This window comes from Bacillus sp. FJAT-27986 (assembly GCF_001685035.1).
Classification (GTDB): domain Bacteria; phylum Bacillota; class Bacilli; order Bacillales; family Pradoshiaceae; genus Pradoshia.
Map to the genome: position 1 here is coordinate 403,701 of NZ_MAYV01000012.1, position 105,007 is coordinate 508,707.

Genomic DNA, 105,007 nt, shown 5'->3' on the forward strand with positions numbered 1-105,007 from the left:
CCTGGCAAGAAATCTTTTTCGCCCTTCAGCATCGTTTTGTTTGATCCAGCTAAGTCAGCGGATCCGCCAAATAAAGATGGAAGATTTTTAGCGATTGCATTTAATACTTCTCCACCTGAATTACGTGTAGCAACGGCTTTTCCTGCTTCATAAACAGGAATATCCTTATCCCAGCCTTCAGGTAATTCGCCTTTAATTGCTGTTTCTAGCTGAGCAGCAAGTTCAGGGTATTCGTTTTTATAGCTTTCAAATAATTGGTTCCATTCTTCTTCTTTTTTAGCACCAGCTTTTACAACAGTTTCTTCAAAATTGTCATAAACATCTTGTGGCACATAAAAATCTTCTTCGAATGTCCATTTGTAATATTCTTTAGTTAATTTCATTTCGTCTTCGCCAAGCGGAGCACCATGAACAGCAGATTTACCGGATTTATTTGGAGCACCGTATCCGATAACTGTTTTTACTTCAATCATAGTAGGACGGTCAAGATCTGTTTTTGCCTCTTCAAGCGCTTTAGCAATTTCATTCAAATCATTACCGTCTTCTACGCGAATGTATTGCCATCCGTAAGCTTTAAAACGCTCAGCAACACTTTCAGAGAAGCTCATGTTTAATTCGCCGTCAAGAGAGATATCATTAGAATCATATAGGACTACTAAACGTCCCAATTTTAAATGGGCAGCAAGAGAAGCAGCTTCAGCTGATACCCCTTCCATTAAATCTCCATCTCCGCAAATGCTGTATGTAAAATGATCTACAACATCAAAGTTATCTTTATTGTAGACTGCCGCCAAATGACGTTCCGCCATTGCCATACCGACTGCCATCGCAATACCTTGGCCAAGTGGTCCGGTTGTAGCTTCTACGCCTTTTGTATGTCCATATTCAGGATGTCCAGGTGTTTTACTGCCCCATTGTCTGAAATTCTTAATTTCTTCCATATCAAGGCCATAACCTGATAAGTGCAATAAGCTGTATAAAAGCATGGAACCATGTCCTGCTGATAATACAAAACGATCACGGTTAAACCAATCCGGATTTTTTGGATTATGGTTCATGAATTTGGTCCAAAGAGTATAAGCCATAGGAGCAGCTCCCATTGGCATACCAGGATGACCTGAATTAGCTTTTTCAATTGCATCGATTGAAAGAGTACGAATAGCTGTGATAGATAAATTATCTTTTTCTGTGAACATTGCCTACATCCTTTCAGATTAACCTTCTAATTTATATTAATGAAGTATAAACAGGTTGACAAGACTTTGTTGGTAAATGCTACAAAATCGTCACTCCTTAAGATATTTTTTTGGAGTCTAACCTATTATGCTATACCCTTAATGTAATTTATTATTACGTAATTTTTTTATTTTTTCAGGTGTGACATCCTTACCTTCTGGATCGATAATTGTCAAACCTTCAACCGTATTTCTCATTGAGGTACGAAAGGTTTCCAAATACTCTTTCCTCAGAAGAGATTGTTCAGTGGCTTCTTCTTTTGTAAGGCCAACTGTTTTTGATTTCTTAGATAATTCATTAATTCTTTTAATTTTATGCATTGGCAGCATGGTATTGCTCCTTCTATATAAAATATAAGTAGATATTGTCATCGTATAGAAAAACTGCGTAATTTTCAAGAATGAACTATTGATTAGTATTCTTTTTCATATATTCTGAATATCTTCGATGAATGGTGGCTTTTGAGAGATCATAGCCTTTTCTGTTTAAATTCTCCGTAATTTCAGCAAATGTTAATCCTTTAATACGCAGCTCAATAACCTCCTGTAAAGGTACCTCTGACCTTTCTCTTCCGCCTCCAAGATGTTGATTTGCTAAATTTCTTTGTGGTTTATATCCATTTTCAATTGCTCGTTTCATCCCTCTTCTGATTTTACTGTTTTGTAATTTTCGCTGATATTCCTCTACTATACTGATGATTTGCAAAAGCATGGCATCTGTTTCAGAAACCTCAAGCTCACCATTATGAGTAACCGTATATAATTTAACCCCTTCTTTATAGATGCAATGTAATAGAGCAATCTTGGCATTTCCTCTGCCCAGTCTTGTTTCATCCTGAATCAAGAGACCCTCGATTTCTCTATTTTTCATTTTTTCCAGCAAGATTAGAATGCCTTCTCGTTCTAAATCATATCCACTGGCTTGTTCTTTCTCGATTATTACCACCTCGAACCCCTTTATGGCAGCCAGTCTTGTTAACTCCTGCTCCTGCCTTTCCAGTGATGTTTCCTGTGAACTTTTATCTGTGCTGACTCTGCAATAAATTCCAACCTTCATTTTCTCTCACCATTCTTCTTTACATATAGATAAGGCCGGGAAACATTCCCGACCTTACTGATTATATAGTTATTTATCAGAATCTGCTAAGTGTAGCATTTCTGTATTTTCGTTCATTTTCTTTACAGGAATCACAATCGTTTGCCCTTCCTTTAAATGATTAATGTGCAAGTCATTATGTTCCTGAACCCAAGAGACAAATTCAGTCTGTGTCATTTCGCTGCCGTCAAAACGTTCAGCCATATCCCAAACTGTATCTCCTTTTTTAACCGTGATTTGTTGATAATCGTCTTTTGGTGCTTCAATATTTGTTACTATCATTGTAGTTATTAATAAGAAAAGACCGATAAAAAACAAGATGGAATAATTATAAGAAGTCCATAATTTTTTCATAAATAAACCCCCATCGAATGTATGTTCGTTTAATATAAATCAAGTATAAACCGAACAAACGTTTTGTGTCAATACAAAAAACGAACTTATGTTTGTACTGTTAAACAGGAAATGATATACTAAAAACAAGAAAAGCTAAAAGAGGTGCGGGAGATGACTACTAAATTATCCAAACGGCAACAGGATATTTTGCTATATATTAAAGAAGAAGTAAAAACGAAGGGCTATCCGCCTTCCGTTCGAGAAATTGGCGAAGCAGTCGGACTGGCTTCAAGTTCCACGGTTCATGGTCACTTAGCGCGATTGGAAAGCAAAGGACTCATCAGACGAGATCCTACCAAACCACGTGCTATTGAAATCCTGGATATGGATCCACATGACCATATTCCAAAAACAAATTCAGTTAATGTACCATTAATCGGGAAAGTAACTGCAGGGCAGCCTATTACAGCTATCGAAAATATAGAAGAATACTTCCCTCTGCCTGAGCATATGGCTCCTGCCGATGAAAATGTGTTTATGCTAGAAATTATGGGCGACAGTATGATTGAAGCTGGAATACTTAACGGTGACTATGTAATTGTTCGCCAGCAGCATACAGCAAACAACGGTGAAATTGTCGTAGCCATGACTGAAGATGATGAAGCTACCGTTAAACGTTTCTTTAAAGAAGATACTCATTTCCGTCTGCAGCCTGAAAATTCTATGCTCGAGCCTATCATTCTACAAAATGTCAGCATCCTTGGCAAAGTGATCGGGTTATACAGAAATATTCAATAAGAACGTTGGGACCGGCTTTCAGCCGGTTCTACTTTTGTGTTTAAAATCTATTATCTCTATTTTCTCTATTAAACTTATGCATTTAAGAATTGGCATATTCCACTTTATAAATAGATTAATACTTTTATTTATCTCGTTGTTTACATAATATTATTATGTGATACAAAAAAGCTTGCAACCATTTTGATTGCAAGCTTGAAGGTCCTATATATCCCATCCTTTGTAATAGTATCTTGATCGTTTACTCTCTTCATAACACGACTGGCAAATAGCAAATGGATAATTCCAACTTAACGGCTTATTGCATGACCGACACTTTGTTTGATATTTTTTAACCCCTTTTCTTAACTGATTATGTGCATCTGAACTGATTTCTTCTCTTACTCGCTCCCAATAGACCGTTTCACTTCTTCGATCTAATTTATACAAAAACAATAAATGCAATCCTACTGATTTATAAGATAATTCAAGTTCATCCAAGGAATCTTTCTTTATTAAAGGCTCTCTCAATTCTCTTCTATCCACAATGGCTTTCATATTATAGAGCCATTGATTAACGAGGCTCTCCTCATTCGCTGAAAAAGGTAAATGCAGAAAACCGTATAAATCAGTTATCGACATTCGTCCTTCTATTTGTTCATGGCGAATTAAATGATATAAAGCTTTTTCCTGAGTAAGCGGTGCTTTTGTTGTGCCGGAAGGATTTTTAAATTCATCCCATAATTCAAAGAATTGATCAAAACTCGAGTGATAACGTTTAAAACGTTCAAATACACCCTGTGTAGGTGCTATTGTAAATGTACTGATCGGCCGGTCTTCACCATTTAACAACCGTTTCATTAAACCAATTTGATCAGTAAATGCCACTCTTCCTTCATTATATATACCTTTACGGCCGGCACGTCCTGCTAACTGCTTTACTTCCTGGGAGGTCAATAAACGTCTTCTCGTGCCATCAAATTTATCATTTTCGAGAAAAACGACTCGTCTAATCGGTAGATTAAGCCCCATCCCGATTGCATCTGTAGATACAATCACTCGCGTCTCCCTGTTAATGAACCTCTGAATTTGTTTAGCTCTTGTTTCAGGAGGCATACTTCCATAGATGACACTTACTTTATGGCCGTTTCTTTCCAGCTTTGAAGCGGTTTGAAGCACTTTATTTCGAGAAAATACAATCAAAGCATCTCCTGCCTTGGCATGTTCGATCTTAAAAGGTTTTTTCTCTACAATCAGCGGTATATCACGTTTGTATTCATGAATTTCAATATCATTTCCCTGAAGAAGATTCAAAATCATCCTTTTCGAGTTATGACTGCCTATGATATGAACCTCGCGAGCACGAGCTTTATTAATAGCTCTAAACCAGGAAAATCCACGATCTTTATCTGCTATCATTTGCGCTTCGTCTATAACCATGACGTCGAATTCATCTTTCTCGGTAAACATTTCAATTGTGCAGGAATAATGCGTGGCATTTGCAATATCCTTTTCTTCTTCACCTGTCTTTAATGCACAGGCAATTCCGTTGTTTTTAAGCGTTTCATATACTTCAAGTGCCAATAACCTTAAAGGTGCCAGGTATATACCAGATGCAGCTTGCCTTAATCTATTTAGTGCCTGATAGGTTTTACCGGTATTTGTTTCTCCTATATGCAGAATATATTTAGTGTTACTATAAACGGTCGTCTTGTATTCCACACCAAAGATGTCATCCAGTTTCTTTTGTTTTATTTCTTCCTGTTTCCTCAGCTCTTCTAATTTCTGTTCTCTTTTTTCAATTCTCTCTTTGTGCTGAGTATGGTATAACGGCATTTGTATATCAAATTCATCCGGGTGGGTTCGAACATCTATAAGGTCCTCAATCAATTCCTGCTCTATTTCACTTTCATATTCCCATTGAAATTCACTAATATTTCCCCCGATCAATTGCCTGATCAGCTTATGATTAATCGACCCTTTAAACAAATTCTCATATTGGTTTATGATTTGATTCGGCAATTCTGATACTATAAATGGGTATATGGTTTCGTAAACAAAGGTATCGATCAGATTTTGATAAATATATTCGTCAAAAACAGAATCATCCTGGTATACATCATATCCCCAATATAAGAGGTCGTTGAGCGTTTCAAATTGGGCTTGTTTGAACCCCTTCACATTTGCTATATCCCTTTGTAATTGATTTGCCACTTTATATCTGAGTTTTAAATAAAAATAAAGCTTGTTACTGCTCAAAATACTTAAGGCCTCATCTTTTATAACGGTATTCTCATAATTCCCTTTCAATTTTTTTAGCTTGACTGTTTCAAATAATTCATCCCATCGTTCATCTGTTTCTCCAAAGTAATCTTGGATCCAACTTTTCAGATCAAAGGATTTTAGTCCACTAAGTTCTTGTTCAACCATTTTATTTATTGCTTTCTTGGAGGCTCCTTCTGTTTCTATACCACGCAGCCCCAAAAATTTAATTTTTTCAGCTCTATTCATCCGCTGAAGCGTTCGACTCTTCCATGCTAAATTCCAAATTTGATCGAAATAGCGTTCTCTGCTCTCCAAATAATCATGTATAGCTGGCTTTGTTTCGCTTTCTTCCATATATAAGGAAATATCATTCAGAATATCATTTTTTGCTTTTTCAACTGCTTCTTTATACCCTTTATTCAATATGTCCATTATTCCGTTCTCCTTCAACTGCCATAAAAATTCTCTTATAAGGCTAATATATACGATTACCCGCATATCTATAAATTTAATACATTAGTTTACATAATATTATTATGTTCTACATTAATTTTTTTCTTAATTTTTGTATTAAATCCACTTGATTCATTACTTTATATAAATCATACATATAATATCACCGGATCAATCATAATTGTTCCATTGTGTTTGCTTTGATGGCGCATTTTCTGTATATACAGCAAAAGTAAAGTATTAAACAAAATAAACTCCCCATTCATTGAGGAGTTTTGATTTATAAAGTTCTTGAACTAAAATTTTGGTTTCTTTCCTTCAAATGCCACGTTTACAAAACTAAAGCCTTTTTCATTTCTTTCCTTATGTATAATCAAGAGAGCCCATCAGAGGAAACTCCTAAAAGTAGAGAGTTATCAATATTTCACAATTGTTGTTACACCACGTTCAGTTAATAATGTTCGATGGCTAAGCTCTTCTACCCATTTTTTAGGGTTAAGCCTAAACAATCCATATTGATTTTGGTAGGTGTAACTACCAACGTTGATCATAATTGGCTCTGGAACTTCAAGGACACGCTGTATATATTCTTCATACCACTGTTGAACAGGTATTTCATAAAGCTCGATAACATCACCAATATCCATATATTTCTCCAAATAAACGAAAAAATGATTACCAAGAACTCCGACTTCATATATGTATGGCATTGATAAAACAGGTTTAACAATATCACACCACCATTTATCTGCTTCATACACTGAGAAACACATGTCTAATTCATCTATTCCATTATTATGGTAATTCTCTATTTCTTCAGGCATTATAAATGGCTTAGACGATGCTAAAAATTGAATACGCGACATATACAAGCCCTCCGTTCACTTCCATAAATTTATTTCTTAATTTTAATCAATAAATTTATTTTGAAATGATTTGAATTCCACTCTATAACTTTTTCTACTAAACTGCGAATCATTTCAAAATATATATTACCATAAATTTCAAGAATTCATTTTTTAGTTCAATAATTAAATTCTATGAAAATCAACCTTGATTATAAATTGTAGTTCCAGAATGATTCCTGTCTGAAACTGATAAAGCCAGATATAACAATGATTCCCCCACCCATAATTTGCTAATAACGACTTAAAAACCTGTACTACAACCAGCAACGTTATATATCCATTGAGCTCTCTTGTCTCAAGATATGTTTGAGAATATATTCTTTTTAATATTTGCTCCCATTCAAACTCATATATTATTATTTTGAAATCTTCTCTTCCATAAATAATTATGAGAATTCTAATCGGATTTATTAAATACATGATAAAATAACAAATAGAACAGATAAAAGATGGGAGAGGAAGAAATATATGACAACTACCGTTCATCCACAAAAAGAAACGCCTATTTTTCCCCACTCAGGCCATTTCATTGAGACAGAGAACAGACGAATTCCTATCTTAGCTCGTCACGGTGAACCACTTGTTGTGGTATTGGGAAACGTGTTAAGCGACGAGGAATGCGATACGTTGATAGAGTTAGCGAAGCAGGATATGAAACGCTCAACCGTTGGAGCAACCCGTGAAGTAAACGGTATGCGTACGAGTTCAGGTGCTTTCATTGAAGATGCTCAAAATGAAACCGTTTTACGCATTGAACAACGGCTAGCTGCCATCACTACCATTCCGTCTGAACATGGCGAGAATCTCCATATCCTTCGCTATACTCCTGGTCAAGAATACAAAGCACACTTTGATTATTTTGCTTCGACAAGTTCAGCTGCTCAAAATAACCGAATTAGTACAATTGTCTTATACCTAAATGATGTGGAAGAAGGCGGAGAAACGTATTTCCCTCACCTAGATTTATCAGTCGCTCCACAAAAAGGAATGGCGGTTTACTTTGAATATTTCTACCAAGACGAATCTCTGAACGAAAAGACCTTACATGGCGGTGCCCCGGTTACCAAGGGTGAAAAATGGATTGCTACTCAATGGATTCGGAAACAGCGTATTCGTTAACAGGACAGTAAAGCGAGGCAATGATGTATGCCTTGCTTTTTCTTTTGTTCCGATACATTCTATTAAATTATTTTAATCGTTAAGTTTTCAAGAATACAACAACCCAATTATATTAACTATAAAACTAATTAAAAAAGCATGGAGATTATCCATGCCAACGCTTAACTATCAGATAGCTGTTTACCAGCATGTGATTCGCACACTTGCTTCCAACTAACTGGGTATCATTTTATTTTTATCTGATTGATTTCATGTACGATCTCCGGATTGACTAAGGAGGATAAATCACCTGCATCTTGGTTAAGGAAGGTAGATTTGATGACTCGGCGCATAATTTTCTGGTTTCTCGTTTTTGGCAGGTCGCTCACGAAGTAAATAGCTGAAGGCTTGAGTGCTTTTCCAAGCTGATTGCCCAAAAGCTTCATGAGCTCATTTTCTAGCTCTGTACTCCCCTTTACATTCGTTTGTAAAACGGCAAAGCATACACAGGATTCCCCTTTAAGCTCATCCGGAATACCGATAGCAGCCGCTTCAATCACATCTTCATGCTTAATAAGAATGGATTCATATTCAGTCGGACCTACTCTTTTTCCTGCTATATTCAATGTATCATCAGACCGCCCTTTAATCTCCCAAAAAACGCCGTCTGTACTAACCCAATCCCCATGAACCCAGGTATTCTTATAGGTGCTCCAGTATGTATCCAAGTATCTTTCCTTCTCATTCCAGAAGCCTTTAGTCATGCCAACCCAAGGAGCGCGAATACAGAGCTCACCCACCTCGTTCGTAACAGATTCACCGGATGAATTTAATACCGTAATATCCATGCCTGGCATCGGTGAATTAAATGTAACAGGAGCAATAGGCTTCAATAAAACATTTCCTAAAATGCCGCCGGATATTTCGGTGCCTCCTGAATAATTAATAATCGGGATTTTCTTTTTCCCAACCCTTTCAAACAACCAATTCCATGGATCCGGATTCCAAGGCTCACCCGTTGATCCAAACACTTTAAGAGATGAAAGATCATGAGAACCAATCGAATCATCAGCTCTTGCCATAAGAGAACGAATTAATGTAGGTGATATTCCTAATTGCGTAACTTTCCACTTTTCAACTAACTTCCATATCTGATTAGCTGTTGGGTAGTCAGGCACCCCATCGTAAAGCATAATCGTAGCTCCGTTCATTAAACTGGCAAACAACTGGAATGGTCCCATCATCCAGCCCATATCGGTTATCCAGAGAAGCTTATCACCTTTGACCACGTCCATTGAGATTCTTGCATCAATCGCTGACTTTATCGGGAAACCGGTATGAGTGTGGACTGTTCCTTTTGGTTTACCTGTTGTCCCTGATGTATAAATGAGCATGAATGGGTCATCACTCTTCATTTCAGCAGAGGTGTCCACCGAATCAGTTGCTTCGATTTGAGTCCAGGATACAAATGAGCCACGCATCCCAGTCTCTCCCACTACAACTACCTTCTCCAAAGTATCCATTTCATCTAAAACATTTGTAACTGTCTTTAACATATCGACCTTTTTACCACGTCGAGTATAGGACTCTGCCGTTATAATCATTTTGGAGCCTGCTGCGTTTACCCGTGTCTTTAGGGCATCCTCTGCAAAACCGGAGAATACAGGCGAGACAACCGCTCCAATTTTTGCAGCAGCCAGAATGGCTACAATGGTCTCCGGAATCATTGGCATATAGATGGTTATTCTATCTCCACGTACAATCCCCTGTTCCAATAACCCTCCTGCCACTCGGCTCACCCAACCATATAATTGCGGAAAGGAGATTTTCTTTGTTTGTCCTAATTCATTTTCATATTCGATTGCATGATAATCAGAATATATCCATTTCTCTATACAAGAATCCACAATATTACAGGTTCCACCGACATACCAATCCGGGAATTCAATCCCATTTGATAAATCCATTACTTTTTTATATGGTGTTTTCCAACTGAACCCCAATTCTTTTTCGACCTCTCCCCAATACCATTCGGGTTTTTCAATCGATTTAGCATAAAATTGGTCATAGTCTTTAAAGCCCAGTTCTTGTATCCATTTATAAAGACGCAGGTTAGAAATCGTACGATGATCGGGTATCCAGGCTACTTGGCTCATGAAAGAACCCTCCGTTTCCTCAAACCGGGTAAACCGGATGTTTTCGGCATGAAAAGACCTGATATTTACTTTGATATAAGCTAAATCTAGTGATTAATTGACTTCTTAAATCATTAGGTTCAACAATATCATCAATGATCATTTCTGAGGCGAGGCGATAAATATTAATATCTTCCTTGTACTCTTCTCTTTTTTCCATAATGAAGCCTTGACGTTCTTCTTCCGGCAGCGCGGCAATTTTATTGGCATACACAGCATTCACTGCCGCTTCTGGACCCATAACTGCAATCGAGGCAGTCGGCAAGGCAATACAGCAATCTGGTTCAAAGGCTGGACCGGCCATCGCATAAAGGCCAGCTCCATACGCTTTCCGAACAATAACAGAGATTTTTGGAACGGTTGCTTCACTCATGGCAGCAATCATTTTTGCACCGTGCCTGATAATTCCTGCCTGCTCTACTTTAGTGCCAATCATAAAGCCTGGTATATCGGCCAAAAAGAGCAAGGGGATATTGAAAGCATCACATAGATTAATGAATTTGGCTGCTTTATCAGCAGAATCATGAAAAAGGACTCCACCCTTTACACGAGGCTGATTGGCAATAATACCAATCGGTTTACCACCCATTCGGGCAAGACCAGTAATTAATTCAGGTGCAAACATTTTCTTGATTTCACAAAAGGAATCCTCGTCTATTAATTGATTAATGAGATCATACATATTAAAAGGTGCATTTTGATTCTGAGGGATAAGATCTGCGATTGTTTTGTCTGATACTTGAGGTAGTTTTTCTTCGGTGCTTTTTGTTTTTTCGGCAAAATTGGCTGGGAAGTAGGATAGATATTTCCGGGCATATTCGATTGCCTCTTGTTCACTGCTTACAAGAACATCTCCGCAACCTGATACAGAACAATGCATTTTCGCTCCGCCCATTTGTTCCAATGTGACCTTCTCACCAATCACCATCTCTGCCATTCTAGGAGAACCAAGATACATGGAAGCATTTCCTTCCACCATCACAACGATATCGCAAAATGCTGGAATATAGGCACCGCCTGCTGCAGATGGGCCAAATAATAAACAGATTTGCGGGATTTTCCCGGACAGTTTTACCTGATTATAAAAAATTCTGCCAGCCCCTCGGCGTCCAGGGAACATATCTACCTGATCCGTTATTCTCGCACCGGCTGAGTCCACTAAATACAGCATAGGAATTTGAAGCTTATCAGCAGTTTCCTGAATACGAATGATTTTTTCAACCGTCCGTGCACCCCATGATCCTGCTTTAATGGTTGAATCATTGGCCATAACAGCAACCGTTTGACCATTTATTTTCCCTAATCCAGTTACCACCCCGTCAGCCGGTAAACCTTCCGCAGAATGATTCGCAAACAATCCATCCTCCGCTAAAACGCCTTCATCAAACAATAGCTCCAAACGCTCACGAACGAACAATTTGCCTGCTTCTTTATTTTTTTGATGATACTTCTCTTCTCCGCCTCCTTTTATTTTTTCTATTCGTTCTATAAGGTCGTTTTGAATTGTGTTCATCGTCATCTACCTTTCTATTGAGAGTTTATTCACCGGTATATACAGGCTTACGTTTTTCCTTGAATGCGATGAGTCCCTCCATACGATCCTTCGTTGGAATCGTAACCTGATAGCTCATTTCTTCAATTTGCAAACCATGTACTAAATCTGTTTCCATACCTCTTTCTATCGCTTTTTTAGCTTCCTTCACTGCGATAGGTGCATTGGCTGCAATTTTCCTTGCGATGGATAGGCTCATCGTCTCCAGTTCATCCGGCTTTGCGATTTGATTAACCAGGCCAATTTGCAGTGCCTCAATGGCATCTATCCTGCGAGCGGTGAAAATAAGCTCCTTTGCTTTGCTGATTCCAATTAATCTCGGCAGCCTCTGTGTTCCGCCTGCGCCTGGAATGATTCCCAGAGAGGTTTCTGTGAGCCCCATCTTAGCATGATGGCTGGCCACTCTGATATCACATGCCAATGCAAGCTCAAGCCCTCCGCCAAATGCTGCCCCATTAATGGATGCAATCGTCGGCTGCGGCATTTGGTCAATCATGGAAATGGTTTCCTTAATTAATCGGACCGCTTCACCTACCTGTGCTGGCGTCATATTTAACCGTTCTTTTAGATCAGCACCAGAACAAAATGCTTTGTCACCGCTTCCAGTAATGATTATGCAATGAATAGATGAATTTTCTTTATATAGACGCAGTGTTTGTTGCAATTCTTTTAACATCTCAATAGATAAAGCGTTGGATTTCTGAGGCTGATCTAATACAATCACCGCTACCCCGTCTTCTCGTATGGATTGCTTGATCATCAGTTGACCCTTCTCCCTTCTTTTTTCTCATGGATAGCCATTTGTTTACTCGACAAAGGGATACCCATCTGTTTTTGAATATAATCTGCAGCTTCAGCTAACATCCTTCCATCAATACCCGTACGAATCCCCATCCTCTCAAGCATATAAACTAAGTCATCAGTGGCTACATTTCCTGAAGCTCCAAGTGCATATGGACAGCCGCCCAAACCGCCAAGCGAGGAATCAAAGATCGTATATCCTTTCTTTAAAGCTACTAATATATTAGCCAGCGCCATGCCGCGTGTGTCGTGAAAGTGTAGCGCAATACGATCCTTATTAAACCGTTTTGTTACTTCATCCAGTACAAAATCAACCTGTTTTGGATGGGCAATACCGATTGTATCGCCAAGAGAGATTTCATCTACCCCCATCGCGAACAGCTTATCGCATATATGTAAGACAGCGTCAATCTGAACCTCGCCCTCGTACGGACAGCCAAACACTGTCGATACATAAGCGCGTGTTGTTTTTCCTTCCTTTGATGCATCCTCTGCAACCTCCTGAAGAATTGGAAAGGTGTCTGCAATGGATTTATTTATATTTTTTTGATTATGTGCTTCACTCGCTGACATGAAAATAGAAACTTCATCGATATTTGCTAACAGCGCATTTTCCAATCCCTTTCGATTTGGCACTAGAGCCGCATAAGTGACCGTATCCTTGCGCTTGATTTTCCTTGATACCTCCAGCGCATCAGCTAGCTGCGGAATCCATTTAGGAGCAACAAAAGATGTAATTTCAATATAAGAAAGACCCGTTTCGCTCAACAGGTCAATCCATCCTATTTTTTGTTCAGTCGGAGCTATATTCATCTCGTTCTGCAAACCGTCCCGGGGGCCAACTTCTTTTATTTGTACAAATTCAGGTATCTCCAAAAAAGTTCTCTCCCTTCTAGTCAATCCGGATTAAAACATCGCCCTCATTTACAAAATCCCCTTCGTTTACGACAACCTCTGTGACGAGTCCGTCTCCTTCAGCGGCTATAGGAATTTCCATTTTCATAGATTCCAAAATGACCATGTCCTGACCGTTTTCAACGGTATCTCCCTCTTTTACTTGTATTTTCCATACATTTCCCGCCATACTTGCTTTGATTTCTTCAGCCATTATTACCTCTCCTATCTGTTTTTCATTTTTTTAAGATTTGCTTCAATAAACCCAGTTGTTGTGTCTCCCTCCTTAAATGCTTCATGCTGGATGACCGTTAAAAGCATGGGTAGATTTGTTTTAATTCCCTGAATTTCATAGCTTTGAAGTGCCTTTGTCATACAGCTTATAGCTTCTTCCCTGCTTGATGCCGACACAATTAGTTTTGCAATCATCGGATCATAAAATGGTGTTACCTTAGAGTTACCACTGATAGCAACCTCATTTCGTACACCTGGACCATTCGGTAATTTCAGATGGGTTATTTGCCCGGGTGATGGTAAGAACGTAACGGGATCCTCCGCATAGACTCTCACTTCAATAGCATGACCCTCTAACCGAATATCATCTTGGGTAAAACGTAAATTCTCCCCATAGGCAATCCTAATTTGCTCCTCAACCATATCAATTCCCGTAATCTCCTCTGTTACCGGATGTTCAACCTGCAGGCGCGTGTTCATTTCAAGGAAATAGAAATTCTTTTGTTCATCCATTAAAAATTCAAAGGTACCGGCATTATAGTAGCCTAAATCGCGTACGGCCTTTAATGCTGTTTCGCCCATTCTTTTCCGTAAACTCTCATCAACAAATGGAGATGGTGCTTCTTCTACCACTTTTTGATTACGGCGCTGAATGGAACATTCACGTTCCCAAAGGTATACAGCATTGCCTTGCTTGTCAGCCAGCACTTGAATTTCAATATGTCTCGGGTTCACAATGACTTTCTCAAGGAACATATCCCCATTGCCAAAAAAACTTTGGGCTCGGTTTTGATTGCCTTCATATGCTTTTATGAGCTCGATTTCATTTGAGACTGACTGCATGCCAATCCCGCCTCCGCCAGCAGAGGCTTTCAGCATTACAGGATATCCGAGTTTCTTAGCTACCCTGACTGCCTCCTCCGCATCAGCAAGCGGGTATGATATTCCAGGCACAACCGGTACACCTGACTTCTCCATGGCCTCCCTTGCCTTTGTCTTTTGTCCCATTAGTTCAATGACATCCGGAGAGGGACCAATGAAAACAATATTTTCTCTTATGCATTCCCTCGCAAACTCACTGTTTTCACTTAAAAATCCGTAACCCGGATGGATAGCTTCCACATCATGCTCTTTCGCAATCTCTAATATTTTCGCGGTATTAACATAGCTTTCATTTACTCTTGGACCACCCAAAAGAAAAGCAAAATCTGCTTCCTTAACAAATGGTGCCTCTTGATCTGCCTCAGAATAAACCGCAACCGTTTCGATATTAAGGCGTTTACAGGTACGGATTATTCTTGAAGCGATTTCCCCTCGATTGGCAATTAATATTTTCTTAAACAATGCTGCTCCTCCTCACGTTCCCAAAATCTGCATGGATTGTTCCCGAAGCTTATATTTTTGAATTTTTCCGGAAGCTGTCATCGGATATTCGTCTATAAATTCGATATAGCGCGGAATTTTATGCCTTGAAATCTTCCCGTGGCAGTAAGTACGGATATCCTCGGCTGTTATGGATGTGCCTTCTTTAGGAATGATCCATGCCATTACTTCTTCACCATATTTGGCATCTGGTACACCAATGACCTGGACATCAAGTACAGAAGGATGCTGGTACAAAAACTCTTCTATTTCTCTTGGATAAATATTTTCGCCACCACGGATAATCATGTCCTTAAGCCTGCCAGTAATAGCGCAATACCCATTTTCATCCATGACAGCCAAATCACCGGTATGAAGCCAGCCATCTTTGGAAATCGCAGCTGCAGTTGCTTCTGGATTTTTGTAATAACCCTCCATGACATGGTAACCGCGTGTGATTAACTCGCCATGCTGCCCCCGAGGCACTTCATTCTCAGTGCCAGGCTCGACGATTTTCACCTCAATATTAGGCATCGATCTGCCAATGGAGCTGACTCGCAATTCAAGCGGATCGTCCGTCCTCGTTTGAGTGATACCAGGTGAAGATTCGGTCTGTCCAAATACAATCGTTATTTCATTGGCCCCCATCTTTTCCACTACACCCTTCATGACTTCAATAGGGCAGGTGGAACCAGCCATTATACCTGTACGCAGAGTGGATAAATCGTATTCTTCAAAGTCCTCCAGATTCATTTCAGCAATGAACATCGTCGGAACACCGTGAAGAGCGGTACATTTTTCTTCTTCAACAACCTGTAAAACACTGCGCGGATTAAACTCCTGCAATGGAATCATGGCTGCACCAACAGAAACGGCTGTTAATGTTCCTAATACACACCCAAAACAATGGAAAAAAGGAACTGGAATACACATACGATCTTCATTTGTCAGCTTCATTCCCTCAGAAATATTGATCGCGTTATTGACGATATTGCGGTGAGTCAGCATGACTCCCTTTGGAAAACCAGTTGTCCCAGACGTATACTGCATATTGATGACATCGCTGTCGTGTAAGGAATCCAGCCTTTCAGCCAATTCCTGCTCTGATGTGTGGGAGGCCATTTTTATCACATCATCCCAGCTGTACGTACCAGGATATCGATTCTCACCGAGCACGATAACATTTTTTAAATAAGGCAGCTTCTCTGATACCAGCTCTCCAGGAGGTGCATCTCTTAATTCCGGTATGACTTCATAAAGTGTTTCAATATAGGAATGATCCTTCACATTTTCCATTAAAATAAGTGTTTTTGAATCAGACTGCTGCAAAAGGTATTCTAGCTCTTTGGCTCTGTAACTCGTATTTACCGTAACGAGCACCGCCCCCATCTTCCCTGTCGCATATTGGGTAATCAGCCATTCAGGAGTATTAGTCGCCCATATGGCAAGATGATCTCCCTTTTCCATTCCAAGCGACATAAACGCTCGGGCTGCCTCCTTGCAAACTTCATTAAACTGTTTATACGTATACCGAAGACCTCGATCTGCATAAACAACTGCTTCTCGCTCCGCATTCTCTTGAGCTATTTCATCCAAAAGAGCACCCACTGTTTTCTGAACCAAATCCGCCATCTCGTTCCTCCTTATCACTAAAAAAAATATAAGGCTAGCAACCTAGTTGGCGGGATATTACAAGTCGCTGAATTTCTGATGTACCCTCGCCAATCTCCAATAACTTCATATCACGTAAGTAACGCTCCACTTCGTATTCACGCATATATCCATATCCACCATGAATTTGAATCGCCTGATTGCATGTACGGAATCCCATTTCAGAAGCAAATAGCTTGGCATAGGCAGATTCTTTTGTGAAATTCTTTTTTTGATCTTTAAGCCAGGCAGCCTTTAATACCATATTTCTCGCCAGCTCAATTTCCATTGCCATGTCTGCCAGCTTAAATTGAATAGCCTGAAACTTAGAGATGGACTGTCCAAACTGGATTCGTTCCTTACTGTAGGCAAGCGCTTTATCAAATGCTGCCTGAGCAATCCCGACCGCCAAAGCCGCGATTGAAATCCGGCCGCCGTCCAGTGTATATAAAAATTGTTTAAATCCTCCCTCGAGATCTCCAAGGACATTCTCCTTAGGTACCCGAACATAGTCGAGGATTATTTCTGATGTATTCGAAGCTCGAACACCCATTTTGTCGTAATTGCTAGTAATCTTTAGCCCTGGCGTATTAGTTGGTACAAGAAAGGCGGAAATAATATTTTTTCCGGTATTGGTCTTACCAGATACCGCAGTGACCGTAATCGTTTCTGCAAATCCGGCATTTGTAATCCAGCATTTTTCTCCTGTAATTACGTACTCATTTCCTTCTAGCACGGCCTTTGTTCTCGTCCCTCCGGCATCTGATCCGGCATTAGGCTCTGTTAATCCAAATGATGCTAAGGCCTTACCACTTGCTAATGGAGTTAAGTACTGTTGCTTTTGCTCCTCGGTTCCAAAATAATAAATCGGACTCGATCCAAGTGATACAGCAGCTGCATAGCTCAAGCCCGTACCTCCGCAGGCTCTTCCAATTTCCTCTACTGCAAGCGCATAAGAGATCGTATCTCCACCGGAGCCTCCGTATTCTTCCGGAAAGGGAATTCCAAGCAGACCTAATTCACCCATTTTCTTAAATACTTCTTCAGGGAATCTTGACTCCCGGTCTAATTCAATCGCAATTGGCTTAATTTCCTTTTCCGCAAATTCTCTTGCCATATTGCGGACCATCTTTTGCTCCGTGCTCAATTCAAAGTTCATTTTCATCCTCCTACTCTTTTGTGAAAGACCGACTGGTTGGTCTGTTATAGATATGTAAGCGCTTTAATTATGTGGTAAAAAAATGTCCGTATTTCCTTTTTGCCTCTTCGGTTAATAGAGCATGCATAATAAAGTCAGTAAAATACACAGAAATCTGATCCATCGGCATTGGCCCGTTTCGTTGATACCATTTTGAGGTCCAGTTCACAATTCCCAATATGGCAAGACCACTGATTTCAAAAGGAATCTCTTTTCGAAAATCTCCGGAATCCTGACCTTCTTTAATGACTTCGTATATTAATAGCCTGAACTCATCCCGCTTCAGTTTAATAGTTGAATCCAGTTCCGGTTTTAAATATTTACTTTCCTGATAAAAGACTGATATGTGAGATTGGTAGAGATCAAATACTTTCGTAAACGAGTAAATAATCTGCTGAAGTTTCTCTGGTGGAGTTTGATAATGGTGGATAGCCTCTTTGGCTTTACGTAAGACATAGGAGATAAATGTGTCGTGTATAGAGAAAAGCAATTCATCCTTTGATTGAAAATGGTGATAAAAACCACCCTTTGAAGTATCACTGGCCTGAACAATATCATTTACTGAAACACCATGAAAGCCGTGCTTTTCAAACAGCTTAACAGATGTATCCAGAATGCGATCCTTTAATTCCGTTTTCTTCACCCCTCTCCATGTTCATTTATTATGATTTAGATTCTAACTTAAACTTCTTGAAATTGTCAAATTATTTTATTTATTCAAATATTTAGGTTTTGATTGGATAGTTAAAAATGAATGTGAAATCTACTTTGAGTGTAGTTCTTAAATTAATTAATTAAATCGAAATATGTAGCACCATTAAATAGATTCTAAGAAAGTTAAAACTCGCTAATCAGATAGCGAGTCTTTTTTATATTGATTATACTTATTTTTCCTAATCTAATCCTACTAGTTACCTATCATAATAATCTTCAGTTGATATTTTATTAATTGACGAATTTCCCGCCTTTTCCGGCTGCCTCCCAGTAATCATTACGAAGGACTACCTTTTGTATTTTCCCAGAAGCTGTCTTTGGTAGTTCGCTTACAAAGGTTGCTCCTGTTATCGCTTTAAAATGAGCTAACCTCTCTCTTGTAAATGCAATTAATTCCTCTTCAGAAACGTTTCTTCCCTCTCTTTGAACAATAAAGGCATGCGGAGTTTCTCCCCACTTTTCATGAGGAACAGCGATCACCGCTGCTTCTAATACATCGGGGTGGTCATATAACACGCCCTCAACCTCGATGGAAGAGATATTTTCTCCTCCGCTTATGATAACGTCTTTCTTCCTATCGACAATATCAATATGTCCATCTTCATCTACAGTAGCCATATCTCCCGTATGAAGCCATCCGTTTTTGATCGCCTCCATCGTTGCCTCTTCATTCTTCCAGTACCCTGACATGACTCCATTACTTCTTGTAATGACTTCCCCAATCTCTTTACCGTTATGCTCGACTTCTTCGCCATGCTCAGTCACAACTTTAACTTCACAGCCAACCATCGATATCCCAGCCTTCGATTTAATTCTATATTGTTCCTCAGTAGGTAACTCCTTTAATTCTGAGCGAACAACTGAAATCAAGCTTAAAGGAGAAGATTCAGTCATTCCATATACTTGTATGAAATCCCAGCCCAGCTCTTTTTCCACTCGTCTAACAAAGGCTGGCGGTGGTGCCGAACCGGCAATGACAACTCGAACTGCTTGTTTAATATTTGAGCTATTCTGGTCGTAATATTGCAGGAGTGCGTTTAGCACGGTTGGAGCCATATGCATAACATTTACTTTATGTTTTTCCAGGGCAGAAAAAATCATCTCAGGCGTCGTTTTTCGAGAGCAGACCTGAGTAGCACCGTTAGCCGTATAATAAAATGGAGAACCCCAACCATTTACATGGAACATCGGTAAGACATGAAGTAAAACATCTTCATCCGTTATGCGAAGATGATGCATAGTACTTAACGCATGAATATAGTTATTTCGATGAGTCAGCATGACTCCCTTTGGATTCCCGGTTGTTCCACTTGTATAGAGAAGACTGCATACATCATCTTCTTCTAACGGAAATCTTTCAAATGCCTCATTACTTTGCTCCTCCAACCAAACATCATATCCTAACTCTTCTGTCTCTGAATCTTTATAATGAACTATAATTTTTTCAATCGTTTTTAGCTTATCTTTAATTGGCAAAATCAAATGGTAAAGGTCTTGATCAACGAATAAAATTTTCGATTCACTGTGGTTTAAAATAAATTGATAATCATCTGGCTTTAATCGACTATTTAGTGGTACCATCACACCGCCCAATTGGAAAATCCCATAAAAGCCCTCCAGCATTTCTACAGAGTTTGGCGCTAAATAGGCAATACGATCCCCTTTTCGAACCCCAAAATTCTTTAAACCGTGAGATAACCGATTAACTCTTTCATTTAGTTCTTGATATGTAAATACCCTGTCTTCACATATGATTGCCTGCTTGTCCCCATACAAGCTTACGGCCCTGTCTAAAAATTGCGTAAGTATTAAAGGTACGTTCATTACTGTATCCCCCTTTTCCAAAATCTAAATATTCCGAATTAATTAGGCATAACATATTCACTGGACTTGCAGCAGTATATTCTTTCCAAGTGATGGGAGGAATCAATTTTACTTCTGATATTCACACGGAACATCAATCTCTTAAAATCTCTTCCCGCTAAAACACTCAACTATCTCCCAAATAATTAATTCGACAAGCAAGAACTATATTTCCTGCAATAATAATGAAAAAGAAATATAAAAAAGCAATCCGAAGAATGCTTGAATGAATAATCCCTTATTGTTTGCGGTCTATATGGAAAAATAGAAACTATCTTACTTTGATTAAATTTAGAAATTTAGACTAGTAAATTGACAGGGTGGGGGGCGCTGGTTCAAACCCAGTCGTTAACTTAATTAATCTATTTTTTTCATAGCCGTAAATTAAGTTTAAATGTTAAATGTTAATTTTCTTCTTTAAACCCTTTTAAACATTCTTCATAAAAACCTTGCGCAGATAAAAGTTCTGTTAAAGCTTTATAATTGGCAATGGTTCTCTCCATAGCAATTAATATAATAAAGATAAAATAGAATGGATGTAATATTGAATAATCCTTAAAAATAGAGATCACAACATATCCAATTGTAATTACCATTGAAAAAAGCCATAAAAAGAATTTCCTTCTAACCTTTTTAAACTTTTGTTTTATAGTTTCTTCTGGGGTTCCATAGCATAATACAAAAGCATAAATGGAGGAATGTATTATCAATAAGAATACAAATAAACTAATTTCAAATCCTTCTTGATTAATATACTTATACAAATTTATGTTTAGATAAAGAATCACATAATATGATAGAAAAGAGGATAATAAAATATAAACTAATCCACCAACCATATGAAATATAAATTTAAAAGGAAGAAAATCAATACCTATACTATCTTTTGTGATTAAGAAAGTTAGACAAAATTTTAATATTTTATCGCTAATATTCTCTTCTCTTAGGATATTTAAAAATAATAATAGTAATAAAGGTAAAAGTAGAATTATAGAAAGATAGAATACTACAGTAGTTCCTTTGTTATGAATATCTGTGGTTCCAAAAAAAGATACTAAAACGATTGAGACTATATAAATACAGAAATAAATTGGAACAATTATCATTAGCCTAAATAAACATAAATATACCTTCTTCTTATTTGATATTAAATTATCTTCCTTTTTTGAAGACCAGGTTAAAAAGTTTAAAACCGGCTCTAATAATAAATCATATGCACTCAAGAATAAAATCCTTTCCTTAATATAATGTGAAGACAGTATATTATTTTCTATTTTTCGTGTAAAAAGAGGGGCACAAAAAGTGATAATATATATATTACCACTTTTTGTTAATTCATAGGAGGATTCTTTTTGTAATTTTACAAAACAAGGAATATCATAACTGACTACGAAAATATTCATTACAACCATAGACAAACTCTAAGGGAGACAGAAAGGTGTAGTATAAACTTTTTGCATAATCAATCGATATAGAAAACTTATATTTATTAATTGCATCAACCAAAAGAATTGTCCCCTACCTCCACACACCATATTCATTCGTATAAAGACTGCACAAAAATTGCACAGAATTTCTAGAAACAATGGAATTAAGAGACTCAGCTTGCATAAATAATCACTGGCGCCCTGAATTAATGGACTGTTTGGACTCTATTTATGCATATATCGTGTGTAAGATTCAGACTAGTAAATTGACAGGGTGGGGGTCGCTGGTTCGAACCCAGTCGGGATCATACTTATAGTCGTAGCAAGGTTTGAATCAACTTTCTCATAACCTAAAATGTTATGGTCGTAGCAAAACCTGTTACGATACTCAACGACCACTTCACAAAATCATGTGAGGTGGTATTTTCTATGTTACTAAAGTTTGTTATCCAAGATTTTTATGAAGACAGAGAGTTTAAAAATGTAACTCCACAGACTATGGAAACTTACAAGTTAATCCTCAACGAAATGTTACGCTTTTTCAACGAGAATGAAGTTCTTATTGTTTGAGATGTCTCCCCTTCTCATGTTAAACAATACATAATTCACTGTAAGGACAAGGGTAATAAGCCTACTACCACAAACACTAAGTTACATCGTACAAGAGCCTTCTTTAATAATATGGTTGAATGTGAAGTAATTAAAAAGAGCCCTGCCACCAAAGTACCCAAAGCCAAAGAAGATATCCGAATAGATGTATTTACGGATTATCACATTAAACAACTGCTCCATTACTATAGAAGGATTAATAGAAAAAAGCCCTTTGTTGCCTATCGAGATCATACAAACATTATTGTTTTAATTGGTACAGGCATCAGGTTATCTGAACTTACTACACTAAAATGGACTGATTTAGACATGTAATCAAACCCTTTCTTTATTCGGTAAAAACCGTAAGCGCGAATCTATTCCTGTGACAGAGAAGGTTATTCACGAATTGTCTTCCTACCACCTATACTGTGAACAAGTATTTGGCCGTGAGTATTTAAGTGATTATATCTTTACTAATCGTTACAACTAAGAATTCACACCCGATGCCTTAAAAAATGTATTTAAACGGTTAGCACGAATTATGAATTTTAAAGATGTCAGATTATCAGCCCATACTTTCCGACGCACCTTCTGTCAACGATGCATCCATTCTGGAATGAGTACATTTGCTATCCAAAAACTAATGAGACATTCCTCAATAGCCGTAACCGAAAAATACGCTTCCATGTGGGGAAATGATTTAAAAGAACAAAACGACAAGTATAATCCATTAAATACAGTGGAGGTATAATCAACACTCTTTAGATAGACTTTATGGTCTATCTTTTTTATGGTAGACAAATAGAAAATTGCTGTATCCCTTGATATGAATGACTTTTCGGTTAAGGCTGGGAATTTTCTATTATAGGTAAAGATACATCTAATCATTTAGAAAAGGCAATTCTTATAATTAGAAACCACTAATATCAAGCGTTACAACAACGTTAGTTAAATAAGATGGGAATTTTGTATTACAAGAAGATATATGCTCAATCAACCTACTACTTTAGTAAAATAGATTTCAAAACTAGCTCTCCTTTCACTTTGTTTGTGAATATTCTAACATAAGTGAATCTTAAATATTATTAGATCATTCTTCCGCATCAAGGCCGATATGCTATAGTTTTTACACTACAGGATAGTATTCATTTCCAATTTAATTCTTAGATAATTTTATAAAAGTTCATTTTTTCTGATTTTTGGGTAGTCTATTTTTAGTAGTGAGTAGTGATTTTTAGCTTATTGTAGGAATGTTAATTGACTTTTGTAGTTTTTAAGGAGCTTTTAATATTTAGGAGGGAAAGTATGCTAGCAACGTTAATAATTTTTGTATGTTATTTGTCTATAGCTTGATAACTTATAATTTCAGTTCTTATGTATCTCTATTATTAAATTTTATAATACTATTAATAGGACTACTAAAAAAGATCAGAAAAATTCCGGAAGATATATAAGGATTATTTTTTCGTTGGTTGTTTCTATTCTGATTATACGTAAATAAAAATTTATTAAATTTCTAATAAAAAAGAAGCTATTAATTGAACAAAATAGCTTCTATTCACAAAATTTGTATAACCTTTAAATAGCATTTATTGATGGTGATTAAATTATTGTAGCTCCACCATCAATCACTAATTCAGTACCTGTTAAATAACTTGCTTCATCTGATGCAAGGAATAATACTCCCTGTGCCACTTCAATTGGTTCAGATGGACGGCCTAATGGAATAATGTATGTAATATGTTCAGAAGCTTTTTCATCTTCTAATGTACCTTTCATCATTGGTGTATTAATAAAGCCGGGATGAACCGAATTCACTCGAATATTAAATTTACCATAACTTGCAGCAACATTTTTTGTCATCGAACGGATTGCACCTTTTGTTGCAGTATAAGCAGTTGGACCTGCTGTACCAATCATTGCAGCTATAGATGATATGTTAACAATGGAACCGCTCCCAACTTTTTTCATAATAGGTAGGACGTACTTCATACCTAAAAAAGTACTTTTAAGATTGATATTTATTACCATGTCCCATTCATCCAATTCAGTTGTTTCTGGTGTACCAAATTGATTTTTACCACCGATCCCTGCATTGTTTATTAAAATATCTACCTTACCATAAGTAGCTACTGCTTGTTCAACAACAAATTCCCATTCTTCAGAAGAAGCTACATTATGCTTTATTGCATAGGCGTCTCCGCCATTACGAATAATTTCATTTACAACCTCTTCTAATTTTTCATATTGTACGTCAGTTGCAACTACTTTTGCTCCTTCTTTAGCAAATAGTTTTGCCTCTTCTGCACCCATTCCGCTTGCAGCTCCAGTAATAATAGCTACTTTATTTTGTAATCTCATTTCAAATCCTCCTTTATGACAAAAGAATATAATGTCAATGTCATAATAATTTAATTTGTGAAAATTTTAGTACATTTCTATTATAAATGAATTGTTATTTTAAATATATTTAATTATATTTAAGTTAACTTAGTTATTTTTTAAGTATATAAGGGGTGAATATATTGAACTTAGAACAACTAGCAAACATTGTAGAAATATCTAAAACAAAGTCTTTAACATTAGCGGCAAATAATCGAAATATCACTTTACCAACATTAAGCCAATCTTTATCACAATTTGAGAAGGAAATTAATATCAAATTATTTAAAAGGTCTCGATCTGGTACAATTCCTACTAAAGAGGGACAATTAATAATTAATAAAGCTAGGGAAATAATTTTAAAAATTGAGATTCTAAATGAAACCATCCAAATAATCAAGAATGAACTTAATGGAACCATAAGATTCGGTTCATTACCCGGTTTTATGCCCTTAATAATTGACTCCTTCTCAGATTTTAAAAAAACTTATCCTCTAATAAAATCCAACCTATTCGAAGGAAGTACAACACAAATATATGAGAAACTGTTAAATCAAGATATCGACATTGCTCTTTTAGCATTTGATGATAAAGATCAATTAGAAAAAAAGGAATATTACTTTGAAAAAGTAACTTCTTGTAAAACTGTGATTGCGGTAAATAATACATCTCCACTTGCCAAAAAGATATCAGTCACACTTTCAGATATTAGTGACTATCCAATAGCAATTCATGATGATTATAAAATAATGGATATTTTATCTAGTGATAATAATTTTGATAAGATAGATATTGCTTTAAGAACAAATAATTTAGATTCAATCCGTAAAAGTCTTTCAAATAATACTGCTATTACCATAGGCTTAAATTATAGTTTCATAACTGATCCTTATTTTATTCAACAAGAGGATATTGTTCTCATTGATTTAATAGTACCTTTTCCACAAAACCAATTTATTGGTTTTGTGAGGTTAAATAATACTAACTATTCAGAAATAACACGTGTTATGGTGGAATTTGCAAAAAAACAATTTAATAAATATATTGACATTTAAATTAGCAAACTTAAAAAATCATACTTATGACTTTTTTTAAAATATTGGAATGAAAAATAACCCAGTAATCATGTTTAGAACTGCCAATTCCCCTACATTTATAATGGTAGCTTTAATGCAAGAGCCTTTCATTTACCTAAAGGAAGAAAGTTATTAATGACATACATCAAAAACGAAGAGTTAAACAATTAGAAGTAGCTAAGATTAAGACGGGGCATAATGGGACAAAATTGGACATAACCGCCACTAAGTTCTGAAGCCTCTCTTAAGGATGCTGGTATTTAAAAAATCTGAAATAGAAAAAGAAGTGCAATAAAACAATATTGTAAATTATAGAAAATCCGCTTTCTAAAGGAAAACGGATTTTTTCTAACCTTATGAAAGGTTGCACTTCATGGAAGTAGCTGCCAATAGGTTTTATTTGCTAATTCAATGCTCTTAGTTTGATAGTTATTTTATCAAAGTCATATTGGGTCTAAATTTATTCCACAAAGTGAACATTTACTTCACCAATTTGTGTAAACTTGGCTGTAAACTGATCTCCTTTTTCTACTACTACCGCTGCGGATAAGGCACCTGATAAAATAACCTCCCCGGCTTTAAGTGTGACACCATATTCCGATAATTTATTCGCTAACCAAGCAACACATAGAGCCGGATCTCCTAAAACATCCATCCCTTTTCCTTCATTAATCACTTGGTTATTTTTTAAAAGTTGCATATGAATGCTAATTAAATTTACGTCACTTATGTGAACTTTATTTGATCCAAGAACATAAAGTCCACAAGAGGCATTGTCGGCAACCGTATCTTCAAGTTTTATTTTCCAATCTTTAATACGGCTATCAACAACTTCAAGGGCAGGTACAACATAATCTGTTGCCCGTAGAACATCATCTACAGTAACATTTGGGCCAACTAAATCTTCCTTAAGTACAAATGCAATTTCGCCTTCAATTTTTGGTTGAAATAATTGACTTAGGGAAATTTCTGCCCCCTCTTCTACATACATCGACTCTAAAAGATGTCCATAGTCCGGTTGATCTACACCTAAGAGATTTTGCATTGCAAATGATGTTAAACCAATTTTTTTGCCTGTGATACGATCACCTAGCATTGTTGCAATTTTAATTCGTTTGACTTGAATGGCATAGGCATCATCAATAGTCATTGTCGGCTCTTGTATTGTAAGTGGTATAATTGATTGATGTTTTTCATGTGCTTTATCAAGCAGTTGAATTACATTAGATATTAATTGCTCTGTTACCATAACTCCCCTCCTCTAAAGATTAAATTCTAGTTAAACTTCTTGATTGGCTAGGCTGCAGCCAGTGAATTTTTACATTTCCCTTTGTTACCTTATTGAACGAATCCATAATTCGTATATTACCATGTTCGTTGACAGAAACAATTGACTTGATTTTATACTGACCGTACTCCAACACAACCTCATAAATCCCCTCATTAGGAAGCATCTTCGGCTCCATAGGTTTGAATTGATTTCCATCCCAAAGCATTTTAACGGTATAGTGCTTTCCAAGAAAATGAGGAATCTCATGCACATCGGTCGATAGTAATCGTTGTCGAATTGCTGTTGAACTAATTTTTTCACCTAAATAGTCTACACGTTGTACCTCGGTTACAGTAATTTGATATTTTGAATCATTGGGAATATGTTTAAGTTTTCCTGCACCTTTAGATCCATAAGAGAAATCAAAACCTGCAATCACATGTGTTACACCAAGATTTAGTAAATAGGCATCAACAAATTGTTTGGGTGACAGTGCTGCAAAATCAAGTGTAAAATCGACAAGATAAAATATGTCCACACCTAAACGATTGAGCATCATTTCTTTTTCAGAAAGTGTCGTTAAATGAGAAATACATCGCTTCCCGCCAGACAAGATATTGATAGGATGTGGTCTAAAACTCATTAGTGCTAATGGAAATCCACGATTATTTGCTTCTTTACGGGCAATTTGTATGACACGCTGGTGTCCCAGATGGACACCATCAAAATAGCCAAGTGCCATAACACAAGGAGTTACCTTAGTATAAATTCCCTGTAAATTTAGAGCATTAATTAAAATCGTTTTCATTAGCATAACTCCTTCTATCATCCTTGTTAGAGATTCCTATTTCCCTTATACTTCAACTAATTCCTCGAGGCTGCGATATTTTCCATTGAAAAATAATAATGGATCACCATCTTCAACCGTAATGTTAGTTACTTTACCAATGAATAATGTGTGGTCACCTTCAACATGTTCAGCAGAAACTTCACAAGCAACTTGCACAATAGCCCCAGGAATAACAGGTACATCTGTTAAACGATTAAATGTTACCTCCTGATCTTTAATTTGACCTGCAAATACTTTGGAAATTTCTTCCTGATTAGAACTTAAAATATTGACTGAAAACTTTTTGGCTTGTTGGATTTTAGGAAGCATACGTGCGTTTTCTTTAATCGAAATCACTACTAATTTTGGATTAAGTGAAACGGACATAAAAGCATTCGCTGTCATTCCATGTGTTACATCCTCTAGGTCTGTTAAAATGACTGTCACACCAGTTGCAAATTTACCCATTGCACTTCTAAATAAACGATCATCCATTTTTAAACCTCCCCTAATGATTTAACTTTTATAGATTTACTGGATAGCCTATTTTTCGTATTTAAACATAAAGGATCTTCAAAACTTGCTTAAAAATAATTTTCAAGCCTTTACTGTTCCACTTTTCAACTCCGCAGCAACCTCTAAAATCATATCCTCTTGACCACCAACTGCTTTACGTTTACCGATCTCTATGAGAATATCACGTGCATCTACACCAAATCTTTCTGCAGCTCTTTGCGCATGTAATAAGAAGCTTGAATAAATACCCGCATACCCCAATACTAAGCTACCGCGTGTAATCTCTTGAGGTGTTGGCAGAATTGGCGCTACAATTTCTTCAGCTACATCCATTATTTTATATAAATCAATTCCTGTAACAATATTCATTTTATCCAATATGCTTACTAGGACTTCGGTTTGTGTATTACCAGCACCAGCTCCTAAACAACGGATACTGCCATCTATACGATCAGCTCCATGTTCAATAGCAGTTAATGAATTTGCCACAGCCAGTGACAAATTATTATGTGCATGAAAACCTAGAGGAACGTTTATTTCTTGTTTCAATGCTTTTATTCGATCCGCTACCTGAATTGGAAGTAGAGCACCTGCAGAATCTACAATATAAATGACATCTGCTCCACCATTTTCCATAATTTTTGCTTGCTCTACAATTTTACTTGGTTCAGCCATATGAGACATCATTAGAAAACCAACTGTTTCTAGACCCAGCTCCTTCGCTAAGTTTAGATGCTGTAATGAAACGTCTGCCTCCGTGACATGTGTAGCGACGCGAACCATAGAAACACCTAAATCTCCTGCAAGTCTAATATCAGGCTTCGTTGCAATTCCTGGTAAGGAAAGTACAGCAATTTTTGAATTTCCGGCAGTTTCTACAGCAGCCTCGATGAGCTTAAACTCATTCGTATGTGAATGGCCGTACTGAACCGTCGATCCCCCAAGACCATCTCCATGAGCAACCTCGATATATGGTACGTTTGCTGAATCTAAGCCAGCAACAACTTTCCTAACCTGTTCAACTGTAAATTGATGACGGACCGCATGACTGCCATCTCGTAAAGCTACTTCTGTTATGATAATATCGCGTTTCATCGTATTCCTCCTTTACACAGTTGTCTTTGCCTTTGCCCATTCCTCAGCAATTTTAATAGCTGCAGCTGTTATAATATCCAAATTACCAGCGTAAGCAGGTAAATAATCAGCAGCACCGGCAACCTCCAGGAATACAGTGATACGATTTCCCTCAATGTATGGACGTGTTTTTAAGCGATACCCTGGAACATATTGCTGAACTGCTTTTTCCATTTTTTTAAGTGCATCAATCAATGCTTCCTCATCTGTTACCGGATGATCTACTAACAGATGAATCGTGTCATTCATCATAATTGGTGGTTCAGCAGGGTTTAAAATTAAAACTGTTTTTCCTTTTTTTGCTTTGCCGACAACCTCAATGGCACGTGAAGTAGTTGCGATAAATTCATCAATGTTCGCACGTGTTGCTGGGCCAGCACTTTTACTTGCAATTGTGGCAACAATTTCCGCATATTTTACCTCATAAAGCTGAGATACTGCATAAATAATTGGAATTGTTGCTTGTCCACCACATGTCACCATATTTACGTTATCTGCTTGTTGATGTTCGTAAAGGTTCACTGTTGGTACTGTAAGTGGTCCAATTGCTGCTGGGGTTAAGTCAATTACTCTCTTACCGTGAGTTTTTAGTAGCTTTGCATGCTTCACATGTGCATAAGCACTAGTTGCGTCAAACACAACATCTGCAAGTCCTGGAGTTTGAAGAAAGCCTTCAATTCCCGTATCGATAGCTTGAAAACCTGCTTCACGTGCTTTTCGTAAGCCCTCGGAGTTGGGATCAATCCCTATAACAGCCGTTAACTCTAGAAAAGAGGACCGCTGAATTTTTTTCATCAAATCGTTACCAATGTTGCCTGACCCTAAAATGGCTACCTTTAATTTTGCCATGTCTAAATCCCCCTTGTTTACTCATATTTCAATTGAATAAACATTCATTTTTTGACTCGTTATTAAGGTGAATTAGCCCATACCAATTCCTTGATAGCCATATAAATTACGACCATATGTGTATAGTGCATCTTCATATAGAGACGTTATATGTGTGGCTACGGCAATGATGTCTCGTACAAACACTTCAATTGTGTCATTTTTTGTTAGAGATGCTCCACCGAGTGAGACCATTACTGTCGTAGCGATTTCTTGACAAATTTTAATAATTTCTGCACGTAGTGAAGAAAACTCCCCTTTTTCGTATGGACCTTCTGTTTCATAAGTTGCTAATAGATCGTAATATTGTTCCATTAAACCATTCGCTTTTTTATATTCCAACATAAGTTTAGCTAGAATTCGCTGACTACGAGGAGAATCTTTTTCATTTTCTCCATGTAGACGAACACGTGCTTCTGTTCTCTTTTTATATTCATCCAGCAAACGCCTAGCTCCACCTAATGCCATATTTGGAAACCCAAGATAGAATGCAGAGAAGTATGGTACATGGTAATAAGGATAATCGGGATCATAATTAGAACCCTCCGGTGGACGGCGTGTATCATTCGCTAATTCAAGTCTTAAAACGCGTCTTCTTGGAATAAATACTTCCGTTGCAATCACTTGGTTACTACCTGAACCACGTAAACCAAATGTATCCCAATTTTCATTTACTTTCACTTCATCTTTACGCATGAAACACATAATTAATTCTGGTTGATTTGATTCAGGTAATTGAGCAATTGCCCCTAAACCAATCCATTCCGCAAAGTTAACACCGCTTGTATAGTTATAAGTACCTGTTAAGCGAACACCGCCATCAACCACGGTTACTTGTCCAACTGGCGCGAAAACATCCACGATCAAACCGTTTGAATTTATAATTTCGTCTCTACCTTCTTGTGGAAGGTGTGCTGTTAAGGAGTTGTGTAAAGGGAAGAAATAACCTAACCATGCAGCTGAGATATTATGGTACGCGATAGTACGTACAATTTCTCCAAGGCCACGTAACGAAATTTGTGGACCACCATATTCTTTCGGTAGATTTGCACGAGTAATTCCTGATTCAATTAACTTATTAACATAGTTTCGAGAAACAGAGGCATTTATTTCGGAAGTTGCTACTTCTGATTCTGCTAGTAGGCCTGCTTCACGTGCTTTTTCAATAAGCTCTAGTTCAACATCTGTAAATCCTTTGGATTTTTGCTTTGTATCAACTGACATTTATAACCCTCCTATTATACGTTTTCAAGTTTATAACAAATCTTAGTTAGCGAAGATGTTATATTCGGAGTTTTAAATACTGGTGAGGCCACTAAAAAACATTAAAATCTCTTCTTTAGTGACCTCACGTTATTGTATTCTAGTTAACTAGAAGAACTCTTTAGCTGCTTTAATGAAATCTTCTCGCTTTTCTACCTGCAGCCAATGTCCGCACTGTGTAAATAAACGAAGCTCTGCATTAGGTAAATGTTCCATCAAATTAATACTGCTATCTTTTGGAACAAATCGGTCATTAAAACCATGCAGTAGTAAGAATGGTTGTTTCATTTGACGTAATGCATTGGGAGGAATATGACCTTCCCCAGGCATAGGGAACATATTTTGCAAATAGGAATTGCGAATCTCTTCACGTTGAATAGTTTCATATCGAATTTCTAAAATATCTTCTAATGAATCTTGAATCGTTGCAGGATCATAAACAAACCAACTTGTTAAGTTTCGTAGGTTTTCATACGTTGGGTTTTTATAAAAACCAACCATTCGTATTATTTCCGGAGTAGGCGGTGTTTCTCCACCAGCACTGCCCATAAGTAAAACTTTTTTCACTCGTTCAGGTGCATACATAACAACATTTAACGACACATAACCACCCATTGAATTACCTACGAGACTGAATTTCTCTATGTTTTTCTTATCAAGTAGTTCAAGCAGTTGCTCAACGCGTAGCTGAGTCCATTCCCAAAATGATTTTGGGTGTACTTCGGGGTGTTTTGTATTTCCAAATCCATACATATCAGGAGCAATCACATGATAGTTCTTTGCAAGCTCTGGTAAAATATGTTGCCAATTACTTACTGAATTCGCTCCGGGACCTGAACCGTGTAGGAATACGATTACTTCCTCATTTTCTTGTCCTGCTTCACAATAGAACGTTTGAAACCGACCTGTATCTAAAGTTTCTGTTGAATAGCTCATTATAGTCCCTCCTATGCTTCTGTTGAATCAGCATCCATTCCCTGAAGATCTTGTCCCCAATAAGTTAAACCAACTTTTAAATCTTCAGGAGTCCACTTAATAGCCTCCCAATCAGGTTCAAAAATCAAATAACTTCCTGAAAATAGTTCCACACGATGACCACTACCTGGGTCTTTTACATATAAGTAAATTGCCTGTGAAATACCATGTTTACCTGGCCCAATAAGCTCAATTCCATTTTCACTTAAAATATCAGCTGCACGTAATATATCTTGGGCATTATCAAACCAATAAGCTAGGTGGTGTAAACGGTTAGGTGTTTTAGCTTCCGGTTCAGCCATAACAGCTATGTCATGAACCAATGGAGTTACACTTAACCAACCAGCTTGAATAACTCCATTTCCTAAATCTACATATTCACGCATTTTAAATCCCAAATTATCAATTAACCATTTATGAATTACTGATGGATCGTGTGAAGTCGCTAGATTCACGTGGTCAATACGACGAGGTGAAGCACCTTTTCTCCAAGATTTATAAGTTTGGTTCTTTAGCACGGATTTGCGGTCTTGATCTGGTTGCGTTTTTTCCATCTCATAATAAATTTCAAATGGATGCTCACTGGGTAACTCAAAGCGAATTGCTCTTCCTTGACCTGCTTCTTCACCCGATTCAACCCACTTCACTTCTGCTCCAGCCTCAGTTAGTAATTCAGCAAATTTCTCTACATCTTCAGGACGTTTTGTACGCCAACCAATGTGATCTACTTTTGATTTTTCCCCTTGTTTTAGCGATAGTGTATGGTGTTCAAAATCTCCCCATGCACGTAAATAATGTGTACCATTCACTACTTCTGTTTCTTCTAAACCTAAGACTTCAGAGAAGAACCATAGTGATTTTTTTAAATCCGGTGTGATTAAAGCAATATGACCTAGTTTAGCAATCTCTGGTAACATTTTCTTTTCCCCTTTTTTGTTTGTTTTTTATCATTTACACATTCAATATATTAGATATAAAATATTCTGAAAACAGACTAATTGTATTAATTTGAAAGCGTTTTCAGTATATTTCGTTTGGTTTTTTCTTTTTTATGGTATTTTAGTATTAAGAGAGAAATAACAATATTTTTTGAGGCACTTCTTACAATTAAGGGGGGAATAGGTTGGAACAACGTGTTATTTCTTTAAAAAGGACTACTTTTCATCTTGAAAATAGGGAGAAAGATATCGACAATATTGCAATCGTTAAGGCTTTAAGTTTTCTAAAAGCAGATATCATTGAAATAAATGGGATAGAGAAAGCAACAAAATTAATGTTTAATTATGGGTATCAATTAGGGGTTTCAGAAGCTCACCGAATGAGAGAAAAATATTTCGATATACAAGATCTACTTAAACAAGGGCCTACTCTTCATTGTGAAAAAGGACATATAAACGGTTCGATTTTCGAAGGGTATATTGAATTTTATGGTGATAAATCAGTTAAGGCTGTTTATGGTATAGGAACGTGGTTACAGTCTTACGAGGCAAAAGTTCATCTAGATTATTTTGGTCAAAGTGATGTACCAGTTTGTCATACACTTATGGGATTTGCTACTGGCTATATGAGCACCATTTTTCAGTTTGAAGTAAAGGTAGTTGAGAAAACCTGTGTAGCAAGAGGTGACGAAAATTGTACATGGGAGTTTTATACTGTTAACCCTTTACCTGATGAATCAAATGAAAACTCTGAAAATCAAGTATCGTTTGATCTGATTGAACTTGGCAATATTCAAAGTGAAATGATTCAAGCGATTATTGATGGAGCAACAGTAGAGGATATATTTAAAGAAGCTGAAAAAATTTTTGGCAGAACCTTTTTAATAGAAGATATATTTTATAACTTTATACATTCTACTAATTTATCAGAGATCGATAGACAATTAATTGAGCAGGATATGCAGATATATGACCAAAATGAAAGAAATCAATTAGGTACTTATTTTTTTGAAAAGCGTCAGCAACTTCCTTTTACAAAAAAGGTTGTTCAATTAGATAATCATGTTCGTTTAACAAACACGATTGTCATTAAAAATAAAGTCGTTGCATATTTGTCAGTTATATCGATGCATCCAACAACATTTTCATCATACGACTATTTAATACTATCTAAATTGACAAATGTAATTTCTGTTCTACTTATGATGAATTCTATTATAGAAAAATCAAAAGCAGAGAGTGAATCTAAGTTTACTAATGATATTTTGCATCAACGTTTAACAGATATAAATCAGATTCTTTCTAGGTCTCGCTACTTTAATATTGATATTAACCAACTATACACCGTTGCTATTGTGAGAAGGAATAATAATATGTATAGGATTCAAAAAGAGTTTGAAAACTTTGTTCGGGAACACTTAAAAAAACAGCGTATACTTATTTCTTTTAAGGAGATGGAACTAGTTATTTTGTTATTTCATCCTCTAAAAGATCATTCTATGGTTCAGAAGGTTTTTAGTAATTTAAGAGAAGCTTTAATGGAACAATTCCCTAATTATCCTGTTCAAATTGGTTACAGCGAGATAGGACATAGCATTTTGGAGGCAAACTCTCACTATAATGAGGCTGCAATTGCTCTCATCTCCAACCCCAACGCATCCATTACTGCATTTAAAGATATTAGTGTTTTATCAATATTTATTAATGATTTAAATATAGAACATATTAAGCAACTTGCGAATAATCGATTTGCAGGAATCTTTTCATTAAAGGAACAAAAACGGATTGAGCTCTTAGAAACTTTATATATATATCTAAATAATAATTTAAAAATTGAATCCACGATACGCTTATTAAAGATTTCAAAGAGTGGACTTCTCTATCGACTAGAAAACTTGAAAGAGTATTTGAAGACAGATTTTAAGGATCCTAATGAGAATTTCCAAATCCTTCTTTTATTGAAAGCGATGGAAATATATTTTAAGACTAGCAATACTCAAGACAGTAATTTTATTGTGGATTTTACAAATAGTTAATCCAATGGCGGCTAAAAGTTGATATAGAGGAATATCATACTAATAATCCAGATTAAACAAACGAACAGATCCTTGCTTCTGGTCTATATTTTTTCTAAGAATTCAAATTGATACTATGGGTTTCTATAAACAACGGAATTAAGAGATTCAGTTTGTATAAATAATCAATGGCACCCTGAATTAATGGACTGTTTGGACTCTATTTATGCATATATTGTGTATAAGATTCAGAATAGTAAATTGACAGGGTGGGGTCCATACTTCAGGCTTAACCCCAAGTGTACCAAGGTGTTGAGCCTTTTTTCTATTTTCAGTAAAAACCCATTACTCCTGTATTTTTATACATTGGACAAATACTGCACAGAAGCTGCACAAGCCCAGTGTTTCCATTGGATTCAGCTGTCTCCATTATTTCTGTTAAATCCAAAATGTTCACCGAACCGATTCGTGTCCTCATCGAGCCTGACTTCTACGTGTGAATCTCCTTCTGTAATCACCTTTGAATCTGGGATTGTCGGGGAATGTTTCTCGTTATCATACGAGTAGGTAATCCACTCCCTTATGGATTCATCGGGATCGGGAGGTGTGCTATCGGCATCGCCTACGGTTTTTCCTGTGTATTTTTAGGATAGCATCCTCCTCTTCTCCCTCCCCCATTACATACACGCCTTCCCCGTATTCCTCAAGGGATGACTTGGACCAAGTTTTCTCATACTCTTTATAATCACGGATAACCTTAAAACGCAGGTTATTCACGGTTAATAAATATTCAAACAACTGCTTTGTCACTCAATCAAAAGCACCTCTTTAATATTTCATATAGTAAATATATCACAATGTAATAGACAGGAATAAATGTAAAATATAGCGGGATAAGTTAGCTTATTAATTGAATTGAGGGAATAATAAAAACAGTGCACATTGAATGAAGGTGTGCACTGCTATTTTCATACTATATTTTATGCGTGTTTCTAGATTTTTATCTATTTTTTCATTTTGATACATATAAGGCCTTTCGAAACCTATTACGTTTTACTCAAAAGGAATTTTCTCTCAACTTTTACCATTAGAATCTGAGAAGCATCCGTAGGTTCCAAAAGATAAAAGATTGTAGGTCCGTAGCTCTTAGAAGATTGTGGAAAATAAAAAAAACCATGTACATGTTGTACATGGCTTTATGACCCCTACGGGATTCGAACCCGTGTTACCGCCGTGAAAGGGCGGTGTCTTAACCGCTTGACCAAGGGGCCAAATGGCTCCGCAGGTAGGATTCGAACCTACGACCGCTCGGTTAACAGCCGAGTGCTCTACCACTGAGCTACTGCGGAATAATATGGGCGACTCAAACTATCGACCTGACATTTATCAGGCGTGTGCTCTAACCAGCTGAGCTATAGGCCCATTATGATATTTTTTGGAGCGGGTGAAGGGAATCGAACCCTCATCATCAGCTTGGAAGGCTGAGGTTTTACCACTAAACTACACCCGCATCTATGGGACGGCTGATGAAAATCGAACCCACGAATGTCGGAACCACAATCCGATGCGTTAACCACTTCGTCACAATCGCCATATTTATTGGCAGGGGCAGTAGGAATTGAACCCACACTGGAGGTTTTGGAGACCTCTGTTCTACCTTTAAACTATGCCCCTATAATGAATGGTGGAGGGGGGCAGATTCGAACTGCCGAACCCGAAGGAGCGGATTTACAGTCCGCCGCGTTTAGCCACTTCGCTACCCCTCCGATTATTTTGAGTGCCGGCAAGAGGACTTGAACCCCCAACCTACTGATTACAAGTCAGTTGCTCTACCAATTGAGCTACACCGGCATAATATTTAGGAAAAATCATTATCTGTCAAATTTTAATTAATAATGGTGGCTCAGGACGGAATCGAACCGCCGACACAAGGATTTTCAGTCCTTTGCTCTACCGACTGAGCTACTGAGCCAACTTCATTATGTAAATGGCGGTCCGGACGGGACTCGAACCCGCGACCTCCTGCGTGACAGGCAGGCATTCTAACCAACTGAACTACCGGACCATTTATTGCGGGAATAATATTTGAAGCTGCAACCTTCGGATTATGAACCCTACAAGTTACCAGACTTCTTCACCCTGCAATGATATAAATATTGCTTTAGATAATATATGGCGGTCCGGACGGGACTCGAACCCGCGACCTCCTGCGTGACAGGCAGGCATTCTAACCAACTGAACTACCGGACCATTTTTATTGTGCGAATAATATTTGAAGCTGCGACTTTCGGGTTATGAACCCTACAAGTTACCAGACTGCTACACCCCGCAACGATATATATATTGCTTTAGATAATATATGGCGGAGGAAGAGGGATTCGAACCCCCGCGCGGTTTAACCCGCCTCCCGGTTTTCAAGACCGGTCCCTTCAGCCAGACTTGGGTATTCCTCCATATATATAATGAACCTTGTAGGACTCGAATCTATGACAGAACGGTTATGCTCTAAACAACTGAGCTACACAGCCAAAACCAAAATCCTATTGGGTTTAAATTAGTCATGGTGGAGCCTAGCGGGATCGAACCGCTGACCTCCTGCGTGCAAAGCAGGCGCTCTCCCAGCTGAGCTAAGGCCCCAGGTTGTTATGAAAATGGTCGGGAAGACAGGATTCGAACCTGCGACCCCTTGGTCCCAAACCAAGTGCTCTACCAAGCTGAGCTACTTCCCGCAAGGAAATGGCGCGCCCGAGAGGAGTCGAACCCCTAACCTTTTGATCCGTAGTCAAACGCTCTATCCAATTGAGCTACGGGCGCATTCTTGCAAAAAACTAGTGCCGAGGGCCGGTCTCGAACCGGCACGGTAGTCACCTACCGCAGGATTTTAAGTCCTGTGCGTCTGCCAATTCCGCCACCCCGGCATATCACTTGGCATTGGAGCGGAAGACGGGATTCGAACCCGCGACCCCCACCTTGGCAAGGTGGTGTTCTACCACTGAACTACTTCCGCATATAAGTGCGGGTGAAGGGAGTCGAACCCCCACGCCGTAAGGCGCCAGATCCTAAGTCTGGTGCGTCTGCCAATTCCGCCACACCCGCATGTTTATAGATGGTAAGCCATGAAGGACTTGTACCTGCAATCCTCGAGCTTCTAATTGATTAATTTCAAACCCTCTCGTTGACTGCTTTATTATTCTAATATGTATTTATCTATATTTCAATAAGTAATATATGGTAATATTAATTTATTTTTCTTCTTATATCAAAAAGATTAAAATTCCATGAATACATCTATCATACATAGGGATACAGGTTCCTCATATGTTGTTTGAACCCTTGCTTATACGCTATATAAACAACTCAAGATCCTTAATATCCTATTTATATTTTAAATTATCTTAGGAAGGCATAACTATCATGTTACAGTTTGAAACGGAAAGAGTGATATTCCTAGCATCATTAGAAATATAGATATCAATTCTAGTATAAAAAATCTCCTATCTTCTTAGCTTTTAGAGATTTTTACTCGCTTTTCCAATTAACTTTTACCTACTTAACAATGCCTTAATGATTCTGATATCAAAACCAAAAAGTTGCCGTGTATTTTCTTTAAAATATGTAGATATATTTAATTCATCTGGTCATAGATAATTGCTTTGAATATCTGTTTCAGTTCTTTTGATGTTTTTCCACGAAGCCATTCGACCTGGTCAATTGGCAGCGTAAGCTTAAGGGTGATCTTTTCATCAGGCATCTCGACTTTCCTGATGTCGGCAAGGGAAATCCCCTTCTCAACGTCTGGAAAATTAATCCCATTCTCGTCGATATGGTCAAAGCCCTGGTACTCATAGGGACCATCAATCACACAATTCAAGTTCAATTGCGGTAGACGGCCAGGAATTGATTTTATGTACATAAATGAGCTGATTACTCGGCTATCGCTCAGCTCAATTTCAGCGATAATACTCTCGCGACTGCTATATTTCTTTAGGGCTACCTCGCTCACGATGATGTCGAGCTCCAATGAAAATCCGGATGAAGTTTCCAATATATATATCGCACTATTAAAAATATAGATTTCTTCACCGTCAAGATTCACCGTTTTTACGCCAACCATGTCATTCCCCTCCAAAAGAGACCGTCGGGAACATTCCCCCACCCGGCTTATTTTCTTTTATTCTACTAAATCATGGTAGTTCCTCCAAGCGTAGCTTCTCGGCGATGGCAATGACATTCGGATGCTCCTTCAAAACCGAAGCGAGAAGGCCTCAGATATTTGTCCTTCAAATATCTGTTTAACCGTGTTTGCCTTCTTTTCCACAAAAACAAGCAGATGCATCACCCTGCTTTCCATGATGGTGTTGAACACCTTAGTGATTGCTTGCTCCGGCACATCTATAAAATTGGTGAAAAAACCGGCGTTTGCCTTGCGCTTCGATTCAGCGAACGATGTAGACTTACAATTCTTACTTGATTAAGAAACCGAATTACCTGCTTTATGCTTTAGAAAGAATTTATACATAGCTTAGAAGCTCTTTATGCTAAAATTGAAATTGTATATCATTTATGAAAGAGAAGAAGACATTTTATGAAGAAAATTATTACAATTAGCTTAAGTATACTATTGATTATTTTTGTGTTGGGTCTTACCGGCTTCTATTTTTGGTCCCAACAAACGTACAAAGCATCAGAAGAAGTTACATCATACATAAATCTAGATGACAATCAGATGAAAGAAAACTGGCTTGTGTTCGAACCAATAGAAAAACCAAAAAGCGGGATCATTCTTTATCCTGGTGCAAAAGTAGAGCCTGAAGCATATAGCTACTATGCCCAAGGTTTAGCGGATAAAGGTTATTTGGTGGTTGTCCCAAAAGTCAACTTGAACTTTGCCCTACTCGATATTAATCAGGCGGATTTAATTATAGATGAGTTCAGCGATATAACGAATTGGTATGTAGGCGGGCATTCACTTGGCGGCGTAGCCGCAGCATCTTATGCATACGATCATCTAGAAGATGTAAGAGGTTTAATCTTATTGGGTTCCTATCCGAGCGATTCCATTAATTTTTCAGAAACTGACCTCCCCATCCTCTCCTTGTATGCCGAGTTTGATGGGTTAACGACAACTGATAAAATAGCTGATACAAAACATTTGCTTTCGTCTGAAGCAACTTTATATGAGGTTAAAGGCGGAAACCATGCCCAATTCGGAATGTATGGAACGCAAGATGGAGACGGAAAATCCACGATTTCAGCAAAAGAACAGCAGGATGAAATAATAGAAGAAACGTTAAAATGGCTGACTCAATATCAAAGATAAGGGCCCAGTTTCTTTTAACACATCTGATACTGTAATAGCCCACCCGTTTTACGGGCGGGCTATTTTAAACTTTTATCTTTCATTTGAGGTAACCGCGCCTCACAAGCGCTATTATTTCTGACTATTTTAAATAAAACCCATAGTCTCTTCACAGATGTTTTTCAATTATTCAATTACACTACTAATAGTCTCGAACCATTATTCCTTTTACTAGTATGATTCCCCATAAATTCAGATATTCGTTCTGAAACAGTAAATTTTGCATTTAAAAACACCCACAAGCCCTAATTTAAACAGTAAAAAAGCTGTGCCAAAACAACTCTTTTTTGACACAGCTTCTCTTTTAATTTTTCACAATGCGCTTGTACCCTGAATATGTTGCTATGAAATAACCGCCATATACAATAACCATAATTAAAGCCGTAAACAAAGCCGGTATGAAAACGGAAGGTTGACCCATCATCAGAAGTTCCTGATTGACCACTTTAATTCCAAAAATCGAATGGATGATTGCTAAAGACAATGGCATCATGAAATAAATAAATACCTGACCGAATATCGCCTTGTTAATTTCCGTACTTGTTACACCTATTTTTCTTAGCATGCTATAGCGCTCCATATTATCACTCGCTTCAGATAACTGCTGAAGCGCCAGTACAGCTGCACTTGAAATGAGGAACACAATCCCAAGATAAATACCCATAAAGACAATCATTGTAGACGATCCAATACTTTGGTCATACAACATCTGCTTAGTCATTACGTTGACATAAAAACCATATTTAGAATAAACTTCTTCATTTTGAGTTAAATGATAAAGCTCGTCTTCATTCACTTGACTATTACTACTGTAATTAACATTAGACAGTGACATAGTAGGTGTCATACCTTCAATAGCTTGATCTGGAACAATCACGGTAAATGCAACTCTTCCTGGATAATCATTTATATATTGTACATACTCTACTTGACGATTAACAATCGTATAATCCATAGCGTTCAAATGAATGGACTGATTTTCTTTAATATAGGCATTCACTGCATCAAAATAAGTCTCATCATCTGATATTAGGAGTACTTCTCCTTTATTAAACGTTTTCGGTTCAACGTCTTGCATTTGCAAAAGCTTTACATAATCAGATTCTTTCATCAATAAGATTTTTTTACGAGAGATTGCCATATCAAAGTATTGTTCTAACTCTGCATTTGCAAAAGGACGCAATAATTCGTTATACGTAGAATCCGCTTCATATAATTCAAAGGAACTATTTTCACCCATCTCATCCAAGTCCATACCCAATATTTCAATCGCTTGATCTATATTCTTTATTTGCGTATCTTCTTTTCCATACAGGTAGAATGTTGCATCATACGGCACTTGATTTACAAGCTGTTTTTCTCCCGCTGCCTTTATGCTAAATCCTGTTGATAAAACACCAATTGTGAAAAAGAGCATTAAGCAAATGATAGTCATGGATACAAAGGTTGTATTTACCTTGCTGCTTATTTGGCGTAGAACAAACATATTTAAGCCTTTAAAATATATAGTATTATTTCTTTGCAGCATATTAAGAGCAAATCCAGAAAGAGACATAAAAAACAAAAACGTTCCAAGTGACCCCAGTCCAACGCAGGTCCACGTGACAGTCAAACTTTCTGTTAAACCATACTTTAAAATAACAGTATAAGCGATCCCAAGAGTAATGAAGGATAAAACAAAGAACGCGATTGATGTTGATATTTTTCGGATCTTCAGGCTTTCATTTTTTCTAGCGGCTGTTAGCAAGTCGATGAGCTTATACTTCGAAATCACTAAACTATTAAAGATCATAACGAACAGAAAGATAATCCCAAAATAGCTCATTGTTTTGAACATCGCTTCACTGGAAAAGACGACTTCGAACTTTGTCATATCTGCCTTAAATAACGAAACCACTAGAACGGACAATCCTTGAGATATAAATATTCCCAGTAATAATCCGGCCATTAACGATAAAACACCTATAAAAAGTGTTTCCATTACAACTATTAACGATATACTATATTTACTCATACCTAGCGTCATATAAATTCCGAGCTCTTTTTTTCGTCGTCTGATTAAGAAATTGTTTGCGAATAAAATCAGAAACCCTAACACAATCGAAACAAAAACAGATACTATTGAAATTAATTGTGTTATTGATTGAATCATTTCCGACTGACTGGCACTTAAACTAGACATAGCAGCCGAAGCTGAAATCGAATTAAAGCTATAAAATATACAGACTGCAAATGTTAATGTTAAGAAATAAATTGCATAATCCTTGAAGCTTCTCTTCACATTGCGAGCAGATAATTTAAATAACATTATTCGTATCACCTCCGAGAAGTGTTACCACCTCAATGATACGGCCGAAAAATTCTTTCCTCGTATCATCACCTCTCACCAGTTCATTAAAAATCGCCCCATCTTTAATAAACAAGATTCGATGTGCATAGCTTGCTGTAAACGCATCATGTGTGACCATTAAAATTGTAGCCTGGAACTCCTTATTTAATTTTTCAAATGAATCTAGCAGTAATCGGGCAGATTTTGAGTCAAGAGCTCCTGTTGGCTCATCAGCGAGAATTAATGACGGGTTGGTTACAATTGCTCGGGCTGAAGCAACACGTTGTTTTTGTCCACCCGACAGTTGATATGGGAACTTATTTAATACCGCTGTAATCTCTAATTTATCGGCAACTTCATTTACTAGCTTTGTAATATCAGCCGGCTTACGACCTTGTATGGTTAAAGCGATTGCGATATTTTCAAACGCTGTTAATGTATCGAGCAAATTAAAATCCTGAAAGATAAATCCTAGCTCATCCCGGCGGAACTTCTCAAGCTTTCCAGCCTTTAATGTCGTAATATCCTGACCATTTATATGAATATGACCCGTTGTTACATGATCAATTGTAGAAATGCAATTCAACAGTGTCGTTTTCCCGCTGCCTGAAGGACCCATAATACCAACAAATTCCCCTTGTTTTACATCAAAACTTATATGATTAATGGCTTTTGACACATTTCCTTTATTACCATAGTATTTCTCTATATCTTTTACTTCCAAAACTGTATTCATAACAACCTTCTCCTCTCTTTTATGCTTTTAGTATATCCCCCCTACAGCAATACAAATATTGAAGTTGGTTGCATAAACCTTACATTTTTGAAAGCTACCAGTTTAGTACCGTGTAGATTTGAATCCTTCGTCTATGGAAAGGAAAACGACGGATGGAGATAATTGATCTTAACTTTTCGGTGAGAGTGGCGAATTACATGTCAACTTGCACTGGAGATTGATGGCTAAAACCACCATATAAATTCATACCACAAATCAGTAATAATCTTATTTTCGTAATAAAAAAGAGCCTTTCTCTCAAGACTCTAATAAAACCAATTTACTTTTCGGGAAAATGATATTTACCTCGGTTCCTACATCCTTCTGTGATTTGATCGTAATCCCTAAATGCAGCTTATCTACCAACATTTTGCAAAGATATAGACCGATGCCTGTTGACTTTCTGTATATGCGTCCATTTTCTCCTGTAAATCCTTTTTCAAATACTCTTCCGACATCCTTTTCATCAATACCAATGCCATTATCAACAATATGAAGTATAAGATTATGCTCATGATTAGTCGTATAAATAGAGATGAAACTATTTTCTTTATAACAATAATTAATACTGTTAATGATTACTTGATTCACTATGAACTCAACCCACTTTTCGTCACTATAGACCACATCATCTATCTCTGATAACTTAAGCTGAATCTTTTTATGAATAAACGCTTTTGCATTTCGCTTAATTACTTTGGAAACACATTCTTTTAAACGAAATTCCTTCACAATATAATCCTTGCTGGCACTGCTGCTTCTCGCATAATACAAGGCCTGTTCAATATAATCCTCAATCTTCGTTAATTCCTCAGTTAAGCCAACAATCGGACCACCTTGATAATTCTCAATTATTAGCTTACTAGATGCAATCGGTGTCTTAATTTCATGGACCCACGCTTCAACATACTCTTGGTATTCCGATTGCATAGTCTTGTAGTGGTTGACATATTCATGCACCTGCTTGTCACTCGTCCGTAAAATGTCATATAAAATCTTTCCTTCTAAAAAATCAGGCTCATCCATAATTTCAGATAGCAAATATTTTTGATCAAGATTTTCAACATTTTCTATTACCCCATCATAAAAAGGTTTTTTCTTCATAAATTCAAGAAAATAAGATGTAAGCAGCGGACCAAACCAGCCTAACCCGACTATAGCAATAACACCCTTTTGTATAGAAATAAAAGCTAAAAATAATGCTACCGTCATAAAAAGAAAAACATTAACCGTAATAAAAACGACTCTTTCCTTTAAAAATGCCCACAATGTCATGACATGATATACCCCAATCCTCGTCTCGTTTCAATCGGGTTTTCCATACCGATTGCTTCTATCTTTTTACGAAGTCGAGTAATGTTAACAGATAGCGTATTGTCATCCACAAATAAATCAGATGACCATAGATCCTCCATCAGCTGTTCTCTAGAAACAATAATTCCATTATTTTTCATTAAACAATGTAAGATTTTTAATTCATTTTTTGTTAGTTCCTCTTTCTTGCCTTGATAGGAAATTGTCCCATTAGCCAAATGCAGCTTCAAATCCTTGTAAGTCATTACAGCACTTTCTTGTTTTGCATATGTCCTTCTTAAAATATTTTCAATGCGTGCCAACAAAATTTGCGTGTTATACGGCTTCGTAATGAAATCATCTGCGCCTATATTCATGCTCATCAATTCGTCAACTTCCGTGTCTCTACTTGTCACAATAATAATGGGTACCTGAGAGTATTTACGGATTTCGCGACAAATATAATAACCGTCGTACACAGGCAAATTAATATCCAATAAAATTAAATGAACATCATCCTGACTTGCATAGTTCATGACATTTTGAAAATCATCCGGTGCTTCCACTTCATAACCATAATTTTTTAAAAATGCGGTTAATTCTCTACGAAGCGTCTCTGCATCCTCAATGATTAATATTTTTGCGTTTTGCATAGTGATCACCCCTTAACGAGCTTTTCAATTGTTCATTCTTGAGCAACAAAAATCCTGCACCCTAATGAAGACAGGCTGAATTTTATATTTAGTCAATAGCTCATTTTTCATTATATTACTTTGAATATTGGATTATCGTGTAGAAAAACCCAAATAAATGATGTTTATCTTATCACAAATCAGATAAGGTTTGGAATTCTGCAATTCAGGAAATGTACCTGCTCCGTTACTGTAAAGGAACTAATATTTCACACAAATGATTATCAATCATTTGTGAAGTTTATCTTTCTATAATTGGTTGTTCTCTAATGGATCGATTATTTCTTTCTATCTCCGAAAAAATATTACCCCCAAAAATTAACTTACTGCCTCTTTTGTATGATCAAGCAAGAAAACAGCGTATTTCCCACCAGGAAATTTACCAACATGAGCTGGTTTTACCACCTTTCAAACTTTATTTTTAACAACGCAAACTTCATAACGATATTCCTCTTTAGGAGTAATCTCTGGGTTATCTTAAGGTATACCTAAAATTGTTGAATTATCAAATACTCCATTCAATTTTGCCGACTTTTTAATAATTAGAGTATGCTTTAATTAATCAGTTTCTTTGTCAACTGCCCGTTGATAAGCCTTTTTAATTCTGCTACATTTTATTTTAAAACTGGATTTCTTGTTGCTCCAAACATTTCCCAACCTATTTGTTCATTTACAAAAATAAAAGGAGAAACAGCATCTTTTGCCATTCTCCTTTTTATCATTTCATTGCTTGCATTTCTACTTCCGAATAAAGAGAAAGAGTGAATTTCCCACAAGTTCTTCGGCTCAGCATCAAATAAGTCGTTTGGTTCATATCATTTTATTAAATTTCTTGCTAATCAAAACATATTCACGGTATACACAAGGCTTTCCACCTGTATCTTGTTTAGTTCCTTTGCAATTGCTAATAATCTTAATCAGAAAAGGACTTTGTATACTTAGGTAGCAAGTACCGGAATATCACCAACGCATGGACAATCCCAATTCCTGCAAAAAGAGCCCTCACAAACCATTCCTGCCAAAGCAATAAGATACCATTCATATCGCCACCACCAAAAAATCCACAAAGTACACTCAAATATAGCGGATCAAGCAGTAGCATGACTAGTGAGGTATACCATGCGATGGTCCGGAAAACCTTTGATTTTACTGAACAGATTGGTTTACAAAATATAATAAGAAGCCAACTGAAAACAAGAGTTGCAATCGCACCCGCCAGACAGAAAATTCCCATCTGAATATCTGTCATCAGGGTATGATATACATCCACCTGAACCCCGAGCCCCATGAAATTGATTTGCTTAAAAACCCCGTAATAAAAAGATACTAGGAGGTGCGCCCCCTCATGGATGATATAGTAAATGATAATAGCCGCAATAATTCCAATATATTGTCTTACACTTCTGCTCATAATAGTCACCTATCTTACTTACCGTTATACTTTTATGAATGACAAATCTTTAAGCTAAACAATGCCTATTCTACAAACTCTTAGCCAATCATCAGCCTGTGATTGGCTAATGATCATGTGCATTGTTTTTTTCATTTGTATGTTAATTCACAAAGGTAGTATATTGCATATAGGCACCTAAAACAATACATTTTTCTATCTACACCTCTTTTTGCAGATTCACTAGAGTACTCTTTAAATATAACCATAATACCGTAACCCCAGTAATAGCTATAGCAATCATTAATCTAATCCAATTAGAAGAGATTGGTGTAATAAAAATTACTGGTAACGAACAAATGTTATTAAAGATAAACCCTCCTAATCCACTTTAAAAGGTGATTTAATAGCATACTAGAGCAGATAAACTGAAAATATTGTTAAAAGTGTCTCTACTAAAAAAGCCGCCCACTAAGGGCAGCTCTTCTACTTCTTTACTTTTAAAAAGAAGAATTTTTATTATCCATATGTAACTTTCGGGTTACAGCTACAATTCTTTCTTTAGGAACATCCGGATGCTTGTCCTTGATTATCTTGACACATTCAACCCAATTGATTTCAGATTTTAACAAAGAAGCGATTTCGTTTTCTATCATTGGATCTATTTGATAAATATCACTATCGGTTTCATCCGTTTCATTCTTTCCATCCACACTTTGGTCAATTTTATCAAACAGCAGCGAAGCAACAAGATGAATAGCTATGATAATTATTTTCACAGTTGTAGAAAGATTGATGACTGTAAAAAAGTAATCAAGTGCGCTAATAACTATATAACTACCAGCGAAAGTTAAGATACTCGCAATCAACTTATTGACAAAGATATCCTTATAAATGTCCGTTACGGCGTGAAGAAAGCTATCAATAATAGTCCCCACTCCCATATCTATAAGACACAACAGAAAAAGAAACAGAATTAAATAGATTAAATTCTCATAATACTGGCCTGTAAAATGAATAATCAAAGCATAAATAACCATGAGAGGTAGAAACAAGACTAAAACTACCGTCATAAGTAAAGAAGTAGATAGAAAAAAATTCTTCACAAGTATAGACTCCAGTCTCCATAGCTTTCTCCGCCTACGGTGGTTTTTTGTTAAATTATAACAATTATTTCACATAAAGTCAGCAACTCCATATGAATATCCTGCCTTTTCCGTTTTAGTTTCTACTTCCAACTTAATCAAAATCTTGCGAGAGCCACCCACAGCCTCTACTAAAATAAGACTTTCACTTTAAGGACGGCGTATCTCTACTTCACTTACGTTTAACACTTCAAAATTAATGCCATTCTTTCAGGCAGATCTGATTTAAGCACTCTCTTCATTTCCTAATAATTTCACGATGATTGTATCCTTTACAATGAAAGCCACTTGTCCCATGCATACGTCCTCGAATGTATCATAGATTCTGCCGGCACTGCGGGTTCCTTTTGCAACTGTCTGATAACTATTAGCCACATAACCAACCTTGCCAATTGTATCGAGCTCGGCTTGAATTGCTTCATCATCATGCTTATTATCAAAGTCTTTTCTTAAGATTATCTTCTGACCAACCTTGAAAATATCCGCTCCAAAATAATGACAAACACCTACAACGGATATATATTTCTCTGCCATTTCTATCCCCTCCATGCGACACTTTTTATTACTTTACTCTATATATATTTACGAATTTCACAAAAATAAGTTTCAGTGATCCCTTGTAGAAAGCCTTTTAGATTGTCACATAAAAGAGATAAGGCAGCTCACAGGTTCTTATCGGATCGTGTATCATCTAAATAGGAACCATTTTTAGCTCCTTCACCTTTTCTTTGTTTCATTGCCAATAAAATTACACAAAATTAAAAAAGCCTTAGAGAATCGAAAATGATTCCTAGGACTTTTAACGTTTCTTTAGATTTAACTCCTTCAATTTATGAGAGTTTGATTAATACATATTCCACATAAAAAAGATGACCATTAATTAGGTCATCTTATATTATTTCTTCTGTTGAGTCTCTTTCTAGCCTTGTGATTAACACTTTATCTACTCGGGCACGATCCATGTCCACTACTTCAAGTTGCAAGTCATCTACTTGTATGGTGTCTTTAATTTTTGGTATATATCCAATTTTATTTATAATAAATCCACCTAATGTGTGGAAGTTTTTACTTTGGTTAAGAATCGTAAAGTCTTCCAAATCAAAATACCTAATAAATGTATCAATCGAAACAAGACCATCTGCCAACCATGAGTTTCCATCTCTCTCTATAATTTGCGGCTCGTCTTCATTATCCTTTTCAGGCATTTCTCCAATAATATTTTCCATAATATCATGAAGAGTGACAAAGCCCTCAATTCCTCCATACTCATCAATAATAACAGCTTCATGCTGGCCGGATTTTTTCAATGTTTCCAATGCCCGAAATACTTTCATTTGTTCTGGCAGAACGAGTGTATCTTTGACTGAATCCGCTAAAGAAAAATTCTCTCCTGCCACAATTCTTGATAAAAGATCTTTTTTATGAATGATTCCTTGAAAATCATCTAAACTTCCAATGCCAACAGGAAATTTGGAGTAATAACTTTCATTAATTTTTTTCATGTTTTCTTCAAACGAATCCTCTAAATCAATGTAAACAAGCTGCGTACGAGGCGTTAAAATATCACTAAGACGTTTGTCCCCTAAATAGAAAATTTGTTCTACCATATCCTGTTCTATTTCTTCAACAATCCCACTATGAACACCTTGTTCAATTAATTGAGTTATTTCTTCTTCGGTTACATTCGGTTGGTTTGTGGGTTTTATTCTAAATAATTTTAATGCAAAATCAGTAGATTTACTTAAAAACCAAATAATCGGGCGTCCAACTTTTGAAAAATAATACATTGGTTTCGCTACTGCACATGCTACTTTTTCTGGATTTCCCATACCAATCCGTTTTGGAACTAACTCACCAATAATTAATGATAAGTAAGTTGAAAGTCCTACAACAACGATAAGACTCAGCTCATTACTGAAAGAAGCAAGAACATTAATTTGTTCAATATAAACAGCTAGCTGGCTTGCAATGGTTGCACCGCCAAATGCACCTGTAATTACCCCAATTAAAGTGATTCCGATTTGAATAGTCGACAATAATTGATTTGGGTCATCCGCTAATTTCAAAGCATAACTAGCACTGGAATTTCCTTCATCTCGCAATTTTTCTAGTCTGTTCTTCTTAGATGTAACAATTGAAATTTCAGTCATAGCAAATATACCATTTGCCACGATAAGTATTAACAAAATTACAATTGAGGTCCAAATGCTGTCCAAAAAAATCTTCACCGTTCCTTTATTATATTTTTCAATTGGTATAACGTATACCACACACCATAGTCTATTTCCCTATTATGTTCAAAACAAAATAATACATTACCTTATTTATCATTTAAATGTATCTTTTGCAGAATTATTTTATATATTTTTTAAATATCGCCTTTTTAGCAGCTTAAAATAAGACCCGTCCATATAGCTGGCTATCATCTGAGTATCCATTAATCCTACTGAATCAATTTGATTTCACAGGCTTGGAGGTTAGTTACATTCTGGAATGGTAATCCCAACTTACCTATAAAAATCATCATTCTCTGCTTCAAATTCTTTAGTTTCGATTACTTGTTTATACCAGTAAGCGGATTTCTTAAGTGCTCGATTGCGGTTATCGTCTAAATTAATTTCTACTAAACCATACCGGTTTTTAAATGCATTCATTGGTGAAACATTGTCGGTGAATGCCCATAGCATATAGCCTTTACAGTTGGCTCCTTCTTCGATTGCCTTTAAGAGCCATTTTAAGTGTTCGCTTATAAACTCAATTCGGTAATCATCCTGAATGATTTGTTCTTCATTCTTAAATCTGCCTTCGTTTTCTACACCCATTCCATTTTCAGCAATAAACCATTCAATGTTTCCGTACTCTTCTTTCAATCTGACCGCCATATCAAACATAATTTGCGGGTAGATTTCCCAGCCCCGATATGGGTTCATTTTCTTACCTACTAGCTCGTGTTTTTCATAATAATATTCAGGGTGGAAAGGTGTTTCTTCATTCCATGCAGTTGTACGTGCTTTGACGCGGTGTGGGAAATATAGATTAATGCCTACATAATCAATCGTATTTTCCTTAATGAGCTGCAACTCTTCGGTTGTATGTTCAAAAGTAATATCATGTTTTTCCATCAACTCAAATAATTCCTGCGGGTACTCACCCTTAATGGCTGGATCTAAGAATACACGATTGAAGAATAGGTCATACATTCTAGCTGCTTTTTGGTCGTGTTCAGAGGAAGAACGAGCATATGTAACCTCTGGGTTTAGGATGGTCCCAATTTTGGCTCCTGTCTGATCCTTTAATCTCATTTCCTTAAATAACTTCACCACTTTAGCAGTAGCAAGCCCTTTATTATAGTTCCACTGCATCCATTTTTTTGTGTTCTGTTCATATGGCCAACGAATCGCATCTAAGTATATGCGTGTTTGAACTACAACTGGCTCATTAAATACGAACCAGTGTTTCACACGATTTCCATAACGTTCAAATACTTTTTCCGCATATTTTACAAATAGTTCAACCACATGCTTTGAGCCCCAACCGCCGTATTTTTCAAATAAATAAGCAGGCAATTCATAGTGCTCCAGACAGATCATTGGCTCTACACCATTTTTAATTAATTCATCAATAACGTTTCCGACAAAGCTTGCGTATTCTTCATCCACAACAGCATTCTCATAATCCACTAAAAAACGGGACCAATTAATCGATGTTCTAAAATGGGTAAGACCTATTTCCTTCATATAACTGATATCTTCTTGATAGCGATTGTAAAAATCAGTTGCATATGCGGGTCCATATCCGTTATGCCAAACATTCTTATTCTTTTTATACCATAGGTCTAAGTATGAATCCTGAAACTCTTTTTTATCGGTCCAGCCTTCAGTTTGCCATGCAGAAGATGATGCTCCTAAAAAAAAGTCCTTTGGTAGGTTTAATGTTATTTTTTCCATCTATTATGATCTCTCCCCAGTTTTTCTATCTTGCAGGTTTCTAAATTTCCGATAGTCCGTCGCAGTCATTCCTGTCAGTTTTTTAAACACTCCCACGAAATATTTATATTCATGGAATCCTACTTGTTCGGATATTTCGTTTACCTTAAAAGGAGTCTCCGCAAGTAAGATCTTTGCTTCATCCACTCTTAATTGGTTAACGTATTCATTGAAATTAACGCTTGTTTTCTGCTTGAATAGAGAACTGAAATAATTAGGGGTTATATTAAGGACCTCCGCTACTTCATGAACTCTAATATTTGTTCTGTAGTATTCATGTATGTATTCCTTCGCGTGATTGATTAACAAATCCTGTTTGTCAAAATTCTTCAGCTCAGATTGGTATTTACGAATGGAGGAAAGGTCCAGATAAAGAAGTTCTCTCAACAATTCGAATGAGTTATATTCATGGACATTTATACTCTCACTGTAATAAAGATCCCATTTCCTGACGTTTTTCCCACTCAGAGACTTATAGTGATCCAAAATTTTATTAAGCATCTCTCTGCAAACCTGAACAGCTTCATCCAGGAAGAATTCATGTATTGTAAAGTATCCGAATAATTCATTCGTAAAAGTATGTAGGTCTAAATCTTTCATTTGAATAATAGCTTCTATTAATTGCTCTTCAAGTTTAGTTGGGTACGATTGAAGGGTATCCCGTCTCAATTGATCTGAAACTATAATGCTAGTACACTCAGTGAAAGCTAAATACTTTCTTTTATTTAGTAGTTCTGTTAGTACGACCATGAGTTCTTCAACAGGAATCCACTCATCGCTCCAAACAAATTGAAGGTTTAATCCATCATTTCGAATCAAACTTTGCCGGATATCCGACGTCATTTTCCGACCATCATCACTATGAACACAGGTAACTAGTATATTTTTTTCAGTAAAGAACGAATAAGAGGTAAGTCCATATTCTTGTAGTTTCCTCTCGATGCTTTTCTCCCATCCTCTTAAAAACTCTTCATATTCCCCTTCTGATAAACTAGTTATTTTTCGTTTATAATTTTGATGCATACTAATAAATGAATAAATCATGAAGTCGTTATAGTCGTCTGATTTAACAGGTGAAGACCTTTGTAAATTTGTAACTTGTTGGAGGATTGCATTTCTCAATCCTATTTTGTCGAGTTCTTTTTTTTGCTGCCGCTTTTGCTTCATTTCGTTGGTTATCTCTTTAACATTTTCCACGAGCTCATTAATATCAACCGGTTTAAGAAAATAATTATCTACACCCAATTTGATAGCTTGCTGGGCATATTCAAATTCTTCAAATCCACTAAGAATAATCGTCCGAATTTGAGGGTAGTTTGCATACAGAAAACGCGCCAGCTGCAGTCCATCCATTTTTGGCATCCTTATATCTGTAATAACAATGTCTATATCGCCATATTGTATAACCTTCTCGATGGCATCCTCTCCGTCATGTGCTGTGTCTACGACTTCGACGTCGATGGTCTCCCAGGGAATTGTTAAACGCAGACCACGGGAAATAATAGGTTCATCATCCACTATTAACATTTTAAAAGTCACGAGTGTTCACCTGATTTCTCCATGTTTATGGGCTGCCAAAGTAGTGGCAGGATTAGTCTTACCAATGCTCCGGATTCAGCTTCCAACACCAGCAAACCATAAGGTTCTCCAAACGCAATCTCTAAACGTTCCTTTAGGTTTTTCATTGCATAACCAGTTTCTTGCGCACCTTTTTCGAAACCCTTACCATTATCAATCACATCAATCCATAACTGATCTTCCGCTTGATAACAGCGAATGGTAATGATTCCTTGCCTTGGTAATTCTTTAAAACCATGCTGGATGCAATTTTCAACTAGTGGCTGCATTAATTGTTTCATTATGTAAGAGCGTTTGATTTGATCATCAATAAAAATGTAAAAAGACAGACGTTCTCCTAAGCGGCTTTTCTGTAATTCTAAATATGATTCAATATAGGCTATTTCCTCTTCTATTGTAACCCACATTTTACCATTATTTAAATTCATACGGAACACTTTTGAGAGTTGTTCAATTTGCTGACCTGTTTCCATTGCATTTTCAAGGCGTGCTGTCCATCGAATCATGTCCAATGTATTGTAAAGAAAATGTGGATCAATTTGATTCTGAAGCGCCTTTAATTCAGATTCCTTTTGTTTAATAGTCAGTTTGTATTCTGTATCAATATGTCTTTGGATTGTTTTGACCATTTTATTAAATTGCTTACCCAGTTGACCAATTTCATCATTTGTTGAAACACCCACATTCGCAGAGAAATCCCCCTTCTCAAGCTGGTGTGTTTGGCCAGTTAATTCAATTACTCTTTTTATATTAGAGCGATAGAATCCATAAAAAGCGATGATTCCACATACGAGAAGAAGAAAAATCATATTACGAATCGAATTTCGAACGGTATATAGTTCCTTGACTAAGTGCTCCTCATTTACAATCACGATAGATGTCCAATTTGTCCCACTCAGCTTTTTTTTAACAGCTTTGTAGGTATGGTTGTTTTTTGTAAAATCATAGGCTAGGTTCTCACTATGATTGACCCAATCGATAAAGGCAGGATCATTGTATTTTTTTCCTATTAACTCTTGATTTGAATGAAGAATAACTTCACCGGACTTTGACATGACCAGGTAATTACCTTGTTTTACTTCTAAATTTCTCTTAATTTTTTCCTGATCAAGACGGATTCTTACGATGCCAATTGGTTGATTAATCTTATTTAAATCGTTAATGACTCTAGAGAGGCTAATAACATATTTTTTCCCATCCCACCCACTTGTAACCCCATAGGTATCGCTCCAAATGGGAGATCCTTTTCCGTCTATGGCAGCCTGATCTAACTTATCCTCGTTTCCAAAAACAGGTTCACCAAATGCCAGCTCCTCACCATTTCCTCCTTTTAATAAGATGGAGGATATATACTCATTTGACATCAATTGAAAAGTAAAATAGCCTTTTATCCCGTCCATACTACTTTTATCCGCAATAGGGATTTCATCTGTAGTTTTAAAAAATGTTCGGAAGTCCTCGCTGTAAATCATATAGGAGGACATACTTTCAACATCTCGTATGATGGACAAAAGGCTCTGTTCATCTTTTTCTAGTATTTCAAGGATATCCTCTTCCAGCTGACCTTTAAGTACTTCGGTTGTTTGGTAGTAAATGAGAATTCCGTAGCATACTGTTGGAAGTGTGATGAATACAAGGAATATAATCATAAACTTCTTTTTTAGGCCCCAATTTCGAATCATTTTCATCTACCCTTTTACCGCACCAGCTGTCATACCTTTAACAATATTCTTTTCAAAAATCATGTAGAAAATGACAATTGGAATTAAAGACATCGTTAAACCAGCCATTTGGGCACCATAGTCGGTTGTAAATTGACCTGCAAAGTTTGCTAAACCTAGCGGCAAGGTTTGAAGCTCTGGGTCATTAATTAACACTAGCGCAAATGAAAATTCATTCCAGTTGTAGATGAAATTAAGAATCACTGTTGTAGCGATTGCCGGACGTGACATCGGCAGAATAATGGACCAGAATATTCTAAAAACTCCGCACCCATCCATGATTGCAGATTCTTCAATATCCTTAGGAAATCCTTTCATAAAGCTTGTGAGAATAAAGATTGTAATAGGTAAATGAAAAGCGATATACGGAAAGAGTAAGGTGATGGGTGTATTCAATAGTCCTAAATTTTTCATTAGAATAAACATAGGTACTAATGTGGCATGAATCGGAATTAATAATCCAAAGATGAAAAACCCATATAACCACTTGCTCATCTTGAAATCAAATCGAGATAAGAAATAAGATGCTAAGGCCCCGATAAAAACCGTTAATACAGTTGCCGTTACAGTAATAAAAATACTATTTTTAAACAGGACACCCAAGTTAGCAATATCCCAAGCAGCAGTATAGTTTTCTACTATAAATTTTTTAGGAAACCCAAATTGGTTTGTTGCAAACTCCTTCTCGGATTTAAAGGAGTTGATTGCCATCCAAATAATTGGATACGCATTAATGATTGCAAATATGATTAGTGCTATATAGATGCTTACTTTTTTGAAGCTTCTTTTCTTAGTTATTTCGTTTGTTTTCGCCACCTATACCCACCTCCTAAATCATTTTCTTTCCTAATACTTTGTTTACAATCGCTATTAAGATCAGACTAAAGAAGAAAATAAATACAGACACTGCACTACCATAACCATACTGTAATTTTGAAAATGTTTCATTAAACATATAGAGCGCCATAACATCCGTTGAATGTGCTGGACCACCATGTGTCATGACATAGATCAAATCAAATGTTTTCAAACTGCCTGCAATACAAAGCGTAATTGCAACTAGAATGGTTTCCCAAATCATTGGAATCGTAATCTTCCAGGTTGTTGCCCATTCCGATGCGCCATCCATTTTAGCGGCTTCTAATACTTCTGTAGGTATATTTTGTAATGCGGCCAGAAAAATAATTAAGTATAGACCAACAAACTGCCAAACTACGACTACTAAGACAGATGCCATTGCCCACTTTGTATCTCCCAACCAATTTTGTGCAGGTGAATCTAACCCGATTGATCGTAAAAATTCATTGATTAATCCATTACGGGAATTGAAAATCAAACTCCAGGTTAAGGAAATCACTACGGTTGATAAAACAACTGGAAGAAACCCAATAGTTCTAAATAATTTTGCGCCCTTCATTTTACGGTTCAATAAAAGGGCAAAAAATAAAGCAAGTGGAACTTGACCCAGCACAGAGACTAAGACTACGTATATATTATTTTTGACAGAGTTCCAAAATAGAGAATCCGCAAATAGCTTTTTAAAGTTATCTAATCCTACAAAGGTCATTTCATTGAATCCATTCCAATCCATGAGTGAATAATAAAAGGATTGGAGAATCGGATAAATGGCAAAAACAATATATAGTAAGAAAGCAGGCAGTATACCTAGTATAAACGCTCCCTTAGTCTTATTAGTTAACTTCATTTTCTTCCCCCCTAAACATTCACAGGTTACTTGCATGAAGTAACCTGTGAAAGAACTTATAGACAATTATTTACTTTTGTTTTCTTTCTGCATCTCTTCCGCTAATTGTTCAGGTTTTTTGTCACCTAAGGTAATAGATTGCAAGCCATTGTTAATAATATCAGTAAGTTCAGGAGTTAATGTTGCATCATATACTGGCACTAATCCACCTTGAGCAAAGCTGTTAGCATCCTGGAATATTTGTGGAATGCTGTCATCCATTTCAACATTAGCTGGAACGATAATATTCGCTTTGATTAATCCTTGGTATAATTCATCACCATAGTAGTATTTTAAGAATGTGAAAGCAGCCTCTTGCTCTTCTTTACTTAACTTGCTGTTAACGGCAATCCCCCCGCCAGCAGCACCAGCAATCTTGGCAGGATCCCCTTTACCACCTTCAAACGTAGGGAATGGAGCTACACCAATGTTATCAATATTTTCTACACTGTCTAAAATTGGCCCAAGTGCCCATGAACCAGCAAAGTGGAGCGCTGCAGTTCCTTTAATGAATTCATTTCGTGATTGAGCTTCATCAAGAGTATTCATATCCTCATTAAATGCCTTTAATTTTGTTAATTCGTCAATCACAGATAATGCATTGATAAATTCAGGATCCTCGAAGTTGCCATCTCCGTTTAATGTATTCTCTAAGAAATCACTTCCCGTAAAGCGATCAGCAATTGTAGAGATGTAAACAGATTGCAATGGCCAGATTGCTTTGTTACCTAAAGAGATTGGAGTCGTTCCTTTATCATTAAGTGCTTTTACAAGTTTTTTAAATTCTACATATGTTTTTGGGAACTCATCAAACCCTACATCCTGAAGCATGTCTTTATGATAGTAAATTAACCCTGTAATACTAATATTTGAAGGGATTGCGTAATAATTATCATCTAATGCATAGTCTTGTAGAATGGCATCAGGAATCACCCCATCCCAGTTCTCAATGATTGGGTTTAATGGAAGGATGGCTCCACCTTCAGCAAGAGGCTCTGTTCTCGCTCCAGGCCATACACGCATCATGTCAGGTAATTGGTTACCAGCAGCTTGTGTTCTTAATTTTGTTTCATATTGGTCATGTGGTATGGCCTCTACCTTAACCTGAATATCATCGTGTTCTTTATTGAATTTAGAAATAATGTCTTTGTAAAGTGTGTTTTCCGGCCGATCCTCGGTCCAGTCAGTCCATAGTGTAAGCTCAATTGCCCCATCCTTTGTGGATTGACCTGCTTTATTATCATCATCGCTACACGCAGCTAAAGCTAGCACCGTCAGTAACCCCATTAGGACTAAACCTAATTTCTTCATCGTCTTTTCCCCCTTTATCATATAAATTAAAGCGCTTACAAAATTCATTATAACGCTTACCTATTGATTGAAATATCCTACAAACCTATAAAAATATCTAAAATTCTTAGGAAAGGTGGTTGGGATGCTGTGGTTAAGTACAAGGAGGGTCTTCTCTGTCTAAACCAGAAGAGGGCTTGTACATCTTATGCAGCCGAGGGTCTATATACTCTTAAAAAGCGTTTTTCTGAGTGCTGTATTATCTCCAGTACTAATCTGTTGTTAAAGATGGATTATCTAGATCCTCGACCGAATTTACCTTTATATACTCCATACAAGAAGAGACAAAAATAGAGACGTACTTTTATATAATTATTTTTATCAACGGAGGTATTTAAATGAAGAAATTATTAGTAGGTTTTACAAAATTCCCGAATATGAAAGCTGGACAGATTAGATTCGCTTCCAATAGTAAAGAAAATTGTATTGAGCCATAGAATTATTAAAGGATTCTATTAGAAATATGGACGGTTATCCGCAATTGCTGAAAAAACTAGTTTTGATAACAATAATATCAATTAAACAATTAGCACAGTCAGATAAATAACTTATAATATTAGTATAATACTGAGAGGTAAGGTGAATATATAGTGGACGAGAAAAAAAGATTAACCCACGATGCTATAATGAATGCCTTAGATTGGTCTTATGATAAAGCAATTAATGGCGGAATAGCTGGAATGGACACAGCCATAGAGTTAGCTGAAAGTTATTTACAAAAAAGTGGTACACTTGATCAAAAAGTTCAAAGTTTAATTAATTGGCAAAATACTAAAAGTGCCACAAGTGGCTTCTTAACAGGAGTAGGAGGACTTATTACTTTGCCAGTTGCTGTCCCTGCAAATATAACTAGTGTTATATTCGTACAAATGAGAATGGTAGCAGCTATTGCACATATGGGGGGATATGATCTAAAAGATGATCAGGTTAAAACTTTTGTTTATGTATGTTTAGCAGGAAACGGAGCTAAAGACATTCTTAAAAATACAGGGATTCAAATTGGTAGGAAGCTTGCAGTAACAGGTATAAAAAAAATACCTTTTGAGGTTATTAAAAAAATTAATCATGCTCTAGGATTTCGTTTACTAACAAAGTTTGGAGAAAAAGGAGTCATTAATTTAAGTAAAATGGTTCCTGTAGCAGGTGGAATTATTGGAGGAACTGTAGATGCTTTTGCAACCAATACAATAGGTAACTTAGCCAAGAAGATGTTTATTCAAGAGCCTAAATCATATAATGATGACGAACCTAATATTATTGATATGTTGTAATAACCTTACCTTAATGTACATTTTAATGTTAGATAAATACTCGGTTTTCCAAGTAACGTATTCTACCACCATTCTCTAATATTCATCATACAGAGGTAATATAATATGTATTTTTTATCTTCAATTATTACACTCTAGAATGCCAATGAATGACCTATTACCTTTCAATGGTATTCTTAATTTATAATTTGTTGAATGTACTCACCAATATAAACCTAAGCACGAGTATCCTAATATTTATAATTAGCATCTTCAATATTTTTAGGAAAATGAAAGATTATCTCGATATCACGACCGTACTTAAAATATGTACATACTCAACGTTTTGAAAAGACAGATCAATAATATGAATATCTTTTTACAAAAAAATACTCCTCCTAAGGTAGGCAGATTTTAAACAAATCAACTCTCTCAGGCGGAGTATTTTAAACTTCTCTTTTTCAACTATTAATATGGATTTGAGACGATACTGCGGAAATGGTCTCTTGATAGATTTTTTTCCTAGTTGGATCCTCCAAGAAATGCATACTAATTAAATCGATGAGGTAAAGCGCGCTTAAATCAAGACCGGTCGACAGATAGGCATTGCGAACGGGATGAACGGTCCATAGCACTTCATCCGATAATTTTGTTAGATATGTATGGTCATAGGCGGTTAGAGAGATTAATTTAACATCTTTTTTCTTCGCTTCATTAACAGATGAGATTAACTCCCGGGTTTGCCCAGAGCGTGAAATAGCTAATAGTAAGTCCCCTTTTTTTAATAAGGTACTTCTAATAATCATTAAATGTGGATCGGTTACAGCTTCACTGGCAAAACCCATCCTACTCAATCGGTAATTTAATTCCTGTGCGGCAAGTCCCGAACTTCCTAAACCATAGATAAAGATCCGCTTAGCATTTGTAACTAATTTGAGTGCTTTCATGATCGATTTGCGACTGTTTAACCCCTGTATATCGCGGATTACATCCATATACTGACTTCTAATTTTAGAATCCATATCCTCCGCTTCCTCATGGTGCGTCTCTCTTGCTAGATTCATTTTTAATTCCACGAAATTTTTACAGGATACTTTTCTACAAAAACGTGTAATCGTAGCAACGGATACATTCGTCTTTTCTGCTATTTCTTTGATCGTGCACTTGGAAGCTTCTGATGGCGAAGAAAGCAAATAATCAGCTAAGCCTTTTTCTTTATCGGAGAATGAAGAATATTTCGATTGAATTTCCTTCAAGAGCGTAACCATAGATGACTCCTTCCTCCTTAATGATTGATCAGCAACCCCTCTTTATTTCTTCAACAAAGCGACTTGTTATTTGCTGTGGCCGAGTGATTGCTCCCCCGACTACAACGGAGTAAGCTCCAAGGTCAAGTACCCTTCCCGCCATTTCAGGAGTGATAACATTTCCTTCAGCTATAACAGGGATTGAGACATTTTTTAAGACTGTTTTGATAAACTCAAAATCATTCTCATATAATTTACATCCTTTTGTCTCATTTGTATAGCCATAAAGGGTTGTGGAAACACAATCAAAGCCCAATCGTTCCGCATTCATTGCATCTTCCAACGATGAGATATCTGCCATCAACTGAACCCCTGGATAATACTCTTTTACATATGAAACTAGATCAGCTAATGTTTCTCCTTTTGGACGTTCTCTTAGTGTTGCGTCCATCGCAATCATTTCACAGCCTGTCTCAATTAGTTCATTGACCTCTTGTTTTGTTGCTGTGATAAAAACTTCACTATTTGGATAATTTCGCTTTACAATTCCTACGACAGGTAAATCTACTTCTTTTTTAATCGCGATAATATCCGGTTTCGATTCTGCCCGAATACCAACCGCTCCACCTTGCTTGGCAGCCAGAGCAAGCTTTGACATGATAAATGAGCTATGAAGAGGCTCACTCTCTTGGGCCTGACATGAAACTACAAGACCCTTTTTTATTTGTTCTAACATTTTTTATTCACCTACTATTTCTGTTTTTCTACTTTGATGATTTAAAATCGGAACACGATTCTCATGGAGCAAATATATTTAACGAAACTTAAATAGTGGAGGTAGCTTAGCATTCTTATATAGATTAAGAAAGGAAAAAACATAATACCGCTACGGCTCCACCTATTAACCTTTTAGGATTATTTAACGTTGTTTATCTCATTCTTTAAGATTTCTGCGAGGGCTCCATATACGACTTGAACACCCTTGCCTTTCTTAAAGAGTCCCTTTGCCTTCAGTTCATCTTTCCAAACTGAATCTTCGGCAACTTTATCGATATCCTTAACGGTTACTCTTAATCTTGTTATACATGCATCCACGTCCACTAGGTTTTCTCTTCCACCTAAGGCTGTGATTACATCCTCGATATCAATGTCTTTAAGCAAAGCATCTTTCTTCGTATATAACTTATTCTCAGATTCCTCCCCACGACCTGGAGTTTTTAGATTCAATTTTAGAATAAGAGTTTTAAATACAAAGTAGTAGATAAGTGCTGTTGGAATTCCGAGAATAAGAATCCAAATGTAATTCGTTTTATCATTACCCTGCAATAGACCGAATAATGTAAAATCAATGATACCCCTTGAAAAAGTAACCCCTACCGATACATCTAAAGCATATAAAGCAGCATAGGAAATTCCCTCTAGGATGGCATGAATCCCGTAAAGTAATGGTGCTACAAAAAGGAATGTAAATTCGATTGGTTCAGTAATCCCTGTTAAGAAGGATGTTAAGGCTGCTGAAAATAGAATACCACCTACAATTTTCTTGTTTTTACTGTTAGCAGTATGATACATAGCAAGGGCAGCTGCTGGTAAACCAAACATCATTGGTAAGTATCCACCTGTGAAATACTTCGTTGCTTCAGCTGAAAATTTGGTAACAGTCGGATCAGCCAATTGGGCGAAGAAAATGCTTTGTCCACCTTGTATGATTTTCCCTGCAACCTCTAATTCTCCACCAAGTGAGGTGTACCAGAATAGTGGATAAATAGCATGATGAAGTCCAAAAATATTGAGAAGTCTCATCAGAGATCCATAGAAGAACATTCCGATCGGGCCTGTTCGTCCAAAGAATTCTGAGAAGGTTGAAATTCCAAGGTGGACATATGGCCAAATAAATGGAATTATCACCCCTACTACACTGATTGCAAATACTGAAATAATCGGAATAAACCTTACTCCAGAGAAAAACGAAAGTGCTTCTGGAAGCTGCTTGTTGTAATATCTATTAGCTAAAAAGGCTACTAATAAACCAACAATAATTCCTCCAAGCACGCCAATTCTAACTGTAAAAATACCAAGCTCGTATCCATATACGTTTGCCTGCTTTGCTGCTTCAACCGGATCTAGACCCTGAGATAAGAAATAGTCTACCGTTGTCGTCTCTGGTGTATGGCCCAGGAAACCTAGAATGGTACCAACAATAACATGCATGACAAGAAAAGCAATTGCTGCTGATAAACCCGCTGCGCCTTTTTCCTGTAATGCTAACCCCGAAGCAATCCCAACAGCAAATATCAAAGGTAAGTTAGCAAATACAATATTACCAATTGCAGACATGGTGCTTAAAATATAAAACAAGATTGTGCCTTCTCCTAGGATTCCTTCCAACCCATAGGTTTCTACCATAAGGGGGTTGGTAAAAGCTGCCCCAATACCTAGCATGATCCCCGCTATTGGCAAAACAGCAATAGGAATCATAAAAGCTTTTCCTAAACGTTGCAGTTTTTCAAACATTCTTATCCCTCCATTTTCAATCAAATATAAAACCCTTCGACCAAACATTTGTTACTTTTGAAAATTATTATCATAAATCACATTTTATGTAATTTATTATCTTCTATTATATGAGAGTACCAGATTAATATGCAAATAATTTTTAGAATTATTTTACTATATTGATAAATTTTATAATTTTACCAAATTCCACATGTAATGTTCGTCCCTTTGGTAGATTATTTGTAGGGCAATAGATATGGATATAGGACTAGAAAGGAACTGAACTCAAAAAATATATGTATTTTGATTGGTTATTTTTGCTTTTGGTAAGATCACTGATTAAATTTGTCAGTAACACATTTCTAGTATCAACACTCTCGATAGTTTAAGAACATACGTTCACAAACTATACAAACAAACACCAGATGTTTATGATCCATCTGGTGTTTGTTTGAAAATATATTTTATTTCTCTCATTATGATTTATTTTTTTACTGCAGGTGGTCCAAATAATCCGCGCTGAAAATCGCGGAACGCCTCCCTGATTTCTTCCTGTGTATTCATTACAAATGGTCCACCAAGAGCTATTTCTTCCCGGATCGGAACGCCTGAATAAATCAATACTTTAGAACGAGATAATGCTTTTATTTTTAATTCACTTGAGTTAGAATCGGAGCCTTCCTCAATAAAGGATAGTGTAGCCGCTCCTGTTTTGGCTATATTTGTCTTACTTTCTCCATACTCCATCTCACCCGCCAACATATACAAAAATGCATTATGATTCTCAGGCAAAACATGTGTGTATTCAGCCCCTTCACGGAGGCTAATTTCTGTCATCGTAATAGGAACCAAACTATTCATAGGTCCCGTTACCCCTGCAACATCACCTGAGTAAACACGAATGGAACCCCCTTCAACATTCACAACAGGAGCATCTTCTACATAGATGTTTTGATAACTTGTTTCTGTATGCTTCAGACTTTTTGGCAGATTCAGCCACAGCTGTAAGGTATGAATAAGATCATCGTCAAAAGCCTCTTCCGCATGCCTAGCTGCCCAACCAGCATTCATGTATTGGGCATCACCAGCATCCAAAATGCTATACCCTCCTGCATTATCTATATGTTCAAGCCTTCCATCAATAACATACGTTATAGTTTGAAAGCCTCTGTGGGGATGGTCGGAGAAGGTTCCACGCTTAAACCAGTCTTCAGCCATTAGAATAAACGGGGAAGATTCCTCATTCCTCTCAGGATTTAAAATCATTCCTTGTTGAACATGCGGGTATCCATTTTTGTTGTATACTGGATACCAAAAATCTTTTACTTCTCTCTGAAATGTTGATTCATTAGACATTTCAATACCTCCTTTTGGACTTTTAAACATATGAATAAATTTATTTTCGTGCAGCTTTAAACTACTTTACAAAATTTCAATTGGGTTTCTTTTTAGCTCTTATTAGAAACTTTGCAATTAATTTTTCAGGCTGTTTCAGTGTAGCATGAATTGGAATTCCTTAAAGAAGTCATCAACGATCATTTCAATAATCCCTAAGGCAGTTTCTTTTGGTAGGCATTTGGTTCTTGATTTAAAACCCCGAGCCCTTGTATTCTGTGATTGTTTCTTCACCAAATACTTTTACTGTAAACTCTTTTTTATTTCAGAATCATTACTTTTTCCCTTATTGATATCCCACTATCTTACCATTAACATATTACCATAATATTCCGATTTGTCGTCAGAATATCACTGTATAATCCGGTTTAAATTAGTGATTATAAACCACTGTGCTATACTTAGCCTACCATTTGATATTACTAGTTTCATACGTTTGTTACAGAGGCTCTATTCATTTCTTGAATTGAATAGGGCTTTATTTTTATTCTCAAAATTATTGATTAAACAAAAAATAGACCCTACTAATGTAGGGTCTATCTATTAGCTGTTATTAAGCTTTTTGAACGTTTGTAGCTTGTGGGCCACGTTGTCCTTGTTCTACTTCAAACGTTACACTTTGACCTTCGTCTAAAGATTTGAAGCCTTCGCTTTGGATTGCTGAGAAATGTACGAATACGTCTTCTCCACCTTCACGTTCAATAAATCCAAAACCTTTATCTGCATTAAACCATTTCACTTTACCTTGTTCCATAATTGTTGCCTCCTAGTGTGTTTCCACACAATGTGTTACTATCCTTGCTCAAAAACCTTAGACGAAAATCAAAATCGCTTCTCAATCTGAAAACGAACAAAAATAATTCTTCTTTAGAATAACAGATAAATTCTAAAATAGCAAATTATTAGACTTATACCTTCTATATCACACTAAACATGTGAGTTAATATTCTTCAAGGAGAAATGTTTACATTTGGTAATTTCAGGCGTATCACCAAATAAATCAATGATTCACTAGTGAACTGAGATAATTATAGTCATTGGCTCTCAGTCTTCTGTGAATTTTATTACTTAAAAACCTTCATTAACGTAAAACAAGGTAAACCATTAGATTTACCCTGCTCTCTTTAAACATTATACCGGTAAGCTTAAATCATTTTCTTAATCTTACCTTTTTTCTTCTATTATATTTGTTTCTCTAACGCACTTTTAGCAAGTAAGGTCAATGTAGAATCATCCATAGGAGGATTATGCAGACCAGCTCGAACATCACGATAATATCTTTGCATTGGATTTTTCCGTTGCAGGCTTTGTGCACCGACTATTCGCATGGCCGTATCGACAATCGAGATCGCTTGATTGGTTATAGCCGTTTTCACAGCTGCCAATTCAGGACCCATTTGTTCCCGCTTCTCAGGATACTGCTCCCATCTTTGAGCAACAGAATACAAGAAGCTCCTCGACTGCATCAGCTCAAGCTCCATTTGGCCAATCTTTGCCTGAATATGCGGCAGTTCAGAGATTGTGCCCTTTAAACTGTTTGGGGAATATGTTTTTGCAAATTGAATCGCATAGTTACGTGCTCCCATTGCAATGCCGATATAACAGGCAGGTATATGTAAAAGCCAGCCCGAAGCTTTTCTGGCAGAAGCTCTTTCCACAAAATATTCTTCAGGAAGCACTACATTTTCCATAAGTAAATCATGGCTGCCAGTCCCCTGCATGGAAATCATATCCCAAGTTTCCTCAATACTTACACCGCTCTGGTTTTTGTATACTTTAAACCACCCAATCGTTTCCTCGTCAGGAATCCATGCACTGACAAGAAAAATATCCAAAGCCGGAGCCAGTGAGGTGTACGTTTTTCTTCCATTAAGGATCCATTTATCTCCTTCTCTAAGGGCTATTGTCTCTGGTCTGCCTCCCCTTGTTGGGCTGCCTGTCGCCGGTTCAGATGCGGCACGGTTAACCAAAGCTCCGTCAGCGATTTCTTTAAATAGCTTCTTTTTATTTTCTTCTGTCCATGTTTTATTTTCTAAGATCTCTAGGATCACCATATTATGCCACCCGATTGCAAGTGAAGTTGAACCGCAATGTTGAGCGATGATCTCCTGGCCAAGCAAAAAAGTCGTTAACCCTTCCCCTGCTCCTCCAAATTCCTGTGGCAAGGTTAAGGTTGTATACTTCATTTTTTTCAAATCGGCAATATTCTCAGCTGGGAATGCACGTTCCTCGTCATATTTTTGTGCTCTTACAGAAAACTCTTTTGCTACGTCTTTTAATTGCTGCAAAATAGTTTCTTGTTGCTTTGTTAAATATTCCTCCATGTTGCCAGCTCCCTTATCAAAAAAACTATTCTGGGTTGAATAGTATGGTTTATATGTTTATCATATCACTTTGCCACTTCTATACCCATTGCCAAACTATATTTATTCCCCTTTCCCCTGAGCAAAACGTCTACACAAATGATCTACAACGTGCATTAACTAATTATAAAGAGAGGGGAGACTACATTTGAGTAATGAAAGTGATAAAGATTTTTTTGATTATGCTTATGATCTGATTGGTGAACAGGTCCAGGTAATTACTGTTGAAGGTTCCTATTATGGGGAATTAAAGGCGTTAAAGAGCGACTTTTTGTTGCTGCTGACTACTAATAGAGGTCAAACTAGTATTATAGCCATCCGTTTCAAGAAAATAATTGGCATTTCCCGAAACCTATACAAGGAAAGAAGACGCCCTTTATTTTTCGGTCAACAATGGAATCAAGAGCAGGATCATCAAAACAACCAGCATGATGATTATGAAGAGGAACATCATCATGAACATTCGGCAGACAATGATCATGATGAGCATGATTTTCATGATGAAAAGTAATTCTAAAGAAATAAGGACTCTGCTTTTACCTCAGGGAGTCCTTCCTTTGTTTTACTAATTGCTTTAGAGCGGAGCCTAAATCCGGATAGATAAATGAGTATCCTGCTTCGGTTAATTTTTTGGGTATCACCTTTTGACCTTGCAGTATTAACGTACTCATTTCTCCAAGAGCTGTCTTCATGAAAATAGATGGAATGATAGTCCAATGTGGTTTACCGAGTACCTTACCCAAGGTTTTACCGAAATCCTCCATTCTCATTGGATGCGGAGCCGTAAAATTCACCGGGCCATTTATTTGGTTGTTTCGGATACAGAATAAAATTGCATTTGCTACATCCTCAACATGAATCCACGAATACCATTGTCGGCCTGAACCTAAATTACCTCCGACAGATAGCTTATAGGGCAAAATCAACTTTGGAAAAGCCCCTTCTTTGGCACCAAGAATGAGGCCAAAACGGGCAAATACGACTCGCATCCCAAAATCCGTTAACTTTTGTGCACCCTGTTCCCACTGAACAACAGTTTCCGCTAAAAAATTGTCACCTGCTTGTTTCCAGTCCTCATTATAGTTTTGTTCTAAAGATGGCTCATAATAACCAATAGCACTTGCATTGATTAAAATGGCAGGTTTGTGGTCAAGTTTTTCTATTATCCTATAGATCTCATTTGTTGCGTTTATACGGCTTTTTAAAATTTGTTTTTTTCTTTTCTCCGTCCAACGACCAGAATTCAGGGATGTGCCAGCTAAATTAACAATAGCTTCAATCCCCTCCAATTCCTCTTCTGGTTTACTATTTTCATTAAGCCATTCGACTGATTTAACAGTTGGCATTGTTAGCTTATTTTTATTACGTGTCAAAATATAAACCTCGTGACCTTCCCTGACTAATAATGCAGCAAGTTCCTTCCCAACAAACCCGCTACCGCCAGCAATCGCTATCTTCATCCTCCGCACCCCATTCATTTGCCACTATCAATTCAGAAAGACTTTTAATCTATATTTGCTTACTTTTCTACTTCCCTCTAATGAAAAAGATGTAAATATTATAATAAGCACAACGTGGTATTCTCTCTATAAGTCCTCCTTTCCTAAATAAAAGGGTTCCAGGATTTTTTCCTCAACTCCATCATTAGATATTTCAACTCTATAGGCTGCGGTGTTCGGTCTGGAACTCACTACTTTCATCAGTTCTCCATTTACATAATGAAGCCCAACCCCATCATCAGCAGCAATACCTGGAATTATTAATCTATCTTTAACCATTTGTAGATAGGCCGGTCTTCTATTCATTTCACCGTCGTAGTGAGGTGTATGACTCCCCTTTAATATCCCTAATGCCTTTATTGGTTCAAGTGTATCTCCAAATGAATCGGTCAATCCTTCCTCATACCAGCAAATCGCACCTGCGCTTATACCGCACAATAGGATTCCTTGGTCATAAGCAGTTTTAAGTATTTGATCGAGTCCCCACTCTTTCCAGAGAATTAATAAGTTTTTCGTATTACCTCCCCCAACATAGATAATATCCTGCTTGAGTATGTAATCTTGCAAATTTTTGGTAGACGGCTTAAATAATGATAAGTGAGTTGGTTCACACTCCTGCTCATTAAAAAAGGTATAAAACCTTTGTATATACCCGTCCGCATCCCCGCTGGCAGTTGGTACAAAGCATATTTTCGGCCTTTTTACGGAAGCCTGTTTTAAAATATATCGATCCAATAACGGATTATCCGGTTCCATTGAAAAACCTCCGCCCCCTAAGGCAATAATCTGTCGCATAGCTCAATCCTCCCTTACTTTTGACGACTAATAACGTTCAGGCAAAACTTAGTCTATAAATAACGTTTAATATATGTTTGTTAACAGCGTTTATAATGAACAAATGCATAAAAAAGCCTTACTTAAGGCTTCTTTAAAACTTCAGTACTATTGATTTACCATCATCCTTAGAATGAATAGTTACTTGTTTTTGTACAGAGCGATTTTTTTCTAAATGGACATCATATGAACCAGGTTCTATGGTCAACTCATATTCACCTTTACTATTAGTTTGGACCTTTAAGGGTTTCTTGTCTTGATTCTTAGAGTTTTTCTTAATCAAAATATCAGTTTCACCAAGTGCATGACCGGATGAATTCAAAAGGATAAATTTTATTTGAACATTTCTTCTGATATCCTCATCCGAGGAAGCAGTGATTTGTTTACTAGACGTGTGATTTAAATTCAAATCATGATCCCCAAAAGAATAGAAAATGGCATACAGATAAATCGAAAATACGATTACTGCATAAAATATGAGTTTAACCTTCGCCATCATATTCACATCTGATCGCCCCTTCATTCCCTTTAAAAAGTAATCATGAGCCTGCCTACTACCATTATATTTCCATCCTTAAGCTATCATTCCCTTCCAGTAATTTAAATTTGTTACGAAAATACTAATAAGTGGCTCTAATAATCAGTTTGATAAACAGTATTGGAAGAGCAGAAAAAATGAACGAATTTGAACATTTAATTAGTCTATTACAACATGGAGCGATCTGGTCCATATTTACAACCATAGGATATTTATTTTTATTAGTTTGGTGGTTTTTGTTCTTATTCAAAAGTAAAAATAAAAGATAAATTATAAATTTACAAACTGGTTCAGAATCCCTTTTGATTCTTCTTGAAGAGATTGTATTAATTCTTTAACCGATACTTCCCTGCTTAATCTTGGGCTCTGCCCAGACCAAAGTGACATATATTCCTTATTATTTTGTTCAATTGCTACCCTTCTTATTTCTTTAGTTAATGTATTTTGATAAGGATAAGCCGGCAATTCATTTTCGTACTCTCTCATATTTTCCATGAATTTATTGTTAACACCCCGGGCTGTCTTACCAGAAAAGACCCTGGTTAATAATACATCTTCTTCTGATGCATTAAGAATAGCCTTCTTATGTAATGGATGTGCTCCACTCTCTTTTGTAGTTAAAAAAGCTGTGCCTAATTGAACTGCTTTTGCACCAAGGCATAAAGCCGCTGTGACACCTCTTCCATCCATAATCCCTCCTGCAGCAATAACAGGTATGGAAACATTATCTACAACTTGTGGAATTAAAGACATTAACCCTATTAAGCTATCTGGATTCATAAATGATCCTCTATGTCCTCCTGCTTCGCTGCCTTGAACAACTACTGCATCCATTCCTATACTCTCAACTATTTGTGCTTCTTTAACATTTGTTGCAGTACCTATAACAACTGTTCCTATCTTTTTTAATTCTTTCACAATCTCTTTACTAGGAATACCAAATGTGAACGAGCAAACCTTCAATTTTTCTTTTAATACTATTTCAATTTGTTCATCGAATTCTGATTTAGTAGAAATCGACAAATCATCCTTTACTATCTGAAGTTCTTTTCGATATTGGTCTAATAAACTATTCGTTTTTAAAATTTTATCTTCTATTAATTCATGATTTTCAGGTACAAAAAGATTTATACCAAATGGATGTTTAGTTAACTTTTTTACATTATGTATGAATTCTCTTGTTTTATCTGCTGTTAAATAACCGGCTCCAATACTACCTAAACAATTATTATTTGAAACTGATGAAACTAGTTCCGGAGTGGTCACGCCTGCCATAGGAGCTTGTAAGATGGGATATTTAATCCCTAACTCTTGAATCAATTTATTCTCCATAACGAGTTCCCCCTCATTTTTTTGAATTTATAATAAAGTTTTTCCCCAGGATGTATTGTATTTTTTACTTTTCATTGCTAGGTTGCCAAACGTTGAATAACCTTGAATGGATATTGCAATAATTCTCTGATAAAACAAGAAATATTTAGCTTTTGTAGCTTCTTAACTGATTAATGCTAATATCAATTAACCGTTTGATAACGGTTGATAGGCCGTCCTATCCCGCCATACTGTAATACAATTTCTACTTTGTTTTGCTTTTCGAGATGTTCCAGATAACGACGAGCTGTGACTCTTGCAAGTCCAGTCCCTTCGGCAACTTCTTCTGCCGAGATTGGTTTCTTTTTCTCTTCGATGAATAGAAGTATTTTCTCCATTGTTGCCGGGTTAAGTCCTTTAGGGAGTACTTCCTTCTTCATTTTATGCCCCTGTTCAGGTTGGCTGCGCAAGAGACGGTCCAATTCATCCTGAGTCAACTCCTCTTTCTGTTTGAATTGCTCCCTGTATGCCTTATAGTTTTCGAGCGCTTGCTTCATTCGCTCAAAGGTGAATGGCTTCATGACATAGTCAAAAGCTCCAAACTGCAGAATTTCCCGAATTGTCTGCTGGTCATTAGCTGCCGTAACGACGATGACCTCTGTCGAAATGGCCTTTTCCCTGATTTTGCGGATAGTAGCAAGCCCATCCTGTTCAGGCATGAATATATCCATTAAAACAAGTTCTGGCTTCAAGATTTCTATTTGTTCAAGCCCCACCTTACCGTTCGGGGCAAAACCGACGACATGGAAGCCTTCTATTTTCTCAATAAACCCACGATTAACCTCGCGTACCATTGGATCGTCCTCAATTAGTAATACAGTAACTGTTTCCATTTCATTTCCCCCTTAAAAAGTAATGACAATGCTGGTCCCTTCACCAGGAGAACTATCCACTTCAATATTGCCGCCGCCTTTGGCGACAATTTCATGAATCAAGTACATGCCAATCCCATGTCCTTCTTCTTGTTTGGTGGTGTATCCATTTTTGAATAGATTATTGATGACGGCTTCATCCATCCCAATTCCATTATCCTCCACCAAAATTGATGTAGATTCATCCGTTTGGTCCAAGCTAATAGACACTTTACGCTCTTTTTGGATAGATTTCTGTACAGCCTCGAATGCATTTTCAATAAGATTTCCGATAATGACGACAAAATCATGATGGTCAAGCCCATTTGGAAAATGAGTCCAATTGCTGTTCTTATCTATTTCGACTTCGATACCTAGTTCTTTCCCATGGCTAACCTTACTTAAAAGCAAACCTGATAGATTGTCATCTTTAATGCGTTCATGTAGGAAATCAGTGAGCATTTCTTGTTCTTCTTTAGCTTGGAAGATATATTCCGTTGCTTTTTTATATTTACCAAGCTGAAGCAAGCCTGCGATTGTATGCATCTTATTTTTATGTTCATGATTTTGAACACGGAGAGCCTGAACAAAAGCCTTTACGCCTGTAAGCTCCTCGGCTAGCTTCTTCACGTCTGTCCTGTCCTGAAAGACTGCGACGGCTCCAATCGTTTTGCCCCTTACCTGAATAGGAATACGATTACTCAAAATGGAATGCTGGTTGACCAATAACTCCTTATTATAGACCGGGTGATTAAAATCAATGATTTCTGGCAATCTTGTATCAGGCAGAACATCATAAATATTCTTGCCGATTAGATTTTGCTTATCTACACCAAGGATACGATAGGCCTTTTCATTAAAAACCGTAATGGTCATATCATTATCAATAGCGATAATTCCTTCATGCATGGCATTGAAGGTTTCATTCCGTTCGGCATAGAGACGAGCTATTTCATGTGGCTCAAGCCCAAACATTTGGTTTTTAACATGCCGTGCCAGTGACCATGCTCCCCATGCGCCAAGTAGCAACGAAAAACCAATAGCCAAGAAGATTTCAATCCTTGTCCCCCATACAATTTCCCATAGAGTTGGGGTCAGATATCCTGTGATAACCACCCCTACCTGATTATGTTCATCATCCATAATAGGAACAAATCCGCGCATAACTGTGCCTGCTTCTCCATTCGCTTTAGAGACATAGCTGTGTTCCGTAAACGCAGCATCCTCATCTGCCGTTTTTGACACTGTACCTATCATCCTTTTGACAGGATGGGACAGTCGGATACGATTATTATTGAGCACAACAATATAATCAGCATTATTGATAACCCTAATCCGCTCAACAACTGGGTTTATTTCTTCCGCTCTGCTTTTGTCACCGCCTTCTGAAAGCAGCTTCCTCACCTCAGGCAATTCAGCAACCGTTCTTGAGAGGAGCAGGCTCCGTTCGCTGATTTCTGCCTCCTTCTTTTCCATGACACTTCCGAGCACAAAGATACCTGCAACAGCAAAAGAACAGATAATGATGAAGAAAGTCATAGTCATAATCTTCCAATGGATAGATATTTGCTTCATGCCCAAAACTCCTCGAGTAACTTTTTTCCATTGTACCACCAAAAAACATGGTAGAATATTGAAAAGAATAATATGGCGGGGATATGATATGAAAAGTTTTTTAATAACAGCTGTTTCCATCATTGCTGTATTGGTGATATACATGGGGGTTCGGCATGATGTTGGGCAGAAAGCAAGCTTACCGCCTGATTTTGAACAAGAGGGCTTAAACGAACAAATTGTCATCAACTTTAGTCATGTTGTTGCCGAAAATACACCAAAAGGGCTCACCGCTGATAAATTTGCAACGCTAGTCGAGAAGAAGACTAACGGAGCTATCCAGGTAGAGGTATATCCAAACAGCACACTCTACTCAGATGGGGAGGAACTGCAAGCTTTGCAAAATGGCGATATCGAGATGATTGCTCCCTCCTTCTCAAAAGTGACAGATTGGATTCCCGAATGGCAAGTTCTCGATCTGCCGTATTTATTGAAGAATTATAAAGATATAGAAGAGATTTTCACAGGTCCCATAAAGGGAGAGCTATTAGGGATGCTTGATGAGTATGGTGTAAAGGGCTTGGCCTTTTGGAATAATGGATTTAAACAAATTACAACGGCCCATTCTCCTGTTAAACTGCCAGATAATCTTGAGGGACTTACTCTGCGTACCATGCCAAGTAACATGCTCAAAAGGCAGCTGAACCTTGTTGGTGCAGAGAACCGAAGCGCTTCCTTTGACCAGGTTTATAGTTTATTAGAAAGGGAGAAGCTTGACGGCCAAGAAAATACGATTTCTAACATTGATTCTAAGGGTTTCTATCAAGTGCAAGATCATATGATACTATCCAACCATGGTATTCTTGGATATGCAGTCATGATTAACAATGAGTTTTGGAACAGTCTTCCAAAGAATTTACAGCAGGCAGTCATCGAAGCAATGGACGAAGCGACAGCTTGGAACTTAACGCAATCCGAGCAAATGAACAGAGAATCCTTAGCGAAATTGGAAGCTTCCGCTGAGCTTGAAATCTATCATCTAAGTGGCGAAGAATTACGGCAATGGCAGCAAACTTTCTTGCCACTGTATGATTACTATAAGACCCAATTCGACGAAAAACTATTAAAAAAGATTCAAGAGTCGATTGACTGATGAGGCCTTCCCCTACGGAAGGTCTTTCTTTTTCATATAGATTAGATGCTGATTAAAGAAATATGCTCATTCTTTCGATTAAGAAAATTATCCTGATGACCAAAAAGACCAAAAAGAACATTAAAACCATAATCCCACAATTCCTTCTTTATCCTTTAAGATAAACACAATAAATTGTAAGCGCTAACAATAAAACAGAAAGAAGGGGTGGCTTTGAAAATCTTTAAGAATCTAACTGTCCAAGTTGTCACCGGTATCATTTTAGGGATTATGGTAGGGGCAATTTTCCCTGAGTTCGGTGCCAGTTTAAAAATCCTTGCTGATTTATTCATAAAATTAATTAAAATGTTGATTGCTCCAATTATCTTTTTGACAGTAATCATTGGGATTGGAAGCATGGGCAACCTAAAGAAAATCGGGAAGATTGGCGGCAAGGCTTTATTGTATTTCGAAATTGTATCCACTCTTGCTTTAGCAATCGGTATTCTTGTCGTCAACTTTGTTCAGCCTGGAAGCGGGCTTAATACAGAGAATTTAAAAACTGGCGATGTATCTCAATATACGGCACAGGCTGCTGAATCGGATCAGGGCTTCGGAGCATTCATTCTGAACTTGATTCCTGAGAATGTTGTCGGCGCCCTTGCTTCAGGGGAACTGCTTCCGGTCTTGTTCTCAGCAATTCTATTCGGACTGGCTGCTGCTTCTGTCGGCGAAAGAGCCAAACCAGTCATCACCTTCTTTGAAATAATAGCTGATATATTCTTTAAGATTGTCAATATGGTTATGAAAATATCCCCTATCGCCGCGTTTGCCGCAATGGCCTATACAATCGGAAATTTCGGTCTTGGATCGCTTGTTTCACTCGGAAAATTGATGGGCTCTGTGTACCTCACTATGTTTTTATTCGTCGTCTTGGTCCTCGGCTCAATTGCAAAATATTACGGTTTTAATATCTTTAAGTTCATGGCCTATATTAAAGAAGAGATTCTGCTGGTTCTTGGTACATCATCTTCCGAATCTGCCCTGCCGGGAATGATGCGAAAGCTAGAAAACTACGGCTGTTCAAAGCAAGTCGTCGGTTTGGTCATCCCTACAGGGTACTCCTTCAACCTTGATGGTACATCTATATATCTATCAATGGCCGCCATCTTTATCGCCCAGGCCTATGGGATTGATTTGACCATCTGGCAAGAACTGACCTTGCTTGGCATATTGATGCTAACCTCAAAAGGCGCTGCAGGGGTGACAGGATCCGGCTTTATCACACTGGCCGCCACTTTGGCTGCCTTCCCAATGATTCCGGTAGAAGGAATGGCGTTATTAATTGGTGTCGATCGTTTCATGTCTGAAGCACGTGCAATTACGAACCTAATTGGCAACGGTGTGGCAACTGTTGTTGTTTCTAAATCAGAGAAAGAATTCAATGCGGATTTTGTGCCTGATGAACAACCAAAGAGGTATGATGCCACTTCTCCTGCAGACAATCTATAAAACAAAGAGAAAGACAAGCCGTGCCTCCATCTGCCAGCTTGTCTTTCTTTTTAAATACTTTTTCTAATTTTCCATTCATATACGGATGATCAACCTGTGATACTTATTATTTTTCATTTTCAGGTTAATTTAATTATTGCTCTTAATCCATACCTGAGAAGATAGCTGCATAATGAAAAGACTGCCTATCTGACGTCCCGTCTCTGAAGAACAGTTAAATAAAAAAAACGCCGAATCAATCGGCGTTTCAGTAGTATATTCGATTTCCTTTTTCCTTCTGCTTTTTATAATACTTGTCGTATGCAACCAATGTTAAGACTGCTAGGATGGGATAACACAGTACCATGGAGTTGTATGAAGTGTATCCTGCAAAATTAAAATGGAATAGCAGGAAACCAATCGTATTAATGACAAGCAACCTCATTTTCAATGAATGGTTTTCTTTCATTTTCATAAAGAATAAGCCAAATAAAAGAATTGTAATCCCGATGGACATGGAAATATAGGAACCCAGGAACATTCCGAATGAATCAAAGAATACCACTGGTATCAATCCACTAAACATCACGGTCAAATAACAGGTTAGCAGCAAGAGAGAATATCTAACATATTGCATGGTTTCTTCCCCCTTATTGATTTAATAACTTCGTTTTCATTTCTCTGTTCATATCATCCAGCTTCGTTACAAACTCTTTACTGCTGGCGATAATCCTTCTGCTGGATGCTTCCTGGGTCTCAATAGCAGAATAAATATCCTGGTAAGCCTTTTGAAGCTTTTCAATCGAGATAGATGGATTCTCCAGGAGCTTCGTTGTTTTTTCTGTGTTTTCTTTTAGCATTTGCGCGTTTGCCAAAATCATGTTTTCTGTAGCTTCATTTACGTCATTGATTGCTGTAATGATTCTTTCCTGATTTTGCAGTGCCAAATGAATAGCAGATGTAACGGGAGCTAAGTTCTTAGTCGTATCAATTGCATTCCGAATGGCTTCTTTCAATTTATCATTATTTTTCTTGATAATATCAACAGAAGCAAGGGATTGCTGTAGCACATTTACCATAGAGCTCATATTCTTTGTTCGCACAATAATTTTCTCCTGTGCCTCCATGACAAGCTGCTGCTTATTCTGCCATTCTGGATCGTTCTTTTTATCCTCAATCATTTGGAAAAGATGCTGACCCATATAGATTTGTTTATCTAAGAGATAAATTTTTTCATGGACATCTTTTTTGATGACATCAAGCTCAGCATTATCCTCCTGAAGCATATCTCTTCCTCTAAGTAAGGACTGGACGATTTCATCAATATTCTTTTCCACTGTTTGATACTTGGCAATAAACTTTTCATTTGAACTCTTGCGCAAAAACTTCGGAACAATCTTTGCTATTCCTTTTGTCTGATAGGCATTTGGATTTAGGTCAGAAACCGCCTCGCGAAGCTTGAGCAGATTAGTTGGTATATCGTGATTGTCCTTGTTGTCCATCATGTCTTTGACTGGTCTGCGAAGGCTGTTTAATGATTCCCCAGCCATACGTTGCTCATTGCCGCCGAAATTGCTTAAATGCTCTAGGACGGAGTCAATATTATGTGCATCCGTGTCAGATATTTTTTTGACGACCTGAGTTGCTTCATCATTTAATTTTTTCATATCTTCGGGATTTATGAATGATTGAATCGCTGTTTCATCAAATTCCCTATTTTGTTCACTCATCGGTTTTCCACCTCTTGTCCGACATTATTTTTCGTATCTTTGATCGATTGTAGTCAATGTTTTCTTTAAGTCAAATTCCCTTGTATTGTCAATATGTCTGCGAATTTGTGTAATTCGCTCCTGTATGATAATCAGTCGATTTAATGTATCATGTTCATACTTTTCTTGTTGTTTGGATTCCAATTGACTAAAGTCAGCTATCAGCTTTCGTAAATCTTTAATTATTGTCTCCTTAACCTGATGCTCATAATCAACATCAGAGATGAGATCCACATGCTCCAGTAAATAACCCAGGCTTGGGATAATTTGAGTAAAGGCATGATCAATCGGTGATGAGAGATAGTTTCTTTTTCTCGCATCTTCCAGCTCGTTTATAAGAGCAGTAAAGTTATTGTTATTTTGATATATCATTTTCATTTTTTCCGGCTGAAAACTCATAATGGCCCATCTTAAAAACAGGTCAATCTTTTCTAGATCGCTTTCTTTCTTTAATAACTGTTCAGAGATTTTCTTTTCTGTATAAACTCTCGATCTTGTATCGTATCGAACATCAAGTAAAGGCTGTTTGGTTTTAGCTTTTTGCGCATTAATCGTAATGTAATCCGGTCCAGCCAAGATAGATAGTATATTTGAATCCAATTCATATACATAATGGGCATAACGATCATCCAATTGAGTGCATACAAACTGGTCTTTTTGATTTTTACCTGCTATTCGCTTCATCACATTTGCCAAACGTTCCTGTTTTGGTCCTGCTGGTTTTGCGTCCTGCAGAAAAACTACAGCTGTAGCTCCTACCAATCCAAGAAGGATCATATAGAACATAAACAGTCACCCCTTTCTAAGGCAATTTTACCATACTATACATACGAACAAACAGACAGATAGTTTCAAAAAACATTGGTAATTTTCATTTCCTGTAGCACTTTTATCAAAAATAATGGATATCTCAAGAAAAACTATATTTATATATTATTTCTTTCCCTAAGCGAATATCTTAATTTAAAATTTCAGAATAGAAACTATTTTACACACCTAAAATATGGATTGTTTTGGTAAAATACAAATTGAAAGCTGACCCAAATCGTAAAACGGCCAATCGACGGCGAATTTCCATTAATTCACCTGTTAATTTGAAGGGTAAATTACATCTACATACGTACCACCAAGAAAGTATAAATTCAAACGAATAGAGGATGATAGCATGTATTTTTCATCAAAAAGAGACTTATGGATAACCGCTACCATTTGGTTATTCGCATTTATTTTTATTCTTTCACCCATTTTCTTTCCAGACCTTGGTGTTTGGATGACCCCTGAGTTCTTAGACAAGCAATGGATTAAAATCGTACTCTTAGTACCAGTTGGTTTTTGTTTAATGTGGATATGGCTTAAAACGGGATATACAATTGCGGAAAATCTCCTCACCATACACTACGGTCCATTTAAGAAGGAAATTAAGATTGATACGATTAGTAGTATAAGAAAAACCAGAAATCCTTTTACAGATCCTGCCCAATCTATGAATAAAATAGAAATTAATTTTACAGGATTTAATACGATTGCCATTTCACCAAAAAACCAAACTGAATTTGTTCGTCAATTATTAAAGCAAAATCCACATATAAAAACGGATTACCATTTTGAAAATCGTACGGAGAGTTAGGATAAGAATTAATAGATTAGCCTTTTTAAGTGCAATCTGCCTGCAGCGTCGGTCTAATACCATGAGCACATAAAAAACACCGGAAAACACCGGTGTTTTAATTAATTATCTATTTGTTGTCGATTAGCTTAAAAGGAAAATGCAGTTCAAAATTGGCTTTTCTTTTTTCAGACTCTTTCTTAATCACTTCCCCTGTATTCAGCCAAGATGCTACATCAAAGTATTTCTTATAATCCGTTAGCTCATTTTGTAATTTGGTTTCTATGTGTTGATTTGAAAAACAAATCACATTGTCTAAATGTCCCATTGGCCTAGCCGTAAAACAGACTTTGTTTTTTAAAGGCAACTGATTGAACGTTTCAATACATTCTTTTCTGCACTGATACTGATCGCTGAATTTAAAAAACAACTGATCCCAATTTATGCGTTTAACTCTTTCATTCCAGTCATTTAATGCTGTCTGTTTATACTTATAGGAATAGAAATGGATCTCCACTTTCTGGTCCAACAGCCCAATGGGATAGATATCCGTTATTCCATCATATTTTGAATGGAGTGTAAATTTAAGGGGAGATTTCATATAATGCTCAAAGTTAGATAAAAGCTCAATATAGTCCGGTGCAAATATGAACATTCCAATAAATGGAGAGTTGTATTCCATACCTAAATCATCGTATACTTTCTTGCCCCAATCATTGTCTGAGACAATCGTGAAATGACTGTTTTTCACTTTCTTTTTCATATCCAGATGAAAACAATAACTAGATATCTTTTTCGTTATTTTTTGTAGATAACCTTCCATTTTATCTCCCCCTTTCTACATTATTATTACCTTTATTCCTTTTTTTAATGAAAAAATAACATCTAAATTATGGAATCTTACATTTCTCGCTAAAGATTTCCCAAATTATGCCGATATGTGATATAGCACCCTCTATGACATTTTATGATGGAGACATTTTTTAGTTACTCATTTTATCCTTAAATTTGTTTGGGATTGATTTAACTGGTCTTTGCTGTTGTCTGACAAAAATATATGCCATACAGCCTTGTAAAACTGAGGGAGAATAAAGGAGGATGTACATTTGCAAAATCAAAAGGCAAGCCATAAGCCATTGGTCTATAAGGGTACAACACTTTTATTATCTGCAGGATTTATCCTATATAGCGGGGATACATCATTAAAATTATTGGACACCAAAAAGGCAGAAGCATCTAGTGTTACGTATTACGAAACCACTTCTAATTTAAATTTACGAGTCAGTAATTCTACTAAAAGCACTGTACTCTTAACCATCCCTAAAGGGGAAAAGATTAGCTACCTTGCAAAAAGTGGTTCTTGGTTCAAAGTGAAATTTAACAATCGCACAGGATGGGTCAATAATAAGTATGTGAAGAAAGCTGAAAATATTACTTCTAGTAAAGCAATTGTCTCTGGCTATCAAACTACAGCTAATCTTAATTTACGATCCAAAGCGTCAACCAATGGGAAAATCCTGAAAACCATACCTAAAGGGAAAACCCTAACCTATATTTCCACTAGCGGTTCTTGGATTAAAGTAAAATATCAAACTACTACGGGCTGGGTTAGTTCAGATTATGTAAAAAAAATAAATGAGAAAGCTAAGGTTGAACCTGCTGCTGTGGTGAAATCTGCTGTTGTTACCAGCAGTTCATCAGCCTACACAACGAAAGCTAACCTTAATTTACGATCATCCGCTTCAACAAAAGGAGCTATTTTAACGACGATTCCTAAAGGGAAATCCGTTACTTATGTTTCCAAAAGCGGTTCATGGTTCAAAGTAAAATATGGCGGTAAAACCGGTTGGGTCAGCTCCAGTTATTTAAAAGCTAACTCAGCTGCTGCTAAACCAACGAGCAGCACCCCTTCCGCTGTGGCAAAACCACAGCAAGAGGTTACGTACCAAGCAACAGCTAATTTAAATTTACGATCCTCTTCTTCCACAAAAGGATCTATTCTTACGACGATTCCTAAAGGGAAATCCGTTACTTATGTTTCTAAGAGCGGTTCATGGTTCAAGGTGAAATTTAGCGGTAAAACCGGTTGGGTCAGCTCCAGTTATTTAAAAGCTAACTCAGCTGCTGCTAAACCAACAAACGGTACAGGCACACCATCTACCGTGGCAAAACCACAGCAAGAGGTGAAGTATCAAGCGACAGCAAATTTAAATTTACGTTCTTCTGCTTCAACGAAAGGATCCATTTTAACGACAATTCCTAAAGGGAAATCTGTTACTTATGTTTCCAAGAGCGGTTCTTGGTTCAAGGTGAAATTTAGCGGTAAAACTGGTTGGGTCAGCTCCAGTTATTTAAAAGGTGTTACACCGGTTAAAAATGAGAGTCCCTCCCCTTCTGTTGAAAAACCAAAGGCGAATTTGACTTATCAAACTACTGCTAAACTGAATCTAAGAACTGAGGCTTCTACCCAGGGGTCTGTATTAATGCTTATCCCAAAAGGAGAGAAAGTTACCTATCTATCAAAAAACAGTTTTTGGTTTAAGGTGAAGTATGGAAACAAAACAGGTTGGGTCAGCTCTGAATTCCTAAAGGAAACAACTGAAGATAAAAAAGAGGAAGTAAAGAATAAAGAGATTTATACGACAACTGCTAATTTGAAGTTTCGAATTTCAGGCTCTACCAGTGCAACAGTCATTACTACTATACCTAAAGGAAAGCAGGTTACGTATTTATCCAAAAAAGGGTCATGGTATAAGGTTTCCTTTAACTCACTTACAGGCTGGGTCAACTCATCCTACCTGGTAAAAGGAGCATCTACCTCCGATTCCTCTAATCCAATCAGTTTAGATTCCTATGTAACGATGGATTTAAGGACAAATTCATCCGTAACAGCTGCTCAGATTAATACGTATATTGCGAAAAATGCAACCTCCTCCAACAGTGTTCTATATAACAGGGGAAGCATATTTATTGATGCAGCAAACAAGTATGGCGTGAACGCTTTGTATCTTGCAGCACATGCCATTCATGAGAGCAATTTCGGTAAATCGACTATATCATTGGCAAAAAATAATCTGTTTGGTTACGGAGCCTACGATGCAGCTCCATTCGTGGGTGCTGTCAAATTTAATACAATCAAATCAAATATTGAATTTATTGCTCAAATGATGAAAGCAACGTATTTAAATGAAGGATACTGGTCCTATAAAGGTGCTTATCTTGGTTCTACCGTTAAAGATAGTAATGGGAATAGAATCGACAGCCTAAGCAGCGGGATGAATTTTTATTATGCGACCGATTCAAATTGGGGAAAAGCGATTGCCAAACATATGTCGGCAATGCTTGATTACAGTAACGAGGGTGCAAAAAATGCCACCCCGAATAAAAAGGTGCCAAGCAGACCCTCTTATCCTGATGCAAAAGATGTCTTTCCTACCGGTACTCTTGCTGTAGCCCATAAAACAATTAATCTGACATCAGCAGATAACACAGGTTCAACCGTTTATCAGACAACTTCAAACCTAAATTTGCGATCAGGTGCTTCAACAGATGGTTCTATTCTGCTCACCATTCCTAATGGGAAAACGATAACCTATCTTAGTGCAAGTGGTAGCTGGTATAAGGTTCAATATAACGGAAAAACCGGCTGGGTCAGTTCTGAATATGTCACAAAAACAAACTCAGGATCTTCTGTCAGCATTCAAGCAGGAGAAACCTTTAATTTACTAGAAAAACATAACAATGAGTCTTTAAAAGTAAAATACAAAGGGAAAATGTATTATACATCCAGTTTTGGATTAAGCAGTTATTATAAATACATGTCCGTTAAAAATCTGGCGCGTGTGGATGCTACATCCTTAAATGTCCGTTCTGCTGCGAATACAGGCAGCAGTATAGTCGGTACCCTATCTAATTATCAATATATTGAGCTATCGGTTGATTCAAAAAACAATCCGGTAACCAGCAATGGATGGTATAAAGTGAAACTTTCAAATGGTACACAAGGATGGGTTTCCGGAATGCATATTATCCGTGAATTGAATAAATAATAGATTGTGAGATTATCATATCTTAGTTTTAGCCCAGAGATTCACTCTGGGCTTTTTCTATAAGGATATATTTGTTTTGTCATAACAGCCAATTAGAAAACATAAGGAAACATTCACTATTTATCCGCCCTTACGTTTTGTCCGACTCCTCATATATTAATTATAAAGATTTATATGGAGGTGGAACTATGCAAAGAAGAAGACGTGCAGGCAAAGGACTATGTTATCCAGGATATAATTGGTGCGGTCCTGGCTGTTCCGGTCCATGGGGACCTACTAATCAAGTAGACTCATGCTGCAAGAAACATGATGACTGTTATAAGAGATTTGGACCCACCAAACAGTGTGACGAGATGCTGTTAAACTGCCTTCAATCACAAATAAATCCTCGAACAAAAATGGGACGAGATGCTCGATTGTTTTACAATGTCATGCGTCTTAGGTATGATCTCCGATAATTAATCAGAAACTATAAAAAGCCTCTCAAATCTTTCTGATTAGAGAGGTCTTTACTTTTAACCTATACATTACATCAGTACTATTAGATCTGGAAATTTTATATTTAACTCCATATTTCCCTCAGCTATAATCACTCTTAAATATTATGTAAATTGCATTCCCTCTTGTTCTATTCTTTTTATTATGCCGTGTTGCTTTATCGGAATGTTTAATATCTATATATATGGGCAAAACATTTAATATACCTAGAGAAATGAGGCGGAATTTATGTATTTTGAGTTGAACGAAACGAAACATCGCCCTTTCCCTTTACCGAAATCACCGTGGGTACTGACCCAGGTATGGAATGATATGCTATTTTTACATTATCAAATAGACCCCACCCTTCTCCGTCCATATGTGCCGGAGGAATTGGAGATTGATTCATATGAAGGAAAAGCATGGATTTCGATTATTCCCTTTAAGATAACTAAAATGAGAGCAAGAGGGCTTCCACATTTTCCATATCTTCATACTTATTTAGAGCTGAATGTACGTACATATGTTAAATACAAGGGTGTTCCTGGTATTTATTTTTTTAGTTTGGATGCTGATAAACTATTAGCCGTCTTGGGAGCACAAGTGGGCTTGGGCCTACCTTATAAAAAAGCACATATGTACTTTCAACAGGAAAGGGATCAATTTTATTTTCAAAGTGTACGAGAAAGCAATAAAAAAACCTATCAACTCGATGTTCATTATGAGCGTAAACAGATTTTATACGAACCCCTGCCGAACTCTTTGGATTTTTGGTTATTAGAACGATACAGTATGTATAGTATTTGGGGCGATTTAATCATACGCGGAGATATTCATCACGATCAATGGAAAGTAAGTATGGTTCATGCGCATATTTCAACTAATACTATGCTCGACTTTTTAGGAGATGAAACACTCGATCCTGCACCACAGCATATGCATTACTCGAGAAGAAAGCGATTTTTATTTTTCCCTCCAAAAATTGTGGGCAAAATTAAACACTCCACAGACAAATAATCTATACAATAGGTGTAATCTCGACTATATTATGTTAAACGAAAATATACTCTCTTTAGTCTGGTTAGATAAAAGTATTTAACTGAATTCTTCTTAATTCATTCTCCCTTTTATCATACCCATCAGTTGGGTAAATGATTGCTACCATAACTTACTCCTATCTTTTCGGTAAATTGGCTTTCTTTTGACTTCTTAATAATATTAAAATGTAAACTCCTATTAATCTATTCGTAACATTGTAACTATATAATGGTACTATAATAGTTTTCCAGAAGGATAGATGCTAAAAATGGACATAAAAGAGCCAACGAAAAAAACGAATTCAATAACCATACCTCCGGTGATTAAAGATTATATCGGAAATAAAACTACATTAGAAGATTTAGAGCAACTGAAGCATTTGGTTGCAAAAAGATATGCTGAACTTAAAGTACCCCGTCTCGATTAACGGGGTTTTTTATTTGCCTACATTCAACCTCTATTCATACTTTTCCTACTTAGTGTTTTCTCTTCATTTTTTCTATAATTCTTACCCCGTATTTTCCTATCCTAGTTCATCAAATCTGCACCTTAACTTCATTAAGATGTTAATCTAATGAAAATAAAAAGCTCTCTCCTAGGCTCATTCTGGCTATAGTATTCTCTCAGCCCTATATTTAATAGAAGAAACTCGATATTTTTTACTAAACGATATTTCTAACTTCAAAAAATTGAGGATTCAGAGTCAATACCTTTCTAAAAAACAATAGAATCATGACTTTTTACTTATATTGACTATAACTTTCAATTGAAAGATGAATCTAACCACCCTGTACTAATTGCCCTCTTTTTTGTAGTATATGGGAGAAATGATAGAAATTTAAAGGAGAGTGTCGAATGTCAAAATCCAATATTAATCGTTTCTTCGTCCCAGCCTTTCTCGTGTTCCTGCTCCTCTTACCGTTCATTCCTGCGGTAACACCCAAGGCAGATGGACCAATTACTGTAACAGAGGCAATAGCAAACAATACAGGCAATGCTACTGTTGAAGGCTATATCGTTGCCCATACGACAGGAAATAATAGCTACAATTTTGAAGCACCATTCAGCAGTGATTTTAATATTGCGCTAGCTGATTCACCCAATGAAACGGATAAAGAAAAACTGCTTCCTATCCAGCTCCCGGCTAAATTCCGAGCAGAATTTGGGCTTCAGTCTAATCCATCCATCATCGGGAGTAAAATTCACGTTACTGGAAATCTTGAGGCTTACTATACAGTGCCTGGATTAAAATCACCTACCTCCATTGTTTTTGCAGAAGAACATGATCCAACTCCGAAAGCTGCCGCTGCTGCGAGCTCAGTCTCTCCAGGACCAGTATCAGCTGGAACAGCTATTTCCTTAACTACAGAGACGGAAAACGCAACCATCTACTACACAACAAATGGGATGGAACCTACCATAGACAGCGAAGTGTACACGACCCCTATCATCATCGCAGAAAACACGACAATTAAAGCAATCGTCGTAGCAGACGGCTATAAAAACAGTGATATTGTATCACTAGCCTATTACATTGCCACTAGCGGTTTACAGATACATGACATTCAAGGTGCCGAGCACCACTCTCCATATCAGGATCAATATGTGGCAGATGTTGAAGGCATCGTAACTTATATTGCCGATGCTAACAACTTTTACATGCAATCTCTAACGCCTGATAAAAACCCTGCCACCTCAGAAGGCATACTTGTCTATAAAAGAAACCATGCTGCACAAGTTGGTAATACCATTAAAGCAAGCGGTCAGGTTAAAGAATGGGTACTTGAAGGTTATGCAGAAAAATTAACAACGGATTTACCGGTTACAGAAATCAATGCTACTAACATTACGATTGTAAATGACTCACAACCGCTCCCTAAGCCGATTGAGATTAGCCCGCTTAAAGGACAGCCAACACGAATCATCGATAACGACCAGTTCAGCAAGTTTGATCCATATCAGGACGGGATTGATTATTACGAGAGCCTAGAGGGAATGCTCGTAAACATTAAACAGCCGAAGGTTATTGCACCGCAGGATTATGGCGAACTATATGTAGTGTCAAAATATACTTTACTCAACACACTGGTAAAAGGCTTGAGGATTTCAGAAAACGATTATAACCCAGAGCGACTCATCATTGATACTGGTGATTCAAGCTTTGTTACCAAGACAGGCGATTCATTTACTGGAGATATTCATGGTGTTGTAAGTTATGGTTTCAGCAATTACCGAATCTTATCTGATAAAGAAAATTTACCAGAGCTTAAAAACGGTAGCCTGAAACAAGAGGTAACGAAATTTAAGCAACATGCCAAAAAACTGACAGTCGCTTCCTATAACGTAGAAAATTTCTCTCCGAAGGAAAGCGACGAGAAAACTACTAAACTTGCAAAAGCCATTACTGACAATTTAAATCAGCCTGATATCATTGGACTTACTGAAATACAGGATAATGATGGTGCCACAAATAGCGGTAATACAGATGCAAGTGCAAGCTATCAAACATTGATTGATAAAATCAAAGAGTTGGGCGGTCCTTCTTATTCATTCACAGATATTGCGCCGGTTAATAATCAAGACGGAGGCGCTCCTGGAGCGAATATTCGCGTTGGATTTTTATATAACCCAGAGCGAGTGTCACTCACTCCTGCTCCAAAAGGCAGTGCGAATGAAGCAGTCAGCTATGAAGATGGCAAACTGACAGCTAATCCAGGACGAATTGATCCTGAAAATCCTGCTTTCGATAGTAGTCGTAAGCCTTTAGCTGCCCAATTCACCTTTAATGGGAAGGATGTTATCGTCATCGCTAACCATTTTAATTCAAAAGGCGGAGATCAGCCGCTCTTTGGAAAAAACCAGCCGGCTATATTGTCTAGTGAGGAGCAGCGCATTAGCATAGCAAATGTGGTGAATCAATTTGTAAAAGAAATCCAGTCCAAGAACAAGAATGCCAATATTATTGCTCTCGGAGACTTAAATGACTTTGAATTTACAGATACACTCAAAACACTGAAGGGAAGGGAACTGACGAATATGATTGATTTGATTCCCTCAATTGACCGCTATACGTATGCCTATCAAGGAAATTTACAAGTGCTAGACCATATCCTTGTTTCGAAACCACTAACATTGCGTACAGCTGTTGATATCGTTCACATCAACGCTGCCTTCATGGAAGAACACGGACGGGCAAGTGATCATGACCCTGTATTAATCCAAACCATGCTAAAATAATGCTCAATAAATTCTTGAGAAGGCGGTCCTAAAAGGATTGCCTTCTCTTCTTTTATGTAAGGCAGAGTTTTGAGATGATACGTCTTAGGTAACGCATATTATGAACACAAGAAACCCAATGGTACATATACATCGGGTTTGTCATCTCTTGGCACTTCATAAGTCAAGGCTTGTCTACTGTCTCCTATTCCTTTAATGGTCGGATCCTGAACAATACCAATCCAGCTAAAATAACCACAAAAATCAAAACTAATTGTGGTGTAACATCATCTTCTGCGACAGACGGCATGACTCCTATTAAACCGAGCAACTTATATATAAAGCTGGTGACTAAAGTAGCAAATGCAATAATAAGGTTGGGTTTTTAAAACGTACTTTCCAATTCATTCTATCACTCCATTAACTTAGTATGCCTAACTTCAAATATATTTAAAAGGCTGAATGCTGACAGTAAAAAGAAAATCCCTGCCCCCCAATTTAAGGACATTTCACTCGTGGCATAAGAAACAGCAATGATTAAATAAATTAAGGCGGATAACCCTAACCCAAACTTTCTCATTACATAACTATTAATAACCAGCCCAATAACCTTAATGGTAGCTGCAGAAAAGAAAATGAGAGCAAACAATGTCTCGCTTCCCAACTGACTTAAAGTTCCATATAACTCTGGCAATTGCTGAAACATATCATTGTTGAACATACATACCATAGCAAGGTAATAGCTCAATATACTAACTAGTGCCTCAAAATATGGTATAGACCTTTTCATCATCCACCCTCCTTAGTTCAGTTTTTGTATAGCAAACACAATAAAACCGATAACCGCTGGAATAGTTCCACCTATAACGGCAGCGGTCACAGTTCTTCTTAACCATACAGTATCTCCTTTAATGTCTTTTAGGGTTTCTAAAATACCAGCAATCTGTTGATCGTGTACAATTTGTGTACTACGCATTTGGTCCAACCGATCCTCCTGCTTGTCCATCCGGAGTTCATGTTTTTCAAAACGCACGTCCTGTTTATCAAATTGCCCTTCCGTCTGACGCTTGTACTCTTTGAACTCTTCTAACATATTCATCACCAACTGTTTTAACATGTAACCTTCACCCTCATCATATGCGAAGAATCTTTCTTTTGTGCCATAATTAGACTTTGTAACTATCATTTAATGTCTGAATAGTTGGTCAAGAGAATGGCTCGCTTTACACGAGCATCACTTTAGGCAAAAAAAAAGAGGACTCCAACTAGAAGTCCCCTCATACTATGTGATTTGATCATACTTACCCGTGAAAAAACTCAATGGTTTATTACTTATAATTGCATTCAGATCTACATTACCAGCATATCCATCTACTCTTCCTTTGTCTGTAAATTGCCATAAGTCGCAAGCATAGTCAGGTTTCCTGCTACTTGCTCGCCTGCCATTGTTACGCCCATAAGAAGGTATCCAAACAGCATCAAAGTCTCTTATATCGATATTAAAGGATTTATAAAGATGATTGGCAATATATATCCCTACTTTCTTCACCCCAAGAGCTCTCAATTTCTTTGCATAGACCTTAACCCCTGCTCTCATATCTTTCATGCTCTTCTCCTCAACATCAAGCCAGTAAACAGGCGGGCTAAATTCTTTAGTCCGGTTATAAAAATCAGTAGCCTCTTTCTCCATATCAGAGATCGAAATACCCCTTACCCACGCATAGGCATTAGTTGGTACACCACGCTTATTAAATTCCTTGTGATGAGTTTTATAATGTCTGTCGATTGTAGAAGATCCATACTGAGTACGAACAATAACTAAATCCACTTCCTTGGCTAGTTTGTCATAATTTATAGACGATGGTGGCTGGTGATGTGAAATATCTATAATTTTCCCCATTTTTATCAGTACCCCCTTTTATTAGAATATATAAAAAGAGCCCTGGGGGACACTTAAAATAAATTAAACGGCAACTATAGTTTTTGACAGAGGCGAGCAATTTTGCTGGGCATAAAAACTGCCTCGCTTTTTTTATATTAAATGCTTAAATGGTAAGACTTCTCCCCTTCCCTTAAGGGATTGTGTGCACTATATCGGCCGAGCATACACCTGGATTCTGCTTGCCGTTTTTTATCCAACTAAGGCGATCTATAAAGGGCTTTTCGCTATGTCCTTCACCGCTATAACAGCAAACTTCTCTTTAGAGTGTATTCTTAGTTGTTTCTCCAGAAATTCATCCGCTTCCGGTTCCCATGGAATTCTAGCATCAGTTTTCCATGTGTCTCTCATTTTTATCGCCTCCTACTTTTATAATATCAGTCAGAGGCGATTTATTAATAAGAGGGGAAAAGTTTTTATAAAAAAGAGGACTTCCAGAGTGGAAAGTCCCTTTAATTTTAAATTTTCAGCTTTTCTAATTCGTTTAATTTTAAATGCAAAAGAAGAATTTTTTGATTAACTTCCTTAGATGATTCCACATGTTGAAGCAAATAGCGTAACCGCATGGTGTGGAAAATACACAAAAGTTTCTTCATATATAATCATCCTTTATCCGACTTACGTTAATAATAGCGTTGGTATATAATTTCAACAAGAGGCTCAAGATGCGGTTCATTTGTCATATACAAATAAGAGGAATCCCACTTAGGAACCCTCTTATTTATTCTTCTCATGTTACCGCATAGTATGTTCCAATTATACTTTAAATCAACGAAACCTTTCGCACAGGATATTCATTTCCTGTAACTATTTAATGCTATGGAACGAATCCATAAAAGAGCCGGATTGCCAAAGATACAATTCACGCTTTAAGGCATACTCATGCTGTTCTACTTCTAGAATCAGGAGCTTCGATGAAATACATCCAAGTACGATTGGGTCATGGATCCATTCAGATCACCGCTGATGTGTACTCTCGCGTCTCTAAGAAAATCGAAAAAGATACTATGGGAAAATTTGAAGATTTCACAAAAAGTTAAAATGTTTAGAGGCGGGGCAAAAGCGGGGTAAAAATTTGGACAAGCTAAAAACATGTGATTGCCCCACCAAATAAAAAACCCTTGACGCTAGCAGTGTCAAGGGTTTCAGCTATTAATACATTTGAAGATATTGTTCTCTCTCCCATGGATGAACTTGGGTTCTAAACATATCCCATTCAATCTCTTTTGCTTCTACAAAGTGTTCCAGGATATGATCACCTAGACCATTCATGATGACTGGGTTTTTTTGTAATTCCACTAACGCTTGATATAATGTAGACGGAAGATCTTTAATACCTTCTTCAGCACGTTCTTGTGCAGACATTACATAGATATTACGGTCAATTGGCGCCGGAGCTTTTTTCTGATTTCTAATGCCATCAAGACCAGCGCTAAGTAATACTGCCATAGCTAGGTATGGATTTGCAGTTGGGTCAACAGAACGTACCTCAACACGTGTGCTCAATCCACGGGAAGCCGGAATACGGATTAGTGGGCTACGGTTACGAGCAGACCATGCAACATAACAAGGTGCTTCGTATCCAGGAACTAGACGTTTGTATGAGTTAACTGTTGGATTTGTTACTGCCGTGAACGCAGGCGCATGCTCAATGATACCAGCAATGAATTGATGAGCTGTCTCGCTCAATTCGATATTTCCTTTTGTATCGTAGAAAGCATTCTTTCCATCAGAGAATAAAGATAAGTTCATGTGCATACCGGAACCATTCACACCGAACAATGGTTTTGCCATGAAAGTTGCGTGCAAGCCATGTTTACGAGCAATTGTTTTTACTACCAATTTGAACGTTTGGATTTGGTCACATGCTGTAATCGCATCAGCATATTTAAAATCAATCTCATGTTGTCCTGGAGCTACCTCATGGTGGGAAGCTTCAATTTCAAATCCCATCTCTTCTAGCTCAAGAACGATATCGCGACGGCAATTTTCACCTAAATCTGTAGGAGCAAGGTCAAAGTATCCGCCTTTATCATTTAACTCCAAAGTTGGTTCCCCTGCTTGATCCAATTTGAATAAGAAGAATTCTGGTTCAGGCCCAAGATTGAAATCTGTGAAACCTAGCTCTTTCATTTCCTCTAACACACGTTTTAAATTAGCACGTGGGTCACCTGAGAAAGGTGTGCCATCCGGATTGTAAATATCGCAGATTAAACGAGCCACTTTTCCTTTTTCAGCAGTCCAAGGAAAAATTACCCATGTATCAAGATCTGGATATAAAAGCATATCAGATTCTTCGATACGAACGAACCCTTCAATGGATGAACCATCAAACATCATTTTATTTTCTAATGCTTTATCAAGCTGACTTACTGGAATTTCTACGTTTTTAATTGTTCCCAGAATGTCGGTAAATTGTAATCGAATAAATTTCACATTTTCATCTTTAGCTAACTTTCTAATATCATCCGCAGTGTATTTCCCCATCTTCCTTTTTCCTCCTTAAATAATAAAGCTTTTTATATTTTAATTTTTAATTAAAAAACCGATGCATATCACCAGATTGGTTGCTGCCTCTCGTTGTAAAGCGGCCAGCCTTCAAAATTTCATCACGCAATAATTTTCTTAATTGCGCATTGGTCAATTCTGGTTTTGTTTCTTCTTTAGAATGTTCATCTTTAGCAATTATTTCAGTTTCATTATAAATAGAAGGTTCAAGAATTTTTTTAATCCCAGCCATATTTATGCCTTGATCAAGCAATTCTTTAATTTCCAAAAGACGATCAATATCGTTTAACGAAAACATCCTTCGATTACCCTCTGTTCTGGCTGGATAAACCAATTTGTGTTCTTCATAATAACGGATTTGACGTGCAGTTAAATCGGTCAGCTGCATGACAATACTCATTGGAAAAAGTGGCATGGTTCTTCTGATGTTACCGCTCACCACTACATCCTCCTTCAATACCTCTTCTTGATATTGTTAGTTTATGCCATGTAAACTTCTTTGTCAATCATATGTAAGGTTTTCTGACATGGAATCTCTGGAGTAATGTATCATTTTAACTGCTTTACTTCTTTTACCCCAAACTCAGACAATTAACCTATTAATTTATAAATAAAAGCAACAAGCTGGTCCTTATTTTGAATTTCACATAAAAAAGCACTTCTATTTACACATTAATTCAACTCTTTTCCACTAAAAAGTATACCTACCTCTATGGAGCAAATAGACCAAGATACAGAAAAGATATTGCACAGACACACTAGAGGTGTATAGAAGATGCAGGAAAGCCACGGTATCCTACGCCTATCTTACATCTATCAAACACCTTTAATTAGGAATAGGTGTAACAAAGATGTAGCATAGCATCTATTCAGCACCTTCCAGACACCTTTGACCCCGCATAGGTGCGGCATAGGTGTGCCATGGGTACAGCATAACACCTATCCTCCACCCTTCAGACACCTATGCTATGCGATGCCATTCAATAAACAGCTAATATGATATAGATAAACAGAGTTCACTTTGAATCCCACTCTGCAAATAATCGGTTACTTGTAACTCACACTGACCATTTTTACTAATAAAAAACTCCCCTATTCCAAAAATAAGGGAGTTATTATTAGTTACTTTATTAATCCTTTTTCAATCATCTGATCAATTGCTTTGCAAATGGCTATTTTAACATGTGAGTACGTTAGTCCGCCCTGTACAAAAGCGGTATATGGCGGTCTTAACGGACCGTCAGCGGTTAATTCGATACTCGCTCCCTGAATAAACGTTCCGGCAGCCATGATTACATCATCCTCATATCCTGGCATATAAGCAGGATATGGTGTTACATGAGAGTTAATTGGTGAAGCAAACTGAATCTGCTGACAGAACAGCACCATCTTATCTCTGTCATGAAATTGGACTGATTGAATGAGATCTGTTCTTGGTTCGTTCCATGTAGGTGAAGGGTTAAATCCCCATTTTTCTAGCATGGCAGCTGTAAAGATTGCTCCTTTTAAGGATTGTCCAACAACATGCGGAGCCAAGAAGAATCCTTGGTACATTTCTAATAAACTGTACAAGGAAGCACCCGCTTCAGCACCAATACCCGGTGTTGTTAAACGATATGCGCATCGTTCTACCAAATCAGCTCTACCGGCAATATAACCACCCGTTTTCGCTAAACCGCCGCCAGGATTTTTAATTAAGGAACCAGCCATTAGGTCCGCACCAACCTCAGTAGGCTCCATTTTCTCAGCAAACTCTCCATAGCAGTTATCAACAAAGACAACGACATCCTGTTTGATAGCTTTTACAAACTGAATCATTTCCTTGATTTCTGCAATTTTAAATGATGGGCGGTTATCATAGCCTTTTGAGCGTTGAATTCCAATTACCTTCGTATTTGGTTTAATGGCTTTTGCTACTGCATCAAAGTCAACATACCCATCTTCCTTTAAAGCGACAGATTGATAGGATATTTGATATTCCTTTAAGGATCCTATACCACTTCCGCGTATGCCAACAATCTCTTCAAGCGTGTCATAAGGCTTTCCAGTGATGTATAAAAGCTCATCTCCAGGGCGTAACACACCGAATAAGGATGTTGAAATAGCATGTGTTCCAGATATGATTTGCGGGCGGACAAGTGCCGCTTCGGCTCCAAATACATGAGCAAACACCTTTTCCAATGTATCTCTTCCCATATCATCATACCCATAACCTGTTGATGGATTAAAATGGGCATCACTAACCTGATTTTCCTGGAAGGCTTTCAATACCTTCGCTGTATTAAAGTCTACATTTTCTTCAATTTCTAAAAATCTTTCAGCAATCATTTTTTCAGTATCCTGAACAGTTTCTTTAATTCTCTCACCGTTCTTTAATTGTTCAAACATGTTGTATTCCTACTCCTACTCATAATTTTTAATAATTCCCATGATTGCATGGTCTGCTAAAGCAAGTCCCTTTAGATGATAGGTCTCATTGCTTTCATGAAACTCGGTTGATTTAACGATTGTCTCATCCTTTAACCGGGCTATAATTTTCCCTTCATTAGCTGGAATCATTACGGAATATGGTTCCATAAAGCTTTCAACCAATTTTTCCATTTCTAAAAGGAGTTGTTGAATCCCTTCATCCTGACGAGCAGATATATGAATGGATTTTTCCTTGGATGTCGGTACAAATTCAGAATGGGCGGCATCTTTTTTGTTATAGACAATCAATTGAGGAATATCCTCAGCACCCAAATCCTCGATAATTTTTTGAACGGTCTTCTCATGATTATAAGCATCAGGATGAGAAGAATCCACTACATGTAAAATGGCATCGGATTCTGTCACTTCTTCAAGCGTGGATCTAAATGCCGCAACAAGGGAGGTAGGTAAATCCTGAATAAATCCAACAGTATCACTGATAAGGACCTTGTATCCAGATGGAAGAAGACATTCCCTGGTCATCGGATCAAGGGTAGCGAACAGTTGATTTTCCTCATAAGAATCCGCTTCAGCCAGACGATTAAATAAGGTTGATTTACCGGCATTCGTATATCCAGCCAATGCAATTTGGAAACGATTATTTCGTTTTCTGCGCGCTCTGTAACGTTCCCTGTGCTTAACAACTGAATCCAACTGCCTTTTGATCTCATCCAAGCGACGTCGAATGTGACGTCTGTCAGATTCCAGCTTGGTTTCCCCCGGTCCCCTCGTTCCAATTCCACCGCCGAGTCTTGATAATTCAGTACCTTGCCCCGCCAATCTTGGCAACATATATTGCAATTGGGCTAACTCTACTTGCATTTGACCTTCGCGAGAACGCGCACGTTGAGCAAAAATATCTAAAATCAACTGGGTACGGTCAACGATTCTAGTTCCCAGCTCTTTACCTAGATTTCGTATTTGACTGGGAGACAATTCATCGTTAAAGATTACGACATCCGGTTCTAGCTCTTCAACTAATGCAATAAGCTCCTCGACTTTCCCTTTTCCGATATATGTAGCAGGATGAGGCTTAACTCTCTTTTGAGACACTAATACAAGAGCCTGCCCTCCGGCAGTTTCCGTTAGTGATTCAAGTTCCTCCATAGAGGATTCAAATCGACTGTCATCAATATCTTCACGCTGACAACCAACTAGTATAGCTTTTTCATATGTTTCTTCCATTATGTCACTTCCCTCAATAGTTCACTATTCTTCTTATCATACCAAAAAAATCACCCGTTCCAAACACTGTATTCAAATGATATGATAAATTAGCCAGATTTTAAATGATTATTTGAATTTTATTTAAGGAGAAAAAGAAAAAAGTATGACATGGGATGTATTAAGCATTATCGGAACAATCGCTTTTGCGACCAGCGGAGCCTTGGTGGCAATGGAAGAGGAATATGACTTATTTGGCCTTTATTTACTCGGATTTGTAACAGCCTTTGGGGGAGGTGCCATTCGCAATTTGCTGCTCGGGATCCCAATAATCCATATTTGGGAACAAAACGGATTATTTTTTATCGCATTCATTTCTATAACTATTGTTTGTTTATTTCAGCATTCGCTTTTAAAGCATTGGAACAGGTGGGGGAATTTTTTTGACGCTATCGGTTTAAGCGCATTCGCTGTACAGGGCGCTTTACTAGCAACGGAAATGAACTTACCGCTTATTGCGGTTGTATTTGCTGCTATCCTGACAGGAAGTGGCGGCGGTATCGTACGAGATGTCCTCGCAGGCAGGAAGCCAATACTGTTAAGATCTGAGATTTACGCAATTTGGGCAGGTATTGCAGGTCTCTTAATCGGCCTCGGAGCGATGACATCCAACCTTGAATTATACCTTTTATTTATTATTATTACCTTTTTACGAATGCTTTCTTATCTATACGAATGGCATTTACCTGTTGTTAAAAGAAGTTACTGATTAAGAGTTACTACATAAATATCCTACTAATCCACTTTCATAGATTCGTATTTATATAGGATAAATGATAAGGGCCTTGCTGTTTTCTTAGCAAGGCTCTTTAATCTGTATTGATGATTATCTTAAGTGCCATACTCCACAACTGGCATGAATCCTTTTACCTCATAATCAGAAATCTCTATAAATGAAAAATCATGACGATGAAAAATAGCTCTGATTTTAGAAGAGAACTCCCTCTTATACTCAAGAATGCGTTTTGTTGTTTCAAATTCCCATACACATAGTTTATTTTCTTCTATAAATAAGCCGTATTTGTAGGTAAGTGCAAAGGTAATTAAATTTCCTGTATCAAAAGGAATTTTCATCGTTTTTTCTTCTTCAAGCTGCTCGTTTAGTATTACTAACTCATTTCTCTCCAAGTTGATACAAGCATAGGGCTTATAACGAGTAACCAGAGGGTCATAGAGAAGATCATATTGGATAGCATTGTTATAAAAAGACTCTAAACCACTGAATGGAGATACACAGTTCAATATATTTACTCCAGCACCCTTTCCGTATACACCTTGATCTCCATATGTACATAGAACGCCATCTTTGTAAGGAAATAACTCATGAATATGTGAACCAACCTCAAATTCAGATACAAATTTACCCGTTAATGAATAAAAAGATAGAGTCGTATTGTATAAAAGACAGAAATGGTCTTTTGTGAATCGAATAATATGGTGACCCTTGGGAAGAGTTAAAATAAGTTCTCCGTTTAATTGAACCGTATTTTCACCGGTGTTTTTTAACAAAACAATCAAATCTTCTTTTTTACAATCTGCATCAATTATTACCTGTTTGCTTGTAAATATAATTTCTTCTATCAAATTCATCTCGTTTAACCTTCTACTCTCATTCCACTTCTCGATCTTTATGGCAAGAGATTGTTAATATAAAATCTACCATTCCAACCTATGCAACTAACTAAAATTTACCACAAAATCTAAATTATTAATAGATTACTTAGACGTGGTAGTTCGTTAATTCCCTGCGTTTGATTTTAGTATTCTAACCTACTAATAATCACCATCTTAGAAATATTTCATTATGACTATTTCTCAAAAAAACAAATGCCCCAAAAGCTTTATGACAGCTTACGGGGCAATCATATTTATTCGTATCTCTTACTCAAACGTATCGAACACTAGGTCATCACTTCGGATCGTCATTAATTCCCGACGTTCATATTGATCCGACAGCAAAAGACGCATTGCCTGAGTTCTGATTGATTTTTCTATTACATTCCTTACATATCTACCATTGGAAAAGGATTTTAGATGTAGAACATTTGTTAAATAATACAGATGATCGCGCAGTTTTCTTTCTGCGTCTAGACTATAAACGTATTGCCTAGCACTTAACATTCGGTTCCCTATATCCATTAATTGATCAACCGTGTAATCCGGAAAATCAATAACAATCGGAAAACGGGATTGCAGGCCTGGATTCAAGGTTAAAAAATACTCCATTTCCCGTGAATATCCGGCAAGAATAAGAATAAATTCATGCTGCCGATCCTCCATATGCTTTACCAATGTATCAATCGCTTCCTTACCAAAATCCTTTTCACCACCCCTTCCCAAAGAATAGGCTTCATCAATGAAAAGAATACCCCCAATTGCCTTTTTGATTAAATCTCTCGTCTTTTGAGCTGTGTGTCCTATATATTCTCCTACAAGATCTGCCCGCTCGGCCTCGATTAAGTGGCCTTTGCTCAGGACATTCATCTTTACAAATAAATCTCCTATAAGCCGTGCGACCGTCGTTTTTCCAGTACCGGGATTACCTTTAAACATCATATGAAGCGCCTGTTTTTCAGCCTTAAGGCCAGCTACTTCCCGTTGTTTATTCACATAAATCCATGCATAAATTTCCTTTATAACTTTTTTCATTTCCTCCATGCCTACGAGACTATTCAATTCAGCTTCAATTTCTTTTAGGGCTATATGATGAGAAGGTATATCCTTTGGTAATGGAGGAACATTTAGAATCGGCTTAACCTGAGCCTTTGCTTGACCATTTTTCAATACAACATTAATTTGCCCATTATTTCTCACTCGCATTGGCTGTTGCTCCATTTGATCACCTCTTTAATGAAGCCGTGTCCCCCCTTTTTTACCTAACACATTCGACAAAGTGAAGGCAAAATAGACAAGGGCACCCCTGAAACTACAATATAAATTTATTTTTTACCAATAAAGGTGTGCCTGATTGTCACATACTGCGATTGCCCGGAAAATAATTATATTTCCTCTCCTTATTTATATTCCCAACACCCTCCATACAGAATGAAAAAATCAGTTAAATAAAAAACAGACTCACCGTAGAGGGAGTCTGCCGTACTTATCCTTAACCTTCAAGGTCAACTTGTACATTTTTTTGAGGAGCAAATGTTGAAATCGCATGTTTGTAGACCAGTTGATGTTTACCCTCTGTTTCAATTAAGACTGTAAAATTATCAAACCCTTTTATCAGTCCGCGTAACTGAAATCCATTAAGTAAAAAGATTGTTACATATACATTTTCCTTACGCAATTGATTTAAAATTTGATCTTGAATATTGATTCCTTGTTTCATTTTTTTGCCTCCTCTTTTCTCTCTATAGTTTATCTATTCGCCTTTAAAGCGAGCATTCCTGCCACTTCAAGCGATATTTCTTCAGAAATTTTTTCGAAATCAGCCAAATTGGTCATATCAAACCAGTGAACATCCATCTTATTTCGGAACCAAGTAAATTGTCTTTTTGCAAACCGACGGGAATTCCGCTGTATTTCTGCTATGACATTTTCTCGTGTTTCAGTTCCTTCAATTAGTCCCTCAAATTCCTTATATCCAATTGCTTGCATGGATTGTGCATCTTTTAATCCTTTTGCATATAGTTTTCTGACTTCCTCTTCAAGACCCTGCTGCATCATTGCTTCGACTCGTTCATTGATCCTTTTATATAAAAGATCGCGGTCCATCGTTAACCCAATCAGAGCCACATCATATAATAATGTTCTCTCTGTGGATTGTTCCTGTTCACTGAAACGCTTTCCTGAATCGTAAAATACCTCTAAAGCACGGATAACTCTTTTTGTGTTATTAGGATGTATTTTTTTTGCAGCAACGGGATCAATCTCAACAAGTGTTTGATAAACAGCATCAGGCCCTTCTTGTTCAATTCGTTCTTCCAGCTCTTTTCGAATATTAGGATTTGCTGTGGTTTCAGGGAACTGGTAATCATAGAGGACGGATTGAATATACAAACCGGTACCACCCACTAATATAGGAAGCTTTCCCCTATTCGTTATATCATTAATCTTCTGCTGCACTTCTTGCTTAAAATCATAAACATTATAGGATTCAGATGGTTCCCTGCAATCAATTAAATAATGAGGAATCCCTTCCATTTCGTCCTTTGTAACTTTAGCAGTTCCTATATCCATACCCTTAAAAATCTGTGCTGAATCGCCACTTATAATTTCACCATTGAACTTCTTGGCCAAATTGATTGATAATTTGGTTTTTCCCACTGCCGTTGGTCCAATAATCACGACCAATTTCTGTTTTTCCATTTATGCTTCACACTGCCCTATTCATTTTTTCTTATCTTAACATAAATCATTATAATCTGAACATGAGCGAGTAACATCTAACCAGTATAGTCAGTTTAAATGGTCTTTATTCAATTCTTTTTTCACACTTTTATTATTTTTAAATAATTTTTAGATGAACTTTAACCTTAAGATAAGTTCTATTAATACTAACCCTATAATTAAGGTGCTTCAGTAATCAATCATATAACAATTACCTAATCAATATTTATTATAGAGGTTTCATACATTTGAAGGCGTAAACGATATTACGCGTAGCAAATTGCTGAGGATGGAGAAAGGTATCTTACATATATAGAAATGAGGAGATTGTTTTCATGCTCCGGTTCATACAGGTATTAACCGGCTTACTTACGTTTTTCTTACTGGGTTATATTTTTTCATATAGAGTCTTCTCCTTGGTGCAATTACTTTTTGTTTATTTATTCGTCCTATTTTTAATAACCGGTATTAGAGAACTTTATAACTATAAGACTTTTATAGGATCCATGTATGTTCTTGTCTCGCTTCTTCTTTTCTTATTTTTTATCCACAGATGAAATAGCGGGTTCAATATGACCACTGGCATCTCGATTCCATAGGAAACTTACAAACCCATCTAATTCTTCACGTTGGAAAGTTCTTTCTACAAGGCTTACATTTATCTGTAAGATCCTGAATTTAAATCTACAATAGTTACTTTAAAATAGATTAATAATATAAAATCATTTCAATTTAACGGTATAATAGGTATTAATTAGGTTGTTTCTCTCCATGTAAAATTGCAAAATCAATGCTAATTCTCATGATGTTTTTTTAAACTTTTGATGTAGTTTTACTTAACTTCAGTAAAGTGGTAACGATTATTTTAGAAGGAGTTCAATTCCAAAAAAATTGTTAAGGAAGTGATGGCTTTGGGAGAACAACTAAAGCTCGATAAAAACCAATGGGATGACAGTCATCGTCCATGGGCTCTCCCGAATTTACCTTGGACAATGAAGCAGACATGGAGCGATCTTTTATTTGCCCATTATCCAATTAAATATGAGGTATTACGAAAGTTAGTACCTGAAGTGCTCCCTTTAGATTCATATAATGGCATATGCTGGATTGGGGTTGTACCGTTTCGTATGTCGGGTATTAGACTCCGGGGATTACCCCCTATTCCAGGAACAGATCAATTTCCTGAGCTAAATGTTCGTACATATGTCATTCTCGATGGAAAGCCAGGTGTGTACTTTTTTAGTTTGGATGCTTCCAATTGGCTTGCTGTAAAAGGGGCTAGAACACTATACCACTTACCGTATTGGTACACTGATATGGAGATCCAGACTAATGATACAAACATTGAATTTAAAAGTAAGAGACTACATGACCATGAAATCGAGTTAGCCTGTAGCTATAGACCAATTTCAGAACCATTTCAGGCAGCTAAAGGGTCTTTCGAGGAATGGATGGCCGAGCGTTACTGCTTTTATACCTTAAATTTATCAGGAGTACCGCTTCGCTGTGATATTTTACATGACCCTTGGATATTACAAGAGGCAGAAGCAGAATTCAGTAAGAATTCCGTTCTATCCAAGCAAGGTATTGATATTAATTGTGAAATGCCTATATTTCATTTTGCAAAAAAAATTGAGGTGCGTGCTTGGCCTTTGGTTCACCATTTCACTAATCGTTTCAGTACATAGAATAGTATAAGGTCTCAGTGCCATGGACTAAAATACTAACTCCTTTTATACACATCTCCTTAGAGCCAAATAAAAAGAGATTCCCTCATCCTTTGTTAGATGCTGAAATCTCTTTTTATGTTTAAATTGTTCCATTTTATCCTTCTTTGTTTTCGTCATTCTTGTACTCAAATCAATTGTATATAGGCCGCCCCGTAGAGTCTCAGGATTGCGCTTGCCTTCCCTCTCCAATTTCAACCTATATTTTTTAGCCCGACTTTTACTCATAACTCTATACACCTCAATTTTTTACAGGATAGGATTAGTATACACAAATTTAGGGAAAAAGACATTAAGCAGCGTTTCTAATGATAGGTCTTTAATTTATTTTCAAACCAATCACTGAAATGTTGTTAGTTGAAGAAATATACCTTAAAATGTAAACAAGTTGTCGTTTAGGAGGAATGAGTAATGGAAGAACAAAACAAAGGAATACATAAATATAAAAAATACATCGATTCAGCCAAAACCTATTTAAATAATACAAAAAAATCAAATGAGCTATTAGATGAAGCAACTACGAAATCAAATACAAACAAAAATGCACTGGAAGAGGTATGGGACAATCTTCAATTACTCATCACCATGTTTCGCTCTTGGGTAAAGGGTGATTATAAAGAGATTCCTAAAAAATCGATTATTTCTATAATCGCAGCCATTATCTATTTTGTATCACCTATTGATTTTATCCCTGATTTTATTGTAGGTCTTGGTTTTGCTGATGATGCAGCCATCATCGGATTTACCATTAAGCAAATAACTGAAGACCTCGAGAAATTCAAACTATGGCAAGCGAAGCAAGAGCAAACTATTGATATTGAGTAATTAAAAAGGTGTCTGATCAGTATTATAGACTGATTTGATACCTTTTTTTGCTTTTCAAGGTTGATTTCTTGGGTCTGATACACATGTATTTGATGAAAATAATAAACTAAGCAGTTGGCAACATCCCATACAACTAATGGTAGCTGCTCATAAATTATATTCACGAAGATGACTATGACTACCTTTCAGGCACCTTTACCCCGGTATAGGTCGGTCATAGGTGCCTCATAGGTAGATCATAGCTCCTTTCCTCCATACTTCACCCACCTTTCAGACACCTATACCCGGGTATAGGTCGGGCATAGCTGCCTCATAGCTGGGGCATAGCTCCCTTCCTCCATACTTCACCTACCTTTCAACCACCTATACCCGGGTATAGGTCGGGCATAGCTGCCTCATAGCTGGGGCATAGCTCCCTTCCTCCATACTTCGCCCACCTTTCAGGCACCTATACCCGGGTATAGGTCGGGCATAGGTGCCTCATAGCTGAGGCATAGCGCTTTCCTC

General features: G+C 37.0%; 92 protein-coding genes, 16 tRNA genes and 3 pseudogenes (1 of these 111 running past the window's edge). 22 read left to right on the forward strand and 89 right to left on the reverse strand.

The window, feature by feature from the left end:
• From tkt to yneA, 4 genes are all read right to left on the reverse strand, one after another.
• Positions 1 to 1,196: the 5' portion of a transketolase gene (gene tkt, locus A8L44_RS08180; protein ID WP_066104013.1), read on the reverse strand. Its footprint begins 811 nt before the window's first position; only the first 1,196 of its 2,007 coding nucleotides appear in the window; it begins with the start codon at positions 1,194 to 1,196; the stop codon falls past the left edge of the window.
• Between the two features lie 138 nt (positions 1,197 to 1,334).
• Positions 1,335 to 1,565: a DUF896 domain-containing protein gene (locus tag A8L44_RS08185; protein WP_066104018.1), complete on the reverse strand. Its 231-nt coding sequence runs from the start codon at positions 1,563 to 1,565 to the stop codon at positions 1,335 to 1,337.
• 76 nt (positions 1,566 to 1,641) lie between these two features.
• Positions 1,642 to 2,292, reverse strand: a complete 651-nt coding sequence (locus A8L44_RS08190; protein ID WP_066104021.1) for a YneB family resolvase-like protein — start codon at positions 2,290 to 2,292, stop codon at positions 1,642 to 1,644.
• Between the two features lie 69 nt (positions 2,293 to 2,361).
• Positions 2,362 to 2,685, reverse strand: coding sequence for a cell division suppressor protein YneA (gene yneA, locus A8L44_RS08195; RefSeq protein ID WP_066104023.1), 324 nt, complete (start codon positions 2,683 to 2,685; stop codon positions 2,362 to 2,364).
• A 153-nt stretch (positions 2,686 to 2,838) separates the two neighbouring features.
• On the opposite strand from yneA, the gene lexA reads away from it, so the two are divergent.
• Positions 2,839 to 3,465, forward strand: a complete 627-nt coding sequence (gene lexA, locus A8L44_RS08200) for a transcriptional repressor LexA (protein ID WP_066104026.1) — start codon at positions 2,839 to 2,841, stop codon at positions 3,463 to 3,465.
• A 204-nt stretch (positions 3,466 to 3,669) separates the two neighbouring features.
• Here lexA and A8L44_RS08205 read toward each other — a convergent pair whose 3' ends face one another.
• Both A8L44_RS08205 and A8L44_RS08210 read right to left on the reverse strand, forming a co-directional pair.
• The gene (locus tag A8L44_RS08205) at positions 3,670 to 6,141 is read right to left on the reverse strand and encodes a helicase-related protein (RefSeq protein WP_066104028.1); all 2,472 of its coding nucleotides are present in this window, start codon (positions 6,139 to 6,141) and stop codon (positions 3,670 to 3,672) included.
• Positions 6,142 to 6,578: 437 nt separating this feature from the next.
• Entirely contained in the window at positions 6,579 to 7,028 is a 450-nt protein-coding gene (locus A8L44_RS08210) for a hypothetical protein (protein ID WP_066104031.1), read from the reverse strand.
• A gap of 510 nt (positions 7,029 to 7,538) precedes the next feature.
• On the opposite strand from A8L44_RS08210, the gene A8L44_RS08215 reads away from it, so the two are divergent.
• On the forward strand, positions 7,539 to 8,189 hold the full coding sequence (locus tag A8L44_RS08215) for a 2OG-Fe(II) oxygenase (RefSeq protein WP_066104035.1): 651 nt from the start codon (positions 7,539 to 7,541) through the stop codon (positions 8,187 to 8,189).
• Between the two features lie 224 nt (positions 8,190 to 8,413).
• Here A8L44_RS08215 and A8L44_RS08220 read toward each other — a convergent pair whose 3' ends face one another.
• From A8L44_RS08220 to A8L44_RS08270, 11 genes are all read right to left on the reverse strand, one after another.
• Positions 8,414 to 10,324: an AMP-binding protein gene (locus A8L44_RS08220; protein ID WP_066104038.1), complete on the reverse strand. Its 1,911-nt coding sequence runs from the start codon at positions 10,322 to 10,324 to the stop codon at positions 8,414 to 8,416.
• A gap of 19 nt (positions 10,325 to 10,343) precedes the next feature.
• Positions 10,344 to 11,876 carry an acyl-CoA carboxylase subunit beta gene (locus A8L44_RS08225; protein WP_139063818.1) on the reverse strand — a complete coding sequence of 511 codons (1,533 nt, stop codon included), beginning with the start codon at positions 11,874 to 11,876 and terminating at the stop codon, positions 10,344 to 10,346.
• Positions 11,877 to 11,901: 25 nt separating this feature from the next.
• On the reverse strand, positions 11,902 to 12,675 hold the full coding sequence (locus tag A8L44_RS08230) for an enoyl-CoA hydratase (RefSeq protein ID WP_066104044.1): 774 nt from the start codon (positions 12,673 to 12,675) through the stop codon (positions 11,902 to 11,904).
• Complete coding sequence (locus tag A8L44_RS08235) at positions 12,675 to 13,592, reverse strand: hydroxymethylglutaryl-CoA lyase (protein ID WP_066104047.1); 918 nt, start codon at positions 13,590 to 13,592, stop codon at positions 12,675 to 12,677. The genes A8L44_RS08230 and A8L44_RS08235 overlap by 1 nt, the downstream gene beginning before the upstream one ends.
• A 16-nt stretch (positions 13,593 to 13,608) precedes the next feature.
• On the reverse strand, positions 13,609 to 13,824 hold the full coding sequence (locus A8L44_RS08240; protein ID WP_066104050.1) for an acetyl-CoA carboxylase biotin carboxyl carrier protein subunit: 216 nt from the start codon (positions 13,822 to 13,824) through the stop codon (positions 13,609 to 13,611).
• An 11-nt stretch (positions 13,825 to 13,835) separates the two neighbouring features.
• Positions 13,836 to 15,188, reverse strand: a complete 1,353-nt coding sequence (locus A8L44_RS08245; protein WP_066104053.1) for an acetyl-CoA carboxylase biotin carboxylase subunit — start codon at positions 15,186 to 15,188, stop codon at positions 13,836 to 13,838.
• A 12-nt stretch (positions 15,189 to 15,200) separates the two neighbouring features.
• Positions 15,201 to 16,838 (reverse strand): AMP-binding protein, encoded by a 1,638-nt coding sequence (locus A8L44_RS08250; protein WP_254654701.1) that lies wholly within the window; start codon positions 16,836 to 16,838, stop codon positions 15,201 to 15,203.
• Between the two features lie 34 nt (positions 16,839 to 16,872).
• Positions 16,873 to 18,015 carry an acyl-CoA dehydrogenase family protein gene (locus A8L44_RS08255; RefSeq protein WP_066104055.1) on the reverse strand — a complete coding sequence of 381 codons (1,143 nt, stop codon included), beginning with the start codon at positions 18,013 to 18,015 and terminating at the stop codon, positions 16,873 to 16,875.
• A gap of 67 nt (positions 18,016 to 18,082) precedes the next feature.
• Entirely contained in the window at positions 18,083 to 18,697 is a 615-nt protein-coding gene (locus A8L44_RS08260) for a TetR/AcrR family transcriptional regulator (RefSeq protein WP_066104057.1), read from the reverse strand.
• 302 nt (positions 18,698 to 18,999) lie between these two features.
• Entirely contained in the window at positions 19,000 to 20,592 is a 1,593-nt protein-coding gene (locus A8L44_RS08265) for a long-chain-fatty-acid--CoA ligase (RefSeq protein WP_066104060.1), read from the reverse strand.
• Between the two features lie 443 nt (positions 20,593 to 21,035).
• On the reverse strand, positions 21,036 to 22,043 hold the full coding sequence (locus A8L44_RS08270; protein WP_066104063.1) for a hypothetical protein: 1,008 nt from the start codon (positions 22,041 to 22,043) through the stop codon (positions 21,036 to 21,038).
• Between the two features lie 618 nt (positions 22,044 to 22,661).
• On the opposite strand from A8L44_RS08270, the pseudogene A8L44_RS19450 reads away from it, so the two are divergent.
• The 3 genes and pseudogenes from A8L44_RS19450 to A8L44_RS19460 form a co-directional block, all read left to right on the forward strand.
• A pseudogene (locus A8L44_RS19450) lies at positions 22,662 to 22,721 on the forward strand (hypothetical protein); the annotation flags it as partial.
• A gap of 18 nt (positions 22,722 to 22,739) precedes the next feature.
• Entirely contained in the window at positions 22,740 to 22,982 is a 243-nt protein-coding gene (locus A8L44_RS19455) for a hypothetical protein (protein WP_368072428.1), read from the forward strand.
• A gap of 208 nt (positions 22,983 to 23,190) precedes the next feature.
• Positions 23,191 to 23,400 carry a tyrosine-type recombinase/integrase gene (locus A8L44_RS19460; protein WP_368072429.1) on the forward strand — a complete coding sequence of 70 codons (210 nt, stop codon included), beginning with the start codon at positions 23,191 to 23,193 and terminating at the stop codon, positions 23,398 to 23,400.
• Positions 23,401 to 24,251: 851 nt separating this feature from the next.
• On the opposite strand, the gene A8L44_RS08280 is transcribed toward A8L44_RS19460, so the two are convergent.
• Positions 24,252 to 25,010, reverse strand: a complete 759-nt coding sequence (locus A8L44_RS08280) for an SDR family NAD(P)-dependent oxidoreductase (RefSeq protein WP_066104066.1) — start codon at positions 25,008 to 25,010, stop codon at positions 24,252 to 24,254.
• A gap of 164 nt (positions 25,011 to 25,174) precedes the next feature.
• Here A8L44_RS08280 and A8L44_RS08285 point away from each other — a divergent pair, with 164 nt between their 5' ends.
• Positions 25,175 to 26,086: a LysR family transcriptional regulator gene (locus A8L44_RS08285; RefSeq protein WP_066104069.1), complete on the forward strand. Its 912-nt coding sequence runs from the start codon at positions 25,175 to 25,177 to the stop codon at positions 26,084 to 26,086.
• Between the two features lie 481 nt (positions 26,087 to 26,567).
• Here A8L44_RS08285 and A8L44_RS08290 read toward each other — a convergent pair whose 3' ends face one another.
• The 8 genes from A8L44_RS08290 to A8L44_RS08325 all read right to left on the reverse strand — a co-directional run bounded on the left by A8L44_RS08290 (position 26,568) and on the right by A8L44_RS08325 (position 33,899).
• Positions 26,568 to 27,356, reverse strand: a complete 789-nt coding sequence (locus A8L44_RS08290; RefSeq protein ID WP_066104072.1) for a 2-keto-4-pentenoate hydratase — start codon at positions 27,354 to 27,356, stop codon at positions 26,568 to 26,570.
• Between the two features lie 19 nt (positions 27,357 to 27,375).
• Positions 27,376 to 28,185, reverse strand: a complete 810-nt coding sequence (locus A8L44_RS08295; RefSeq protein ID WP_066104075.1) for an FAD synthase — start codon at positions 28,183 to 28,185, stop codon at positions 27,376 to 27,378.
• A 45-nt stretch (positions 28,186 to 28,230) separates the two neighbouring features.
• A complete protein-coding gene (locus tag A8L44_RS08300) occupies positions 28,231 to 28,701 on the reverse strand; it encodes a flavin reductase family protein (protein WP_066104078.1) in 471 nt (156 codons plus the stop codon).
• A 102-nt stretch (positions 28,702 to 28,803) separates the two neighbouring features.
• A complete protein-coding gene (gene dmpG, locus A8L44_RS08305; protein ID WP_066104081.1) occupies positions 28,804 to 29,817 on the reverse strand; it encodes a 4-hydroxy-2-oxovalerate aldolase in 1,014 nt (337 codons plus the stop codon).
• Between the two features lie 12 nt (positions 29,818 to 29,829).
• Positions 29,830 to 30,705, reverse strand: coding sequence for an acetaldehyde dehydrogenase (acetylating) (locus A8L44_RS08310; protein WP_066104084.1), 876 nt, complete (start codon positions 30,703 to 30,705; stop codon positions 29,830 to 29,832).
• Positions 30,706 to 30,777: 72 nt separating this feature from the next.
• The gene (locus A8L44_RS08315) at positions 30,778 to 31,968 is read right to left on the reverse strand and encodes an acyl-CoA dehydrogenase (RefSeq protein WP_066104087.1); all 1,191 of its coding nucleotides are present in this window, start codon (positions 31,966 to 31,968) and stop codon (positions 30,778 to 30,780) included.
• A gap of 147 nt (positions 31,969 to 32,115) precedes the next feature.
• Positions 32,116 to 32,943, reverse strand: coding sequence for an alpha/beta fold hydrolase (locus tag A8L44_RS08320; RefSeq protein ID WP_066104090.1), 828 nt, complete (start codon positions 32,941 to 32,943; stop codon positions 32,116 to 32,118).
• 11 nt (positions 32,944 to 32,954) lie between these two features.
• Complete coding sequence (locus tag A8L44_RS08325; protein WP_066104092.1) at positions 32,955 to 33,899, reverse strand: VOC family protein; 945 nt, start codon at positions 33,897 to 33,899, stop codon at positions 32,955 to 32,957.
• 206 nt (positions 33,900 to 34,105) lie between these two features.
• Between A8L44_RS08325 and A8L44_RS08330 the strand changes: the two genes are divergently transcribed.
• Positions 34,106 to 35,956, forward strand: a complete 1,851-nt coding sequence (locus A8L44_RS08330; RefSeq protein WP_066104095.1) for a V4R domain-containing protein — start codon at positions 34,106 to 34,108, stop codon at positions 35,954 to 35,956.
• Positions 35,957 to 36,544: 588 nt separating this feature from the next.
• Here the strand turns inward: A8L44_RS08330 and A8L44_RS08335 are convergent.
• The 18 genes from A8L44_RS08335 to A8L44_RS08430 all read right to left on the reverse strand — a co-directional run bounded on the left by A8L44_RS08335 (position 36,545) and on the right by A8L44_RS08430 (position 40,049).
• On the reverse strand, positions 36,545 to 36,745 hold the full coding sequence (locus A8L44_RS08335) for a hypothetical protein (RefSeq protein ID WP_066104097.1): 201 nt from the start codon (positions 36,743 to 36,745) through the stop codon (positions 36,545 to 36,547).
• A 389-nt stretch (positions 36,746 to 37,134) separates the two neighbouring features.
• Positions 37,135 to 37,206, reverse strand: a tRNA-Glu gene (locus A8L44_RS08340).
• 3 nt (positions 37,207 to 37,209) lie between these two features.
• A tRNA-Asn gene (locus A8L44_RS08345) sits at positions 37,210 to 37,284 on the reverse strand.
• Between the two features lie 87 nt (positions 37,285 to 37,371).
• Positions 37,372 to 37,445: transfer RNA gene (locus A8L44_RS08350), tRNA-Gly, on the reverse strand.
• Positions 37,446 to 37,535: 90 nt separating this feature from the next.
• Positions 37,536 to 37,609: transfer RNA gene (locus tag A8L44_RS08360), tRNA-Trp, on the reverse strand.
• A gap of 8 nt (positions 37,610 to 37,617) precedes the next feature.
• A tRNA-Tyr gene (locus A8L44_RS08365) sits at positions 37,618 to 37,701 on the reverse strand.
• A gap of 12 nt (positions 37,702 to 37,713) precedes the next feature.
• Positions 37,714 to 37,786: transfer RNA gene (locus A8L44_RS08370), tRNA-Thr, on the reverse strand.
• A gap of 45 nt (positions 37,787 to 37,831) precedes the next feature.
• Positions 37,832 to 37,907: transfer RNA gene (locus tag A8L44_RS08375), tRNA-Phe, on the reverse strand.
• Positions 37,908 to 37,923: 16 nt separating this feature from the next.
• A tRNA-Asp gene (locus A8L44_RS08380) sits at positions 37,924 to 38,000 on the reverse strand.
• A gap of 108 nt (positions 38,001 to 38,108) precedes the next feature.
• A tRNA-Asp gene (locus A8L44_RS08390) sits at positions 38,109 to 38,185 on the reverse strand.
• A 110-nt stretch (positions 38,186 to 38,295) separates the two neighbouring features.
• Positions 38,296 to 38,388 (reverse strand) — tRNA-Ser (locus A8L44_RS08395).
• Positions 38,389 to 38,496: 108 nt separating this feature from the next.
• A tRNA-Ala gene (locus tag A8L44_RS08400) sits at positions 38,497 to 38,572 on the reverse strand.
• 15 nt (positions 38,573 to 38,587) lie between these two features.
• A tRNA-Pro gene (locus A8L44_RS08405) sits at positions 38,588 to 38,664 on the reverse strand.
• Between the two features lie 8 nt (positions 38,665 to 38,672).
• A tRNA-Arg gene (locus A8L44_RS08410) sits at positions 38,673 to 38,749 on the reverse strand.
• Between the two features lie 18 nt (positions 38,750 to 38,767).
• Positions 38,768 to 38,853, reverse strand: a tRNA-Leu gene (locus tag A8L44_RS08415).
• A 14-nt stretch (positions 38,854 to 38,867) separates the two neighbouring features.
• Positions 38,868 to 38,942: transfer RNA gene (locus tag A8L44_RS08420), tRNA-Gly, on the reverse strand.
• Positions 38,943 to 38,949: 7 nt separating this feature from the next.
• Positions 38,950 to 39,031, reverse strand: a tRNA-Leu gene (locus A8L44_RS08425).
• A gap of 529 nt (positions 39,032 to 39,560) precedes the next feature.
• Positions 39,561 to 40,049 carry a hypothetical protein gene (locus A8L44_RS08430; RefSeq protein WP_066104100.1) on the reverse strand — a complete coding sequence of 163 codons (489 nt, stop codon included), beginning with the start codon at positions 40,047 to 40,049 and terminating at the stop codon, positions 39,561 to 39,563.
• 471 nt (positions 40,050 to 40,520) lie between these two features.
• On the opposite strand from A8L44_RS08430, the gene A8L44_RS08435 reads away from it, so the two are divergent.
• Positions 40,521 to 41,255: an alpha/beta fold hydrolase gene (locus tag A8L44_RS08435; RefSeq protein WP_066104104.1), complete on the forward strand. Its 735-nt coding sequence runs from the start codon at positions 40,521 to 40,523 to the stop codon at positions 41,253 to 41,255.
• 343 nt (positions 41,256 to 41,598) lie between these two features.
• Here the strand turns inward: A8L44_RS08435 and A8L44_RS08440 are convergent, their stop codons facing one another.
• The 15 genes and pseudogenes from A8L44_RS08440 to A8L44_RS08505 form a co-directional block, all read right to left on the reverse strand.
• Complete coding sequence (locus A8L44_RS08440; RefSeq protein WP_066104108.1) at positions 41,599 to 43,602, reverse strand: ABC transporter permease; 2,004 nt, start codon at positions 43,600 to 43,602, stop codon at positions 41,599 to 41,601.
• Positions 43,592 to 44,359, reverse strand: a complete 768-nt coding sequence (locus tag A8L44_RS08445; protein WP_066104111.1) for an ABC transporter ATP-binding protein — start codon at positions 44,357 to 44,359, stop codon at positions 43,592 to 43,594. The genes A8L44_RS08440 and A8L44_RS08445 overlap by 11 nt, the downstream gene beginning before the upstream one ends.
• 297 nt (positions 44,360 to 44,656) lie before the next feature.
• On the reverse strand, positions 44,657 to 45,673 hold the full coding sequence (locus A8L44_RS08450; RefSeq protein WP_066104113.1) for a sensor histidine kinase: 1,017 nt from the start codon (positions 45,671 to 45,673) through the stop codon (positions 44,657 to 44,659).
• Positions 45,670 to 46,344: a response regulator transcription factor gene (locus tag A8L44_RS08455; RefSeq protein ID WP_066104114.1), complete on the reverse strand. Its 675-nt coding sequence runs from the start codon at positions 46,342 to 46,344 to the stop codon at positions 45,670 to 45,672. Before A8L44_RS08455 ends, A8L44_RS08450 begins: the two co-directional genes overlap by 4 nt.
• A 280-nt stretch (positions 46,345 to 46,624) precedes the next feature.
• Positions 46,625 to 46,920: pseudogene (locus A8L44_RS19185) on the reverse strand (GyrI-like domain-containing protein); the annotation flags it as partial.
• 376 nt (positions 46,921 to 47,296) lie between these two features.
• On the reverse strand, positions 47,297 to 47,794 hold the full coding sequence (locus A8L44_RS08460) for a hypothetical protein (RefSeq protein WP_077248032.1): 498 nt from the start codon (positions 47,792 to 47,794) through the stop codon (positions 47,297 to 47,299).
• A gap of 479 nt (positions 47,795 to 48,273) precedes the next feature.
• A complete protein-coding gene (locus A8L44_RS08465) occupies positions 48,274 to 48,879 on the reverse strand; it encodes a hypothetical protein (RefSeq protein WP_066104120.1) in 606 nt (201 codons plus the stop codon).
• 264 nt (positions 48,880 to 49,143) lie between these two features.
• On the reverse strand, positions 49,144 to 49,452 hold the full coding sequence (locus A8L44_RS08470; protein ID WP_066104124.1) for an HIRAN domain-containing protein: 309 nt from the start codon (positions 49,450 to 49,452) through the stop codon (positions 49,144 to 49,146).
• A gap of 356 nt (positions 49,453 to 49,808) precedes the next feature.
• Entirely contained in the window at positions 49,809 to 51,134 is a 1,326-nt protein-coding gene (locus A8L44_RS08475; RefSeq protein WP_139063820.1) for a hemolysin family protein, read from the reverse strand.
• 291 nt (positions 51,135 to 51,425) lie between these two features.
• Positions 51,426 to 52,865 carry a glycoside hydrolase family 1 protein gene (locus tag A8L44_RS08480; protein WP_066104128.1) on the reverse strand — a complete coding sequence of 480 codons (1,440 nt, stop codon included), beginning with the start codon at positions 52,863 to 52,865 and terminating at the stop codon, positions 51,426 to 51,428.
• 3 nt (positions 52,866 to 52,868) lie between these two features.
• Positions 52,869 to 54,443: a response regulator transcription factor gene (locus A8L44_RS08485; protein WP_077248033.1), complete on the reverse strand. Its 1,575-nt coding sequence runs from the start codon at positions 54,441 to 54,443 to the stop codon at positions 52,869 to 52,871.
• Positions 54,440 to 56,164 (reverse strand): cache domain-containing sensor histidine kinase, encoded by a 1,725-nt coding sequence (locus A8L44_RS08490; RefSeq protein WP_077248046.1) that lies wholly within the window; start codon positions 56,162 to 56,164, stop codon positions 54,440 to 54,442. Before A8L44_RS08490 ends, A8L44_RS08485 begins: the two co-directional genes overlap by 4 nt.
• 6 nt (positions 56,165 to 56,170) lie before the next feature.
• Positions 56,171 to 57,019 carry a carbohydrate ABC transporter permease gene (locus A8L44_RS08495; protein ID WP_139063821.1) on the reverse strand — a complete coding sequence of 283 codons (849 nt, stop codon included), beginning with the start codon at positions 57,017 to 57,019 and terminating at the stop codon, positions 56,171 to 56,173.
• A 13-nt stretch (positions 57,020 to 57,032) separates the two neighbouring features.
• Entirely contained in the window at positions 57,033 to 57,908 is an 876-nt protein-coding gene (locus A8L44_RS08500) for a carbohydrate ABC transporter permease (RefSeq protein WP_066104133.1), read from the reverse strand.
• 66 nt (positions 57,909 to 57,974) lie between these two features.
• Positions 57,975 to 59,258: an extracellular solute-binding protein gene (locus A8L44_RS08505; protein ID WP_066104135.1), complete on the reverse strand. Its 1,284-nt coding sequence runs from the start codon at positions 59,256 to 59,258 to the stop codon at positions 57,975 to 57,977.
• A gap of 629 nt (positions 59,259 to 59,887) precedes the next feature.
• Between A8L44_RS08505 and A8L44_RS08510 the strand changes: the two genes are divergently transcribed.
• A complete protein-coding gene (locus A8L44_RS08510; protein WP_254654702.1) occupies positions 59,888 to 60,568 on the forward strand; it encodes an EcsC family protein in 681 nt (226 codons plus the stop codon).
• A 440-nt stretch (positions 60,569 to 61,008) separates the two neighbouring features.
• On the opposite strand, the gene A8L44_RS08515 is transcribed toward A8L44_RS08510, so the two are convergent.
• The 6 genes from A8L44_RS08515 to A8L44_RS08540 form a co-directional block, all read right to left on the reverse strand.
• Entirely contained in the window at positions 61,009 to 61,815 is an 807-nt protein-coding gene (locus tag A8L44_RS08515; protein WP_066104144.1) for a MurR/RpiR family transcriptional regulator, read from the reverse strand.
• A gap of 28 nt (positions 61,816 to 61,843) precedes the next feature.
• Positions 61,844 to 62,530: an N-acetylmannosamine-6-phosphate 2-epimerase gene (locus A8L44_RS08520; RefSeq protein WP_066104146.1), complete on the reverse strand. Its 687-nt coding sequence runs from the start codon at positions 62,528 to 62,530 to the stop codon at positions 61,844 to 61,846.
• 179 nt (positions 62,531 to 62,709) lie between these two features.
• Entirely contained in the window at positions 62,710 to 64,308 is a 1,599-nt protein-coding gene (locus A8L44_RS08525) for a PTS transporter subunit EIIC (RefSeq protein ID WP_077248034.1), read from the reverse strand.
• A gap of 465 nt (positions 64,309 to 64,773) precedes the next feature.
• Positions 64,774 to 65,646 carry a pirin family protein gene (locus tag A8L44_RS08530; protein ID WP_066104152.1) on the reverse strand — a complete coding sequence of 291 codons (873 nt, stop codon included), beginning with the start codon at positions 65,644 to 65,646 and terminating at the stop codon, positions 64,774 to 64,776.
• A gap of 592 nt (positions 65,647 to 66,238) precedes the next feature.
• Positions 66,239 to 66,439, reverse strand: coding sequence for a cold-shock protein (locus A8L44_RS08535; protein WP_050614125.1), 201 nt, complete (start codon positions 66,437 to 66,439; stop codon positions 66,239 to 66,241).
• Positions 66,440 to 66,866: 427 nt separating this feature from the next.
• Positions 66,867 to 68,009, reverse strand: coding sequence for an acyl-CoA dehydrogenase family protein (locus tag A8L44_RS08540; RefSeq protein WP_066104155.1), 1,143 nt, complete (start codon positions 68,007 to 68,009; stop codon positions 66,867 to 66,869).
• Positions 68,010 to 68,196: 187 nt separating this feature from the next.
• On the opposite strand from A8L44_RS08540, the gene A8L44_RS08545 reads away from it, so the two are divergent.
• Positions 68,197 to 68,559 carry a hypothetical protein gene (locus A8L44_RS08545; RefSeq protein WP_066104159.1) on the forward strand — a complete coding sequence of 121 codons (363 nt, stop codon included), beginning with the start codon at positions 68,197 to 68,199 and terminating at the stop codon, positions 68,557 to 68,559.
• Between the two features lie 25 nt (positions 68,560 to 68,584).
• Here the strand turns inward: A8L44_RS08545 and A8L44_RS08550 are convergent, their stop codons facing one another.
• The 6 genes from A8L44_RS08550 to A8L44_RS08575 form a co-directional block, all read right to left on the reverse strand.
• Complete coding sequence (locus A8L44_RS08550; RefSeq protein ID WP_066104162.1) at positions 68,585 to 69,508, reverse strand: TIGR01777 family oxidoreductase; 924 nt, start codon at positions 69,506 to 69,508, stop codon at positions 68,585 to 68,587.
• Between the two features lie 126 nt (positions 69,509 to 69,634).
• Positions 69,635 to 70,342, reverse strand: coding sequence for a peptidase E (locus A8L44_RS08555; protein WP_066104165.1), 708 nt, complete (start codon positions 70,340 to 70,342; stop codon positions 69,635 to 69,637).
• 133 nt (positions 70,343 to 70,475) lie between these two features.
• A complete protein-coding gene (locus A8L44_RS08560; RefSeq protein ID WP_066104168.1) occupies positions 70,476 to 70,886 on the reverse strand; it encodes a hypothetical protein in 411 nt (136 codons plus the stop codon).
• A gap of 303 nt (positions 70,887 to 71,189) precedes the next feature.
• Positions 71,190 to 72,251 (reverse strand): NAD(P)H-dependent flavin oxidoreductase, encoded by a 1,062-nt coding sequence (locus tag A8L44_RS08565; RefSeq protein ID WP_066104171.1) that lies wholly within the window; start codon positions 72,249 to 72,251, stop codon positions 71,190 to 71,192.
• 182 nt (positions 72,252 to 72,433) lie between these two features.
• The gene (locus tag A8L44_RS08570) at positions 72,434 to 73,123 is read right to left on the reverse strand and encodes a response regulator (RefSeq protein WP_066104175.1); all 690 of its coding nucleotides are present in this window, start codon (positions 73,121 to 73,123) and stop codon (positions 72,434 to 72,436) included.
• A 12-nt stretch (positions 73,124 to 73,135) separates the two neighbouring features.
• Positions 73,136 to 74,716, reverse strand: coding sequence for an ATP-binding protein (locus A8L44_RS08575; RefSeq protein ID WP_066104178.1), 1,581 nt, complete (start codon positions 74,714 to 74,716; stop codon positions 73,136 to 73,138).
• 88 nt (positions 74,717 to 74,804) lie between these two features.
• Between A8L44_RS08575 and A8L44_RS08580 the strand changes: the two genes are divergently transcribed.
• Complete coding sequence (locus A8L44_RS08580) at positions 74,805 to 75,848, forward strand: DctP family TRAP transporter solute-binding subunit (protein WP_066104181.1); 1,044 nt, start codon at positions 74,805 to 74,807, stop codon at positions 75,846 to 75,848.
• 213 nt (positions 75,849 to 76,061) lie between these two features.
• Positions 76,062 to 77,339: a dicarboxylate/amino acid:cation symporter gene (locus tag A8L44_RS08585; protein ID WP_066104184.1), complete on the forward strand. Its 1,278-nt coding sequence runs from the start codon at positions 76,062 to 76,064 to the stop codon at positions 77,337 to 77,339.
• Between the two features lie 247 nt (positions 77,340 to 77,586).
• Here A8L44_RS08585 and A8L44_RS08590 read toward each other — a convergent pair whose 3' ends face one another.
• The 3 genes from A8L44_RS08590 to A8L44_RS08600 are packed head-to-tail and all read right to left on the reverse strand — an operon-like array spanning position 77,587 to position 79,873.
• Positions 77,587 to 77,955 carry a hypothetical protein gene (locus A8L44_RS08590; RefSeq protein ID WP_066104187.1) on the reverse strand — a complete coding sequence of 123 codons (369 nt, stop codon included), beginning with the start codon at positions 77,953 to 77,955 and terminating at the stop codon, positions 77,587 to 77,589.
• Positions 77,956 to 77,968: 13 nt separating this feature from the next.
• The gene (locus A8L44_RS08595) at positions 77,969 to 79,048 is read right to left on the reverse strand and encodes a toxic anion resistance protein (protein ID WP_066104191.1); all 1,080 of its coding nucleotides are present in this window, start codon (positions 79,046 to 79,048) and stop codon (positions 77,969 to 77,971) included.
• Between the two features lie 24 nt (positions 79,049 to 79,072).
• Entirely contained in the window at positions 79,073 to 79,873 is an 801-nt protein-coding gene (locus tag A8L44_RS08600; RefSeq protein ID WP_066104194.1) for a hypothetical protein, read from the reverse strand.
• Positions 79,874 to 80,252: 379 nt separating this feature from the next.
• Between A8L44_RS08600 and A8L44_RS08605 the strand changes: the two genes are divergently transcribed.
• Entirely contained in the window at positions 80,253 to 80,714 is a 462-nt protein-coding gene (locus A8L44_RS08605) for a PH domain-containing protein (RefSeq protein ID WP_066104197.1), read from the forward strand.
• Between the two features lie 109 nt (positions 80,715 to 80,823).
• Here the strand turns inward: A8L44_RS08605 and A8L44_RS08610 are convergent, their stop codons facing one another.
• Positions 80,824 to 81,516 carry a DUF1919 domain-containing protein gene (locus A8L44_RS08610; protein ID WP_066104200.1) on the reverse strand — a complete coding sequence of 231 codons (693 nt, stop codon included), beginning with the start codon at positions 81,514 to 81,516 and terminating at the stop codon, positions 80,824 to 80,826.
• 283 nt (positions 81,517 to 81,799) lie between these two features.
• Between A8L44_RS08610 and A8L44_RS08615 the strand changes: the two genes are divergently transcribed.
• From A8L44_RS08615 to A8L44_RS08630, 5 genes are all read left to right on the forward strand, one after another.
• Positions 81,800 to 84,742: an SH3 domain-containing protein gene (locus tag A8L44_RS08615; RefSeq protein WP_066104203.1), complete on the forward strand. Its 2,943-nt coding sequence runs from the start codon at positions 81,800 to 81,802 to the stop codon at positions 84,740 to 84,742.
• A gap of 188 nt (positions 84,743 to 84,930) precedes the next feature.
• The gene (locus tag A8L44_RS08620) at positions 84,931 to 85,200 is read left to right on the forward strand and encodes a phospholipase A2 family protein (protein WP_066104205.1); all 270 of its coding nucleotides are present in this window, start codon (positions 84,931 to 84,933) and stop codon (positions 85,198 to 85,200) included.
• A gap of 268 nt (positions 85,201 to 85,468) precedes the next feature.
• Positions 85,469 to 86,236 carry a YqjF family protein gene (locus A8L44_RS08625; protein ID WP_066104208.1) on the forward strand — a complete coding sequence of 256 codons (768 nt, stop codon included), beginning with the start codon at positions 85,469 to 85,471 and terminating at the stop codon, positions 86,234 to 86,236.
• A 289-nt stretch (positions 86,237 to 86,525) separates the two neighbouring features.
• Positions 86,526 to 86,684: a hypothetical protein gene (locus A8L44_RS18920; protein ID WP_175354261.1), complete on the forward strand. Its 159-nt coding sequence runs from the start codon at positions 86,526 to 86,528 to the stop codon at positions 86,682 to 86,684.
• A 428-nt stretch (positions 86,685 to 87,112) separates the two neighbouring features.
• Positions 87,113 to 89,494, forward strand: a complete 2,382-nt coding sequence (locus tag A8L44_RS08630; RefSeq protein WP_066104212.1) for a DUF6359 domain-containing protein — start codon at positions 87,113 to 87,115, stop codon at positions 89,492 to 89,494.
• Positions 89,495 to 89,592: 98 nt separating this feature from the next.
• Here A8L44_RS08630 and A8L44_RS19465 read toward each other — a convergent pair whose 3' ends face one another.
• The 5 genes from A8L44_RS19465 to A8L44_RS18925 all read right to left on the reverse strand — a co-directional run bounded on the left by A8L44_RS19465 (position 89,593) and on the right by A8L44_RS18925 (position 91,763).
• On the reverse strand, positions 89,593 to 89,748 hold the full coding sequence (locus A8L44_RS19465) for a phage holin (protein ID WP_077248048.1): 156 nt from the start codon (positions 89,746 to 89,748) through the stop codon (positions 89,593 to 89,595).
• A 137-nt stretch (positions 89,749 to 89,885) separates the two neighbouring features.
• On the reverse strand, positions 89,886 to 90,263 hold the full coding sequence (locus A8L44_RS08635; protein ID WP_066104215.1) for a hypothetical protein: 378 nt from the start codon (positions 90,261 to 90,263) through the stop codon (positions 89,886 to 89,888).
• A 12-nt stretch (positions 90,264 to 90,275) separates the two neighbouring features.
• A complete protein-coding gene (locus tag A8L44_RS08640; RefSeq protein WP_066104219.1) occupies positions 90,276 to 90,590 on the reverse strand; it encodes a hemolysin XhlA family protein in 315 nt (104 codons plus the stop codon).
• Between the two features lie 165 nt (positions 90,591 to 90,755).
• Positions 90,756 to 91,373, reverse strand: coding sequence for a glycoside hydrolase family 25 protein (locus A8L44_RS08645; protein WP_066104222.1), 618 nt, complete (start codon positions 91,371 to 91,373; stop codon positions 90,756 to 90,758).
• 249 nt (positions 91,374 to 91,622) lie between these two features.
• The gene (locus A8L44_RS18925) at positions 91,623 to 91,763 is read right to left on the reverse strand and encodes a hypothetical protein (RefSeq protein WP_175354262.1); all 141 of its coding nucleotides are present in this window, start codon (positions 91,761 to 91,763) and stop codon (positions 91,623 to 91,625) included.
• Between the two features lie 456 nt (positions 91,764 to 92,219).
• Between A8L44_RS18925 and A8L44_RS19345 the strand changes: the two are divergent.
• Positions 92,220 to 92,452 (forward strand): annotated as a pseudogene (locus A8L44_RS19345) (tyrosine-type recombinase/integrase); the annotation flags it as partial.
• Positions 92,453 to 92,564: 112 nt separating this feature from the next.
• Here the strand turns inward: A8L44_RS19345 and glnA are convergent.
• The 4 genes from glnA to hflX all read right to left on the reverse strand — a co-directional run bounded on the left by glnA (position 92,565) and on the right by hflX (position 97,574).
• Positions 92,565 to 93,899, reverse strand: coding sequence for a type I glutamate--ammonia ligase (gene glnA, locus A8L44_RS08650; protein WP_066104225.1), 1,335 nt, complete (start codon positions 93,897 to 93,899; stop codon positions 92,565 to 92,567).
• Positions 93,900 to 93,945: 46 nt separating this feature from the next.
• Positions 93,946 to 94,359 carry a MerR family transcriptional regulator gene (locus A8L44_RS08655; RefSeq protein ID WP_066104229.1) on the reverse strand — a complete coding sequence of 138 codons (414 nt, stop codon included), beginning with the start codon at positions 94,357 to 94,359 and terminating at the stop codon, positions 93,946 to 93,948.
• A 683-nt stretch (positions 94,360 to 95,042) separates the two neighbouring features.
• Positions 95,043 to 96,308: a methionine gamma-lyase family protein gene (locus A8L44_RS08660; protein WP_066104232.1), complete on the reverse strand. Its 1,266-nt coding sequence runs from the start codon at positions 96,306 to 96,308 to the stop codon at positions 95,043 to 95,045.
• 15 nt (positions 96,309 to 96,323) lie between these two features.
• Positions 96,324 to 97,574, reverse strand: a complete 1,251-nt coding sequence (hflX, locus tag A8L44_RS08665; protein ID WP_066104235.1) for a GTPase HflX — start codon at positions 97,572 to 97,574, stop codon at positions 96,324 to 96,326.
• Between the two features lie 145 nt (positions 97,575 to 97,719).
• Here hflX and A8L44_RS08670 point away from each other — a divergent pair, with 145 nt between their 5' ends.
• The gene (locus A8L44_RS08670; RefSeq protein ID WP_066104240.1) at positions 97,720 to 98,322 is read left to right on the forward strand and encodes a trimeric intracellular cation channel family protein; all 603 of its coding nucleotides are present in this window, start codon (positions 97,720 to 97,722) and stop codon (positions 98,320 to 98,322) included.
• 122 nt (positions 98,323 to 98,444) lie between these two features.
• Here the strand turns inward: A8L44_RS08670 and A8L44_RS08675 are convergent, their stop codons facing one another.
• The 4 genes from A8L44_RS08675 to miaA all read right to left on the reverse strand — a co-directional run bounded on the left by A8L44_RS08675 (position 98,445) and on the right by miaA (position 101,927).
• On the reverse strand, positions 98,445 to 99,203 hold the full coding sequence (locus tag A8L44_RS08675; RefSeq protein ID WP_066104243.1) for a hypothetical protein: 759 nt from the start codon (positions 99,201 to 99,203) through the stop codon (positions 98,445 to 98,447).
• A gap of 291 nt (positions 99,204 to 99,494) precedes the next feature.
• Positions 99,495 to 100,448, reverse strand: a complete 954-nt coding sequence (gene spoVK, locus A8L44_RS08680; RefSeq protein WP_066104245.1) for a stage V sporulation protein K — start codon at positions 100,446 to 100,448, stop codon at positions 99,495 to 99,497.
• A 271-nt stretch (positions 100,449 to 100,719) separates the two neighbouring features.
• Entirely contained in the window at positions 100,720 to 100,947 is a 228-nt protein-coding gene (gene hfq, locus A8L44_RS08685; protein WP_066104248.1) for an RNA chaperone Hfq, read from the reverse strand.
• A gap of 29 nt (positions 100,948 to 100,976) precedes the next feature.
• Positions 100,977 to 101,927 (reverse strand): tRNA (adenosine(37)-N6)-dimethylallyltransferase MiaA, encoded by a 951-nt coding sequence (gene miaA, locus A8L44_RS08690; RefSeq protein ID WP_066104252.1) that lies wholly within the window; start codon positions 101,925 to 101,927, stop codon positions 100,977 to 100,979.
• A gap of 1,013 nt (positions 101,928 to 102,940) precedes the next feature.
• On the opposite strand from miaA, the gene A8L44_RS08695 reads away from it, so the two are divergent.
• On the forward strand, positions 102,941 to 103,636 hold the full coding sequence (locus A8L44_RS08695) for a YqjF family protein (protein ID WP_254654705.1): 696 nt from the start codon (positions 102,941 to 102,943) through the stop codon (positions 103,634 to 103,636).
• Between the two features lie 45 nt (positions 103,637 to 103,681).
• Here the strand turns inward: A8L44_RS08695 and A8L44_RS08700 are convergent, their stop codons facing one another.
• Complete coding sequence (locus A8L44_RS08700; RefSeq protein ID WP_066104257.1) at positions 103,682 to 103,903, reverse strand: hypothetical protein; 222 nt, start codon at positions 103,901 to 103,903, stop codon at positions 103,682 to 103,684.
• Positions 103,904 to 104,086: 183 nt separating this feature from the next.
• On the opposite strand from A8L44_RS08700, the gene A8L44_RS08705 reads away from it, so the two are divergent.
• Positions 104,087 to 104,500, forward strand: a complete 414-nt coding sequence (locus A8L44_RS08705) for a YkvA family protein (RefSeq protein WP_066104258.1) — start codon at positions 104,087 to 104,089, stop codon at positions 104,498 to 104,500.
• The last annotated feature ends 507 nt before the right edge of the window (positions 104,501 to 105,007 follow it).

What these genes read in the sequence shown, in the direction of transcription:
- A8L44_RS08640 (WP_066104219.1), bottom strand. Translation starts at nt 90,590, where the DNA reads ATGTTAAAACAGTTGGTGATGAATATGTTAGAAGAGTTCAAAGAGTAC.
- A8L44_RS08460 (WP_077248032.1), bottom strand. Translation starts at nt 47,794, where the DNA reads ATGAGCAGAAGTGTAAGACAATATATTGGAATTATTGCGGCTATTATC.
- A8L44_RS08205 (WP_066104028.1), bottom strand. Translation starts at nt 6,141, where the DNA reads ATGGACATATTGAATAAAGGGTATAAAGAAGCAGTTGAAAAAGCAAAA.
- A8L44_RS08295 (WP_066104075.1), bottom strand. Translation starts at nt 28,185, where the DNA reads ATGAAAACGATTTTAATTAATGCTCTAAATTTACAGGGAATTTATACT.
- A8L44_RS08265 (WP_066104060.1), bottom strand. Translation starts at nt 20,592, where the DNA reads ATGAACGTACCTTTAATACTTACGCAATTTTTAGACAGGGCCGTAAGC.
- glnA (WP_066104225.1), bottom strand. Translation starts at nt 93,899, where the DNA reads ATGGGGAAATACACTGCGGATGATATTAGAAAGTTAGCTAAAGATGAA.
- A8L44_RS08525 (WP_077248034.1), bottom strand. Translation starts at nt 64,308, where the DNA reads ATGTTTGAAAAACTGCAACGTTTAGGAAAAGCTTTTATGATTCCTATT.
- A8L44_RS08590 (WP_066104187.1), bottom strand. Translation starts at nt 77,955, where the DNA reads ATGCAATATGTTAGATATTCTCTCTTGCTGCTAACCTGTTATTTGACC.
- A8L44_RS08630 (WP_066104212.1), top strand. Translation starts at nt 87,113, where the DNA reads ATGTCAAAATCCAATATTAATCGTTTCTTCGTCCCAGCCTTTCTCGTG.
- A8L44_RS08240 (WP_066104050.1), bottom strand. Translation starts at nt 13,824, where the DNA reads ATGGCTGAAGAAATCAAAGCAAGTATGGCGGGAAATGTATGGAAAATA.
- hflX (WP_066104235.1), bottom strand. Translation starts at nt 97,574, where the DNA reads ATGGAAGAAACATATGAAAAAGCTATACTAGTTGGTTGTCAGCGTGAA.
- A8L44_RS08700 (WP_066104257.1), bottom strand. Translation starts at nt 103,903, where the DNA reads ATGAGTAAAAGTCGGGCTAAAAAATATAGGTTGAAATTGGAGAGGGAA.
- A8L44_RS08225 (WP_139063818.1), bottom strand. Translation starts at nt 11,876, where the DNA reads ATGAACACAATTCAAAACGACCTTATAGAACGAATAGAAAAAATAAAA.
- A8L44_RS08705 (WP_066104258.1), top strand. Translation starts at nt 104,087, where the DNA reads ATGGAAGAACAAAACAAAGGAATACATAAATATAAAAAATACATCGAT.
- A8L44_RS19460 (WP_368072429.1), top strand. Translation starts at nt 23,191, where the DNA reads ATGAATTTTAAAGATGTCAGATTATCAGCCCATACTTTCCGACGCACC.
- lexA (WP_066104026.1), top strand. Translation starts at nt 2,839, where the DNA reads ATGACTACTAAATTATCCAAACGGCAACAGGATATTTTGCTATATATT.
- A8L44_RS08300 (WP_066104078.1), bottom strand. Translation starts at nt 28,701, where the DNA reads ATGGATGATCGTTTATTTAGAAGTGCAATGGGTAAATTTGCAACTGGT.
- A8L44_RS08270 (WP_066104063.1), bottom strand. Translation starts at nt 22,043, where the DNA reads ATGGTTGTAATGAATATTTTCGTAGTCAGTTATGATATTCCTTGTTTT.
- A8L44_RS08515 (WP_066104144.1), bottom strand. Translation starts at nt 61,815, where the DNA reads ATGGTTACGCTCTTGAAGGAAATTCAATCGAAATATTCTTCATTCTCC.
- A8L44_RS08435 (WP_066104104.1), top strand. Translation starts at nt 40,521, where the DNA reads ATGAAGAAAATTATTACAATTAGCTTAAGTATACTATTGATTATTTTT.
- A8L44_RS08535 (WP_050614125.1), bottom strand. Translation starts at nt 66,439, where the DNA reads ATGGAACAAGGTAAAGTGAAATGGTTTAATGCAGATAAAGGTTTTGGA.
- A8L44_RS08505 (WP_066104135.1), bottom strand. Translation starts at nt 59,258, where the DNA reads ATGAAGAAATTAGGTTTAGTCCTAATGGGGTTACTGACGGTGCTAGCT.
- A8L44_RS08570 (WP_066104175.1), bottom strand. Translation starts at nt 73,123, where the DNA reads ATGGAAACAGTTACTGTATTACTAATTGAGGACGATCCAATGGTACGC.
- A8L44_RS08440 (WP_066104108.1), bottom strand. Translation starts at nt 43,602, where the DNA reads ATGTTATTTAAATTATCTGCTCGCAATGTGAAGAGAAGCTTCAAGGAT.
- A8L44_RS08480 (WP_066104128.1), bottom strand. Translation starts at nt 52,865, where the DNA reads ATGGAAAAAATAACATTAAACCTACCAAAGGACTTTTTTTTAGGAGCA.
- A8L44_RS08430 (WP_066104100.1), bottom strand. Translation starts at nt 40,049, where the DNA reads ATGGTTGGCGTAAAAACGGTGAATCTTGACGGTGAAGAAATCTATATT.
- A8L44_RS08310 (WP_066104084.1), bottom strand. Translation starts at nt 30,705, where the DNA reads ATGGCAAAATTAAAGGTAGCCATTTTAGGGTCAGGCAACATTGGTAAC.
- A8L44_RS08315 (WP_066104087.1), bottom strand. Translation starts at nt 31,968, where the DNA reads ATGTCAGTTGATACAAAGCAAAAATCCAAAGGATTTACAGATGTTGAA.
- A8L44_RS08325 (WP_066104092.1), bottom strand. Translation starts at nt 33,899, where the DNA reads ATGTTACCAGAGATTGCTAAACTAGGTCATATTGCTTTAATCACACCG.
- A8L44_RS08520 (WP_066104146.1), bottom strand. Translation starts at nt 62,530, where the DNA reads ATGTTAGAACAAATAAAAAAGGGTCTTGTAGTTTCATGTCAGGCCCAA.
- dmpG (WP_066104081.1), bottom strand. Translation starts at nt 29,817, where the DNA reads ATGAAACGCGATATTATCATAACAGAAGTAGCTTTACGAGATGGCAGT.
- A8L44_RS08555 (WP_066104165.1), bottom strand. Translation starts at nt 70,342, where the DNA reads ATGCGACAGATTATTGCCTTAGGGGGCGGAGGTTTTTCAATGGAACCG.
- A8L44_RS08620 (WP_066104205.1), top strand. Translation starts at nt 84,931, where the DNA reads ATGCAAAGAAGAAGACGTGCAGGCAAAGGACTATGTTATCCAGGATAT.
- A8L44_RS08255 (WP_066104055.1), bottom strand. Translation starts at nt 18,015, where the DNA reads ATGAACTTTGAATTGAGCACGGAGCAAAAGATGGTCCGCAATATGGCA.
- A8L44_RS08565 (WP_066104171.1), bottom strand. Translation starts at nt 72,251, where the DNA reads ATGGAGAATAAATTGATTCAAGAGTTAGGGATTAAATATCCCATCTTA.
- A8L44_RS08215 (WP_066104035.1), top strand. Translation starts at nt 7,539, where the DNA reads ATGACAACTACCGTTCATCCACAAAAAGAAACGCCTATTTTTCCCCAC.
- A8L44_RS08530 (WP_066104152.1), bottom strand. Translation starts at nt 65,646, where the DNA reads ATGTCTAATGAATCAACATTTCAGAGAGAAGTAAAAGATTTTTGGTAT.
- A8L44_RS08470 (WP_066104124.1), bottom strand. Translation starts at nt 49,452, where the DNA reads ATGGCAGAGAAATATATATCCGTTGTAGGTGTTTGTCATTATTTTGGA.
- A8L44_RS08610 (WP_066104200.1), bottom strand. Translation starts at nt 81,516, where the DNA reads ATGGAAGGTTATCTACAAAAAATAACGAAAAAGATATCTAGTTATTGT.
- A8L44_RS19455 (WP_368072428.1), top strand. Translation starts at nt 22,740, where the DNA reads ATGGTTGAATGTGAAGTAATTAAAAAGAGCCCTGCCACCAAAGTACCC.
- A8L44_RS18920 (WP_175354261.1), top strand. Translation starts at nt 86,526, where the DNA reads ATGGACATAAAAGAGCCAACGAAAAAAACGAATTCAATAACCATACCT.
- A8L44_RS08575 (WP_066104178.1), bottom strand. Translation starts at nt 74,716, where the DNA reads ATGAAGCAAATATCTATCCATTGGAAGATTATGACTATGACTTTCTTC.
- A8L44_RS08660 (WP_066104232.1), bottom strand. Translation starts at nt 96,308, where the DNA reads ATGTTTGAACAATTAAAGAACGGTGAGAGAATTAAAGAAACTGTTCAG.
- A8L44_RS08675 (WP_066104243.1), bottom strand. Translation starts at nt 99,203, where the DNA reads ATGAATTTGATAGAAGAAATTATATTTACAAGCAAACAGGTAATAATT.
- A8L44_RS08320 (WP_066104090.1), bottom strand. Translation starts at nt 32,943, where the DNA reads ATGAGCTATTCAACAGAAACTTTAGATACAGGTCGGTTTCAAACGTTC.
- spoVK (WP_066104245.1), bottom strand. Translation starts at nt 100,448, where the DNA reads ATGGAGCAACAGCCAATGCGAGTGAGAAATAATGGGCAAATTAATGTT.
- A8L44_RS08450 (WP_066104113.1), bottom strand. Translation starts at nt 45,673, where the DNA reads ATGACATTGTGGGCATTTTTAAAGGAAAGAGTCGTTTTTATTACGGTT.
- A8L44_RS08280 (WP_066104066.1), bottom strand. Translation starts at nt 25,010, where the DNA reads ATGAGATTACAAAATAAAGTAGCTATTATTACTGGAGCTGCAAGCGGA.
- A8L44_RS08445 (WP_066104111.1), bottom strand. Translation starts at nt 44,359, where the DNA reads ATGAATACAGTTTTGGAAGTAAAAGATATAGAGAAATACTATGGTAAT.
- A8L44_RS08490 (WP_077248046.1), bottom strand. Translation starts at nt 56,164, where the DNA reads ATGATTCGAAATTGGGGCCTAAAAAAGAAGTTTATGATTATATTCCTT.
- A8L44_RS08625 (WP_066104208.1), top strand. Translation starts at nt 85,469, where the DNA reads ATGTATTTTGAGTTGAACGAAACGAAACATCGCCCTTTCCCTTTACCG.
- A8L44_RS08550 (WP_066104162.1), bottom strand. Translation starts at nt 69,508, where the DNA reads ATGAAGATAGCGATTGCTGGCGGTAGCGGGTTTGTTGGGAAGGAACTT.
- A8L44_RS08600 (WP_066104194.1), bottom strand. Translation starts at nt 79,873, where the DNA reads ATGTTCTATATGATCCTTCTTGGATTGGTAGGAGCTACAGCTGTAGTT.
- A8L44_RS18925 (WP_175354262.1), bottom strand. Translation starts at nt 91,763, where the DNA reads ATGAGAGACACATGGAAAACTGATGCTAGAATTCCATGGGAACCGGAA.
- A8L44_RS08540 (WP_066104155.1), bottom strand. Translation starts at nt 68,009, where the DNA reads ATGGAGGAATATTTAACAAAGCAACAAGAAACTATTTTGCAGCAATTA.
- yneA (WP_066104023.1), bottom strand. Translation starts at nt 2,685, where the DNA reads ATGAAAAAATTATGGACTTCTTATAATTATTCCATCTTGTTTTTTATC.
- miaA (WP_066104252.1), bottom strand. Translation starts at nt 101,927, where the DNA reads ATGGAAAAACAGAAATTGGTCGTGATTATTGGACCAACGGCAGTGGGA.
- hfq (WP_066104248.1), bottom strand. Translation starts at nt 100,947, where the DNA reads ATGAAACAAGGAATCAATATTCAAGATCAAATTTTAAATCAATTGCGT.
- A8L44_RS08455 (WP_066104114.1), bottom strand. Translation starts at nt 46,344, where the DNA reads ATGCAAAACGCAAAAATATTAATCATTGAGGATGCAGAGACGCTTCGT.
- A8L44_RS08670 (WP_066104240.1), top strand. Translation starts at nt 97,720, where the DNA reads ATGACATGGGATGTATTAAGCATTATCGGAACAATCGCTTTTGCGACC.
- A8L44_RS08695 (WP_254654705.1), top strand. Translation starts at nt 102,941, where the DNA reads ATGAAGCAGACATGGAGCGATCTTTTATTTGCCCATTATCCAATTAAA.
- A8L44_RS08190 (WP_066104021.1), bottom strand. Translation starts at nt 2,292, where the DNA reads ATGAAGGTTGGAATTTATTGCAGAGTCAGCACAGATAAAAGTTCACAG.
- A8L44_RS08500 (WP_066104133.1), bottom strand. Translation starts at nt 57,908, where the DNA reads ATGAAGTTAACTAATAAGACTAAGGGAGCGTTTATACTAGGTATACTG.
- A8L44_RS08185 (WP_066104018.1), bottom strand. Translation starts at nt 1,565, where the DNA reads ATGCTGCCAATGCATAAAATTAAAAGAATTAATGAATTATCTAAGAAA.
- A8L44_RS08250 (WP_254654701.1), bottom strand. Translation starts at nt 16,838, where the DNA reads ATGGCGGATTTGGTTCAGAAAACAGTGGGTGCTCTTTTGGATGAAATA.
- A8L44_RS08635 (WP_066104215.1), bottom strand. Translation starts at nt 90,263, where the DNA reads ATGAAAAGGTCTATACCATATTTTGAGGCACTAGTTAGTATATTGAGC.
- A8L44_RS08210 (WP_066104031.1), bottom strand. Translation starts at nt 7,028, where the DNA reads ATGTCGCGTATTCAATTTTTAGCATCGTCTAAGCCATTTATAATGCCT.
- A8L44_RS08220 (WP_066104038.1), bottom strand. Translation starts at nt 10,324, where the DNA reads ATGAGCCAAGTAGCCTGGATACCCGATCATCGTACGATTTCTAACCTG.
- A8L44_RS08230 (WP_066104044.1), bottom strand. Translation starts at nt 12,675, where the DNA reads ATGATCAAGCAATCCATACGAGAAGACGGGGTAGCGGTGATTGTATTA.
- A8L44_RS08605 (WP_066104197.1), top strand. Translation starts at nt 80,253, where the DNA reads ATGTATTTTTCATCAAAAAGAGACTTATGGATAACCGCTACCATTTGG.
- A8L44_RS08595 (WP_066104191.1), bottom strand. Translation starts at nt 79,048, where the DNA reads ATGAGTGAACAAAATAGGGAATTTGATGAAACAGCGATTCAATCATTC.
- A8L44_RS08645 (WP_066104222.1), bottom strand. Translation starts at nt 91,373, where the DNA reads ATGGGGAAAATTATAGATATTTCACATCACCAGCCACCATCGTCTATA.
- A8L44_RS08580 (WP_066104181.1), top strand. Translation starts at nt 74,805, where the DNA reads ATGAAAAGTTTTTTAATAACAGCTGTTTCCATCATTGCTGTATTGGTG.
- A8L44_RS08290 (WP_066104072.1), bottom strand. Translation starts at nt 27,356, where the DNA reads ATGGTAACAGAGCAATTAATATCTAATGTAATTCAACTGCTTGATAAA.